Consider the following 114,601-nt stretch of genomic DNA (forward strand, 5'->3'; position numbering starts at 1 on the left):
AATGACAATTCGCCCTTACTTTTTATATTTTGATTAATCATTAATCATTAACCATTAATCATTATTAATGAAGTCTTATCCTTTCGCTATTGTTTTTTCTCTTACCGCTGTAGTGGTAGGACTGGTGCTACAACTCTCCATAGGCAGTATCAGTAAGAGTTGGTTTAGCTTTCCTTACAATGTGGTAGGGGGAGCCGTCTTTGTCTTTCTGACAACGGCTATTTATTTTCTTTGGCGCAAGACCAACTTTATACTTCGTTTCGCCTCGGCACCTTTTGCCATTGTTACAGTGGTAACACTTGGGGTACTGACCATTGGGCTGGGAAGTATCAATGTAAAGCCTGAGGAACTTACAGGTATCCTGGGCAAGTTGGGCTTAGATGACCTTACCAAGACATGGTATTTTGGCCTTGTTTTCTTTTTGACCTTAACCAATCTTTGGTTTTCTATCCTCAAGCGCTCTATGGTTTATCAGCGTAAAAATATCGCTTTTTTGCTCAATCATTTTGGACTTTGGTTAGTGATGTTTGCTGGAGTCTTAGGGCAAGGGGATATTGTACGCCTTACGATGGATTTAAAAAAGGATACTCCTCAGTGGCAGGCTAAAACAGCTGATGATAAGGTAGTAAGCCTCCCTATAGCCATAGAGCTTAAGAATTTTTCTATTGATATATATCCTAACAAACTTTTTGTTATAGATACCACAGGAACTTCTCTTCCTAAGGAGAAGCCCATAGGGTTCATGCTCGAAAGAGAGGGCGCACAAGCCACTTTGCTCAACTGGAAGGTGACGCTACATAAGTATCTTGAAAAAGCAATACCAGATACCGATTCTACTTATATCAACCATACTATGTGGGGAGCTACCAATGCGGCCTTAGTCACAGTAGAGGATTTGCGTACGCACCAAGTGAAGAAGGAATGGATCTCCGCAGGGAATTTTCAACTTCCTCCACGTGCTATAGACTTAGATAAAGGTCATACCCTTGTTATGGCACCTCCTGAAGCACGTAAGTTTGAATCAGAAGTGCTTATTTATCAGAAGGGGAGCAACACTATTCTTCAGGAGAAAATAGAGGTAAATCATCCTATAAGTGTAGGAGGATGGCGTATCTATCAGCTTAGTTATGATGAGCGTATGGGGCGCTGGTCAGATCTTAGCGTAGTGGAGCTTGTCTCCGACCCTTGGCTACCAGTGGTCTATACGGGTATTTTTCTACTTATTGCTGGTGGTATAGCGCTCTTATTTGAAATAAAAAGGAATTAGTTGTCAGTTGTTAGTCTCTAGAAACTAATCACTAATCATTAGTCACTAATCACTAAATTATGTGGTCATATTTTAACATTATTACCTACCTCACTATAGCCTTATGGCTTTTAGCAGGAGGACTTATTTACAGCAAGAGCAAAGCCCTCCGAAGCTTGGCTGTCATTAGTCATTTGGTGGCTACGATGGTCATAGGAGGCTTTATCATTCTTCTGTGGCAGAACTTGGAACGCCCTCCTTTGCGTACCTTGGCGGAGACACGTATATGGTATGCCTTTTTTATGGGGCTGATAGGCTATGCAATCTTCCTGCTCTATAGGCAGAAATGGATGCTTAGCTATTCGTCTGTAATGGGAACCGTTTTTGTAGGGCTCACTTACACACACCCTGATACGATGAATAAAGCGCTGATGCCTGCGCTGCAGAGTGTCTGGTTTATCCCGCATGTGATCGTTTATATCTTTGCTTATGCTATGCTGGGTATGGCTTCCCTGACAGCTTTTTATGGCATCTATCGGTATAAGAAAGGACAGGAAATACATTCAGTTTTTGCCATTACTGACCAGCTTATCAAGATAGGTTATGTATTTCTTACTTTTGGTCTACTCTTTGGTGCTCTCTGGGCAAAAGAAGCATGGGGACACTATTGGACTTGGGACCCTAAGGAGACATGGGCTTTTATCACTTGGTTAGGATATTTGGTGTATCTGCATCACAAATATAATCACAAGGAAAAGAAACCCTTACAAAGCTTTATTATTGTAGGAGTTGCCTTTGTCTTGCTTCTTATCTGCTGGTTTGGCGTTAATTACCTTCCTACCGCCCAGATGAGTGTACATACTTATTCGGGATAGAGATCAGTGGTCAGAGATTAGTCATTGAACATTAATCATTAATCATTATTTTTTTGTACTTTTGCCGATTGAAAAATTAGATGTCTATGAACTTTCATGTTCCTACTATGGCAGAGCTTAGCGCACAAGGGATTAAGCCCGATGTCCTTTTCTGGATAGGTTGTGCAGGCAGCTTTGATGAGCGGGCACGCCGAGTAACCAAGGCCTTTGCTAAGATTCTTCACAAGGCAGGGGTTTCTTTTGCTGTGCTTGGTGCAGAGGAGGGCTGTACAGGTGATCCTGCCAAGCGTGCTGGAAATGAGTTTCTTTTCCAGATGCAAGCCTTGACCAATATAGAAACGCTTAATAACTATGGTATTACAAAAATAGTAACTGCCTGTCCTCATTGTTTCAATACATTGCGTAACGAATATCCATCCTTGGGAGGACACTATGAGGTATTGCACCATACACAGCTTATTCAGCAGCTCTTGGAAGAAGGAAGACTCAAGGTCGAAGGTGGAATGTTCAAGGGGAAACGTATTACTTTTCACGATCCTTGTTACTTAGGACGTGGTAATGGGGAATATGAGGCTCCACGAGTAATTTTAGAAAAACTCGAAGCAGAGATTCTGGAGATGAAGAAAAGTAAAGCACGTTCCTTCTGCTGTGGAGCAGGGGGCGCGCAGATGTTCAAAGAAGCCGAAAAGGGTACCGGTGAGATAAATAATGCCCGTGCTGCTCAGGCCTTGGAGGTACGTCCTGAGATCATAGTGACAGCTTGCCCCTTTTGCAATACTATGCTCACTGATGGGGTGAAGAACCAACAAAGAGAAGTAGTCCCCGTAACTGATATTGCCTTGCTTATAGAACAAGCAGAAGAACTATAATATATTAATGCCAATAATGATTAATGTTCAATTTCTTACATTCATTAATCATTGAATATTAATTTTCATGGGAAGTAAAAACAAACTAAAACGCTTTAAAGAAAACGAAACATTTGCCAATGTAATACAGCCTAATAGGGAAGAGGTCTTAAATGGAAATTTTTCTCTTAAAGGGACATGGGCAAAGGATGCCTTTAACAATACAAATCCTATTGTATTAGAATTAGGATGTGGCAAAGGAGAATATACAGTGAATCTGGCAAAACAATATCCAGACAAGAATTTTATTGGAATAGATATCAAGGGAGCTCGCTTTTGGAGAGGAGCAAAAACAGCCTTGGAAGAGCAGATTGATAATGCGATGTTCCTAAGAACTCAAATAGAACTCATTGATTATCTTTTTGCAGCAGAGGAAGTATCTGAAATATGGATTACTTTTCCTGATCCTCAGATAAAGTACAAGCGTACCAAGCATAGGCTTACCAATGAGGATTTCCTAAGCAAGTATAAAAAGATTTTATCCAAAGAGGGTATTATTCACCTAAAAACAGATAGTGAGTTCCTACATGGATATACTTTAGGACTACTTCACGGAATGGGGCAAGAAGTGCTTTATGCCAATCATAATATCTACCGAAATGAGGGAGCACCTTCTGAAGTGCTAAGCATACAGACCACTTATGAAAAGCAATATTTAGCACAAGGAAAACCGATTACTTATATCCGTTTTCGTCTACGATAATCAAGAAAAAGAGGCTACCCTTTTCGGACAGCTTCTTTTTTATTATTTTTTAGCATCAGCTAAGAACTTTTCTAAGCCAATATCGGTAAGAGGATGCTTGAGTAGCCCTAAGATTGCCGAAAGGGGAGCAGTGATCACATCGGCTCCGATCTTAGCACATTCTATGATATGCATAGTATGTCTTACAGAAGCAGCCAGTACTTGAGTCTCGTAGCCATAGTTATCATAGATTAGGCGAATATCGGCAATAAGCCCTAAACCATCAGTGGAGACATCGTCCAATCGACCAATGAAAGGGGATACATAGGTAGCTCCAGCTTTTGCTGCCAGTAGTGCTTGTCCTGCTGAAAATACCAAGGTACAGTTGGTACGGATTCCTTTTTGAGAAAAATAGCGAATGGCGCGTATGCCATCTTTGATCATAGGTACTTTTACGACAATTTGTGGGTGCAGTGCAGCCAAGGCTTCTCCTTCTTTGATGATTCCTTCGTAGTCAGTGGCAATAACTTCTGCAGAGACATCCCCTTGGACTATTTCACAAATATCTTTATAGTGTTTGAGAATGTTAGCTTCTCCTTTGATGCCTTCTTTGGCCATTAAGGAAGGGTTGGTAGTTACACCATCCAAAACACCTAAGTGCTCAGCCTCTTGTATCTGGGATAGGTTGGCTGTATCAATAAAAAACTTCATTGTTATAATTTTTTTACAAAGGTACTATTTTCTTTTGAATTAGCGTCTTAAAAACCAAAAAAAATATTTTTTCTTTTTCTGGAAATATTCGTATCTTTGGCTTTTATTTTAATACTCAAAAAGAGTCGTATATGGGAACTTATATAGAAGGGGATCGCGATTTCGAAGAAATTCCCTCACTCAGTGCTAAGGCATTGCGTATCAATTTGAACAAACGTATCTATGGCACCTTCTCGGAGATAGGTGCTGGACAGGAAACAGTGCGTTATTTCTTCCGTGCAGGAGGAGCATCAGGCACTATAGCCAAGGCGGTGAGTGCCTATGACAAGAATTTTAGTGATGCTCTCTATGGTGCTGAGAAGGACGGACGCTATGTGACCGAAGGCCGCCTAAAGAAAATGCTCACCCATGAGATCAAGCTCTTGGAAGAACGTTTGCCAAGAGAAAAATATCCAGATAAGCTCTTCTTTACCTATGCCAATACGGTTACTACGATTGATTTTGCTAAGCGTTACAAAGGTCATGGCTGGGTAGGAATACGCTTCCAAACAGAACCAGAAGGGGGGTACAATGATATTATTCTGCATATTCGCTTCCACCAGATAGAAACTCGTGCTCAGCAAGAAACACTTGGAAAGTTGGGTGTCAATCTTATTCATAGTGCTTTTTATAAGGCTGATAAGCCTCATAGTATCATCAGGTATCTGTATGACCATATTGATAAGGATCTTATCGAGATTGATATGATTAACTTCTCAGGTCCTAAGTTCGCCAATGTAGACAATCGCTTGATGAGTCTACAGCTTATCAAAAATGGAATGACCGAAGCTGTAATGTTCGATGCTCAGGGGAACAACCTACTTCCCGCCGAAGAGTTGTACAAGAAAAATATACTGACCATTAGGGGTAGTTTTCGCCCTGTAGCCAATGTGAATATCGATATGTTGGAACGTTCCTTGGAGCTATTCCTCAAGGAAAAAGGAGTAGAAAAGGACAATACAGAAGTGATTTTTGAGATTACTCTCTCCAATCTCTTAGCTTCAGGGGAGCTGGACGAACAAGATTTCATGGACAGGGCGCGTATTCTTTCCTCTTTGGGCTACAAGGTACTTATCTCCAACTTCAAGGAATATTATCGCTTAGCTGAGTATTTCTCCAATTATACCAAAGCACAGATGGGAATGGTCATGGGGGCGGACAATCTTATTGCAATTTTCAAGGAGGAGTATTATACTCATCTGAGTGGCGGAATTTTGGAAGCCTTCGGTAAGCTCTTCTATAGGGATATCAAAATCTATCTCTATCCGATGCGGGATAAGGATACAGGACAGATTATTACCAGCAATAATATTCAGGTACCTCCTCGTATGAAGGAGTTGTATAAATTCTTCAAGTTCAATGAAAAAGTGGTGGATATACATAACTATGATGCTAAGAACTTGGAGATTCGTTCGCGTGATATTGTTCAGAAGATAAAGAATGGAGAGGATGGTTGGCAATCTTCTTTACCACAGGGAGTCGCCGAGATGATTGAGACATATGGCTACTTTGGCTGGAAGAAAAAATAAAAGAAATAGGCTGAAATTCTTGCGAATCTCAGCCTATTTTCATTTCTGGAAAATAAAAGAATTGAATTATTTTTTGTATTCCTCTCTAAGTTTCTTAGCGGTAGCTACCATAGCTTCCAAGGCCAACTTAGTTTCTTCCCAATGGCGTGTCTTAAGTCCACAGTCTGGGTTTACCCATAGGTTGCGGAAAGGTACCACGGCAATGGCTTTTTTCATCAGGTGATACATTTCTTCTTCAGAAGGCACACGTGGGGAGTGAATATCATATACTCCAGGACCTATCTCATTAGGATACTTGAAGTCGGCAAATACATCTAAGAGTTCCATTTGTGAACGAGAACATTCGATGGTGATAACATCGGCATCCATATCAGCAATGGCTTCTATCATATCGTTGAACTCGGAATAGCACATGTGCGTGTGTATCTGTGTCTGGTCTTCTACTCCTGAAGCAGAGATACGGAAGGCCTTGATAGCCCAGTCAAAGTAAGTTTGCCAATCAGCCTTGCGTAGGGGCAATCCCTCACGAATAGCAGGTTCATCTATCTGGATAACTTTGATACCAGCTTTTTCCAAGTCAACTACCTCATCACGAATAGCAAGGGCTATCTGAGTGGCAGTCTCTGAACGAGGTTGGTCATCACGTACGAAAGACCATTGTAGGATAGTTACAGGACCTGTGAGCATTCCTTTTACAGGGAGCTTCGTAAGAGACTGAGCATATCGACTCCAGCGTACAGTCATAGGCTCAGGACGGGATACATCTCCGTAGATGATTGGAGGTTTCACACAGCGTGATCCATAGCTCTGTACCCAGCCAAATTTGGAGAAGGTGTACCCACTGAGAAGCTCTCCGAAGTATTCCACCATGTCATTGCGCTCAAATTCTCCATGTACCAATACATCAATACCGGTTTGCTCTTGCCAACGGATAGATTCTTCAATTTCTTTCTCTAACTTCTTGTCATAGTCAGCTTTAGAAAGAGTCCCTTTGTTGAAGGAAGCTCTCCAAGAGCGTACCTCTGGGGTCTGTGGGAAAGAACCAATAGTAGTGGTAGGGAATAGAGGCAAGTGTAGGGCTTCTTCTTGTACCTTTTGGCGAGTACCAAAAGCACTCTTACGCTTGCTGTCAGCATCGGTAATTGCTTTTACACGTGCTTTTACAGCTGGGTTGTGGATAAGAGCAGAGGTTCTGCGGTTTTCTGCTGCTTTTTTGTTTTCCTCGAAAATAGCTTTTACCTCTGGGCTAAGGTCATGACCTATGGCAATAGCTTTAAGAGTAGCAAGTTCTTTTACTTTTTGTTTGGCAAAAGCCAACCATTGTTTGATCTCTGGAGTAAGTACCTTTTCATTGTTCTCAAGCTCTAAGTTACAAGGAGAGTGCAACAAGGAGCAAGAAGTACCTATATAGATACGATCATCACTGATCACTTCTCTTACCTTTTCTATAAGAGCTAATGAATGTTCGAAGTTGTTCTTCCAAATATTACGTCCGTCTACTATACCAATAGAGAGTTTTTTGCTCTGAGGAAGAGCTTTTAGGACACTATCAAGCTGTGCAGTAGCTCTTACCAAATCGATATGAAGTACATCCAAAGGCAAGGATACTGCCAGTTCAGTATTATTCTCTAATGCTCCAAAATAGGTAGTAAGGATGAACTCTGTATTGGCGAATTTTTGTTTGATTTCGGTATATACTTTTCGGTAAGTCTCTTCAGCGCCTTTAGGAAGGTCAAGCACAAGGTAAGGCTCATCTATCTGGATAGTTTTGGCTCCTGCATCTACCAAGCTTTGAATAATTTGGATATATACAGGGAGTAGGCGATCGGCTAAGTCCAAGCGGTGGAATCCGGCTTCTTTTTCCTTCCCTACCAAGAGGTAAGTAACCAAGCCTAAAAGTACAGGTTTGGTCTCAAAGCCATGCTTTTTAGCTAAGTTATACTCGTTCAAGGGTTTGTTTACCTTTATAGAGAAACTTTGGTCTTTGGTGAATTCAGGAACGATATAGTGGTAGTTGGTATCAAACCATTTGGTCATTTCAGAGGCAGTAACATCAATACCGTCTTTCTGATAGCCACGCGCTATGGCAAAGTATTGTTTGAGTTCCGAAAGACTCTTGGTAGGGGCAAAACGCTCTGGGATAGCATTGAGAGTAAAAGACAAATCCAAAACCTGATCATATAAAGAAAAATCATTGGATGGAATCAGATCTATACCAGCTTCTTTTTGCAAAGTCCAGTTGTGTACTCGGATATTTTCCGCTACGGCAAGGAGCTCTTCCTCTGTAAGATTCCCTTCCCAGAATGCTTCATTGGCCTTTTTTAATTCACGTTTTTCTCCAATACGTGGATAGCCTAACACATTAGTTTTCATATTTCGCTTTAATTTATTTACTTACTTATTAATTTATTATTCATAGTAAAAACAATCTATTTTTACTTTCAGGGTGCAAAGATATAATATAATATTCTAATAACAAAATTTTTTTCAAAAAAAAATTCTAAAAATAAAAATACTTACATGATAAGTGAGAGTAATATGATTAACTTTTTCTATTTATCTACAACAAAAGCAAAAAAATATATAGTATTTATTGTTTTATCAGTATAAATAAAAAGTTTGCAGCATTGTGGGCTAAAAGGGAAGTTGTAAACAATGTCTGAAAGTTTTCAACACTATATGTTAGTAAGTTAGTTCGAACATTAACATATTGTTATAGATGGATTAAGAGGGAAATTGCGATATTTGCACACAAATAACAATAGATACTAATTTATTTAAAAAGATGAACACATGTAAGCATTGGCTGTGTTTGTTTGCTTTTTTGATGGTAGCAACACTCTCAGCGCAAACTATTACAGGAACTGTAATTGATGGGGAACTAAAGGAGCCACTCTTAGGGGCTAATGTCCTCATCAAAGGGACTTCCCATGGAGCTTCTACGGACGAAAATGGTAAGTTCACCCTAAAGACTACACAAAAAAAAGGGATATTGGAGGTCTCTTTTATTGGGTTCAAAACTCAAGATGTCCCTTTCACCATTGTCAAAGGAAAGGCTTCTATTCAGATTACACTTCTTCCTGATGCTCAAGAACTCACAGGAACTACAGTGATAGGCAATACACTTATGGATATTGCTAAGGAACGCAAAACTCCAGTGGCTGTCTCTACCATACGTGCAGCTGATATAGTGAACAAAATAGGAAACCAAGAATTTCCAGAGCTACTGAACAAAACTCCTTCGGTGCATGCTACTAAGTCTGGAGGGGGATATGGCGATTCTAAAATTAATATCCGCGGCTTTGGTAACGAAAATATTGCTGTAATGATCAACGGAATGCCTATCAATGACATGGAAAATGGTAAGGTGTACTGGAGTAACTGGGCGGGTATTTCCGATGTGACTTCCTCTATGCAAGTACAGAGAGGCTTAGGGGCTTCTAAGATTGCCATAGCTTCGGTAGGAGGAACCATTAATATTGTAACCCGTGCTTCTGATATGCAAGAAGGCGGAACTGTATCAGCTTCTTTAGGAAATAATGGTTTCTACAAAGTAATGGGAGCTTATAATACAGGAAAAAGCAAGAAAGGATGGTCTTCTTCAGTATTGCTCAGCCGTACTGCGGGAGCTACCTATGTCAATAGTACCGATTTCGAAAGCTATAACTATTTCTTTGCTTTGGGCTATACTCCCAATGAAAAACACTCTTTCCAATTCATGTTCACTGGAGCTCCTCAGTGGCACCACCAGAGAAGTACTCATATTACTATTGCAGATTACCTAAAGTATGGAGAAGATGGTAAGCCTAATCTTCGCTACAATTCAGATTGGGGTAACTACAAAGGAAGCGAATTTAACTTCCGTAGGAATGTATATCACAAGCCGGTTATGATGCTCAACTGGGATTGGAATATCGATGACCAATCTTCCATCAGTACAGTAGCTTATGCTTCTTTTGGTCGCGGTGCTGGTACACGCGATGCTGGATCTGCTTGGACAGGCTCTTTCCAACAGGATGGGCGACCTACAACTTTGACCGCTTCAAACTTTAGAACAGAAGATGGCCAAATTGATATGGAAAGAATTATTAACTACAATCGTGGAGAGGATGTATCTGCTCCTAACCAAACAGTAGCAGTACATGGAACTCCTTATGTGGCTAATGCTTATAGAAGAGTAACTATGCCAAATGGTAGAACTACTGGAGTAACAGAAGGTTTTGCAAGAAAAGCAGCGGTGAACTCTCACAACTGGTTTGGTTTCTTAACCAGCTTCAATCACAAACTCTCTGAAAAATTCTCTTTCAGTGTAGGTCTCGATGGGCGTTACTACAAGGGATATCACTATGAAGTACCTAGCAATCTCTTAGGTGCTGAGTATTTCCAGGACAATTCTAATAAGAACCTAACCTCCCCTCGTAATATTAGTTATACACTTTCTGACAAACCTTCTTTCAATCCTTTCGGAGGTAATATAGAGAGTTTAGACAATCAGATTACTTTTAGTAACGATGGTAATGTACGTTGGTTAGGTGCCTTTGGTCAGGTGGAGTATACCACCCAGAAACTCTCTGCTTTTGCACAATGGTCTAGCTCTATACAGGCTTTCCAGAGAATTGATCACTTCCTTAAGCCAGGTACTTTAGCTCTAAAAAACAGACCTGAAACAGCTCAGCCTGAAACAACTACTTACAAAAGTATCCCTGGCTATAATATGAAAGCAGGAGCTAACTATAATATAGATGAGCACCACAATGTGTTTGTCAATGTAGGATACTACTCTCGTCAGCCTTTCTTTAACTCTGTATATCCAAATTATAAGAACTTTGTCAATCCTAATCTTACCAATGAAAAAATATTAGGTTTGGAACTTGGATATGGATTCAGATGGCAGAGTATCTCTGCTAACCTCAACGTATATCGCACTTCTTGGAAAGATCGTTATGTACGTCGTGACAACTGGGATGGTAATACTCGATACTTTGCCGAGATGCTTGGGGTGACTGAAATTCACCAAGGGGTAGAGCTTGATGCAGCTTACCGTATCAATGATTATGTAAAGGTAAATGGTATGTTCTCCTTAGGAGATTGGTTCTACCAAGGGGGGGCAAGAGTGAATACTTTCCTTACAGAGGATAATTCAGAATATATACTTTCAGGGAAGTCTTCTTCTCAGTTCGATGTTGATTTGGATAAGCTCAAAGTGGGCGAATCTGCTCAGATGACAGCCAACCTTGGAGTGGTGGTAACTCCTTACGAAAACTTTAATATTGACCTAAGTTGGCACTATGTCAATAACTTATATGCACGCTTGGATATTACTTCTTTAGTAAGAAGCTCTCAAATATCTAGCTTGAAGTTGCCTCAGTACAACCTTTTCGAAGGAGGAGCTTCTTATAAGTTTGTCTTTGGTAAAAAACAAAAACAAGCTGTAACAGTATTGGCCAATGTAAATAACATCCTTGATACTACTTATATTTCTGAATCGGATACCAACCAAGTAGTAGATAATAACACAAGAGATACTTACAAAGGTATTGATGTAAGAAACAGAGTATTCTTTGGTTTCGGTCGTACATGGAATGTAGGATTGAAATATCAGTTTTAGTCTGTCATAACTATAAATAGAGAGGGGCGCCGCTTGCGGCGCCCCTCTTTTTTACCTTAATTTCTGTCTGATTTATCCGAACCAAGATTTTATCTTGCCAAAGAATCCCTTTGGAAGGATATCGATGCCTAAACCAAAGTTACTATCTCCTATACTGTGATAAGCTTCTTGGATACTTTGGATTTTATCCAAAGTAATCTCTATATTTGTTAGAGGATTATAGAGTATTTCCACCTTTCCTGAAGTCTTATCAATTGTCTTTTTGCTCGAATAAGAGAAAAATTCATTGGAGAGCTCCAACTCTTGGATGGTGTATTTCTCCTTGGTATTGATAGGCTTATCAGCATAGAGCTCTATCAGATAATGCTCACTGTCATAGTTGTGCCAATAGCTGCTGTCCTTGTGGCGGAAGTCTATAAGATCTTTCTTTAGTACACTATGGTCAAAATACATAAGGAACTCTTCGCCTTCTTTGTTCGTAAAGTAAGGCTTTAGGATGGTAGCCTCATAAGCGATAACCAATTCGTTTTCCTCCTTGTCATCCTTTTCTATCTTGATACTTACATCCTTGAATATCTCCCTGATATCCTGTTCACTACGATCGTTTACGTAATTGAGATTATAGAAAAGGAATCGATTCCAACCATCTATAAGTTCCTTCTTATTGGTCTGTTTGAAGTAGCCTCTCATATTGTTGGCACGGTTGTAGCGATAGGTAGTTCTAAGGGTTATTTTTCCTTTTCCTTCCTGAACGACTACTTTGACATGCTCATCTATACAAGGCAGTGCAAAATAGGTAGGTTTTCGGATACTTAGGGTAGCATTTTCCTTGATTTCCATATAGTGGCAGAAGCTAAGCACTGTCCTTTTTTCCAATCGACCAAACTCATTGCGAGAGGTAGCATCTACAAAATAATCTTCTCCCTTGTAGTGTATCTTGACAATTACATGATTGAAGGAGAGTAGGGAAGGAAGGTAGTATTTTAGGTAAAAATCTGCGTTATAATTTACCAGTACCACACTCGCTTCTACACCTAAGTAATCAAGAATGGTTTTTAGCAATACACATTTAGCTTTACAATCTCCTTGCTTATTGTGATAAGTAATAGCAGGCTCTTGAGGCTTGTGCCCATTCATCTCATCTGCATTGTAGGTATAGTAGATGTTATTCTGTACATACTCAATAGCAAATTGGATCTTCTCATCCAAGGTAGCAAGTTTGTCTAATTTTTCTATCAAGTCAGGAGCAAAGCTTTTCAGATCCGATTGTTCTAATACATCCTTATACAAGGGGTAGATATAGTTCGAGAGATCTTTCCAAGTGCTCTCAGTAGCAAAGTCGATGAAGGGGAAGATCTCTCTATTGGGATCTACAGGATTGATATAGTTGGTGTGTTTGATCTCCAATACTTCTCCTTTTTCTAAGTACTTAATAGGTTGGTCTAAGGCATTGCCCTCAGCATCACGAAAGAAAAATTCCTTGTAGGCTACTTTTTTCTCACGATTGTTGATGAATTTGTAATGGTAGTGCCCATAAGCCCAATACGTATCAGGAGTGACAAATATATGTTTGACAAAATCACGACGGACAAACTCCTTTTCTGAAAATACTTTAGTACGTGAATCCTCTAAAATAAGAATATCATAGAGCCTAAGGTCACGGATGGAGACATTTATTTTCTTGGATTTACTGATGACACCTCCATTGCTATTATTCTCATTGTCAAGTACTTTTATATTGGTATCAGGGAGCTTATCTATATATTCTCCTTCACGAATAACCGCTATACGATTGATTTCGTAGTACTCATTCTCTTCCAAAATCATATCGTTCACCGAAGCACGTTCTAAGTTCTCCGGTTGGGTAAGGGTGTAAGCCATTAGGGCATAATCGGTATTCTTCTGGTCATCTACATAATAGTATTTATTAAGTAGATAGCAGAAGTCTCTCCCTTCTTCTATTTGCTCTGTAGCAAAATCAGAATCTTTGCAGATTTCTATGATTTGCGCATCGGTTAAGGTATTTGCCCACTCTGGAGCAGATGTTATCTTATACCCTTGTTCTACTTCCATATTTATTTTTTTTTCGTTTTTTAAAAAATTAATGATTAATCAAAAGCAAAGATACGTAAAAAATCATTATATACCCATAAAAAGTTTCAGAATGTTGAGATAATTAACATATAAACCTCTCTTTTCAATACTTATTTTACTTTTATTAGTAATTGGGTAGGCTTCAACCAAATAGTTTTTATACAGATCTTTTGAGTGCTTCTATTGTCTTTTTAGGGTCAGGAGCATTGAATACAAAACTTCCTGCCACTAATACATCTGCTCCAGCTGCCACAAGCTTAGGTGTATTGGTTGCATTGACACCACCATCTACCTCTATCAAGGCTTTAGAGTCTGTCTTAGTAATGAGTTCTTTGGCTTGATTTACCTTTTTATAGGTGTTTTCTATAAAGGATTGTCCTCCGAAGCCTGGGTTTACACTCATGATAAGGAGCAAATCTACATCAGTAATGATATCTTCCAAGACTGCTATAGGAGTATGAGGGTTTAGAGCAACTCCTGCTTTCATTCCTTCCTGTCGGATAGCTTGTACCGTACGGTGTAGGTGAGTACAAGCTTCATAATGTACCGAAAGAAAGTTGCTTCCCAGCTGGGCAAAAGTATGAATATAACGATCAGGGTCTACAATCATAAGGTGCACATCCAATGGTTTTTTGGCATGTTCTTTGATGGCTTTTACCACAGGCATCCCATAAGAGATATTCGGGACAAAGAGCCCATCCATAATATCAAGATGAAACCAGTCTGCCTGACTTTCATTGACCATTTCTATATCTCTTTGTAGGTTGGCAAAGTCAGCCGCTAAAAGTGAAGGAGCTATCAACATGAGGTGGAATTTATAAATTTCAATTAGGATACAAAGATACGTTTTTTTTTAAGCTTTCAAAATAAAATAAGAAAAAATGTCATATTTATCTTTGTCACTCTTCTTTAGCTACTTGTCAGAGAACCTGACAAATAGGCTTTGTAAAAATATAAAATATGTTATTAAAAATGCATTGTAGCTAAATATAGTTATATTATCTGTTTTATATGTTAAAAAAAATTAATTAAATATAATTTGGAATGATTTTTGTTAATACATTTTTTCCTGTAGAGGTGAATGACAATTCATCTTCATTCATAACAATAGACAATTAATTATTAATTTATAGATGAGACAACTTAAAATTACCAAACAGGTTACCAATAGGGAAACAGCTTCTTTGGATAAGTATCTCCAAGAGATAGGAAAGGTGGATCTGATCTCCGCTGATGAGGAAGTGGAGCTTGCCCAACGTATCAAAGCAGGTGACAAAATAGCCTTAGAACGACTCACTAAGGCGAATCTTCGCTTTGTGGTTTCGGTAGCTAAACAGTATCAAAATCAAGGGCTTACGCTCCCTGACCTTATCAACGAAGGGAATATGGGACTGATCAAGGCTGCCCAACGTTTTGATGAAACTCGCGGATTTAAGTTTATTTCCTACGCTGTTTGGTGGATTCGTCAGTCCATTCTACAGGCGCTGGCCGAGCAATCTCGTATCGTTCGCTTGCCGCTGAATAAGATAGGCTCTATCAACAAAATCAATAAGATGTATGCCTACTTAGAACAGACTCACGAGCGTGTCCCTTCTGCTGAGGAAATTGCTAAAGAATTGGATATGTCCGTGAATGATGTAAAGGAGTCTATGAAAAATTCCGGACGACACATCTCCATGGATGCGCCTTTGGTAGAAGGGGAGGATTCCAACCTATATGATGTCTTGCGCAGTGGGGAATCTCCCAATCCCGATAAGGAACTGATGCATGAGTCGCTCAAGACTGAGATAGAACGTGCCTTGGAAACCCTTACACCTCGCGAAGCGGACGTGATTCGCTTATACTTTGGCTTAGGGGAAAACTATCCTATGACCTTGGAGGAAATAGGTGAAACCTTCGAACTTACTCGCGAACGTGTACGCCAAATCAAGGAAAAAGCGATCCGTAGGCTCAAGCATACTTCTAGAAGTAAAATCCTAAAGACGTACTTAGGATAGAACTGTTTTGAAAAACTGTTTTTGTGTTTTTTCATGTTAATTAATTTAATTTGATTAAGGTGTTGGAGAATTCTTACTCCAACACCTTATTTTGTTTCATATCTTATAAAATATTTAATTTTGCTTGTTATTTGAAAAAAAATGACTAACTTGCGCCTTGTTATTATTTCATTAGATGAAGTTGCACAAATTCTTTACTTGTATTCTATTGACAGCTCTCTTTATAGGCTGTACCACTAAATCGGATACCTATTATAATCGTCAGTTTCGTATGATTCCGACGATGTATAATGTCTTGTACAATGGTAATTTAGCTCTTGAGGAAGGAAAAAAAGAACTTTCTGAAAAGCTTGTTGAAAATTATTTTGAAATTCTCCCTGTAGAACTCGAAGCGCTTTCAGAAGGCTATCAGCTCAAAGGGGAAGGCAATGCTCATTTTGATAGGGCTGAGGAAAAGGCTATCAAGGCTATTCAGCGCCACTCTATGGTTTTCGATGGCAAACAAAAAAACAGAAAGATTGACGATGCCTATATGCTCTTGGGAAAAGCTCGTTATTACAATGGCCGCTACTTGCCTGCCTTAGAGGCTTTTAATCATTTGCTTACCAACTATGGGGAAACTAACCAACGGTACAATGCCGCTGTGTGGAGGGAGAAAACACATATACAATTGGGAAGGGAACAGTTGGCAATTTCTTCTATTGAAAAACTCCTTGAAGAAGAAAAACCTAAGCGTAAGGAACGGGCTAACCTACATGCCATTCTCGCTCAGGCATATATCAATCTCAAACAATATCCTCAAGCCATTCAGGCACTGAAACTTGCCAGTGTGGAGACTCGTAACAAAGCACAAAGAGGACGCTATCTCTTCATCACAGGACAGCTCTTCGAGGCCACTGCTCAGCGGGATTCCGCCCAGGTATATTATCAAAAAACAATCGATCTTAATTGGAATATCCCTCGCCGACTATGGGTGGAGGCTCAGATAGGTAAGGCACGTACTCAGAGACTCTCTCCTGAAGAAAAGATCGCTTATGTAGAGAAGTTGGGCAAAATGGAAAAACTCTATGAGCATAAGAACTTGCTGGATTTGGTATATTTCCAACATGCTCTCTATGCCGAGGGGGAAAACAAAGATAAGGAAGCCATTGATTACTTTTTGCGATCTTTGGCTAAAAACAAAGAAAATGAAGGTCTAAAGAAGCGTACTCACGAGCATTTGGGCGAACTCTACTTCAAGTCTAAAAAATATCCTTTGGCTTACAATCATTATGATAGTACTTTGGTCTATATCCCTAAGAATACACTTGAATACCTCTATATGCGTAGGAAAAGGGATAACCTCTCTCAGATAACTGTTTTCGAAAATACAATCGCTAAGGCCGATAGTCTCTCCCATATCATGAAAATGCCTCAACAGGAGAGAATAGCTTATTTCCAAAAACATATAGATTCTTTACAACAACCTGAAAGCAAACATACTGTAGCAATCACAGACTTTGGAAAGGTAGTGCGTCATCAGGCACAGCCTTCTCAGGATGGTTTTTACTTCTACTCACCTCAGACAGTTGCTTATGGAAAACAAGGGTTCAAAGAGCAGTTTGGGGATCGCCCTCTTGTGGATAATTGGCGTTGGTCTCATCAGTTAGTTGTAGAAAATATAGCTGAAAATCAAAAAGATAGTCTTTCTTCCAAAACAATTACTCCTGAAGAATACCTTAGCAAGCTTCCTTCCGAGGAGCAAATGAAGCAATTGGAAAGGGATAAGGAAATGGCTCTCTATGGGGTAGGGGAACTCTACTGGGAAAAGTTTAAGGATGAGAAGCTCGCCAAGGATAGGCTTACCCAACTTCTTGCAATAACACACGATGATAAGCTAAGGGAAAAGGCTCTTTACCAATTATATAAAATACACCAACAAAACCACCCCGCTCAAGCAGAAGCTTACAAAAACCAGCTACTGGCTGCTTATCCTACTTCTGAATATACTAAGGTGGTTACAGGTCAGGTGAGTACCAATGAAAAACAATTGCAAGAACAATTATCTCAGTTGCAACAACAGTTTGATAATCAGCAATATCAAGAGGTGATCGCAGCTATTGATGCTCAAAAAGCAGCTTTCAAGACTTCTCCTCAAGCCCCTGACTGGGAACTCCTTCGAGCCAAGGCCTTAGGTAGGTTGGAGGGGAAAGAAACTTATGTAAGAGAGTTAGAGGCTATAGCCAAGGAATACCCTAATACCAAACAGGCTGATTATGTGAATGAATCTCTTGAGGTACTTAAAAAAGAAGAAAATAAGCCTGATTTCGATACAGATCAGAAGGCTTCTTCTTGGAAGATTGTCTTAGAGCATTTTGATAATGAGGCTCAGAAAGAGCAACTTAAGAATTATTTAGAAGAAAATGGCTTTGCTTATATCTCTATGAGTAACGATGTCTACGATGCTAATGAGCAATGGACTGTCCTTCACGGCTTTATGTCACGAGAGATGGCCGAGAGATTTGTCGAAAAGATCAACGCTTTCTTCCAAGAAAAGCAACAAGAAAAACTGCCGAAGGGGAAAAAGAACAAACAGGAAGAAAAAAATGAAGAAAAAGATAGGTTTTTCAAAGAATTTTTCGTAATTTCGTCAGAAAATTATGCGATACTTCAGATGTACAAAAATAAAGAAGAATATTTAAAAAAATAACTTACAATGTTTAATAAAGAAAATAAAAAAAATATGGCAGTAGACAATTCAGTAGCGGGAAGTAACCGCATCGTAGCAGGTACCAAAATCAAAGGTGAAGTAAATTCAGGTGCTGATTTCCGTATAGATGGGGAAATAGAGGGAACGATACAAACCTCTGGCAGACTTGTAGTAGGAAAAACGGGTGTTATCAAAGGAAATATAATCTGTACCAATGCCGATGTAGAGGGCACGATCAATGGAACTCTGGTGGTAAAAAGTACTCTTAGCCTTAAGACTACTGCAGTTATAGAAGGAGAAGTACAGACCGATAAGCTGGCTATAGAACCAGGGGCAGTCTTCAATGTGACTTGTAAAATGGGAGTGAAAGGAGGGGCTACTTTTAGCAATGAACCAGCAAAGAAAGAACTTAAATAATTGGGTCAAATTTTCCCAAATAGGTATTCAAATGGCGGTAATTATAGTTCTTTGTACCTATTTGGGAACTTATTTAGACGAAAAATTCCTTAGTATATCCCCTTGGGGTACTGTATTAGGGGCACTCTTTGGTGTGTTTGCTTCTCTGTATACCGTCATAAAGCAAGTAAATCAAATGAAAGATTAATTTTAAGATTTAAGAATATGAGAAAATACTTTCTCTGGGGCTTTTTTTGTACATTACTTGCACATGCTCAAGATCCTTCACAGGCACAACTCTTGGATGATGAGCAGATACAAAAGCAATTCCCTACTAAGATACAGAGAAAATTAGGAATAACCTATCCTATTGTGAAGGTTTATACCTATCAAGATAGGGAGGGTAAACATTTTTGGGTATTTACAGAGAACAAGCTCTATGATTCCTCCTCAAAAAAAGAAAAGAATTATAGAAGAAATAGTGAAGGTGAGGTTATTAATGACAAGATTAAGGCCTTTCATCTTATAGAAGATAAAGATGCTTTTCGTCAGGTAAAGCTACTTTATGACTATCGCCCTGAGTGGGAAGGATGGGAATTCTCTATTTGGTTTTGGACAAAGTTCGTTTCTTTTACCGACTTGGACAAGGATGGTTATGTGGATCCTGTCATTGTCTATGGGGCTACTCCTACCGATGGAGATCCCGACCGTGCAAAGGTTAAAATTTTAGCTTACCACAAGGGGAAGAAAACGGCTATTCGCCATCAGGATTCTCCAGATGATATAGGAAGGGAAACTCAAATAGATGCTTCTTATTACTCTTTGCCCAAGCCTATTCGTCAAAGGATCTTTGATACCATCAATCGTTTGCAAGAGAATCAACTTACATTGTTTAATCCTGAGGATTTTAAAAAGTTGAAAAAATAAGAAATTGAATCAGTGGAAAATAATAATAAATTATGAACTTATTAGAGAAAAGTAAAACAAATGCGCAATCGTGGCTTACTCCAGCCTTTGATGCTGCTACACAAGAGACTGTACGTCAGCTCCTTGAAGGAAATCCAGAGGAGTTGATAGAGTGTTTTCACAAGAATTTGGAGTTTGGTACAGGAGGGATGCGTGGTATCATGGGAATAGGTACCAATCGCATGAATCGCTATACCTTAGGCAAAAATACACAAGGACTTAGCAATTACCTAAAAAAGGTATATCCCAATGAGCAAGTAAGGGTGGCTATTGCTTATGACTGCCGTCATAATTCACAAGAATTTGCCAAGATAGTAGCAGATGTCTTCTCAGCCAATGGGATTAAGGTATTTCTCTTCTCAGAACTACGACCTACTCCTGAACTTTCTTTCGCCATTCGCTTCTTAAAATGCCACAGTGGAGTGGTGCTTACCGCTTCTCACAATCCTCCGGAATATAACGGATATAAGGTATATTGGACAGATGGTGGACAATTGGTACCCCCTCAGGACAAGGAGATTATGGAAGCAATTGATAAGATTCAGTTTTCTGATATTCAGTTTGTTGCAGACGAATCTCTTATCGAAAAGGTGGATAAAGAGGTGGATGAGGCTTTCATAAATGCTTCTCTTGACAAGGCTAATTTCCCTATCCAAGGAAAAGCAGATTTGAAGATTGTGTATACCCCTCTACATGGTACTTCTGTAACGATTATTCCTAAACTCTTTGAGCGTGCGGGCTATACCTCACTACACATAGTAGAAGAGCAAGCTACTCCTGATGGAAGTTTTCCTACTGTGAAATCGCCTAATCCAGAAGAACCAGAGGCGCTTACCTTGGCGCTCAAGAAAGCAGAAGAAGTCGGCGCAGACATTGTATTTGGTACGGATCCAGATAGTGACCGTATAGGAATCGCTGTACGAGACCTTCATGGCAAGATGGTATTACTCAATGGAAACCAAACTATGCTCATGATGACTAAGCATCTCTTGGACAAGTGGAAAGAAAAAGGAGAAAAAACTGGACATGAGTTCATCGCTTCTACTATCGTTTCTACACCACTGATGCGAGGATTAGCTCAGGGATATGGAGTAGAATATAAGGAAGGGCTTACTGGCTTCAAGTGGATTGCCAAGATGATTAAGGATTTCCCTAACCAGCAGTTTATCGGTGGGGGAGAGGAAAGTTTTGGCTTTATGGTAGGAGACTTTGTGCGTGACAAAGATGCAGAAACATCTTCCCTATTGGCGATGAATATTGCCGCTGAAGCTAAGGCTAAAGGAAGTTCTTTCTTCAAGGAAATGCTCAAAATGTATCAAGAATTTGGATTATACCAAGAGCATCTGATCTCAGTAGTGAAGAAGGGGGTAAGTGGAGCTGAAGAAATTGCTCAAATGATGAAGAATCTCCGTGAAAACCCTGTGAAAACTCTTGTAGGAGAGCAGGTGGTCCGTATAGAGGATTATCAGACTTCCGTAAGTAGAAATCTTCTTACAGGAGAGGAGACGAAAATTGATATTCCAAAATCCAATGTATTGATTTATTATACTGATAAGGGAACTAAGGTCGCAGCACGCCCTAGTGGTACAGAGCCTAAAATCAAGTTCTATTTCAGTGTCAATGCACCCCTTCCTTCTGTTGAAGCTTTTGAGCAAACACAGAAAGAACTTCTAGACAAGATTCAGAAAATTGTCAAAGAATGGAACTTATAATAACCAAATGATTTAGGTAAAAGATTGATTTTCTTATATATTATTGAATGAACGTAGCCAATATCAAACGACTCTATCCTTATGTATTGCCTTATAAGAGGTATATATTTTTGAATATTTTCTTTAATGTTCTCTATGCACTTTTTAGCTCTTTGTCTTTTGTAGCCCTAATACCTATGTTGGAGGTGCTATTTGATAACAATGCAAGGATCTATCAAAAACCAGTGTATAAGGGGATATCGGAAGCTAATACCTATTTTAAGGAATATCTGAACTATCAGGTAACACAGCATACAGGAGGAGATCCCGTACAAGCACTTTCCTATATTATTGCCTTGGTATTATTTTTATTCTTTTTGAAGAATATTTTTAATTACTTAGCCATTATTTTTATTAATCTTTTACGTAATGGAGTGCTGAAGGACTTACGTGATATGATGTATAAGAAAATCATTTCTTTGCCTATATCCTATTTTTCAGAAAAACGAAAAGGTGATGTAATCGCACGTATCACAGGCGATATTAATGAATTTCAGGTTTCTTATCTTAGCATATTAGAACTAATTGTAAGAGAGCCTCTTACAATTATCTTCACTATTATCATTATGTGTGGAATAAGTATGAAATTGACTCTTTTTGTCTTCATTTTTATTCCTTTGGCGGGATTAGCTATTTCACGAGTAGGAAAGTCGCTTAAAAAACATTCTGGACGTATACAAGCCGAACAAGGGTATTTTCTTTCTATTATAGAAGAATCTATCACAGGGCTGCGTATTATTAAGTCCTTTAATGCTCAGAAGGTCTTTATAAAGCGCTTTACTGACTCTACTAAGCGTTTTCTATCTCATGCGAACAATCTTTCTTATCGCCAGAATTTGGCCTCTCCTATTAGTGAATTCTTAGGGATTTTAGCTATAGGAATTCTCTTATGGTTTGGAGGTACTATGGTGTTGGTTGATAAGACTTTAGGAGGTTCAGAGTTCATTGCCTATATGGGATTAGCTTATAATATTCTTACTCCTGCAAAGGCAATTAGTAGAGCTTCTTATCAGCTTAGACAAGGAGATGCTGCTGCTCTTCGTGTATTGGAGGTGATTCATGCTACTAATCCTATTTTTGATAAGGAAAATGCTCTTGAGAAAAAAGATTTTCAGTCAACTATCTCACTCAAAAATATTTGGTTTAAGTATGACAACGAATATGTCCTAAAGGATTTTTCTTTGGAAATTCCTAAGGGGAAAACAGTGGCACTGGTAGGACAGTCAGGGAGTGGAAAGAGTACAATTGCAAACCTGATTGCTCGCTTCTACGATGTGGATAAGGGAAGTATCTCTTTCGATGGAATAGATATCCGCGATATCAAGATTCATTCTCTTAGAGACCTTATAGGAATTGTTTCTCAGGATTCTATTCTCTTCAATGACACTATTACAAATAATCTCCTTATAGGAAAGGCAGATGCTTCTTCCCAAGAAATAGAGGAGGCTGCCAAGGTAGCTAATGCCTACAACTTTATCAATGATCTACCTAATAAGTTCCAGACCAATATTGGAGATATGGGTGGAAAGCTCTCCGGCGGACAGAAGCAACGCTTGAGTATAGCCCGTGCAGTGCTGAAAAATCCTCCTATTATGATACTGGATGAGGCTACTTCTGCCTTGGATACTGAAAGTGAAAAATTAGTGCAGAATGCCTTAGAAAAAATGATGCTGAATCGTACTTCTGTAGTTATTGCACACCGTCTTTCTACGATTCAAAATGCCGATATTATTGTGGTGATGGAAAAAGGAAAAATCATAGAACAAGGAAATCACACCTCCCTGATGGCCAAAAATGGCACATATCGCAAACTTGTAGAAATGCAATCTTTTAGTGAGTGAAATCTGGAGAATGGAGGGTGAAAAGAATCATTGTTTTGCCCCACATTTATGGCAATATAAGGCATCATCGGGTAGGGGATAGGTTCCACAATGTCTACAGTAACCATGGGTGTGGCTATGGGAGTACTTGGTGGGGGCAGTTCTGTGAGAATAATGAGGCTTTTGTTCCTCCTTTTTTCTATAGAAACGCGAGTACTCAGAGGTGACAATACCTGTAGGTACAGCTATGATACCATACCCTAATATCATGATGATTGAAGCCATAATTTGTCCAAAAGTAGTGGTGGGCACTACATCTCCATAACCTACAGTGGTGAGTGTTACAATACACCAATAGATACTACGAGGAATACTTGTAAAGGCCTTGTCATGGGGCTCTATCATATACATAAGTGCTCCTAAAATAACACAGAGTACCAGTACAAAATAGATGAATACCAATATCTTAGTCTGGCTATTCTTCAATGCCTTTCTTAGCTGATTGGCCTGCTGGGTGAACTGCACCAAGTCTAAAATCCTAAAGATACGTAATAGCCTAAGAATGCGGATAATAGATAAAAATTTGGATTCTACTACAAAGAAAGAGAGGTATACAGGTAAGATAGAAATTAGGTCTATAATACCATAAAAGCTAAAGATATATCGCTTCCACTTTGGGGTACAGATGATGCGCAGGATATACTCTATAGTGAAGAAAATGGTAATCATCCACTCCAATACTACCAGTAGAGTGTGTATATGTTTGTCTACAGTTTTGATACTCTCAAAAATGGCTAAAAAAACACTCACAAGGATAAACCCTAAGAGAATAAGGTCAAAAAGCTTTCCTGCAACAGTGTCTCTACCATAGATAATGGTAAAAGCCTTTTCTTTTAGGAGTTCATATTTTTCTTTTAGTGCTTTTTTCATTTTAGATTGTATAAAGAAAAATCCAATGAAAGGCCTTTCATTGGATTTCTAACTTCTTATTTAACAGAATTCGTTATAAGCAGCTTCTAAGTTTTCGGCGATTACCTCGGCCATACGCCCCTCTATATGGTGTCTTTCCAACATATGCACGAGCTCTCCATCTTTGAAGAGGGCAATGCTTGGAGAAGAAGGAGGAAAAGGAAGCATATAATCTCTCATTTGTGCAGTAGCCTCTATATCAAAGCCTGCAAAGACAGTCACCAAGTGATCAGGTTTCTTAGCATTTTTAAGGCTTAACACTACTGCAGGGCGAGCATTTCTTGCCGCACAACCACATACAGAATTTACCACAACAAGGGTAGTACCAGGGCGCTTAATAGCCTCATCTACACTTTCTACACTGTGAAGTGATTCAAAACCAACACTTTCAAGCTCCGCTATCATAGGAGCCACTATTTCAGGTGGATACATAATTTTTAGTATTATTTATTCGCAGGGACAAAGGTACAAAAAATTAATGATTAATGGTGAATAGTGAATTGTTAATTTTTTTAGAGAAATAATCCTTTTAAAAGTGTAGGGGATTGGAAAAAAAGTTGTACTTTTGCAAGGGAAATCTTTAAAAGGGATTCTATGAGAAAGTTATTATTCTTTTTGTTGTTTCTTCCCTTATGGGCTGGAGCACAAGGTTTTGATGATTTTGAATATTGGGGAGTAAGGGCGGCCTTTACCCATACCAATCGTTCCCATAACTTGGGCTTTGTAGGGGCGTCTCTCAATACAGAGTATAACTGGGTAAGCCGTTCGCTCTATGCGGGAGTACATTTGGGGGCACAAAACACTTTTACCGAAGAGGGTCGTAAGCAGTCCAAAATGGAAATAGTGCCTGAGATAGGGTATGAGTTTAGCCTTGTCCTCTTAGGAATAGGTGCTTCGCTCAATACCCATGCCTTCCAACCGCGTGTAGGGCTTTCTTTTTTCAATATTCATCAGGCCTATGTGGGATATTCGCTTCCTTTCCGCCGAGATGCAGTTTTTAAGGGACTGACCTTTACCCTGATACTGAATTTCTCTAACGCAGAAAGCAGTAATGATTTGAGGCTGTGGTAATTTAAGAAAATTTCATAATAATATAAATAGTAAATTAATGGACCAAGAAATAAAGCTCAATACCATAGAAGAGGCTATTGAGGATATCAAACAAGGGAAAATCATCATCGTGGTAGATGATGAAAACCGTGAAAACGAAGGGGATTTTATCGCAGCCGCTGAAAAAGTGACTCCTGAAATGATTAACTTTATGACTCAGCATGGGCGAGGCTTACTCTGCGCACCTTTGTTGGAGAAGCGTTGTAAGGAATTGGGCTTGGACATGATGGTGGAGAACAACACCGTACTGCACCATACCCAATTTACGGTTTCTATAGACCTCAAGGGAGAGGGCTGTACTACAGGAATTTCCGTATTTGACAGAGCTAAGACGATTAAGGCATTGGTAAAACCTCAGACCAAGCCAGAGGACTTTGGTCGCCCAGGGCATATATTCCCCCTCAGAGCTAAAGAAGGTGGGGTACTTCGTCGTACAGGCCATACCGAGGCAGCGGTCGATTTGGCGCGCTTGGCAGGACTCGAACCTGCAGGGATTCTTATTGAGATCCTCAACGAGGATGGTTCTATGGCACGCTTGCCACAACTTGTGAAAGTAGCTGAGAAACATAATCTTAAAATTATTTCCATAGAAGACTTGGTAGCCTATCGTATGCGTCATGATAGTCTTATTGTCAAAAAAGAAGATTTTTCGATAGATACGGATTATGGACAATTTCGTCTTCGTGCTTATGAACAAACTACCAATGGACAGATTCACTTGGCTTTTACCAAGGGTACTTGGGCTAAGGACGAACCGGTGCTTACCCGTATTCATGCCAACTTTATTAGCAATGATATTTTGGATCTTTTGTGCAAGAAAGACAACGAACTTAATCGTATCTTCCAGCAAATAGATGCGGCTGGCAAAGGGGCTTTCATAGTCATCAACCAAGGAGCTTATTCTCAAAATCTTCTTCATCGTATCCAAACCATCAAGGAGGCTCAGGAAGGCAAGCAAGCCCCTTCACAAGTGCCTTCTTCTCAGGTGAAGGATATAGGAATAGGTGCTCAGATCCTTATCGATCTAGGTATCTCTCATATGAAACTCCTTACCAACTCTGAGCCCTCTCGCTATATAGGGATGTCTGGCTATGGGTTGGAAATAACCGATTATGTAAACTACTAAGATGAAAATAGAACGACTTCTCTTTGAGGATAAAAACATTATAAAGGATTTCTTTCCTTTGACTTTTACCCGTCCTTCGGCTGAGCTACGTGCAGGTATTTTAACTTTTGCCGAACGCTGGCAACGGCTCTTGGGGGTAACACAAATGTCTTACCTCTCTGCAGATTACCTGCGAGAGAAGTACCCTTATACAGGTGTGTCAGAAGAGGTTACCCTCTCTATTTATGCAAATTTCTTGCCTACTCCTCGACTTTTAGAGCAATTGCGCTCTCTCGAGGTAGGGGAGTCTATTACGTATCAAGGGAGGACGTTGGCTTTCGTGGGAAAAAGTATTACACTTTCATCCATACCTCCTATAGAGTGGGAAGAGCCATTGGTAGTTTTTGAAAAACCTACCGATCTTTTTACCTACAATGACAAGGCGATAGATTTTGATTTTGAGTTACTTACAAAGGGGCGTACCTCTGTACCGCTTTCGCCAACCAATGGCTTTTTGGGGGATAAGGCAGACCTCTTCATAGAAGAAGGGGCTAAGGTTGAGTTTGCTACCCTCAATTGTCAAAAAGGGAAAATCTACATAGGTAAGGACGCTGAAGTGATGGAGGGTAGTCACCTGCGTGGGCCTATCGCCCTTTGTGAGCACGCTACCGTGAATATGGGAGCTAAGCTCTATGGAGCTACCACCATAGGTCCTTATAGTAAGGTAGGGGGAGAGATTTCTAACTCCGTTATTTGGGGGTATTCTAACAAGGGACACGATGGCTTCTTAGGTAATTCCGTATTGGGGCAGTGGTGTAATCTCGGGGCGGATACCAATGTCTCCAACCTCAAAAATACTTATAATACCATACAGCTATGGGACTACCAGAAGGGAGATTATACTTCTTCAGGGTTGCAATTCTGTGGGGTACTGATGGGAGACCATTCGAAAACGGCTATCAATACCCAAATCAATAGTGGTACCACTGTAGGGGTGTTTGCTAACCTTTTCTCTGCTGGATTTCCAAGCAAATATATCCCCAACTTCGCTTGGGGAACTTCTGCTGATAAATATCGTTTGGACGAGGCTTTTGCCGTAGCAGAGCGTGTCATGGCTCGTAGAGGGATTGCTTTTGATGAGAAAGAACAGGATATACTCCAGTGGTTGTTTGATAACCAATAGCAAATATTTCTTTTATAGATTATATTTCCCCTTGTAGGTATGAAGGATATACTTACAAGGGGATTTTATTAGTATCCTATAGCTCCTCGAGTCATTATATATACCCAAAGCGCGATTTTGATAATGAAAATACTGATATATAATAAAGCATAAGTAAAGGGTGCTTTACTGGTAAAGTGCATAATAAGTGCTATAGGGATTGTCAGTAGCTCCAGAGCCTCTCCATACATAAAGTTCAACCACAAAATAGTATTTCCTAAGTAGTCAGAAAGTATCTTTCCTATAGTTGTTCTTCCCAAATCAAAAAGATATAATATAGAAAAGAGCAAGAAAAGGCTAAGCGATAATAGCTCTAAGATGTTTAGAAATGTAAAAAATCGCTTCATAACGTTAATGTTTGGAACAAGGGTGGGCTAAGTTTTTGTCTATAGGCAAGAATTGTTTATTATAAAATTTAGAGCCTATTATTTTACCACTACTGTTTTGATATTGGCAAACTCCCATACACCAAAGTAGGAGAGCTCACGGCCATAGCCTGAGTTCTTGATGCCGCCAAAGGGCAGATGCGGATCACTGATGAGCATTTCGTTGATATATACCGCACCTTCGTCAAAGCGAGAGGCTTGTGATTTTACAAAATCTACATTTTGGGAGAAAATGGCTACTCCTAAGCCAAAATCAGACTGGTTGCTCAGCGCAATGGCTTCGTCAAAATCTCGGAAAGTGGTGATAACCGCGACAGGGCCAAAGGTCTCTTCCTTGAATACTCGCATGGTAGGAGTCACGTCTGTAAGCACTGTAGGAGTGTAGAAAGCACCGGTACGCTTCCCTCCACAGCGTAGGGTAGCTCCCTCGGCGAGGCTCTGCTTGACCATTTCTTCTATTTCTATGGCCAAGTCCTCCCGTGCCATGGCGCCTATTTCCGTGGAGAGGTCGTATTTGTCTCCTTGTTTGAGGGCTTTTACTTTTTCGGTAAAGGCTTCTATAAAGGATTGGGCTATGGATTCTTGCACTAAGATACGCTTGCTGGCAATACAGCTTTGTCCGGCATTCTGCATACGGGCATTGACTGCTGTGGTAACGGCTTTTGTGAGATCTGCATCTTCACAAACGATAAAGGCGGCACTGCCTCCGAGTTCCAAAACAGATTTCTTGAGGTGCTTACCTGCACACTGGGCGACTGACCTACCCGCGGACTCACTTCCGGTGAGGGTAACACCCTTGATCGCAGGATGGGCGATGATGGCCTCCACATGTTGGCTGGGCAAAGGTAGGTTCTTATAAATAGGAAAACCTAAGGATTCATCATGGAAGATTTCTTCTAATAATGCCGCAGCGGTAGAAACATTGGAGGCATGCTTTACGGCCAATACATTTCCCAAGAGTAGGTTGGGAATAGCCACGCGAAATACTTGCCAAAAGGGGAAGTTCCAAGGCATGACTGCCAAGAGTACTCCTAAGGGGTCTAAGCGTACATAACTCTCGTGCCAGCTGCTTTGCAGGGGTTGGGGGCGGAGAAAGTCGTCTATGTGGCTCAGGTAATACTCACATAGCGTAGCACATTTCTTTACTTCAGCAACAGATTGTGCCAAAGGCTTATTCATATCGGTGGTAATGGCGCTGGCATACTGTTCTGTATGAGTGAGGAGCTTTTCCTTGATACGAGCGACAACCTCTTTTTTCCTAACTAAAGGAAGAACTTTCCAAGTGTGGTAAGCGCTTTCTAATTCGCTTACAGCAGTAAGGGCTTTATTTAACATCTTTTATAATTAAATGTGTTTAAACTTTTTTGAGAAACTTGGAGATAAACCCTAATAAGAGCATTTCAATCCAAGTTACATCAAGATACTTATATCTCATTATCAAACCTTTATATCCGTCAAGCCAACCATTGGCTTGTTCAATCTTAAACCTATTCTTGTACAATTCTTCATCAAAATAAACATCTGGTTGCTCTCCATTTCGGGGATTAGGTTTAATATTTGCTATAATTTCTTTGCTTTCTAAAAACTCTCTAAGAGATTTGCTATCAAATCCTACATCAGCATTGAGAAACAGATCTTTATGCTCTATTGCTGCTTCTTCTAACAAAGCTAAGATTTCTTTTAGTACTACTTCTTCTATTTCATATAAGTCATTCTGATTTCCTGCTTTAGGGCTTCCCATTGCTATCATTTGCCCTTTATTATCACACAAAAAAATGCTATTTGTGGTTACAACTTTTTCCTTGCTTGATAACCTGCTGACGCTCCTTTTTGGCGACAACGTGTATGACTACTATCTAATTGAATGCAAGATATATCTAACTTTCTTTTCTTCGTCCTTAATAGATTCAACCATACTCGCTAAAAGCTACCATCTTTACTCCATTTGTTGAAGTAGTAATAGACATTTTGCCAAGAGATTTCACCTTTTTCAAAATAACTCTCAATAGGAAGTTCTCTCCATTGTACTCCTGTTTTTAATCTCTTAAGAATCAAAAAACATTAAACCTAAATCAAAATTACTTTTAAATCCTCTTTTTCCTACACTTAAAAAGGGAATAATCCATTTATTTATTGTATCTTTGCCCAAAGTTCTTGAATTCTCTCAAACACAAAATTACTAATTTTCGAGAACTTTTACTTCTCTAAAAAAGTTTAAACAGCTTTGAGGTTAAAAACGAGCGCAAGATAGTGAAAATAATTGAAAGAAGCAAAAAAACTCCTACAGATTGTTCATTATAAATTTAGTAAAGTTAATATTTAGCTTCAGAGATTACAATACTTTCTCGGTGTTTTCCTATGTTTTCTAATTGAGAAAGAGTTGTTAGTAGGTTTTTGAGATGCTCAAGCAAGTTATGGATACCTTCCATAGAGTTTTGTAGGTGGTTATGCTCGTATTTTTGGGTATAAAAATCTTGTAGTAGTTGTTCGAGAGAAAAAGGCATATAGCCATTCCACTCCTGAAAATACTTGAAAAGCTCTTCTTTATCTTTATTGTGAATACAGAATAGAGAAGAGAGTAGTGTACCTGCTAATTCTTTAATTTTTTGATATACTTGCAAAAGGGATAGCAGTGAAGAGTAGTAAGAGGTAGAAAAATCGCAGGTATAAAGATATTTTAGTAGTTCTTGACAGAGGGTAAATATATTTTGTGCGATGGTATTGGGATGAGGTTGTGTGGTGATTTTGGTAATGATATATTTAGCTGCACGAGTGATAGCATCTAAATTTCTCAAGAAACCTTGAGTATAGGCACGTAATGATATATAAGCGTCCATTGATAAGGCAGGAGGTATATAATGAGTGTCTATACTAAAATCTTGTTTTTTTTCCTTAGTAAGGGCGCCTATAATTACACTAAAAGGATTTTGAAGAGCTTCGTCTTGTTTGTTGAGGATTCTCAATTGCAGGGGAGGTTGTGTATAGGGGAAGCGCAAGGGATATTCGTTAGGATTAGGAGTGCCAAAGTTTTCTCTTTGATAAGGAGCTATACTCAGTACTATATACCAAGAGTTATGGAATGGAGTTACTGAAATATGCTCGGTAGTACAAGATACTTTGGTGGTATTATTCTCATCAAAAAATAGGGCAAATGCCATAATATTTTTTTAAAATGATACGTGCATTATCTCCTATTGGTTGTATTTCGATATCGGAAGGAGATAGTAGGCTATTAGGGAGAGCCCCATAAAGATTATTGAAAGAAATAGAGGTTATTTTTGCTAATCTCTCTAAGAAGAAATTTTCGGTATCTATAAAGTGAGAGGCATTTATATTCATTCCTTTGACCCAATTTACAGAGAAGTGTTCAAAATTTTTCATATCTATTTTCAGTTTAAAATTATATATCCTTTGTTTAGGTAAGAGTTAAGAGTTAAAAGTTTGTTACCATTTGCCGATGCGTTCTCTTTCTAATTGTTGGCGGCGGGTAGCCTCGGGGGTGGGGATATAGCTTTTGTAGATCGGTTTAGGAAACCCCTCGGCTTTACGGCGCTGGAAATCTGCTTCGCGATAGGGATCAAAAGCGGTGCCAGGGGGTAGAGGACGGTTTTTATCCATATACCAGACTACAAAATCCCAAAAAGCATAGATATCAGAATGCGATAAGTGTCCGCCTTTTTTTCTATTTTTATGCAAAAAAACTAAATAAACATCAGGAGCGGCTCCCCCTCCCGCTGTGAATTTAACAATACCATCTCCTTCCTCAAAAGAGATAACCAAATTTTCTTTTTTAAAAGCACGAGGCATACTAATAGTTCCTTCTTCACGGTTTAAAATAAGTTCTTTATAAGGAGCAAATAAAGGGAAAGCCCCTGCTCCCACACAAATAATTATATAAATAATTATACTAACAATACGTTCTATTCCATTTTCTGTATTATAAAATACCCCTATAGGCATAAAAATAAAAGCAAAACAAAAACAGAAAATCCAACTAAATTCTCTTGGGAGACTTTTTTGTTCTCGATATACTTTATCATTAACTTCTACTACCATAGCATCTTTTAATTTATTCATATCAAAAGACTTTGGTTTTTCTTTTACGATTTTATCTAATGGAGTATCTACTCCTAATTCATTTGTTATTTTCTTAAAAATATTCATTATTGCCTTTGTTTAGGTAAGAGTTAAGAGGGTATTACCATTTGCCGATGCGTTCTCTTTCTAATTGTTGGCGGCGGGTAGCCTCGGGGGTGGGGATATAGCTTTTGTAGAGCGGTTTAGGAAACCCCTCGGCTTTACGGCGCTGGAAATCTGCTTCACGATAGGGATCAAAGGCAGTGCCAGGGGGTAGTGGGCGGTTTTTATCCATATACCAGACTACAAATTCCCAAAAAGCATAGATATCAGAATGCGATAAATGTCCGCCTTTTTTTCTATTTTTATGCAAAAAAACTAAATAAACATCAGGAGCGGCTCCCCCTCCCGCTGTGAATTTAACAATACCATCTCCTTCCTCAAAAGAGATAACCACATTTTCTTTTTTAAAAGCACGAGGCATACTAATAGTTCCTTCTTCACGGTTTAAAATAAGTTCTTTATAAGGAGCAAATAAAGGGAAAGCCCCTGCTCCCACACAAATAATTATATAAATAATTATACTAATGATATGTATAATAACATTTTCATTATTTAATAAAATTCCTATTAGTATAAAAGAGAATCCGATTGTAAAAATGATGAAAAAAATCCAACTAAATTCTCTTGGGAGGCTTTTTTGTTCTCGATATACTTTATCATTTACTTCTACTACCATAGCATCTTTTAATTTATCCATATCAAAAGACTTAGGTTTTTCTTTTATGATTTTATCTAATGGAGTATCTACTCCTAATTCATTTGTTATTTTCTTAAAAATATTCATTTTTCCAAGTTTTAGCGGGGATTTAGGTAAGAGTTAAGAGGTAAGAGGGTGTTACCATTTGCCGATGCGTTCTCTTTCTAATTGTTGGCGACGGGAGGCTTCGGGGGTGGGGATATAGCTTTTGGGTGGTGCTTCAAAAAGTATGATACAACTTTAGATGTACCCATAATTGATATAAAAGAAAGCTAAAGCAAAGGCGACACTATCCCTCAAAGTGTGTAAGTTTCCAAAATCAAGAGTTGTTTTTTAGCCTTTTTATTAAACTCTAATTCTAAATAAGGTATTTTATTAGGAATCTCTCCAAAAGAAAGTCTTTTATTGGAAAATGGAGATCCTAACACACAATTTTCTGTTGGGGACACTTGTGGATATTCTCCGATAATATCTAAGTCAATAGACTCTTCTATAATAAAGTATTTCATTTATTAATTCCTTTAAAATATTCGTTTAGGTTCATCCCTGAATTTTTGGCTTCTATAATTCTCTTTTTTAAATCAGGAATTAATTCTTCTTGTAAGAACTTATTAGCTTGTTCAGGAGTTAAACCTATTTTATTAAATCTATCTAATTGCGTTTTTACATATTTATCATAAGCTGGATGATTTCCATGCATACCTTTTCCGATAATTTTAGTATATTTTTCCAATCCTATACCATTCATTGTCAATTGTTAATGGTTAATTATTAATGACTAATGACGAATCCTCCTAAACTTTAGAAGAGATTCGTCATTTGTCTTTTATCATTTGTCATAGGCTGATCACTGTTCACTGACTACTGATCACTGACTACTGTTTAGGTAGTTCCTTATATCCCATGTTCCAGAGGGAGAAGGCTTGTTCATCAGCATATCCTTCGATCATCTTGCTTACAGGGGTACCAGCTCCATGTCCTGCATTGGTTTCTATACGAATAATGATAGGTACATTCTTGCAGGCTTGTTTTTTCTGTAATTGAGCAGCAAACTTGAAGCTGTGAGCTGGTACTACACGGTCATCATGGTCAGCTGTAGATACCATAGTAGCAGGATAGCATACTCCGTCTTTTACATTATGTATAGGAGAATAGCCTTTTAGGTATTGGAACATCTCCTTACTATCATCGGAAGTACCATAGTCATAAGCCCAACCTGCTCCTGCGGTGAACTTGTGGTAGCGAAGCATATCCATCACTCCTACATCGGGCAAGGCTACACGCATAAGGTCAGGACGCTGGGTCATCACCGCTCCTACCAAAAGACCTCCGTTGGAAGCTCCTTTGATAGCCAATTTCTCTTTGGAGGTGTATTTTTCTTTGATAAGGTATTCTGCGGCAGCGATAAAGTCGTCGAACACGTTTTGTTTTTGGAATTTAGTACCTGCATCGTGCCATTTTTTACCATATTCACCACCTCCACGGATGTTAGCAGTGGCATATACTCCTCCGTTGTTCATCCATATAGCAGTGCTTACCCCGAAGTAAGGATAAGTAATGGCATTGAATCCACCATATCCATAGAGTAGGGTAGGGGCTGTACCATCGAGCTTGGTCGTCTTCTTATAAGTGATAGTCATAGGCACTTTAGTACCATCCTTGGAAGTATAGAATACTTGTTTGGATTCGTATTCATCGGAGTTAAAGTTGATAGAAGGTTTCCAGTATTGGGTCGTTTCTCCGCTTTCTAAGTTGAGCTTGTAGATACTTGTAGGGGTACAAGTGTTGGTAAACCAGAAATAAGTATCTTTTTGGTTTTCTTTGGCAGAGAACCCTCCTGCTACTCCTATAGAAGGGAGCTTGATATCGCGGATGAACTTACCTGTGAAGTCATATTGTTTCACTTCAGTAAGGGCAGCTACGGTATATTTGGCAAGGATATAGCCACCAGCAGTGATCACATCCAATACGTTTTCGGTCTCAGGAATAAGGTCTTTCCAGTGATCAGGAGTAGGAGTTTTGATATCGGTGACTACCACTTTTCCGTTAGGCGCATTCAGGTTGGTGAAGAGGTAGAGCTTGTCTCCTTTTACATCAATCACAGAAGTGTCGGAAGAATAGTCGTTAAGGATAGTTACCAAAGGTGCTTTAGGATCTTTCAAGTCTTTGATAAAGAGCTTGTTGCCAGAGGTAGCATCTGCACCGAAGATAACAAGATATCTTTGATCATCGGTTACAAAAGCATCGGTATAGCGATTTTTTTCCTCAGGAGTTCCTCCGAAAATAAGCACATCTTCTTTTTGGGATGTACCTAACTTATGGTAGTATACCTTGTTTTGGTCTGTTTTTTCAGAAAGTTCACTACCTTTTGGTTTGTCATAAGAAGAGTAGTAAAAACCTTCGTTGCCACGCCAATTACCACCTCCAAATTTGACATCGACAATAGGGTCGCCTATTTGTTCTTTGGTCTTAGCATTGAGTACAATCGCCTTTTTCCAGTCGCTACCAGCCTCGGAGATTAGGTAGCATACCAGAGAACCATCTTTTGAAAAGTTGATTCCAGCCAAGGAAGTAGTTCCATCAGCTGCAAACTTGTTAGGGTCAAGGAAAACTTCTTCCTTACCCTCCTTGTCCTTACGGTAGAGGACGCTCTGATCTTGCAGACCATTGTTGCGGTAGTAGTAGGTATAGTCTCCTTCTACGAAGGGTGCTCCGGATTTTTCATAGTTCCAGAGTTTCTCCAATTGTTCCTTGATCGTCTTGCGATAAGGAATAGCATTGAGATAATCAGTAGTGAATTGGCTTTGTGCTTTCACCCATGCTTCTGTCTCGGCGCTTCTGTCGTCTTCAAGCCAGCGATAGGGATCCGCTACTTTTTCGCCAAAGTAGTCATCTTCTACAACTTGTTCTTTGGTCTGAGGGTAGGCAAAGTCTTTCATCTCTTCTGTTTGGGCAGGTTGGGTGTTGTTCTTACAAGCTGAAAGAGCAAGCAAGCAACCCATGGGAATAAAAAAATGTCTCATAGATGTAATAATTAAATTAACAGCTTTTAATGTTTCTGTTAAAACCGCTACAAATATACGACTTTTTTTGAAAAAACAAAAAAGGTTTTAGATTTTAGTTGTTGGGTTGTAGCATTCATCATTCATCATTGATCATTGATTGTTGATCATTATTCTCGTTTCTCCTCTCACTTCTCATGGGGTGTCTTCTTGACTTTGCCTCTTGGGGGATTGTACCTTTGCCCCAGAAATCTAATTTATACACCATCATGAGAGAACAAGCTATACAAATACTCTTGGAGATAGCCCAAGGAACTGCTCAAAAGCAAGGAGAAAAAACTGTTTATCCTACCATACGAGAGAGATTGGCTGCTATCAAGCTCTTGGCTACTATGGAGGGTTGGAACAGACCTCAGAAGAAAACAGCCGAAAAATCTCAACAAAAGATCAGTACTCCTCCTGCAGAGAAAGAGCTGATTTCTTCTGCTTCTAAGGAAGTAACTACTACCCCAAAGGTTTCAAGAAAAGAGGAACCAGTAGCGCAAAAACAAACACGCATTACAGAGGGTAAACAAGCGACTGAGACGAAGGAAAGTCCTAAGCCTAAGATAGTGCCGATACTTAGCCAAGTTGTCATAAAAGAAGATATACTATCCCCTCGTGATAGATTGCTTGATAGAGGGGGGAGGTTTCTACAAAAAAATACTTCCTTTCTCCCTATTCACCTTTCTAAAAAAGGGAATAAGCAAAAAGGAAGTATTCCAAAGATTATAGCTTGTGCCTCTTAGAGAGGGCAAGGTTATTTCTCGTTAGGCAGTTTTTTGTATCCCATATTCCAAAGGGCAAAGGCTTGCCAGTCGGCAGTTTGGTCTATGATCTTGCTTACAGGAGTACCAGCCCCATGACCTGCATTGGTTTCTATTCGTATAAATACGGGGTTCTTGCAGGATTGTTTGCTCTGCAATTGTGCGGCAAACTTGAAGCTGTGGGCAGGTACCACACGGTCATCATGGTCTCCAGTGAAGATAAGGGTAGCAGGATAGCAAGTACCTTCTTTTACATTGTGTATAGGGGAGTAGCCTTTGAGGTACTCGAACATCTCTTTGCTATCGTCGGAAGTACCATAGTCATAAGCCCAACCAGCACCTGAGGTGAACTTGTGGTAGCGGAGCATATCCATCACCCCTACATAGGGAAGGGCTACTCGTATCAGGTCTGGTCGCTGGGTCATTACGGCACCTATAAGCAGACCTCCATTGGAACCTCCTTTGATGGCGAGTTTTTCCTTGGAAGTATATTTGTTATCTATCAAGTACTCACAAGCGCCAATGAAGTCGTCAAATACATTTTGTTTTTGGAACTTGGTGCCCGCATCATGCCATTTCTTACCATATTCCCCACCACCACGGATGTTGGCTACTGCGAATACGCCACCATTGTTCATCCATATAGCATAGGTAACGGCAAACCATGGGGTGTAGCTGATATTGAATCCTCCATAGCCATAGAGGGTTGCAGGGGCAGTACCATCCAAGGGGGTGCCTTTTTTATAGGAGATAATCATAGGTACTTTGGTTCCATCCTTGGAGGTGTAGAATACTTGTTTGGATTCAAAATCATTGGGGTTGAAGTCCATTTTCGGAGCCCAATAGAGCTCGGTGTCTCCTTTTTCCAAGTGTAGTTTGTAGATACTGGAAGGAGTATAGAAGTTTTCAAAAGAGAAGTAGCTTTCATTTTCTTCTTCCTTAGCACTTTCCAAGGTTACAGTACCCAGAGCAGGAAGTTTTATCTCACGGATGAACTTCCCTTCGAAGTCGTATTGTTTTACCTCAGAAATGGCATCCTTCATATAGTGAGCCAAGATATATTTTCCAGCTATTACAGGGGTGATGACATTTTCTGTTTCAGGGATAAGGTCTTTCCAGTGTGCGGGAGTAGGGTCTTTCAGATCTGCCACCACGATTTTTCCATTAGGAGCATTTAGGTTGGTCTGGAAGTAGATTTTATCACCCTTGATGGCAAGAACAAAGGTATCAGAAGAATAGTCATTTAGGATATTTACTAAGGGACTATTAGGTTTTCTAAGATCTTTGATCCAAAGCTTACCTCCAGAGGTAGTTTCTTCTCCACGGATGATAAGGTAGTTTTCATCATTGGATACATAGCCTCCTACGAAGCGGTTTTTCTCCTCTGGTTTGCCTCCAAAGATGAGGGCATCTGAAGATTGTGGAGTGCCGAGCTTGTGGTAATAGAGCTTATTTTGGTCGGTTTTTTCGGAAAGCTCACTTCCTTTTGGCTTGTCATAACTACAATAGTAAAAGCCTTCGTTTTTGTACCAATAGCCTCCTGAGTATTTGATATTTACAATGGTATCGCCTACTTGTTCACGGGTTTGGGTATTCATGACAATAGCCTTGCGCCAGTCGCTTCCTCCTTCCGAGATAAGGTAGCATACAAGGGAACCATCTTTGGAAAAATTCACCTCTGCGAGCGAAGTAGTACCATCAGCAGCAAAGCCATTGGGGTCAAGGAAGAGTTCTTCTTTGCCATCTTTGCCTTTGCGGTAGAGGACATCTTGGTTCTGTAGTCCATTATTCTTATAATAATAAGTATACTCACCTACACGAAAGGGGGCGGTGAGCTGTTCATGATTCCATAGCTTTTCGGCCTGTGCTTTGATTTTGTCACGGAAGGGAATAGAATGTAGATACCCGAAGGTTACCGCATTCTGGGCTTTTACCCAAGCCTCGGTCTCAGCACTTTGGTCGTCCTCAAGCCAGCGATAGGGGTCTATGACCTTTTCTCCAAAATAGGTGTCTTCCACATTTTCCTTTTTGGTTTCAGGATAGGTTATCTGCTCCCATGCCTCTTGAGTGTTCTCCTCTTTTTGAACCTTGTCGTGACAGGCCGAAAGCACTAATACACAACTTAGGGGAATAAAGAATTGTCTCATATGTATAGTAAATTAATATTATTCTTTTTTCAAAGAAATAAAATTCCTCCACCTTTCTCTCTTGTATTCAAGTAAAGAAGAAAGGTCTTAAAAAACACAACAAATATACGTTTTTTTCCTATATGTATGAGAGAAAAAGAAATTTTTTTAGAACAGTGAGCAGTGAGCAGTGAGCAGAGGTCAGTGATCAGTGATCAGAGGTCAGAGAACAGTGCTCTGACATATCATTAATCATTGATCATTGAACATTGATCATTGCTTAGTGTTTTTCCTTATTCATATTTAGCCTTAGGAAGATAAACAGCAGCATGGTAAATCCCCACAGTCCAGAGCCTCCATAGCTGAAAAAGGGTAGGGGAATCCCTATGGTAGGCATGATTCCTATGACCATACTGATATTAATAAAGAAGTGAATGAAAAAGATAGCTGCTACACAATATCCGTAGATACGATAGAATTTGCATCTCTGGTTTTCAGCCAGATACCATATTCTTAGGCAGAGTATAGCAAAGAGTAGGGTCACAGTTGTGGTACCATAGAAGCCCCATTCCTCACCCAAGGTGGTGAAGATATAGTCGGTATGCTGTTCTGGAACAAAGTCCCCTTTGGTGAGGGTACCCTCCAAGAAGCCTTTTCCTGACAGTCCACCGGAAGAGATAGCCGATTCGGCTTGTAGGGTGTTGTAGGCCACAGTCTGGCGTAGGGTCTGGCTGTCAGTAATCTCATTCTCCAAGCGCAACCATAGGCTAAAGCGGTCTCGGTGGTGTTGTTTGAAGACATTGTAGAAGATAAAATTGGCTGAAAAGGAAGTCAGCACACATAGCAAGACCAATAAAGACACATTCTTATAGGGAATATGCCCCTTTTGTTTCTTTACCCAATATCCATATATACAGGTAAGTAACGAGAAAAAGGTAATTGTATTGCCCATGCCAAACTTGAGAGTGGATAGAAAAACACTCAGAAACAACAACATCAGAAAGACAAAGGACGAACTCATTCCCTCGCGGTTCAGGGCAAAGATAAAAGCCCCATAGACCAAGGTACTCCCAGGGTCTGGTTGTAAAATGATCAAAAAACAGGGAACTACAATGATTACTAGCACGTTAAGCAAATCCTTAAAACGACGAATATCCGTCTGGATATGGCTTAGCTGTTTGGCAAAGAGCAGTGCTGTAGCCGTCTTGGCAAACTCTGCCGGCTGGATCGTCACTGGCCCCAAAGCATACCACGCCTTGGCTCCATTGATCGTCTTCCCAAAGATGAGTACTCCTACCAAGAGCAGTATAGCAAAAATATAAAAAATCTCTGCCGAATTCTCATAGAATTGGGCTTCTATAGCCAAAATGAAGAGGATAAGCAACACACTGGTACAAACAAAAAATAGCTGCTTGCTCGCATGTTGCGAAAAATCCATCAGGTTGGTCGTATGTTCATTATAGCCTGTGGCATAGATACAGACCCATCCGATGGTCACCAAAGCAAAGTATAGTAAGACACTGATCCAGTCAAGATATTTGAGCATAATATTGTTTATTGGTTAATAGAAAAAGGTCGTCCTGAGTAGGGCTTAGCATATTCCTCTTCTAAGCTCTTCTCAATCATTCGTTTCTCGAGGTCTTTTCTTTTCACATTCTTAGTGAGGTATTTCTCTATCATAAGTGAGGCTATAGGTCCGGCAATACGGGCGCCGAAGTATCCGTTTTCTACCACTACGACGATAGCTATTTTAGGATCTTCTATAGGTGCCATAGCCATAAATATAGAGTGGTCTGTAAGCTGCATACGCTTGCCATTGACACGGATATAGTTCTCAGCTGTTCCTGTCTTGGCAGCCACATTCACACTATCTATCTGAGTGCCTCGGGAGGTACCTCCTGTGTAGGAAAGATTCATCCCCTTGATGATAGGGTCGAAGTATTGGGGAGCCACACGGGTATGCTTCACTTCTGTATATTGGGTGAAGGGGGTGGTTTTCCCATCTATCTTTCGGACAATGTGAGGGGTGTAGTAGTCCCCCTTGTTGGCAATAGCCGATAAGGCATTGGCCAGCTGTAGCGGAGTGACTAAGACTTCTCCTTGTCCTATCCCGTTGGAGATATTGGTGGTGGCGCGCCATCCATTCTCTCCATAGTGACGATTGTAGAAGGCAGCATCTGGGATATATCCCTTACGCCCTATAGGGAAGTCACTGCCTAAATATTCCCCAAAGCCGAAACTCCTTAGGTCATTCCCCCATGCGGTAATCCCTTGTGCTGGGGTGGGGTATTTCTCTATGATTTTCCGATATTCGTGTGCAAAATAGGCGTTGCAAGAGGTGGCAATAGCATGTAGCATATCCAGTGGCGAGGCATGAGCGTGGCACTTCATTACTCGGTTCCCGTAGTGATAACCACCATTACAAGAGACTACTGATTGTGGGGTCATCACCCCTTCTTGTAAGCCTAAAAGGGCAGTGAAGGGCTTGAAGGTTGACCCCGGAGGATATTCCGCCAAAAGGGCTCTGTCAAAAAGAGGCTTGGCTATGGAGTCATTGTATAGTAGGGTGTAGTTCTGTGAACGCTTGCGCCCCACCAGTAGGTTGGGATCATACGAAGGAGCGGAGACAAGCGCTAAGATCTCGCCACTCTTGGGCTCTATAGCGACGATACTCCCTCGCTTACACTGCATGAGGATCTCTCCATAGCTTTGTAGATCGTTGTCTATGGTCAGTTCTAAGGATTTTCCCGCTACAGGAAGGGTGTCATAAGCCCCGTTCTTATAGGAGCCTATCACACGGTTGAACTTGTCTTTCTGTAGGTAGCGAACCCCTTTTTTCCCTCTTAGGAAATCCTCATATTGTTTTTCTACTCCTTGCCGACCGATGATCTCTCCAGCTAAGTAATAGGGGTTATTCTTGAGCTCCCAATCATTGACCTCACTGATATATCCCAATACGTTGGCACCACTATAGGTCTCATAGTGCCTGAGCAAGCGTTTTTGTACAAAAAAACCACTGAACTTTCTCAGCTTCTCTTGTAGGGGAGCATATTCTTCCTTGGAGAGTTGGCTCACAAAAACTGAAGGCTTGCGGTAGGAATATTTCTTTGCTTTGTCAAGCTCTTCCCTAAAACGTACAATATCAATACCTACAAGGTTACAGAACTCCAAGGTGTCTAAGGGTTTTACTTCTCTGGGAATGACCATGATATCATAGGCAGATTGGTTGGTCACCAGTAGCTTGCCATTGCGATCGTATATGTAACCACGCTCGGGATAGTCATAGGACACTTCGATGGCTACATCACTGGCTATGCTATCCTTACGGGATTCTTTTTCAAGCACTTGCAAATAAAAAAGTCGAGCTAATATAGAGAGGGTTCCCACACAAATAACAAATGGGAGAAATATCTTTTTCATCTTATCTAAGGGTGCTAATTCAGCGTGGCAAAAATAAGCATTATATCTGAAAGCTACAATATAAAAAAACGGTAAATTATAGGAAGGCTCTTCACATTTCCTTGATAAGAAAAAAAGAAAGTGTTTTTTTCTGTCTATTTATGTAAAAAAATAGAAGATATAGGTAAAAATCTATCAATCGGATAGTTGAAGTAAAATATTTTTCTAAATTCGTTACAAAATACAAAGAACGAAATAGGGAAAAATACCTCTTTTTTTAACTTTTTATGAGGCCATTTATAAAATAATAACCCATTAGGTAGATGGAATAAAAAAGAATACAAAATAATACATTGATATAATCTTTTTGCAAAAATGATAAAGAATTGTTATATAACCGTTTTATATACGACAAAATTAAGATAATCTTTTCCTTCTACTATTTGTAAATTATTATGGATTATTTTTTTTAAATAGTTATATTTAGTTAAATATAATTTTAACTTTATTTTTATTTCATTGATAATCAATTTTACTATATTTGAACATTGTATAATAAAAGACTATAAGGGATTTTAATAGATTGTGAATTAAAATAAAAAACGTATTTTTGCAAAAAAATAAAGATACCTACAGATTCTATACTATTTTACTCTAATGCAAGAAGAACAATTTTTTTAACTGAACAATTATAGAGACTAAAACGTAATGTAGAAATTTAATAACTAATTAGCATGAAACTGATTTTACCAAGAGCAAAAAAAGCTTTACTCTTTACTTGTTTTTCTACCTTTCTTTTTGCACAACAAACGGGTAAGAAAGATTACAAAAACACTTTGATGGGGAATGTCAAGAGTGTACGTATCACCACTTATGTAGCCTTAGACAAAGGAGGTGGAAAGTTTGGAAAGGGAAGTGTGGCCAAAGGAATGGACAACTTTCTGATTTCCTATGACAAAAAAGGAAATGTAACCGATAGGGTAGCTTATTACACCAATGGAAAGGTGTGGTATACCAAAAAGTATGTATATGAAGGGAGTGATATCCCTAAGGAGGTGCCTGAGAAAATGGTGGTACAGCCTAAGGAAAAGGTAGCCTTAGAAAAAACAGAAGAGGGATTCCGTGGTAAGGTTGTTTACCGATACGACAAAAAAGGACAGAAAACTGAAGAATCTTCTTTTGACTCTAAAGGGACACTCCTCTGGCGCTATGTATACCGTTATAACAATAAGGGTCATCTCTTGGAAAAAGATAACTTCGATACACAGGCCAACTTGATTTCTCGTGAATCTTATCGCTATGATACCAATGAAAAAGTCTTGGAAAAAACCATTACTATGAATAACCAAACTGCTTATAAGTGTGTATGGCAGTATGATGACAAGGGGAAAGTTGTTGAAAAGGAGGAATATTTTACTGAACTAATCACTCCTGAAAAACTAGATAAGCTCGTCATTGATGAGATCAATACTCAGGGGGTACTCTGGAAAAAGATAAAATATTCTTACGATAACAAGGGAAATCGTGTAGAAGTGAATGTCTATGACGCTCAGAAAAAGGAAGCTCCTAAGTATGCCGGAGGTGCACAACAGCCTAAAAAAGAGCAACCTAAACAACCTTCTTATGATGAGCTACCCAATCCTAAGCTCCTTTATACCGACGAACATGACAACTTGGGCAATCTTTGGAAAAAGGATACTTATGTGTATGATGACAAAGGTCAGATCATTGAGGTGAAAAGTGTCGATAATGAAGGGAAACCGCTCTTCCGCTACACTTATTAAGTACGATACTAAGGGCAGAGAAATAGAGCGTATCAATTATGACAAGAGTAATGAGATGATTCAAAAGACTACTCATTTGTATGACCTCAAAGGTCACCTCTTGGAACGTGCTGAATATGACGCTTATGGGGAACTGATCCAGCGCAATACTTATAAGTACAATGACAAAGACCAGATCATAGAACAGCAAGGACACAATACCAATGGTTCACTGGCTTTCCTTATTAAGTTCTCTTACAATCACTTGGGCGAATGTGTAGAATCTGTAACCACCAACCCTAAAGGGGAACAGACTTCCAAACTGGTTCAGGAATACGAATTGGATGACCATAACAATTGGATAAAACTTACTCAATATGCTGAGGGTAAGGCTACTTATATCACAGAACGTACTATAGAATATTATCCATAAAATTGATTTTTGTACACAAATTAAGGTCAAAAATCATAGACTTTCGAAAGACTACTTTTTTTAAAGTAGTCTTTTTTATGTTAAATAAATGTTATTCTTATGTTTTCACTAAATAATTTTATACTTTTGTACCTCGGAAATAAGTAAATATATTATAAGATGAAACAGTCGCTCCTCTCTATTGCTGGGTTGGTGTGTTGTGCTGCTTTTGCACAAAGCACCGGAAAAGAAAATTATAAGAAATCTCTCAATGGACCTGTAAGTAGTATCCGTGTGATTACTTACAAGGCTTTGGATAAGGGAGGTGGAAATTATGGCAAAGGAGAAATAGAAAAAGGAATGGAAAATTTTCTGATCTCCTATGACAAAAAAGGAAATATGACCGAGAAAATCGCCTATTATCCTAATGGAAGTGTGTGGTGGACAGCAAGCTATATATACGAAGGGAGTGATGTGAAAAAAGTAGCTCCTGTAAAAAAGGAAATTAAAAAAGTAGCTCCATTAGAGAAAGGAGAAGAGGGTTTCAAAGGGAAAGTAGTCTATCGCTATGACAAGAAAGGTCAAAAAACTGAAGAAGCTTCCTATGATGATAAGCAAATGCTCCTCTGGCGCTATGTATATCGCTATGATAACAGGGGCAACCAGTTAGAGCGTGATAGCTTCGATGCTCAGGGAACACTCATCAGTAGAGAATCTTGTCGCTATGATACCGCCAATCATATGGTGGAAAAAACAATTACAGTCAAAAACCAAACAGCTTATCAGGTCAAGTGGGAGTATGATGACAAAGGAAAAGTTGCTAAAAAGGAAGAGTTCTTTACCGAACATATCACACCTGAAAAAATCAATAGCCTCATAGAGGATGAGCTACGTATCAAAGGGGTACTCTGGAAAAAGTTCGTCTATACCTATGATAACAAAGGAAATAGAACAGAGGTTAATGTATATGATGCCAAGGCAAGTGAGCATCCTACTAAGAATCCTTCGGCTGGTACTGAAAAACCTAAAGAAGAGGAACCTAAAAAACTCTCTTATGATGAGATTCCTGACCCTAAGCTCTTCTTTGTAGAAGAGTATAATAATGCAGGAGTACTCTGGAAAAAGGATGTGTATGTTTATGATGATAATCGCAAAATCACTCAGGTGAAAAGCATGGACAACAAGGACAAACCTCAGTTTAACTATGTGTATACCTATGATGAGAATGGCAATGAAACCTCTCGTACTACCCTTGATAAGAATGACAAACAAGTACAGAAGATCTCCTATACCTATGATACCAAAGGAAATGTGACTGAAATGGTAGAGCATGATGCACAAGGGGCACCCGCTCAGAAGGAAACTTATAAATATAATGAAAAAAATCAAAAGGTAGAGCAACAGGGGTACAACTTCAATGGAAGCTTAGCGTATACTTTTAAATATTTCTATAATCCTAAGGGAGAACTTATCGAGACCCGTACTTTCAATCCACAGGGGGATCTTACCTCCAAGCTCACCCAGCATTTCAAAACGGATGCTTACAAAAATTGGATAGAGCGTATCCAATATACTGATGGTAAAGGATCTTATATCACAGAACGTACCATAGAATATCACAAGCCACAGGAGTAATTAAAACGGTTATAGTTGTTTATTTTTATACAAGAGACTATCCTAATAGGGGTAGTCTTTCTCTTTTGAGATTAAGATAAAGATAATTTCGTTTTTTTGTTGATTTTACTCTATTTTTTACTATCTTTGTACGATTGTATTGGGCTATATAAGTTGCTCTAAATGATTCTTATGCAAGAAAAATTATTATAAAAGATGAAAAAAATAAAATTTCCGACACCCTACACTGTCCTTGTGATAGTTATGATTTTTGCTGCAACCCTCACTTGGCTCTTACCCTCAGGTGGGTATGATACACTTTGGTATGATAAGGGTAAAGATGTTTTTGTGATTCAAAGTGTAGATAAGACTCAGGAAGTACCCGCTACTCAAGAGGCGCTTACCAGTCGCAATATCTCCATTACTCTTGACAAGTTCAAAGAACAGAAGATCAAGAACCCAATCTCTATTCCTAATACCTACCAAGAGCGCAAAGCAACTCCACAAGGAATCACAGAGGTACTCTTTGCACCTATCAAGGGAATATATGAAGCGGTGAGCTTGATTCTCTTTGTACTCTTTATAGGGGGCTTTATAGGAGTATTCAATAGCTCAGGGGCGCTCAATGAGGGGGTGGGCTATCTGGCACATCGCTTCAGAGGGAAGGAGGGAATTCTCATTATCGTGCTCTCTACCCTGATGGCGCTGGGGGGGACTACCTTCGGCTTGGCAGAAGAAACGCTGGCTTTCTACCCTATGTTGGTGCCTATTTTCTTAGCAGCTGGCTATGATCTGTTGGTGCCTTTGGCGGTAATTTTTGTAAGTGCCAATGTGGGGTCTTTGGCATCTACAGCCAATCCTTTTGCGGTGATTATCGCTTCGGATGCTGCGGGAGTCGATTGGACTTCTGGACTTACCATACGTGCTGTGGCTTTGGTACTTTGTTTGGTCATTAGTATTGTTTACATCATTCGCTATGCGGAAAAAGTAAAGAAGAATCCTGAAAAATCGTTGGTATATGGAACTGCTGTACCTGAAATATATGCCTCCAATACACCGGAAACAACCCATAGTTTGAAATTTTCTACCAAGATACAGTTATTTATCTTTGCACTTACCTTTGTAGTAATGATTGTAGGAGTTTCCCAGTGGGGGTGGTGGTTTCAGGAGATGACGGGCTTATTCTTGGTAGCAGCTATCGTGATAGCAATTCTTCAGCGTACAGGCGAGGAGAAGTTCATAGAGCATTTCCTCATAGGTGCCAGAGATCTTTTGGGAGTAGCCTTTATCATAGGTATAGCCAGAGGGGTTTCTTTTATCCTGAACGAAGGACAGATATCAGGTACTATACTCTACTATGCGACAGAGCTGGTACAGGGGATGTCTCCTATGCTTTTCTTACCTATACTGATGCTTATTTTTGGGGTATTGAGTTTATTTATCGCTTCCAGTTCCGGTATGGCTGTGCTCACTATGCCTATTATGGGGGCTTTGGCAACAGTTGTAGGGGTAGAGGGGGACAATGTGGTGACCGCTTACCTCTTCGGTATGGGAATGATGGCGCTGATCACTCCTACAGGGATGACACTTCCTTCGCTGACTATGGTCAATGTCAATTATAACCAATGGCTTCGATTTGCTTGGCCTTTGATGGTTATTTATGCCGTTGTCCTTACCCTTCTGCTATGGATAGATAGTGGACAGTTATAGAAGGATATTTCTAAAATAAATATACTATAGAAAAGAGGAGATAAGCTCTTGAGCTTATCTCCTCTATCTTGAAATATAAGTATTTCTTAGAAGTTTATTTCAGAGTCATCACCTATAGTCTCTACAGGGTCATTGCCCTTACAGTCAAGGTCTGAACTGCTAATCATACTTGCACCGTCTTTGTCCTTAGGAATAGGGAAGGGGGCAGTGGATACCTCTAAGTCTTTGTTTTCATAGATTTTCTTCATGTAGTAGCCCCATATAGGCAGCGCCATAGTAGCTCCTTGTCCCAGTTGTATCCCCTTGAAGTGGACAGACCTATCTTCACCACCTACCCATACGCCAGTTACTAAGTTAGGCACCATTCCCATGAACCATCCATCGGATTGGTTCTGTGTAGTTCCCGTTTTTCCTGCGATAGGGTTCTTAAAGGCATAAGGATAGCCAGTGATAACATTCTTATAAATATTGTTATACCCATCAGCTCCTTTGGTGCGCAATCGAGCCCCAGAACCAGACTGAGTAACCCCTTCCATCAGCTTCACTACGGTATAGGCTTTTACAGGGTTGATAGCATTTCTTACCTCTGGAGTATATTCATATAATATACGTCCGTCCTTATCCTCTATACGGGTGATAAATACCGGTTTTCTGTAGTTCCCTTGGTTGGCAAAAGCCCCATAAGCACCTACCATTTCGAATAGGGTAATATCAGCAGAACCTAAAGCGATAGAAGGTAGTTCAGGGATATTGGAAGTGATCCCCAAGTCCTTGATGAGTTTTACTACAGGTACAGGACCCACATCGTCCATGAGCTTGGCTGTGATTGAGTTGATCGAGTTGGCCAGTGCTGCTTTTAGGGTCATCATTTTTCCACTATAACTACCATTAGCATTGTGAGGGCACCACTCTTTTCCATTGCCAAATTTGCCAGCTTCTATACAGGTTTTTACATCAGGAATCTGGGTACAAGGGGTATAACCGAGTTGGTCAATAGCCGCTGCATATACAAAAGATTTGAAGGCAGACCCTACCTGACGAGCCCCTTGGTATACTTGGTCGTATTTGAAATTGTTATAATCAATTCCTCCTACCCACGCCTTGATATGTCCTGTCTGTGGTTCCATGGACATGATAGCTGTACGCAAGAAAGCCTTATAGTAACGGATAGAGTCATAAGGAGTCATGATTGTATCAATAGTGCCATGCCAAGAAAATACCTGCATAGGTGTTTTCTTATAGAAGGAATCACGGATTTCCTTTTCAGAATGGCCTAAGTACTTCATCTGTGCCCAGCGCTCGGAGTTCTTCATGGCACGTTCCATGAGCTTATCGATCTCCTCTTTGGAAAGTTTTACAAAGGGGAAAGTCTTGTTATTCTTTATGTTATTCTCCTTGAAGAAAGCCTTTTGTAGGTTTTTCATGTGATTCTTTACCGCTTCCTCCGCTATGGCTTGCATACGAGAATCTATAGTGGTATATATCTTAAGTCCATCGGAATAGATGTCATACTTAGAGCCATCAGGCTTGAGGTTTTCTTCCTTATTAACCCAGTCCTTCATGAAGGAACGTAGGTGTTCACGGAAATAAGTAGCGATCCCCTCATTGTGCCCTTCTGGATTGAAGTTCAGCTGTAAGGGGAGTTTCTGTAAGGAATCCTTTTCTTTGGTTGTGAGGTAGTGATTCTTTTCCATCTGGGCGAGTACCACATTGCGACGGTTGATGACCCCTTGAGGGTTCTTTCTTGGGTTGTATAAGGACGAGTTCTTGAACATACCTACCAGCATAGCCCCTTCCTCTATTTTGAGATCCTTGGGCTCTTTGCCAAAATAGATACGAGAAGCCGAGCGGATACCATCGGCATTGTTGTTGAAGTCATATTGGTTGAAATACATTGTAAGTATCTCTTTTTTAGTATATTGTCTTTCCAGACGAATGGCGATAATCCATTCTTTTATTTTCTGTAAATAGCGTTCACTCGTTTTTTTAGACCCCTCACGATGGAAGAGTAGCTTGGCCAGCTGTTGTGTAATGGTAGAAGCTCCTCCTCGCCTACCGAGGAAGACGATTGCGCGTAGTGTACCGCGCATATCGATACCGGAGTGATTCTCAAAACGCTCATCCTCAGTGGCTATCAGCGCATTGACTAAGTGTTCGGGTAGATCCTTGTAAGTGACAGCTGTACGGTTGTCATTGAAGTAGAATTTGCCCAATATCTTACCATCAGAAGAGTAGATACGAGTAGCGAAATTTGTTTCAGGGTTTTCTAATCCCTTGAAATCAGGCATTTCTCCAAAAGCGCCCCATGAGGCTAATAGGAAGACAAATATCACTGCGGTTATTCCCACAAGGATAGTGCCCCAAAAGTATTTTAACAATCTCTTTCTCGAAAAAGCTCCTTTGGAGGGTGTTGCTTTTTTAGTTCCCATATTCAGTGCATTAAGACTTTTCAAATTTGTGGCAAATGTACAATAATATTTACAATTATAGTTCTTAGGTGCGGAAATTATGATTTATTTAAAGAATGATTTTGGTAATTTAGTGATTTTTATACACATAATTGTTTATAAAAAAAATATTCCTCAAAAGCCTTATAAAAACAAATGTTTTTACTACCTTTGTCCTTGAGAAATAACCTTAACAAAAAGAAATGTCCTTGAAATACTCCCTGATCATACCTGTATATAACCGTCCAGAAGAGGTGAAAGAACTTTTGGAAACCATAGCCGCACAGACATTTGCAGGTGATTTTGAAACAATAGTTATAGAAGATGGCTCTACCCTTTCCTCCCGAGAAGTGGTGGCGGAGTATACCTCAAGGATAGCAATTACCTATTTAGAAAAAGAAAATTCAGGACCAGGTGATTCTCGGAATTATGGCATGGAGAGAGCTTCTGGAGATTACTTTATCATATTGGATTCCGATTGTCTGTTACCGGATCATTATTTAGAATCAGTGGATGAGTTCTTGGGAAGGCACTATGTAGATTGTTTTGGGGGTGCGGATGCAGCGACAGAACACTTTACCCCTATCCAGAAGGCGATTAACTATGCGATGACTTCGCTACTGACCACCGGAGGGATACGAGGGAATAAGCGAGCTGTGAGTAAGTTCGAGCCTCGTAGCTTCAATATGGGGCTCTCTCGCAGGGCTTTCCAAGCTACAGGAGGCTTTGGTCGTATACACCCTGGGGAAGACCCCGATCTTACCCTACGCTTGTGGCAAAAAGGTTTTGAAACAGCCTTTGTAGAGGAAGCCTTTGTGTATCACAAAAGGCGCATTTCTTGGGAGAAGTATTTCCAACAAGTTAAGAAATTCGGACAAACACGTGCGATCCTCAACAGGTGGCACCCACAGTCAAGGAAGATAGTACATTGGTTTCCTACTCTTTTCCTCATAGGCTTTCTCTTATCTTTACTTTTATTATTTGTAGGAGAATGGGGATTTATATTTATATATATAGCCTATTTTATCCTAATTTTCTTTGATAGCAAGCGAATCAATCACAGCAGCCAGATCGGATATTTATCAGTTTGGGCGGTTTGTTTGCAATTTTACGCTTACGGAACAGGATTTTTAGGCGCGACTTTGAGGATTTTGAGTAGTAAAAAGTCTCCCGAAGAGCTGTTTCCTAAATTATTTTTCAAAAAATAAATATTGAAAATCAATCAGTTAAAAAATATTTTCAAGAAATAAGAAAAAAAGTACAGAAAAAATTTGTCAGTATCAAAAAATGTTGTAATTTTGCACTCGGAAAATTGATAAAGAAATCAGGTTTTCCAAATAAAAATTCATTCCTCCTTAGCTCAGTTGGTTAGAGCATCTGACTGTTAATCAGAGGGTCACTGGTTCAAGTCCAGTAGGGGGAGCAACAAGGTAATACTTTGATACTCAAAGTGTTACCTTTATTTTTTTTGCCCTAAAATTAGATTTGTAAATTTACAAATCAGCAAGGTAAACGACATGGTAAAAATTACAAGTAAAATTTCCAATAAATAGATTTATAAAAAAGCAATGAAAGAAGAGTCTGATATTCCTTTGTTGAAGTCTTATAATAAAGATACAACTGTTATTGAGACAGATCCTTTTATGGAAAAAGAGATAGATGAACTCATACGAGCTTATGCCCAACCTCAAGAGATTATAAGAAGACTAAGAGATGTAGGTTATTCGGAAGAAGAAGTAAGGCAAAGTTATAAGTTTCAATTTTATTGTGAAATATTAAAACAAATCCAAAAAGATAAAGAAGAAGAGAAAGCAGAATTGCGCCTTTCTATACCCTTTATTGTTTCATTAGTAGTATTTTCTTTATTTTCTTTGGCTGCAACAATAGGAATTTTCTTTTCGGTATATTTCATATTTTTAGCACTTCCTCTATGGGTTCTTACCTATGGTTTTTACAAACTTAATAAGCTTTCTATTATCATATGGGGAATACTTTTATTGATATTATCTATACTTGGATGTATTGCTTTATTCTCTGGTTCAGGGAAGGTCTTCGCTGCTTTCGTTCCAGTGGGGACTGCTTTGTTAAATTATTTGACTGATCTTTTAAAAAGGAGTTAAGTTAGAAAAGAATTTTTTTATAATGAAACTATATAGAATTATATTTTTATTTTGGATTTACAATATTTTTGCGATATTTCAGTTTTCTTGGATGGCTGGAGTCTGGTTTGATTCAGAAGATTTGATGCAACGATCAGATTATGAAATATATAAACCTCCTCTGTGGCAATATCAATTGTATTACATATTGTTTGGAGTGTATGTAGTGATTAGTTCTTTGTTATTATACCTTTGGCAAAAGAAGATTAGAAATACTGAAGGAGGAATAATTATATGGGTGTTACATATTATATGGGTGTTATTTTTTATATTAGGCTGGATGATTTCTATTTGAAAAATGTTTTTTTATATTTTTAAGTTTCTGATTTTCAGTAACTTTAACGAATATGAAGTAACTTTATATTAGGCCAATGGAGATTAAGGCATGAACAACACACTCGCCTCAGTGGGTGAATATGTATATAAGTCAAGACCCGATAAGGTTAATACTGAAAAACTTGCTAATAACTATGAGAAAAGAAGTTTTAGAATTAAAAAATATTGGGCGAATGCCCACAGAAACATTAGAAGATACAGAGGGTATTTTGTCTCTAATAGAAAAATATGACTCTTTGATTTCTAACATAGAAAGTCCGATTAGTCTTGAAGAAGCAAAAGTAATAATTTCTATTTTCCCTGAAGGTTTTTTCTATGACTTACATTGGGACTTAGTAAGACTCATTGAAAGTTTTTTAATGCAAAACGAACAACAATATTTGGAAATTATTAACCAATGTCCAAGTGAAGAATGGAAAGAAGTACTAAACACACGATATATTAACTGGAAAAAAGGGTAATGTCTTAGGAGTGTTGTTAAAGATTCAATGTCTTACCAGTCAGAGAAACACAAAAGAGTCAAAGCTTTATTTCTACTTTTTGTTATAGGAATGTAAGGCACGAGCTACAAAAAACGCGCCAGTGGGAAGGAAACTTAGGAATGGTTATAAGACAAAATTTTATGAGGCAAGAACATTTAGACACTTTGGCAGAATTTTATTCACAGAACAAAAAGAAATATCCATAGGTTTGGGCTGATTTCTTTGTCCAACATCCTTAATTATAGAAAAACAGGTTGTAAATGATGAAATACTTTGAATTACAGTTTTATGACAATGATAGCTACCTGCTGGAAGTTAGTAAAGTAGATAGACATAAATATATTACTTGCTCTACTTGCAAAATGATTTTAGATAAAAGAAATCTTATAGAGAAACATTTGCCTACATATACGATAAAAAGGAAGAAATACCATTTATCCTGCAGTTATGATGGTTTTAAGGTAGTGTCGCAAGAATTTAAGGATTTATATGAGGTTTTGGATTGGCAAGGGCTTGTATTCTATTCCATACCTAAAAGTAAAGGCTTTTATTTGGTAGAATGTTCCCAACAAGTTGTGATTAACGAGACAAAACGCCCCATCGAATTTGAAAATAAATGCAATGAGTGCGGTTTGTATATGGGAGTTTATGGTAGTGTTCCTTCGTATATGGATGCTGATGTAATACAAAAGCTGAAACCGAATACTTTTTATAGAAGTAATTTAGAGTTCGGATATGATTTTGAACAGGGTTATAGTTTGTTTGCCTCTCAAGAAATAACAGATAAACTAATCGAGCACAAACTAATAATTAAAAAGGATTTAATAGAAGTGCTCTGTATTTAAAATAATGATAATATTGGATAATGTTCTCCCCATAAAGTAATGTTTTAGGTGTGTTGTTAAAGCTTTATTTCTACTTCTTGATTTATGAATGTAAGGGAGCGAGCAACACGAAATGCACCAAAGAGGATGATCATATGAAAAATGTAACTACAACTAAAGTAGATGAAAAAGAGGGGAATATGTAATAGCAATTAAGTTATGAAAAAGAATATCAGAATATTAGAAAATATAAGATATAATTTATATAGTTGGAAATCTTATGATGAACTTTCCTTAGAGGAAATAATGAAAGAATTTGAAAAATTTCCAAGAAAAGAGTATTCTTCATATTACACTTCGATATTGACTGATAGAATTTTAATTAAAGATATACTTGAAATAGGAAGAACTTTTTATTCTAATTCAAACATATTAATAAATGTTATATCAAGTTTAGGTAATATTGTAGAGCGTTATAACTTTTCCCCTTCTGATGAAATATTTGAATTTTTGGAAAAAGCAATATCTAATAAAAAAGCTAATTATTATGTATCTTTATTTATATTCTCATTTCCTCAGTATTATAACTGGGAATATAGATGGGATTATTTGGTCTCAATACCAAATATAATTCCTAAAAAAAAGTCAATAATAAATTTTCTTATAGGAATAAAGAAAACAATTCGTGATGAAGAAATAATACCTAAAGAAATAATTATAAAGATTATAAATATTATTAAATTACATATTAATTCAAAATTATTTAATGATTATTTAAAAAACGACTATTCGAATACACTTTCTTTATTAGAGGAAAAGTTAGGTAATGGGTAATGTTCCAGATGTTTTGTTGAAATCTCAGCAATCTACTCATCGACCTATTACAAAAGATTCCAAGCGCTATTTTTCTTACCCATTATAGAGGTGAGAGTTTTTAAAGCCTAATGAATAGAGGGAGCGAGCAGCACGAAACGCGCCATTGGTGGAGGAGTAATTCACAATACGCTTATTTAATATTTTAAGATGATAAAAGCAGGTTTAGAAATTTTTTTCACAACGTTTCCATTTTTCATTATTTTTTTATGGTTTTGGATATTCAAATGGAATAAGCATAGTTCTTTTGTGGGGGCTATTATTTATCAGTATTTGCTTATTGCCATTCTATTCTTTTTTGATTCATTACCTATAGAATTTTATCAAGAATTGGAAGGAAATCAGAGTAAACTTGCGGGAGTTTTTCAAGGAGTATTTCATCTGCTACTTATCTCTATAGCAAAGATATTCTTATTTATTTCATTGTATAAAAACAAAGAATTTAAGCTTCTTATAATAGATAGTATCTTATTTGTATTATTGATCTTATTTGTCTATTTATATTATTAAAGAAAAATAATAATATGTACAACGAACTATTGACCATAGAGAATGAAATAGTCACTATTAGTGATGATTTAGATTCCAGTTATCATATAGGGAATTGGGCTATTCCTCCTTCATACTATGAATTTTCGAAAGAGTTGGGATATGGACTATTGTTAGAGCTTTTTCTAACTTATATTCCAATGGGGAAAGGGAATCCGTTCTGTGATTCTTTGGAGAATCAAAATATTTATTTGAAAAATATTTTAAAGAAATACCTTGAGACCCCTCTTATGATGCTTAAAAATGCTGATAACTATAATCTGATTGCCAATGCAGAGCCTTTTATGTTTGGTGAGAATGGGGAAATTGTTTTTTGGGATATAAGAGAGTCTAAGGAAGGTGAATATCCTATATATTTAGCAAATTTTCCTGTAGGAGTGTATTATGCTGGTGGGAATTTTAGAGAATTTATCATCAACCTTACAGATAAAGATGCCTATAAAAAGATTCTTACTTTTTATGAAGAACCTTTGTTGCCTAAGTTTAGACCTCTGAAAATGGTACAATAGCTAATATGTCAGCTATGTTGAAAAAATCAATTAGGAACTCGTGAGATGGCTTCTCTTAGAAACTCTATAGAGGCAGGGAGCGGTTTGAAAAGTCTTGATTCTGTAAGAAAAAAAATTTGGTAGTCTAAAAAAAAAGATATACTTTTGTACGTGGAAAAGAAAAGTTCTTTTTCCCCAAGTGGAAGAACCATTAAAACTTATATATCAAGATGGAATATCGTATAGAAAAAGACACCATGGGCGAGGTGAAAGTACCCTCTGACAAATTGTGGGGGGCACAGACAGAGCGTTCCCGAAATAATTTTAAGATAGGAGAACCAGCCTCCATGCCCAGGGAGGTAATTTATGGTTTTGCTTATTTGAAGAAAGCTGCTGCGTATGCCAATTGCGAATTGGGAGTGCTTTCTCAGGAAAAGCGTGACCTTATCGCCAAGGTATGTGATGAGATTTTGGAAGGAAAACTTGATGATCAGTTTCCTTTGGTTATCTGGCAGACAGGTTCTGGTACACAATCCAATATGAATGTGAATGAGGTTATTGCCAATCGTGCACAACAGTTGGCAGGAAGAAAGATAGGAGAAGGAGAAAAAGTACTTCAGCCAAATGATGATGTGAACAAATCCCAATCCTCTAATGATACTTTCCCTACAGGCATGCACATAGCTGCTTACAAGATGGTAGTAGAGGTGACCCTTCCAGGCTTGGAGAAACTCCGAGACACCCTACAGAAGAAGTCTGAGGCCTTCAAGGGTGTAGTGAAGATAGGTCGTACTCACCTGATGGATGCTACTCCACTTACCTTGGGGCAGGAGTTTTCAGGGTATGTTTCCCAGATAGAACATGGTATCAAAGCCTTGAAGAACACATTGGCACACCTTAGTGAATTGGCCTTAGGGGGTACCGCAGTAGGTACAGGAATCAACACTCCACAAGGATATGATGTATTGGTAGCCAAGTATATAGCACAGTTTACAGGATTACCTTTTGTGACAGCGCAGAACAAGTTTGAAGCCTTGGCAGCACATGATGCCATGGTGGAATCTCACGGAGCGCTCAAGCAGATAGCTGTGTCACTCAATAAGATAGCTAATGATATACGCCTAATGGCTTCAGGTCCTCGCAGTGGTATTGGAGAAATCTTGATTCCTGCCAATGAGCCAGGAAGTTCTATCATGCCAGGGAAGGTAAATCCTACTCAGTGTGAAGCGGTAACCATGGTAGCGGCTCAAGTGATGGGAAATGATGTAGCCATAAGTGTAGGAGCTACTCAAGGGCACTACGAACTGAATGTCTTCAAGCCTGTGATCTGTGCGAACTTCTTACAATCAGCACGCCTTATAGGGGATGCATGTGTAAGTTTCGAAGAACACTGTGCATCGGGTATAGAGCCTAATTATGCTCGTATCAAAGAGTTGGTCAATAACAGTCTTATGCTTGTGACCGCTCTCAATACCAAGATAGGATACTATAAAGCGGCAGAGATAGCCAATACCGCACACAAAAATGGCACCACTCTCCGCGAAGAAGCCATTCGTTTGGGCTATGTAACCCCTGAAGAGTTTGACGCATGGGTGCGTCCAGAGGATATGGTCGGAAGTCTTAAGAAATAAATTAATTATATAAATAGTATGGCAAGTACAGCTGATATTAAGAAAGGATTGTGTATCCGTTTTAATCATGACATTTACAAGATTATTGAATTTCTTCATGTAAAGCCAGGCAAAGGGCCTGCTTTTGTGAGAACCAAGCTCAAGAGTGTAACCACAGGAAAGACTATTGACAATACTTTTTCTGCAGGGCACAAGATAGATGATGTACGTGTAGAGACCCGTTCTTTCCAGTACCTCTATCCAGAAGGAGACGAGTTGGTATTCATGAATGTAGAGGATTTCAATCAGGTACACATTCGTCGTGATATGTTGGATTATCCTGATTTGCTCAAAGAAGGCGAAGTGGTGATGATCATCTTCAATGCTGAGGATGAGACCCCACTTTCGGTAGAAATGCCTGCCAATGTGATTCTTACAGTAACCCATGTAGAACCAGGCGTAAAGGGCAATACCGCTACCAATGCTACCAAACCTGCTACTGTGGAGACAGGGGCTACAGTGAATGTACCTTTGTTCATCAACGAAGGAGATCGTATCAAGGTAGAGACAGAAAAAGGTACCTATGTAGAGCGCATGAAGGATTAATTTCCTTCTCTTTCCAAGAAATAAAAAACCTTTGAGTGGTTCGCCCCTCAAAGGTTTTTTCTATTTTAGGAAGAGTGCCATTTTCTCCTCTTCCTTTTGGCGCATTTGCTGTGATTGTTCAGGAGTCTTATCCTTATAGCCGCATAAGTGAAGAATACCGTGGGACATCACCCGAAGCAGTTCCGTGGAGAAGTCCACCCCAAATTCTTGGGCATTCTCCCTCACCCGCTCGATAGAGATATAGATATCACTGGACAGTAGGTTGTCCTTACCATAATCAAAGGTGATAATGTCTGTCAGGGTATCATGCTGGAGATAATCGACATTGATTTTGTGCAGATACTCATCATTACAGAAGATGTAGTTGATATCTCCCTCCTTTTTGCGTTCGGAGGCTATAATAAGCTGAATCCAACGCTGAAAGTCTTCCTCATCATTGGGTAGAGAAAAAGGAAGCTCATAAAAAAAATGTATCATGGAGTAACTTAGATTTTTTTACAGGGACAAAAGTATAAAAAAACAAATAAAATAAGGTAGTTTATTTTTCTAAAATAGAGGTTACTTTGTCTAAAATGTTATGTAAAGAGATGGTTGTTATAGATTTTTCGTATCCTTCGGGATATTTATTACCAAAGACCGAGGTAGGGATTAGGGGGTATTGTTCTCTGTCAGCCATCAGTGTGTAGTCTGAGGGCTGACCATAAGGAGCGAAGCCAGCATAAGGATGCGTTACCCCCCAAAGGGTCAGGGTAGGAACTCCATACATAGCTGCTAAGTGAGCATTGCCACTATCCATAGCAATCATTAAGGAGAGGTGTGCAATAAGCGCAAGTTCCTCCTCAAACGAAAAACGCCCTATCACACATTCCACATTCTCCAGTGCAGGAAGGCTAGCTGTAAGCTCCTTCTCGCGCCTTCCCCCTCCGAAAATAAGGATTTTTCCCTTGGGGTATCTTTGCGAAAGAGATAGGATCACCTCTTTCATCTTCTCAAAAGGATATTCCTTTCCCTTGTGAGAGGCAAAAGGAGCAATACCTATATTGAGCGTATCGGATAATAGCTCTTTGAGAGGCTCAGAGAGCACTGGCTTGGGAGCAAAGAAAGGTCTGTCTAAAGCAATAGGAAGGTCTAAAGCCTCAAATACCTTGGCATAGCGCAGGTAGGTAGGGAGTAGGGGAGTGAAGACCTTGTTTTTGGCACGTGTAAGCGCTTTTTTCTCTTTCCTTCCTTTGTCGATCTGCTGAAAAGGAATAGAAGAGAAAGCGAAAAAGCCCCTCAGTATATGTGTTCTTAGCACCCCATGCAGGTCAGCTACCTTGTCAATTCCCAGCGCTTTGAGCTCTCGGAATAGGCGGTACAGTCCCCTGAGCCCCTTATGCCGTCCCTTAGGATCGATAGGGAAGACCTCTGTATTGGGCAGGTGAGCAAAGAGCGGGGCAAAGAGCGGTCGGGTGAGTACCGTGAGCCTAAGCTCAGGATACTGCTGGGTAAGCGCCATCAGTACGGGTACACTGATGGCTACATCTCCCATGGCAGAAAGGCGTATGACCAGTAGATGATTGGTAGGTTTCTTTGCCATAGATTATTGTATTTCTACTAAAATAGGACAATGATCGCTATGCTTTGCTTCGGGGAGAATGGCCGCTCTGAGCAATCGATTTTCTAAGGGCTGAGCTACCAAGCAATAGTCAATGCGCCACCCCTTGTTGTTGGCTCGGGCATTGGCACGATAGCTCCACCAAGAATAGTTGTGAGGTTCCTTGTGAAAGAAGCGGAAACTATCGATAAAGCCACTTTTGAGGAAATCGTCCAACCACTTGCGTTCTACTGGAAGAAAGCCCGATACATTAGCATTGCGCACAGGATCATGAATATCGATAGCCTCATGACAGATATTATAATCCCCACAGATGATCAGATTGGGATGAGTCTTTTTGAGTTCGTTGATATAATTTTGGAAATCCGCCATGAATTGTAGTTTGTGATCTAAGCGGTCGATATTCGTTCCTGAAGGTAGGTACAAGCTCATGATGGAGAGATCCCCATAATCAGCCCTTAGGATACGTCCTTCCCTGTCCATATAATCGATACCAGCACCTACTTCTACCTGTGTAGGAGCCGTCTTGGAGAGGATAGCCACGCCACTATATCCTTTTTTTTCAGCGGAATGAAAGTAATGATAGGTATAGCCAATCTCTTCTAAAGCAGATAGGTCTATTTGACTCTCTAAGGCTTTGATTTCCTGAAGACAGATTACATCAGGGTCAGCTGCTTTGAGCCATTGAGTAAAGCCCTTGCTCATGGCTGCACGGATACCATTTACATTGTAAGAAAATATTTTCATTGCATTGCGAAATAAAGTGCAAAAGTAGTAAAAATAATGGAGAAATGATAGGGATATTTTTCTTTGGAATAAGTGCCGATTAATGAGAAAAAAGTTATACCTTTGCCCCTTGATTTATTATCTACTAATTAATCATTAGATGAAGCATATCAAAGAGGGTGAAGAGCACAATGCCCCACAGGTACATCTGCTCAAGAGACAGAAGCGGAATCGGCTGTTACTGTTTTTTAGCTTTTTACTTCTTATAGGGATAGTATTCTACACCATATATATAAGTGAATCCCTTCTTCCGCTGAGAGAGGCCTTGTCACGAGACAATTATATTTTCTATTGGATGATATTGGCCGGATGTGGGGCAGAGATAGTAGCTGGTTCCATGGGGATGGGATACGGGGTGATCTGTGCTACCATATTGCTAATGATGAATATAGATCCACGGGCTATCAGTGGGAGTATCCATGCTTCGGAGACCTTCACCTCGGCAGCGGGGAGTATCAGCCACTTCAAGCTCAAGAACATGGATAAGGAGCTGATTAAGCGGCTATTGGTGCCAGCTATTATAGGAACGGTAGTAGGAGCTTTGTTATTGCTCTATCTGGGAGACGAAGGCAGTCGCTGGGCGAAGTTCACCAAACCCTTTATCGCTGTTTATACAATTGTCTTAGGAGTGAAGATCTTAGCCAATGGATTTAGGGGCAAGGTAGAGAACAAAGAAGTGAAGACTATTCCCTTGGGGCTATTTGCCGGCTTTGTTGATGCCTTTACTGGAGGCGGTTGGGGGCCATTGGTTACCAGTTCTTTTATCAAAAACGGACACACCCCCCGCTATGTAATAGGAGTTTCTACCTTTACCAATTTTGCCATTACAGTAGTGAGTACCTTGATTTTTATCACTGTACCCGAGGCGATAAATTGGCGTATTGCCTTAGGGCTTGTCATAGGCGGAGTGCTTACTGCCCCTATATCAGCCTTGATCACCTCCAAGCTCCATACCCGAAAGATATTCTTTATCATAGGCTCCCTTATTATCATCATGGGGCTTACTACCATTTATAAAGCTATTTTCTAAATCAAAACACCCATTTACTTATGGATATAACAAAATTAGAAGAAGGGATTTATGCACAAATCCATACGGCTAAGGGAGATATACTCCTACGCCTTACTTATGAGAAAACCCCTGCTACAGTGGCTAACTTTGTAGCCTTGGCAGAAGGAAAAATGAAAAATAGTGCCAAACCCATAGGAGTACCTTTCTATGATGGGTTAAAATTTCACCGAGTGATTGCAGACTTCATGATTCAGGGAGGATGCCCTCAAGGAACAGGGACAGGCACGCCAGGATACCGCTTTGATGACGAATTCCATCCAGACCTCAAGCATGACCGCCCAGGGATACTCTCCATGGCCAATGCTGGAGCTAACACCAATGGAAGTCAGTTCTTCATCACCCACCGTCCTACTCCTCATTTGGACAACAAACATACCGTATTTGGCTATGTAGTAGAAGGACAGAAAGTAGTAGATACCATCTCCCAGAATGACAAGATAGAGTCTGTAAAGATTATCCGCGTAGGTAAGAAGGCAGAAGAGTGGGATGCTTTAGCTGCTTTTGAGAAGTTCAATGCCGAAAAGCAAGCCCGTATAGAGGCCGAAAAGCGCAAACAACAAGAGGCCTTGGCACAGCTTACAGAAGGATTCGAGAAAACTGCTTCTGGACTTTACTATAAAATCACAGAAAAAGGCAATGGGAAAAAGCCTAAGAAAGGTGACCAGGTAGCGGTACACTATACAGGGATGCTCCTGGATGGAAAGGTATTTGACTCCTCCCTATACCGAGGACAACCACTTAACTTTGCAGTAGGCATAGGCCAAGTGATAGAGGGTTGGGACGAAGGAATACTTCTTCTGAATGAGGGAGATAAGGCACGCCTTGTGATTCCTTCCGACCTTGCTTATGGCTCTCAAGGAGCAGGAGGGGTGATTCCTCCTAATGCTGCTCTTGTTTTCGATGTAGAGCTGGTCAGAGTCTTATAGAGTGAAGAATGAAGAATGAAGAATGAAGAGTGAAGAATGAAGAATGAAGAATGAAGAGTGAAGAGTGAAGAGTGAAGAATTACCTTTTGTAGTTCTTCACTCTTTGTTCTTACTATAGGGTGAATGCTAAGGCAAATCCTAATATGATTACGCCCAATTTCTGATAGTTGAACTTATGACCCTCGGCTGTTTCAAAGAGGATAACCGAAGAGATATGTAAGAAAATCCCTATGACAATAGCACTCATCTGGGTGTGATAAGCTACCAACTGAGGGACAGTATTGGCTAAGAAAGCCCCTATAGGAGTCATCAAGGAGAACAGGAATAGGAAAATAATTGTTTTTTTGATACCTATGCCAGAATCCAAGAAGAAGATAGTCAGCACCATAGCGATAGGCAGGTGGTGGATAAAGATTCCATATACCATATTGCTATGTGCATGTAGGGGGAATCCTTCCAAAATGGAATGAATGCTTAAGCTAACAAAGAGTCCCCAAGGAAATTGTTTTCTGAGCCCCTTGGCAGGAGAATGGAAATGTCCATGCTCTGCCCCATGAGAGAAAAATTCCAAGACGATCTGAAGGAGGATTCCTATAATAATCCAAAGTCCTATATTCTTAATATCCTCATGAGAATGCTCTCCTTCCAATAGGCCATGGTACACCTCAGGAATAAGGGTGAAGACCGTCATGCCTAATAAAAAGGCACCACTGAAAGCCAAAAGCAGCTTGATACGATTTTTGTTATTGGGTTTGAGCCAAAGAACTATGCAAGTTCCTATGATGATAGAAAGAAAAGGGAGTAGGTAATTTCTCATTTTCAATAGCTTAAAAAAGCAATTCTTAGAAAGTGCAAAGATAATTCATTTGTAGCAAAAAAGAAACAAAAAAGCGGATAAAATTCAACTAAAAGTTGTATATTTGCAAGAAAAATCGTCATGTACAAAAGCATCATACGCCCTTTGTTATTCCTCTTTGATCCAGAGAAGGTACATCAGTTCACCTTCCGTTGGCTTAAGTTTGTCAATAAGATTCCTTTTGTTCCTGCTTTACTTCGAGCGCGTTATAGATTGAGAGACAAGCACTTGGAAAGGGAAGTTTTTGGAATAAAATTTCCTAATCCTGTAGGCTTAGCTGCTGGACTGGATAAGAATGCAGAGCTTTTTTCAGAACTTTCTTCTTTGGGATTTGGTTTTATAGAGATAGGTACTGTCACTCCCAAGCCCCAACCAGGGAATCCTCCTAAGCGTCTTTTTCGCTTGGTAGAAGATGAAGGAATCATCAACCGAATGGGGTTCAATAATGAAGGAGTAGAAGCAATAGTTGCTTGCTTAAAGAAGAATAAGAACGTGATTATAGGAGGGAATATAGGAAAGAACAAATGGACAGAGAATGACAAAGCGCATGAGGATTATCTGTATTGTTTTGAGCACTTAGCTCCCTATGTGGATTATTTTGTAGTAAATGTCAGTTCTCCTAATACGCCCAATCTTCGCTCTTTGCAAGAAAAAGAACCATTACAAAAACTCCTTACTCTCTTGCAGGAAGCCAATGGGAAACTTCCCAAATCCAAACCCATACTACTGAAGATAGCCCCCGACCTTACCGATGAACAGCTGATGGATATTATTGATATAGTGGAGCAGACACATATAGCAGGGGTGATTGCGACCAATACTACTATAACAAGAGAGGGACTTACTTCTGAAAAAAAGGCAGAGACAGGTGGACTCAGTGGAAGACCCCTCACCCAACGCTCTACAGAGGTCATCCGTTTTCTGGCAGAAAAGAGTCAGCACCGCTTTCCTATTATTGGGGTAGGAGGGATACACACTCCAGAAGATGCATTGGAAAAACTTCGTGCAGGAGCTTCTTTAGTGCAGATTTTTACAGGTTTTATCTATGAAGGACCTTCACTGATAAAACGGATTAATAAGGCAATAATAAAGAGAGTGAAGAGTGAAGAATGAAGAATGAAAAGCAATCTGTGCTGACAAATGGATAAAAGTTACATGAGAGAAGACGTGAGCCAGATAAATAAAAGAAGAGTGAAGAATTACAAAGAGGGTAATTCTTCACTCTTTATTTTACCTAAAAATCAGTGTTTGAAGTGGCGGATGCCGGTCATCACCATAGCTAATTGGTGTTCGTTGCAATAGTCTATACTTAGGTTGTCCTTGATAGAGCCACCGGGCTGTATAACAGACGTGATACCAGCCTTATGAGCAATCTCCACACAGTCAGGGAAGGGGAAGAAGGCATCGCTGGCCATGGCAGCCCCTTGTAGAGAGAAGTTGAATTCCTTAGCCTTTTCAATAGCCTGTTTCAGCGCATCTACACGGCTGGTTTGTCCAGTACCAGAGGCTAATAGCTGTTTGTTCTTGACAAGAACAATGGTATTGGACTTGGTATGTTTGCATATCTTAGAAGCAAAAAGCAAGTCCTCCAAGGCAAGCTCATCAGGTTGTTTTTCAGTTACAAAGGTAATATCCGCAAGAGTATCTGTCTTTAGATCTTTGTCTTGCCATAAGTAGCCATTCAGGCAAGAGCGCAAGGAGGTAGTAGGTAAGGAAGTTTCTTTCTGTTGTAAGAGGATGCGATTTTTCTTACTTTCTAATATAGTTAAAGCCTCAGGGGCATAACCTGGTGCAATGACCACCTCGCAGAACAAAGGGTTGATAGCCTCGGCAGTTTCCTTGTCGATAGGGCGATTGGCGATGAGGATGCCTCCGAAAGCCGACACAGGATCACAAGCAAGCGCCGTATTGTAGGCCTCCAAGAGTGTAGGGCGGGAAGCAATTCCGCAAGTGTTGTTGTGCTTGAGGATGGCAAAAGTAGGCGCCTGAAGAGCAAACTCATTCATGAGATTCACGGCAGCATCTACATCTAAGAGGTTGTTATAAGAGAGTTCCTTGCCATGGAGCTTGGTGAAGAGCGCTTCAAAGTCCCCAAAGAAGATACCCTTCTGGTGAGGGTTCTCTCCATAACGGAGTACTTGTGCTTTGTCTTCGCTTACTCTGAGCAGTTGGGCAGTATTGTCACTATTGAAGTAGTTGAATATAGCAGTGTCATACCTGGAAGAAGTACCAAAAGCACGGAGGGCGAAGGATTTTCTTTCAGAGAGAGAGGTTTCCCCATTGGCTTCTGTAAGGATTTGTAGCACTGCAGGGTATTCCTCCTTGGAGGATACACAGAGTGTGTCATTGAAGTTTTTCGCAGCAGCACGGATAAGAGAGATTCCTCCAATATCGATTTTTTCAATAATATCCTGCTGAGAAGCGCCACTGGCTACTGTTTGCTCAAAAGGATAGAGGTCAACTATCACTAAGTCAATCTGAGGAATCTGGTAAGAAGCCATCTGCTCTTGATCCGTAGGGTTATCCTGTCGGTTAAGGATGCCGCCAAAAATCTTAGGATGGAGTGTTTTGACCCTTCCCCCAAGGATAGAGGGATACTGAGTGATATCCTCGACAGGGATTACAGGCACTCCTAAGGATTTGATAAAGGATTCAGTACCTCCAGTAGAGTATAGGGTGATACCCAACTGATTCATTTTTCGGATGATAGGTTCCAGACCGTCTTTGCTAAATACAGAAACTAAAGCCGAATGAATGCGTTTTTTTTGTTCCATGGTGTGTTATAATAAATGATTGATAACAAGGTACAAAAATAAAGATTTTTTTGGAAAACGCCAAACCTTTTTTAATGATTAATGAACAATGAACAATGAATAATGAATAATGATTTTTTTGTTAAAAATCTTGTTTTATAAAAAAGAAAAACGTAATATAGCCCTTACTTTAAAATGATTATATGGAAACAGAATACTATACCCCAGAGGAGAGTAAGGAAATAGCCAAGCGATATAAAGATTTGCTTAGGGAGAGCTACCAAACACTGAGTGAGGAGGACAAACGCCTGATCCGCAAGGCGTTCGATGTGGCTGTAGATGCCCATAAGGAACAGCGACGCAAGAGTGGAGAGCCCTACATCTATCACCCAATAGCCGTGGCTAAGATAGTAGCCTATGATATAGGTTTGGATGCTGTCTCCATTGCTTCGGCATTGCTACACGATGTGGTGGAAGATACACCTATTACTATAGAAGAGATTGCTCAGCAGTTTGGAGATACCATTGCTAAAATAGTCAAAGGGCTTACCAAAATATCGGATCTGAGCCGAGATACCGATGTGTCCTTTCAGGCAGAGAACTTTAGGAAAATGCTCCTAACTCTCAATGATGACGTACGGGTGATCCTTATTAAGATAGCCGACCGCTTGCACAATATGCAGACCATGGATGCTATGCCTACCTATAAGCAGCAGAAGATAGCTTCCGAAACCCTCTTTATCTATGCCCCATTGGCACATCGTATAGGTCTATACAATATTAAGACCGAGCTGGAAGATCTGGGACTGAAGTATACCGAACCAGAGCAATATTACGCCATACTGAGCAGGATAGAAGAATCCAAAGAAGAGCAACTCCAATATATAAAAGAATTCTCCGATACGGTGAAAGCCGCCTTGGACAAGGAAAAGATAGACTACTATATCAAAGGACGACCTAAGTCCATCTATTCTATTTATAAGAAAATGACTTCCAAGAAGATACCCTTCGAGGAAGTGTATGACAAGTTTGCCATACGTATCATCTATAAGAGTACCGATGAGGAAGAAAAGTTCTTGGCATGGAAGATTTATTCCATCGTAACTGATTATTTTCGCCCCAACCCTACACGGCTTAGGGACTGGCTTTCCTCCCCTAAGAGTACTGGCTACGAAGCCCTACATATCACTGTGGTAGGCCCTAAGAACAGATGGGTAGAAGTACAAATACGAAGTGATCGTATGCATGAAATCGCCGAAAAGGGGTATGCTGCACACTTCAAGTACAAGCACGGACAGCAGAAGGAACGAGGTATAGAACAGTGGCTCAACAGGCTACAGGAAGTCTTGGAAGACAGTGAAGCCAACGCGGTAGAGTTTGTCCAAGAGTTTAAAATGAATCTCTATGCCGATGAGATCTTTGTTTTCACCCCCAATGGAGAGATAAAATCCTTGCCTAAGGGAGCTACTCCGCTAGATTTTGCTTTTTGTATCCACACTCAGGTAGGGATGCATACCCGAGGCGCTAAGGTCAATGGCAAGCTCGTCCCCCTGAACTATAAGCTTAGGAGTGGGGAACAGGTGGAGATCATTACAGCAGAGAATGCGGTGCCCAATGCCAACTGGTTGGACTATGCTACCACTACCAAAGCGATAGCTAAGATCAAGGGAGCCCTGAAAGAAAATCGCAAGAAAATAGCTGAAGAAGGTAAGGAAATCCTCCGCAGAAAGCTCAAACAGCTCAAAATAAATCTGGATGAGAAAGTAACCAATGATATGGTAACTTACTTCAAGGCTAAGACAAGCCAAGATATCTTTTATCAGATGGCTACAGGCGAGATCAATAACCAGATGCTTAAGAACTTTGTAGCCAGCCGAAGCACTACTTCAGCTTTCTTCAACTTCTTCCGTAAGAAGCCTACTACCTATGTAGCTCCAGAGAAAAAAGACCAATACGATATGATTGTCTTTGGGAAAGATGAGCAAGTACTGGATTATACTTTTTCCAAATGTTGTACCCCTATCCCAGGGGATGAGATCTTTGGCTATATAGCGGTGAATGGAGGTAGTATCAAGGTACATAAAAAGGATTGTCCCAATGCCCTTTCGATGTTCTCCAACTATGCTTATAGAATCACTCCCGCCAAGTGGGTAAAATCCACCGAACGTGAGTATGAAACTACAATTAAGATCATAGGGGTGGATAGAAAAGGATTGGCAGCCGAGATTACCAATCATATTACCCATAAGGGATTGGGAATGAACAATATACAGCTCATGAGTCAAGGAGGAATCTTTGAGGGAGAGATTACCCTTTTGGTATCGAATACCGAGGCGCTGAACTCGCTTTTGGATAGCCTAAGAAAGCTCAATGGAGTAGAGAAAGTGTTCAGAGAATAGTATAAAAAATTATAAAATATGGAACAAAAGATCAATGTACATTGGAGTTGGTTTACAAGAATTGTTACTATTTTAGTAAGTCTTGTTTTTGCAAGAATAATATGGGAGGAGTTTAAGGATTTTCAAGCAAATTCTCTTAATCGTGGAGTTTTGCTATATGTGATTTTCTTTATCCTCATTTCTGTAGTATTTGCGATCAATGCTCCTATTTCGGTAAGACTGACTCCGCAATATTTTGAACTAAGAAAGTTAGTTGGGAGAATAAGGATAGAGTATACAGCTATCACCCATGTAGTGCGGTACAAACCTTCTTTTTGGGATATGAGAGTTTTTGGTTCAGGAGGTTTTTTTGGTTATATAGGCTTCTTTCAAGGAAACGAGATAGGTCGCTATAGTGGTTTTTTTGCAGATACAAGCCAAGCCTTTTTGATACGAACTAAGCGAGGTAAGCTCTATGTATTCAGTACCGAGGCACCTGATAGGACTGTAGAGGAGTTGAAGAAGAGGATTCAATAAAAAAAGGGAGAGACTGATTAAAGTCTTTCCCTTTTTCTTTTATAAAATCACTTATTTGCTACGCTTAGCTGCTAAGATAATAGCGTTGTAAGCATTGAGTATTTTTCCAGACTTGCTAAGAGAGGAGAAAGGCATACGCTGAGCTTCTTGTTCTTCGCCGCGGCCACCTACAAGCACCTCTTTCACGGTAGGAGTAACACCCGATTCCATAAGTATTTGTTTTACTTCACGTGCTTTTAATTTAGGGAAGTAAGCACGGATAAGGGCTGCTACTCCAGCTACTTCAGGAGCTGCCATGGAAGTACCACTTAGGAACTTATATTTGTTTTCAGGCACTGTAGCATAGATTTCCACTCCAGGGGAAAATAAGTCTACATTATTCTTTCCATAGTTAGAGAAAGAAGCTACTAAGTTCTCATTGTATTCATAGTTAAGAGCCCCTACAGTAATCATAGTGTCGGTGAACTCTTTTCCACCAATATTATCATCAGGGAAAGTAAGCTGTACATCTACATTTTTGGTATCATTCCCCGCAGCATTTACGATAAGGACATCTTTTTGAGCTGCATATTTCAGTGCATCATATACCCACTCTTTGTGAGGAGAGAACTCCTTGCCGAAGGAAGTGTTGATTACCTTAGCTCCATTGTCAATAGCATAGCGCAAGGCGAGGGCTACATCCTTGTCATATTCATCACCATCAGGGACAGTACGTACAGGCATGATACGCACATGGTCAGCGACTCCATCTATACCTATATTATTATGGCGTACAGCGGCGATGATTCCCGCTACGTGAGTACCATGTAGAGCCCCCTCGGCAGTAGGACCTACTACATTGTTATTTCCATAGTACTTGTCGTTGATATCATCAGGATTGTCCTTAAGAATTGTCTTTCGAGGAGAGAAATCCTTATTGAGTCCATATTGTAGGCGTTCCTCAAAGTGCTTAATTCCGTCGGTGAGTTCTTCTAAAGTTTCTTTTACAGAAACGTCATTGCTAAGAAGATACTTCATACCACGGATAGCCCCTTGTAGTTGTTCGGAAGAAGTATTAATTTTCTCCAAATCCTCTAAGGTATATTCCTTTTTTCCTAAGTGCGCTTGGATAAGAGCATCACTCTGTGCAATTCTCTCTTTGATCTGGGAGTAGAAGTCTACTTTACCTTGTGCATCTTGGTATTCCTTATTATATTTATCCAAAGCCCTTTGATAGTCAGGGTTTTTGGTATCGCCACTCTTGAGGATACGTACATACTCAAGATTTTCTTGGTTGATTTCTCCTAAGAAATTCCAGCCATGTACATCGTCCACATAGCCATTTTTATCATCATCAATACCATTGTTAGGAATCTCTTTAGGGTTTGTCCAAATAATAGATTTAAGGTCTTCGTGGTTGATATCCACTCCAGAATCCACTACCCCTACGATTACCGTTTGAGCCTTTCTTCCCTTCAAGGCATTGTAAGCCTTTTCCAACGAGATACCAGGATACCCTGAGGTAAGCAAGTCACGGTGCGGCCAAGTCTTCAGATCATCTTTGTTCGGTTTTTCACTAATAGAAGGGATATTCTTACCTTCTAAAGTTTCCAATGGCAAGGAAGCTATCTTAGAAGTTCCCCCACAGGCTACCAAGAGCCCAGAGAATGCCATATAAAAAATAGGATTTTTACAAATCATTGTATGAAATATTTTAAATGCCGCAAATGTACAGTTTTTTTTTGAAACGAAGTTTAAAATCTTAAAAAAAAGATAAACAGAGACCTTTTTATAGTATTTTTGGGCGAAAAAAGTTATCTTTGCTTCGCTTAAAGAAAAGGTTATAAACCTATGGAAATCAATGAAATAGTAAAAGAAACACTTTCGTTTTTGCGAAGCGGGAAGGTCATTCTCTATCCCACAGATACTATATGGGGATTGGGTTGTGACCCCTATTCAAGAGAAGGAATACAACGTATACAGGCGATCAAGCAGCGGGATATCCGCAAGAGCTTTATCCTGCTGGTCTCCTCCTACCAGATGCTACAGCGCTATGTGGCAGTATCGCAAGAGACTCTTGCCTTTTTAGACAAGCAAGAGCGGCCAACCTCAGTGATTTATACTCAGGTATATGACTCTCATTTGCCAGAGGCTGCCGACCATTCTTTGGCCTTCAGGGTGGTAAAAGACCCTTTTTGTAAGGCACTAATAGATGCCTTCGACGCCCCACTTGTCTCCACCTCCGCCAATATAAGTGGAGAAGAGAGCCCTAAGAACTTTTCCCTGATAAGTGAGCAGATCAAGAAATCCGTGGATTATATAGTCCCTTACCGAAGGGAAGAACAGGGAGCAGGACAGCCTTCGCAACTACTAAAGATAGAAGATAATCAGGTTATTTTTCTTAGAAAATAAATATAGGAAAAAGTTTTGATAATTGGGGGAAAAGAAGTATATTTGCACCACCTATTAATAAATTATTTCCTATGAAAAGAGACCAACGAATTTTTGATCTCATCCAGCAAGAAAAAGAAAGACAACTCAGAGGGATAGAGCTTATTGCCTCAGAGAATTTTGTAAGCCCTGAGGTAATGGAAGCTGCTGGCTCCGTACTTACCAATAAGTATGCTGAAGGATACCCTGGAAAGCGCTACTATGGTGGATGCCAAATAGTAGATCAGGTGGAACAACTCGCCATAGATCGTGCTAAAGCCCTTTTTGGAGCGGAATATGTGAATGTACAACCTCACAGTGGGTCTCAGGCGAATGCTTCTGTATATGCAGCTTGTCTTTCTCCTGGGGAGAAGATCTTGGGATTTGACCTCTCTCATGGAGGGCACCTCACTCATGGTGCTTCTGTAAACTTCTCAGGAAAGCTCTTTCAGCCTGTTTTCTATGGGGTAGAGAAGGAGACAGGGCTCTTGAACTATGATAAAATAGCGGAGATAGCCCAGAAGGAAAAACCTAAAATGATTATAGCAGGGTATTCTGCTTATTCAAGAAATATTGATTTCAAGCGCTTTAGAGAGATAGCTGACAGTGTAGGAGCGTTTCTTATGGCCGATATAGCCCACCCTGCGGGACTTATTGCTAAGGGGTTGCTCAATGATCCAATTCCTTTCTGTCACTTCGTAACAACAACTACGCATAAGACTCTTCGCGGGCCAAGAGGAGGGATGATTATGATGGGCAAGGACTTCGAAAATCCATTTGGACTAAAAACACCTAAAGGGGAAATTCGTATGATGTCCTCTCTGATAGACCTATCCGTATTCCCCGGTAACCAAGGAGGTCCTTTGGAACACATCATTGCGGCTAAGGCAGTATCCTTCGGGGAAGCCCTCTCCGATGCCTTCTTGCTCTATGCAGTACAGGTACAGAAAAATGCTAAAAAATTAGCCCAGCTCTTAGTAGAAAAGAACTACAATATCGTATCTGGAGGTACCGATAATCACCTAATGCTTATAGACTTAAGAAACAAGAATATTAGCGGTAAGGAAGCTGAGGCAGCTCTTGTAAAAGCTGATATTACAGCCAATAAGAACATGGTACCTTTTGATGATAGAAGTCCTTTTGTAACCAGTGGTATTCGATTGGGTACGGCAGCTATCACCACACGAGGACTTAAAGAAGCCGATATGGAAGTGGTAGCAGGTTATATAGATGAGGTAATCAACCATGCTAATGATGAGAAACTGCTTGAGAGTATTGCTAAAAAAGTGAATGAATTCATGCATGGAAGACCACTTTTCAATGATTAATGAGCAATAATTAATGATAAATAATGAATGACAAGTGACTAATTATTAGTTGTTTTTCATTCATTATTTATCATTGAAAAAAAGTTTTTTTATTTAAAGAAAAATACGTACTTTTGCACTCGCAAAACAGCGATGTTTTTCTCGGGATGTAGCGCAGTTGGTAGCGTTCACGTATGGGGTGCGTGAGGTCGCTGGTTCGAGTCCAGTCATCCCGACTATTTTTTTAATCTACTTTTGGATGTTTCACAGATACATTAAGATAGCGCTGGCGGTGCTTATTTTTGCGTTTGCTATTTATCAATTTACCTTAGGAAATATTGGGAATGGGATATTTTTGATACTGCTTTCTCTTTTCCCTGTACTCTTCTATTTTAAAAATGAATTTTTATTATTGGCCTTCCTAAGACTTCGCAAACAGGATATAGCAGGGACAAAGAAATGGCTTGACTATATCAAAAATCCAGAAACAGCCCTTATTCCTAAGCAAAGAGGTTATTATAACTACCTCTATGGTATTGTCACTTCTCAGACTAATCTTACTCAAGCAGAAAAATATTTCAAAACAGCACTCAAGTATGGGCTTAATATGAGTTATGATGAGGCAATGGCAAAACTTAGTTTGGCTGGAATTTCTATGCAGAAAAGGCGTAAAAGAGAAGCTCAAGAGTACCTAACCCAAGCTAAGAAATTAGACAAACAAAACTTGCTAAAGGATCAGATCCGAATGATGCAAGAGCAACTCAAGAAAATATAAATATTTCTTCATATGAAAAACATTTCTATTACTTTCCTTTTTTTTCTATTTATATCACCTTTATTGAGCTTTGGACAAGCCTCATTCTCAGTGCAAAAAATAGGAAATAAAGGAAATTCTATTTTATTTATTCCTGGGCTTGCCTGTTCAGCAGAAGTATGGCAAGATACAGTTAAGGAATTTAGTCCCAATCATACTTGCTATCTTTTTACTATGGCAGGATTTGCAGGAACTGCTCCAGTAAAAAATCCAAGTTTGGATAATTGGGCAGAAGCAATTATTTCTTATGTCAAAAAGGAAAAAATCAAGAAACCTATTATTATTGGACATAGCTTGGGAGGTATGCTTGCTATGAAAATAGCCGCAAAAGAGCCTAAACTACTTCAGAAAATAGTAATAGTAGATGCACTACCAGCTCTTGCAGCTCTCTCCAATGTTGACTTTAAGGTGGATCCTAATAAGGATTGTACTCCTATAATTAAGGAATTTGTGGGTATGCCGAAAGAAAATTTCCAACAGGCACAGACATCATCAATGGTCTACTATACCGAAAGCAAAGATAGAATCCCTCAAATAATACAATGGAGCATGGATTCAGATAGAGAGACAATCGGGAAAATGGTTTGTGAATTATCTAATACAGATCTTAGAGAGGAGATACAACATATAGAAGTGCCTACATTAGTATTGTTAGAGTCTGTTTTTAGCTTCTCAAAGGATAAAATAGAGCAACAATATGCAAAGCTTCCTAAAAAGGAACTTAGATATGCGAACAAGGGATTGCACTTCATTATGTACGATGACTTTGATTGGTATATCAAGCAACTAAAAGAGTTTATCTCTAAATAATATGATTTTAATAAAAAAGCTGTCCGAAAAGGACAGCTTTTTTATTATAAATGCTGATCAAGGGTTGAATTAACTTGTTGATTTAAAACCTCCTCTTTAACACATACTCCGCTACGCCAACTCGCGGACTTCCTCCAAAGGAGGAGATGCGATGCAAAAGCGATAACATTCTGTTAATCAGAGATTATTATTTTTCAACCCTTGATTCATATTATAATGTATTTACTCCTTGAAATACTTGGACTTGGTAAGGATGAATAAGTTTTCATCATCAACACCTATAAGTTCATGCTCTATTTCTGCAGGAATATTGTAAGTATCCAAAGTCTTTAGTAGGATTTCTTGTCCATTGATCAAGAAGCGAATTTCCCCCTTTATAACCACTAAGAAAGCAGGTACATCGGTAGTGTGTTTCTTAAGGATAGCTCCTTTGCCCAACGCTACGGCAACTTGTTTGACACCTTCTCCATTTTTGATAACCGATACAGTTTGTTTGTCCGTACGATAGGAGAGCCTATCCATAAGGTTTTCTTTTTGCAAGGTTTTCACCTGTTGGTAAGTGCCACCATTGATTGCTTTTATATGGTGTTTTTCCAATAGTTTTCTAGCTGCTTCTGCACGTCTTCCAGCCCTGCAGAATAGGATAATATTGGACTTACCCTTGAACTGATCAAGTTCCTTTTCTATCTTGTCCACAGGGATATTGACAGCATTGAGGGCAGAGCCTTGGTCAAATTCCTTTTCTGAACGTACATCGACTAAGAAAGCATCTTTTTCATTGACCAATGTAGCCAAAGATTTTTCTTGAGCTTGTAGCGCCCCTCCCAAGAGAGAGAGCGCGGTGAAGGAGAGTATTTTTGTTATTTTCATCGGATAAAATTACTTATTTCTCAATTTCTTTTCCCAATTCCAGGCTGAGAGGAGTGCCTCCTCAAGAGTCTGTTTAGCCTTCCATTTCAATACTTCATTGACTTTATGGGTATCGGCATAGGCAGCCACTACATCTCCGGCACGGCGGCCTACAATTTTGTAAGGAAGTGCTTGCCCTGTGACCTTCTCAAAAGCCTTGATCACCTCGAGTACTGAGCTACCCTTACCTGTACCTACGTTGAACACTTCATAGTTACCCTGAATCTTTCCCTGAAGGATGTATTCGAGTGCCGCCAAGTGTGCCTCGGCCAAGTCTACTACATGGATATAGTCACGAATACAAGTTCCATCGGGGGTAGGGTAGTCATCACCATATACAGAAAGAGATTCCCTTAGGCCAATAGCTGTCTGGGTTATATAAGGGATGAGGTTTTGAGGTACTCCATTGGGTAGTTCTCCAATAAGGGCTGAAGCGTGAGCCCCAATAGGGTTGAAGTAGCGAAGGGATATTGCCTTGATATTTTTAGCTATAGCACAAGTATCACGGATAATCTCTTCATTGATCTGCTTGGTATTGCCGTAGGGACATTCCGCTTGTTTGAAAGGGGCATCTTCTGTGACAGGGAGCTTGTCCGCTTGGCCATATACAGTACAAGAAGAACTAAAGATAAAAGCAGTATTCTTTCTCTTCTGAAGCTCCTGAAGCAGGTAGATAAGTGATGCAATGTTATTTTCGTAGTATAATAGTGGTTTTTCTACACTTTCGCCTACCGCCTTAGAGGCAGCAAAGTGAATCACTCCATCTATATTGGGGTAACGAAGGAAGAAATCCTGTACTTTATCCTTTTCTCTGAGGTCTATTTGTTCAAAGATAGGAGCTTTTCCTGTGATTTTTGCTATTCTATCCTTAACTTCGATAGAGGCATTGGAGAGATTATCAATAATAATAACCTCATGCCCTGCTTGTTGTAGGGCTACTGTGGTGTGTGAGCCGATAAAGCCCAAACCACCAGTGACTAAAATGGTTGCCATATATTAAAATATTTTATTTAGAGATAATATGTACATCTCTTTGAGGGAAAGGAATTTCGATACCTTCCTTATCAAAAGTCAACTTTATTTGTTCTATTAGGTAGAAATGTGTATTCCAATAGTGCTCTGTTTTAGACCATACACGTAGCGTCAAGTTTACCGAACTATCCGCTAATTCATTTACAAAAACGACAGGAGCAGGGTCTTGTAGAGCAGTAGGGCAGTTCTTTGTAAGGGTATAGAGAATTTCTTTAGCTTTTTTCAGGTCAGATCCATAGCCAATGCCTACAATAATATTGTCACGACGGGTTTCTGACTCGGAATAGTTGATAATATTGTCAGAGAAAAGAGGTCCATTAGGAATCATTAGCTTTTCGTTACCAAACTTAATAATAGTGGTGTAGAACATACCGATACGTTCCACAGTTCCTATATGACCCTTAGCTTCGATGGTATCACCTATGCGGAAAGGCTTGAGGATAAGAAGCATAATTCCTCCAGCAAAGTTCGAGAGAGAACCCTGCAAAGCCAAGCCTACAGCTACCCCTGCAGCAGCTAAAGCTCCTAAGAAAGAGGAAACTGGTACCCCCACTTTTTGGATAACAGCCAGCCCTAATATGATGTAGAGTACCCATCGTAGTAGCTCATTGACAAAGTTCTGAATAGTAATATCTACCGCACGCCTTACCATGATACGCCTTATAAACTTTCGGATAAGGCGGCATACCCATATTCCTACGAAAAGTAAGATAATTGCCCCAATAAGGTTAGGTAAGTAAGAAATCATCTTATCGGCGAATTTGTCTGTAAAAGACTGAAGATTATTGATATAAGTATCTTTTTCGTTCATAAAAAATTATATATTTTTACTTTAAGCCACAAAAATAAGGATTATAATTGTGCTGTACAACTATAATCCTTTATTTAACATTTGATTGAATATAATAGGCTTAATCCATGGACTTGAAGAAGTCTGTGAACTTATCCGAGATAGTTTTGAGAATTGTTTTCTTTTCAGGTTTTACGATTTCTTCCTCCTCTTCTTCTTTTTTTGGGGTGACTACAGGGGTTGGTTCTATAGCCACAGGAGCTGCTACTTCAGGAGTGGAGAGAGGGGTTGGTTCCTGATGTGAGTGAACTTCAGGTTGAGGGGTATCTTTTAGGTGAGAAAAGTCAATACGTTGTCCTTCGTTTTGTTCACGCTCAATCCCATCAAGCAAGAGTCCTATAGCAGTGGCATAGATAGGAGAAGAAAGCTCTGGAGGGGTATTATTGGCCAAGTGTTCGTTGGGGTGACCAATGCGTGTAGGTAATCCAGTGATATACTCCACTAACTGAGGAAGGTCTTTTAGCTCACTTCCTCCACCGGTGAGGACAATCCCAGCGATGAGTTTCTTGCGAGGCTGGTCATAGCCATAATTCTTGATTTCGTTGAATACAGCTTCAATGATTTCCTCCATACGGCAGCGGATAATGCGAGCCAAGTTGGTCACCTGTATCTCCTGAGGTTCCCTTCCCTTGAATACCTGAATATTGATTACCTCATTCTCCTTGGTATATTCCGGTAGGGCAGATCCAAACTTGATTTTAAGCATTTCAGCCTGTTTGTCGAATACTCCACAACCTTCCTTGATATCTTTATCAATGATATTTCCTCCGAAAGGCACTACCGCAGTATAGCGGATATATCCTTCCTTGAAGATTGCCAAATCAGTAGTACCGCCTCCTATATCTACAAGGGCTACCCCTGCATCTTTTTCAGCCTCACTGAGCACAGAAGCAGAAGAAGCAATAGGCTCTAAGGTAAGCCCCTTGAGCTCAATGCCCGACTTGGTGACACAGCGCTGGATGTTCTTGATAGGAGCTACCTGCCCAGTCACGATATGGAAAGTTCCTTCCAAGCGAGCCCCCACCATCCCTACAGGATCATGGATATCTTCCTGATTGTCTACCTTATACTCCTGAGGAAGGATATGGATTACCTCCTCGCCAGGGTAGCGATTCTTACTGCTCATCACACAATGACAAAGTGCATCCAAGTCCTCCGAGGAAATCATCTCATCAGCATTCTCTCGTGTGATATAGTCAGAAGCTTCGTTACTCTTGATATGTTGTCCAGCTATACCTACATAAGCCTCAGAGATCACTACCCCTGCTTTGGCTTGTGCTAGATCTACAGCTTGTTTTATAGAATCGATAGTTTTTCCTATGTTTCCCACCATACCACGGGAAATACCTTGACTCTTGGCCTTACCATAGCCTAAGATCTCCAATTTCCCGTATTGATTTTCACTACCAACGATTGCCACAATCTTGGTAGTACCTATATCAATTCCCGCAATGTATTTTTTTTGATTCATTTTACTATCTGTTTTCATTTCCCAATATATCTGAAAGGTTATTTTGCATTTTTTATTTCTTTATAATACTTTTGTATTTTATTAAGTTTTTACTGATTTCCCTCCTCTACCACAGCATGGGCATGAGTGCATACTACCTGATTGTAATATTGCAAATTCACCTCTGTGTATCTGTCCAAGAAATTATCCTTTGCTGCCTTTTTATAAAAAGCTTTTAAGTTGTTGAATTTTAAATTAATATCATCAGATTTTCCTAAGCATACTGAGAAGTTAGCCCCTCGTAGTCGCGCAAAGAATTTGCCTTTGTTCACTGAGAGCTCTACGATATTCTCTCTAAGGAAATGATCCATATAGATATGCTTGAGAATGATATGAGCATCCTCCCACATAGGCTCTTCTACCCCGCGAACCAAAGGTACCCGAGCAGAAGAAGCATCGGAGAGCGGCATACGCTTGCCCTGTATATCCATATAATAGAACTGTCCCCCCCTGACCATCCTTGCGATGGGTTCCCGCTGCTTGATCACTATCTTGAGCACTCCATCGATAGTGAGGTAGATATCCGCATGCTCCACCATAGGATTGGTAGCCAACATCTTCTCTAAAGCATTGATTTTTATCTCTTGTAGGGTGTATTCCTCTGCATTCTTGGCTGAAAAAAGCAGGTTCTCCACAGCATCATTGGTAATATATTGAGCCTGCTGTATATGCTGTGTGTTTTCCTGACGAGAAATGACAATCTTTTGTATTTTTCGGTTGTTATTCCTATGAAAAGAAAAAGATTGTAAGAGAATAGGCAAGAGAAAAATACAGCTGATTTTGAGAATGATAAATATTTTATTTCTTTTACTATTCATCCAGAGAAAGAGCCATATGATATACGGGGCAAAGATAGGAATAAATATTAGGTAGAAGTCAATCGAAAAAGCGTTTTTTATCAACAAAAGAACATACTTATTTTTTAATAAAAAATTCACTATTTACCTATTTATATTTTCAGTATCTTTGTACCCTAAAAGCAAAAGAAAGAAATGAAATTTCCACAACCCTATACCTTAGAACAAATAGCTACCATCATAGGTAGTCGCTATGTAGGTGATAAAGACTTTCCTGTATTGGGAATGAATGAGATACATGTGGTAGAGGCAGGCGATATCGTCTTTGTAGATCATCCCAAGTACTACGACAAGGCCTTACACTCTAAAGCAACTATAGTGCTGATTAACAAAGAAGTACCCTGTCCTGAAGGCAAAGCCCTATTGATCTCCGAGGATCCCTTTCGTGATTTCAATAAGCTCACTCGCTTCTTCAAGCCCTTTGAGCGAGCTACTGCTCTGATCGCTCCTACTGCTCAGATAGGAGAGGGTACTATAGTCCAACCTGGTGCTTTTGTAGGCAATCATGTGGTCATAGGAAAGAACTGCCTTATTCATGCCAATGTTACTATCTATGATCATTGTGTAATAGGGGACAATGTGACTATCCACTCAGGAACAATACTTGGAGCTGATGCTTTCTACTATAAAAAGCGTCCAGAAGGCTTTGATAAGCTCCTCTCAGGCGGGCGTGTAGTGATAGGAGATCAGGTGGACTTGGGAGCTCTCTGTACCATAGATCGAGGGGTGACAGGCGATACTACCATTAAGAGAGGTACCAAGATAGACAACCATGTACATGTGGGGCATGATACTGTCATAGGAGAGGAATGCCTGATCGCTTCCCAAGTGGGAATTGCAGGTTGTGTAGTGATCGAGGATAGGGTTACCCTATGGGGGCAAGTAGGTATCACCAGTGGGGTGACCATAGGTGAAAAAGCAGTCATTTTGGCACAGAGTGGCGTTAGCAAATCTCTCGAAGGTAACCAGACTTATTTTGGCTCTCCAGCCGAAGAAGCCCGTAAGAGATACAAAGAATTGGCCTCAGTGAGGGCTCTTGTGGAAAGACAGTAACAGAATAGGGAAGAGCAGATGAAGAAAGTGCTGATAATTACCTACTATTGGGCACCAGCGGGAGGACCTGGGGTACAACGTTGGCTGAAATTTGTCAAGTACCTGCGTGATTTTGGTATAGAACCCATTATCTACACCCCTCAGAACCCTACCTATCCTATGGTGGATGCACATATAGCTGATGACCTTCCACAAGACTTAACCCTACTCCAAACAAAAATATGGGAGCCTTATTCCATAGCTTCTCTCTTTTCTAAAGAGAAAACAAAGAAAATAAGTGCGGGGATTATTCCTACCAAAAAGCTCTCATGGGTGGATAAGTGCCTGCTATGGGTGCGTGGCAATCTCTTTATCCCCGATGCGCGGGTATTCTGGGTACGCCCCTCAGTGAAGTATCTATCTGACTATATTACCACACATGGGATAGATACCATTATCACTACGGCTCCTCCCCATAGTGTACACCTGATAGGGATGCACCTCAAAGAAAAATTTCCTTCTCTACGATGGATCGCTGACTTTCGCGACCCGTGGACGAATATAGGCTACCATTCTCAGCTACGACTTACCAAAAAATCAGCAGAAAAGCACCTTACCTTAGAGCGAAAGGTGTTGCAGACAGCCGATACTATTATCGTAACCAGCCCCAGCACCCAGCGGGAGTTTGCTGCAAAGACTCCAAAACCCATTGTGTTGATTACTAATGGTTATGATGATACTTTTACCGAGGAAGTGTCGCTATCTCCTTATTTCTTGCTTTCCCATATAGGCTCTTTGCTCTCCGAGCGCAATCCTGAGCCTCTTTGGCAGGTATTGGGAGAAATGGTGCAAGAGAATGAAGCGTTTCGAAAGGACTTGCGTATATGCTTGGCAGGGAAGGTAAGCGAGGAAGTTTTTGCCACTATAGAGAAATATGGGCTAACCTCCTCCTTGGAGTACAAGGGGTATCTGAGCCATACCGAGGCACTGGCGCTACAGCGAAGCTCTCAGTTGTTACTGCTTTTGGAAATCAACCATCCCAAGACAGAAGGCATCATCCCAGGGAAACTCTTTGAGTATATGGCCTCACAGCGTCCGATTCTTGCCTTGGGCTACTCGCAATGGGATGTGAAGGAGATTATCTCCCAGACCCAAACGGGTATAACCCTTTCGGTAACCGATACATCCGCTATTAAGCAAGCCCTTACCCAATACTACGCTCTCTATAAGGCAGATCAACTCCATACCCAGCCCACCTCTCTTGGTGCCTATCATAGAAAGGCACTTACTCAAAAGCTTAGTGAGGTGATTTTGGAGAAATAGATTTTTAGTATTTTTGACTATAATTTTTTCTATAATCCTTATTGTATTTGCTATAAGAAGTCTCTTTCTTTTGATGTGTAGAAGTATCAGTATCCGAGGGAGGTATATCCTCAAAGAATGTGTCCTTTTGAGAACGCTTATGTTTGGGAGACGCACCATAACAGTTAGCTTCTTTAGCACCCTCTTTTAGTATCATAATGAAATAGTAAAAGGGAATCCACTGGAACCAGCCACTATTTCCCAAGTCATGACAACGCTTAGCACCTTGGGCTAAGGCAAACCATCCCATAGGTATATATAAAAGTACTAAAAAGGCAGTATTCCCTTTAGTTTGAAGTATACTTGTAAGGATAAGTATACTTAAAAGAATACAAATAATTAGGCTTAGACCATATGCTGTTCTACCAATACGCCCTGAGAATGAAAAAGCTGCTCTAAGTATATCATATCCTACCTTAGTCTTCATAGCGACATAGTTTTCTTCCTTTTTCTACAGTTTCTTTTACTGTCAGTTTTTCTACATCTGTAGAGTTTTGTTGTAGCCCTCTACAATGAGGATTATAGTGATAAGCAGCGCTATTAGGTCTCTTGTAGATATATACATAGGTTCCACTTACCTCATTACTGTAGCAAGCGATTATACTCACTAAAAAGGCAATGAATAGAGAAATAGTTTTTGCTTTCATGGATGTTTTTACTGGTTTAGGAATTGTATTTTATGAGATACTATTACTTTTTTGGACATAGTTTTCTAAATCACTAAAGAAGATTTTTATTTTTCAGCGAGTTATACAAATTTCTCATAAGAAATTTTAGTTTTTACAGATATTGTTTATTCAAGCACAAAAATACTAAAAATATTTGATTTTAATTAAGTAAAAATGTTAAATTTTGTATATCTTGTATTGTTTTTTAATGTGTTGAATTTCAGGTAGATGTTTTTACTTCTATTAAAAATAGCTATTTGTTCTTCATTCAAAAATGTTCTCCTGTTATTTTGTTTTAAAAAATTTGGAAAGAGGAATAAAATATGTACTTTTGTCGCTCAATTAGAGAAATAAAAAATTATGAGTAAGAATGTATCTGACCAATTGGTCGAAATGTTAGTACAAGCAGGGGTAAAAAGGGTCTATGCCATTACAGGAGATAGCCTTAACCCTGTCAATGACGCTATCCGTAGGGATGGACGTCTCGAATGGATACACGTACGCCATGAGGAGTCAGCAGCTTATGCAGCTTCTATGGATGCCGAGCTCAATGGTATCGGCTGTTGTATGGGGAGCTCCGGACCTGGCCATGTACACCTAATCAATGGGCTTTATGATGCCAATCGCTCTGGGAATCCCGTGATTGCCATAGCCAGCACTTGTGCCACTCATAAGTTTGGTACCCATTGGTTCCAAGAAACCAATCCATTCCTATTGTTTCAGGATTGTAGCAAATATGTGTATGTAGCTAATACTCCTAAACAGTTCACCACCATGATGCAGCGTGCTATACAAACGGCTATCAACGAGAAAGGAGTGGCTGTCTTGGGCTTACCTGGCGATGTGGCAGGAGCTGACCTAGAAGAAGTTCCTACTGCTACACAGACTTTCTTAGCCAAACCTGTAGTGCGCCCCTCTGACAGTGAGCTTGACAAATTGGCAGCAGTGCTCAATGACACCAAGCATAAAAAAATCACTCTCTACTGTGGTCATGGTTGCCAATATGCAGTGAAAGAGGTAGAGCAGCTTGCAGAAACTCTCAAAGCTCCTATCGTAGCTTCTTTCCGAGGTAAAATATTCTTCGATCGTGTCGATAGCCCTTATATAGCAGGAATGAATGGATTGTTAGGACATCGTTCTGGATATGATGCTTGTGCCGAGTCAGATGTACTTATCATGCTGGGAACGGATTTTCCTTATGCAGAGTTCTTGCCTAAGAAAAATACCATCATTCAGATAGATGAGCGCCCAGATATCATAGGTCGTCGAGCCAAAGTGGATTATGGTTTTGCTGGAGATGTGAAGGATACGATTGTGGCTCTATTGCCTAAGTTGACTCCTCGTACAGAGGATAGTTTCTTAAAGAAAATTCACAAAGAGTATGTGGAACTTGAAAAATCATTGGATGACTATGCCAAGGAAAAAACAGAAGTAGACCAGATAGACCCTGAGTATGCAGCTAAGCTCTTAGACAAATATGCAGCTGATGATGCTATCTTTACAGTGGATACAGGTATGAATGTGGTATGGGCAGCACGCTTTATCAAGGGAACAGGCAAGCGCTACCTTACCGGTTCGTTCAACCATGGTTCGATGGCTAATGCGCTCCCAATGTCCATTGGTGCAGCGGCCTCTTCTAAGGGTAGACAGGTAGTTGCTATGTGTGGTGATGGAGGACTTTCTATGCTCTTGGGGGACTTGGCTACCCTGATGCAGTACCAATATCCAGTGAAGATATTTGTCTTCAACAACCGTTCGCTCGCGATGGTAAAACTCGAAATGGAGGTATCAGGCTACCTTGATTGGCAGACCAATATGGTAAATCCCCCTTTTGATAAGCTCGCTGATCTGATGAATATAAAGGGCTATGAAGTTCGTAAAATGGAAGATCTTGAGGCTACTGTAAAAGCGGCTTTTGAGCATGATGGACCTACCCTTGTAAATATCTATACCAATCGTGATACCTTGGCGATGCCTCCTCATATCACTTTCGAACAGATGAAAGGTTTTGCTACTAATGTGATAAAGAAGATAGGACAAGGTGATTTTGCCGAGGCTAAGGATAGTATTGCCAATAGCATGAAGCATCTTAAAGATATTTTTTAGAAGATTAATGAACAATGTTCACCGATTGCTGACTAGGAAAGTAGGGATAAGGAATTATTCCTACTTTCTTATTATAAACTCTTGACAAACCCTTGAAAATATTGTATCTTTGCAATTCTAATCTACTTTATAAGGAAAAGATATTAACCATTAATCATTATTGTCATGCAAACACGTATTACAGAATTATTCAATATACAATACCCTATCATTCAGGGAGGAATGATATGGGCAAGTCAGTGGCCTTTGGTGGTAGCGGTGAGCAATGCTGGAGGGCTGGGATTGTTGGGTTCTGGTTCTATGTCGGCCGAGGAATTGCGTACTCAGATCAGACAGTGCAAAGCACATACCTCCAAGCCTTTTGGGGTAAATGTACCTATAATGTATCAAAATAGTGCACATACTATGGAGGTGATTATGGAGGAAGGAGTACCTGTGGTCTTTACCTCTGCGGGGAATCCTTCCCTTTGGACAGCACAGTTACAAGAGCGAGGCATCAAAGTTGTACATGTGGTCAGCAGTAGCAAGTTTGCTCTCAAGGCACAAGCGGCAGGAGTAGATGCGTTAGTGGCCGAAGGATTCGAAGCAGGAGGCCATAATGGAAAAGAAGAGACTACCACCTTAGTACTTACCCTTCAGGTATGTAGTGCTGTGGATATACCTGTCATAGCGGCTGGAGGGATTGCCACAGGCAGGGGGATGTATGCTGCCATGGCCTTAGGGGCAGAAGGTATACAGATGGGCAGTCGCTTTATAGCTACAAAAGAAGCAACGGTTCATCAGCGCTTCAAAGAAGAGGTTATTAAGGCGAAAGAAGGCGATACCATTTTGACTTTAAAAGAATTATCTCCTGTGCGCTTACTGAAGAATCCTTTCTATGCTCAGATAGAAATGCTTTACCGCAATGGAGAAGCAACACCTGAGAAGCTTAGAGAATTATTGGGAAAAGGGCGTACCCGAATGGGGATGTTTGAGGGGAATTTGGACGAAGGAGAGCTGGAAATAGGGCAGGTGAGTAGCCTTATTCACGGGGAGAAAAGTGTAGAAGCTGTTTTTGAAGAAATCTTGACAGAATTTGAGCAAGTGAGAAACCAAATGTATACACTAAAGAGATAAATTTCCATCTTCTTTGGTATAATGGAAGGGAATGTGTAGCTTCTGGCAAGTAAGTTTCCATTTTTCTACGATAAAAGGACGATTGCTCCCATCTGCAATGAGCATTTTAGGCTGGATAGTGGATAAAAATTTTTCCAAATGGATTTTCGGACTATTCCTAAGCAAGATATAGTCAGTAGGGAAGGAGCGATCTAAGTAAAATGGAGCATCAATGATGGTGAGAAAATCATTCTTAAAGGGGATAATGTTTCTAATAGGTTCATAATGAATCTCTTGTAGCTGCTGTTGGGTATGGAAATTTTGAAGAAGTTTTGTAGGAATCTCCAAGGTATCAGACAGATAAAAGGTAGCTTGCTTTCCCACTTGGGAGGCAATGATGGTTTTCTTATATTGTTGAAATACAATAAGCTGTTCAGTATGAATACTTTCATATTTCAAATAAAAGAGATAACTTTGCATCAGTAACAGAGAGAATAGAGAAAGGTATAAGAAAGTTATCTTTCTTATCTTTAGGTATATAGCTCCTCCTATAATACACAGATAGCAGAGCCAAAGAAGGATTCTATCAAAATAAACATCGCGTATCACCATATGCTCTACGGAGGCTACCCAAGCAATAATTTTATTCATTAGGTGGAGAATCGTATCATAACAGTAGATAAGTCCTGAGGTCACCCATCCCTTATAGGATAGCAAGACAACAATGATACCTATTGCTAATATTCCTCCTAAGAGAGGGAGAATAAGGATATTGGTAAGCAGGAATAATCCTGCAAATTGGTGAAAATAATATAAGGATAAGGGGAAAACACCTATCTGAGCGGCAATACTTACCTTGATAATATTGGTGAAAAAATTCAAGAATTTGTTCTCAAAATAGATATATCTGTTAAAATAGGGAAGAAAGAACTCGATAGAGAGTACAGCCATATAGCTCAGCTGGAATCCTACCTCAAATAGAAAAGTAGGCTTACACAGTAGTAGAATAAAGGCAGAGAGTAGTAAGCTATCATATCGGGCTCTTCTGCTTTCCATAAGATAAGCAATACTATAGCAGCCAAACATGAGGACAGCTCTTAGTACCGAGGCAGAAAAACCAGTCAGGAGACTATAGAAAGATAAACAGCCTAAAAGGATTCCTATCCTAATGAGTTTGTACCTATTGGGGACAAAGAGAGTCAGTAAACTGGTCAAGAAGAAAGTGATAATCCCAATATGTAGCCCAGAGATGGCTAAAATATGCACCGCACCAGCATCTATATATTGTTGATAGATTTCCAAATGGCTATCTGTGCGTATTCCTAATACTAAGGCCTTGAGTATAGCTCTGGAGTCTTTAGAAAAAGGCTCCTTGTCAAGAGCTATAGAAAGTTTAGTCTGTAGTTGCTTAGCCCATAGGGTAATAGAAAAATAGGGATAATCACTTAGCTTGTAGTAAGAGGGGTATCCTCTCCAGAAGATTCCCTGATACTGCATATATTTCTTATAATCAAAATGATAAATATCGCCAGAAGCAGGGATAGGCGAGAGCTTACTATGGCATAGGATAGATTTGCCACATGCGGTGGGATTCAATGAATCTTTCAGAAATAGAGAAATCTTACCACTACACTTTTCTCCTTTAACTTCAGCTAAGGATACTACAAGTTGTCTCCCTTTGATATCTTCAACTACTCCAGAAAAAGTATATTCCTTATCAGGGATCAGTAGCTGCACATAATGATCTTTTCTGCTTGCAGGATTATGTATATTATAACAAAGAGCTCCTATGAACAATCCACATAGAAAGATAGCTATTTTTTGAAATTTTTCTAATAGGTAGAAGCAAGCCCAAAGGAATAGAATACTCCCCAAGGAGAGTAATATACAGACAAAGGGAGGTAGGATACTCCATGTATCTTGTATAATAATTCCTAAGCATATCCCTAAGAGGATTAGAAACAAAGGGAAATTAAAGGCTTCAGGCTTCATGATCTGGGGTTAGTATAATAAAAGTCAGCTACTTGAGAAAATAGCTGACTTACATAGTTTATGATTTTCGACATTCTGCCTCTTCAGGGAGTCTCCCACAAAAACTGCAAGGTGTCCCTTCGGGGTTTAGGTGAGGGTTTTGGCTGGCACAAGTACCTGAAAACTTGCCATCTTTTTTAGCCCATATTTTGATAGCCATACCTAAAATACATAGAGCTAAAATAATAGATACAATGATAAACAATTTCATGATAATATATTAAAAATCAAAATATTCTATAATACATAATCGTTGTGAACGAAATTAGATATTCCCGTTTTGAGTAGGTTCTCCAAAATCTCGTTGTTATAAGGGTTGTCCTTTGATGCTACGAATGTACGGATGGAGAACGAGCGGAGGGCATCATATACACTGAGGGTTCCCACAGCCGAATCCTTTCGTCCTGTAAAAGGGAATACATCAGGGCCTCGCTGGCACAGACTATTGAGGTTCACGCGGCATACGAGATTGACCAAATTGTCAATTAGTGGGGCTAAGGTATAGATATCTTTCCCAAAGAGACTCACCTGTTGCCCATAGTGAGAGTCGGCTATCTCCTGCCTTACTTCTTCTATATCAGAGAAAAAACGAACAGGCACTACAGGACCAAATTGCTCTTCTTGGTATACACGCATATCAGGAGTTACAGGGGCTAAGACTGCTGGGAATATAAAGTTTTCACTACGTTCTCCACCTTTTTTATTCAGTATTTTAGCTCCTTTGTTCAAAGCATCATCTATCAGATCTTGGATATACTGCGGCTTGTCAGGCTCAGGTAGGGGGGTGAGTTTTACGTTTAGCTCCCAAGGGTTTCCAAAAGGCAGTGCGTCGACTCTTTCGGTGAACTTAGAAAGAAACTCTTCCTTGATAGCATTGTGCACATAGATGATTTTCAGAGCTGTACAACGCTGTCCGTTGAAGGTTAGAGCTCCTGCGACACACTCATTTACAGCAAGTTCTATATCTGCATCAGGGAGTATAATAGCTGGGTTTTTGGCCTCCAACCCCAAGATAAGTCGCAAGCGATTCTTGTGAGGATGTTTGTCCTGAAGAGCGATTGCTGAGCGGCTATTGCCTATAAGGGCTAAGACATCTACACGGCCCGTTTCCATGATAGGAGTAGCAATCTCTCGCCCACGTCCGAAGATAATATTGATAACCCCTTTTGGGAAGCATTCTTTGAAAATCTCTAACAAAGGAGTGATGAGTAGTACTCCATACTTGGGCGGCTTATAGATAACTGTATTTCCCATCAGAAGTGCGGGTATTAGCAGTGCAAAAGCCTCATTAAGCGGATAGTTATAGGGGCCTAAGCACAATACAATTCCCAGAGGGCCCCGGCGAATATGAGCGTATACGCCATCCCTTTTCTGAAAATGTGCACTATCACGATCTAACTTTTTATACTCCTCTATGGTATCATAGATATACTCAATAGTACGGTCAAATTCTTTTTGAGATTCACTAATAGTCTTCCCAATCTCCCACATCATCAGATGCATGACTTCATCCCGTTTGGTCTTCATCTTCTCAGTGAATCGCTCTAAGATTTCTATACGATCCCTAACTCTCATGGTAGCCCATAAGCCATTTCCTTTCCCAAAAGCATTGGCAGCAGCCTCTAAGGCTTCTAAAGCTTGTTCTTTGTCCAAGTGAGGCACACTACCTACCAATGTGGGTGCATACACTTCAGTAGAGGAAATAGTGGAATAGACTTCATCATAAGCACCTCTCCACTCCCTAAGCTCTCCATTGATTAAATAGGTCTTATGTTGCAAAGGGTTACAGATGTAAGCCTTTGGAATAGGTTGAAATTCAGACATTTTTTAGTTTATATTTTAATATTCTATTTTATACCCTCCCTTTTAGAGAATCGAATACCCAAGCGATGGCTAAGAAACCAGCTCCTGTGGTAGCAAATCCCCATCCTGCAACTTCCTCATAACGAAAAATACCCAATCCTATGAGAATTAATCCAAATAGAATCATGATAAGGGTAGCGTATCCTAAAACAGAATTCTTATTTAAACTCATAATAGTTGTAATAAAGTTTGTATTTTATTTTTTGGCGAAAACAGTGACTACTCTTGAGCAGGTACTGCAGATCTATTTTTCATAGCTTTCATAAAATCCTTAGCAAAAATAGTGCCAATTCCTATAACAATCCCCAAAAAGCTCCAAATGGCAATAATCATTCCTTTTTTAGGTTTTGATTTTTCCAAGGGAATACTTACAGGCTCTATAGTAATGAAAGCAGGTGTATCTTCTTGAACTTTTATTTTTTGGTTTTCATACTGCTTAGCTAGTTCTACATAGAGATTATAGGCTAAGTTATAGTCGGATTGTAGTTGTGACTGTCGTGTCATAGGTACTGCTGTGATAAGCCCCCTATTACTATCCTGAAAGGCTGCCAATCGGATTTGTTTTTCCTTGAAAGATTTTTCAGCTTCTTCGTATTGCTTTTGTATAAATTCTAATTGTTTTTTAGCCTTACGTGTTTTGAACTCAATGATAGTTTCCTGAAGATAGTTTTTTGCTTGTTCAAGCATCTGAGCAGCAGCTACAGGATCTCCCATGGAGAAAGAAAGACTTACGGTATTGTCTTTTTCATTATTGGTAATTTTTAGTTGACTTTTCAAAAGCCCAAAAAGACCACTCTCCTCTGGAGTAAGGGAATACACTTCAGAGGTGTCTTTTTCTGTGGCAGTATACTGTGGGATACTTTCCTCAGAAGGAGTAACCTTATCTACGATAAGAGAGGGGAGTCCTATAGTATATTTTTGTATTACATCTAAGAAATTTCCCTTGTTGTATTTTTGGTAATATTCCTGATAAGTAATAGGTGTATTACTTTGTTGTACTTTGATATGGGCTTGTATCATTTTTCTTTGGAAAGGAATGCTCTGGACAATACTGGTATAAAGCTTAGGAGAGATAAGGTCAGAGCTTCCACTGCTAAGGTTAATCCCTGCCAAAGAGGCTAAACCAGAGAGACTTCCTCCTGCAGCCGCATTATTCTCCTGAGCCAGTACAAGTGAAGTGGCTGTATATTCCTTCTTAGAAAAAATGGCTATAAAGACTCCTATGACGAAGAAAACTAAGAAACACTTAAAAATTGTCTTTTTCCCTTGCACTATCTTTTGTAAGAGTGCAAGCAAATCTATTTCATCATCTTTTTGAATATCCTGACTCATAATTATTTGAATGTATTATAGATTAAAATAGCCAAAGTGGTTAGTGCCGTGGTGATACTTACTGTTTCAGTAGTGGTAAGTCCTTTCTTCTCAGGTTTTTCAGGAACGATAACAACAGCTCCAGGAGCTAATTTAGGATAACTCTTGAAGAAAAGAAAGCGGTTGGTGCCTTTTACATCTCCATTGGCATACATTACATACACCGATTTTTTCTGAGCTTTGTCAGAGAAGCCTCCCGCACTATTGATATATGATCGAGTGGATTTCCCTTTCTCATAACGTACTAAGGAAGGAGCCAGTACCAATCCTTTTACCTCAACAGTTTGTTTTTCAGAAGGGACAATAAGTACATCTCCATCCTTGAGGATTAGATCTTGGTAGGATCCTTTGTGTTCCATGATCTTCTTTAGATTGATTCCTACACGATATTCAGAGAGTTCTTCCTCCTCAGTATCTTCTTCCTGATTTACTTTCTTAGTCTTTGTAGTATCTTTGTCTTTATTCTTATCCTCATCAGTATTTTTTGTCTCAATAATGGATAATTCTTTATCAATTTTCTTTAGTTCATTGAGTCTTTTCTCTTGAGTTTTTTCATCTTTTTCCTTTCCCTTTTTTCTAACCAAGGTAGCTCCTTCTATATAGGCATAAGGAGCTAAGCCTCCGGCACGTTCTATAAGGTTAGAGATACGTTCTTCTTTGGAAAGGATGGCATAGAACCCAGGGAAAGAAACTTCTCCCTCTACTTTTACAATCTGCTGAGGAGTATATCCTTGTTGGTAGCGAACAGTAACAATGTCATTAGGCTCCAGCTCTATAGTTTCTGTGGGGACTCCCTCAGAAAGGGTGATGTCATATACCTTACTGATGGTTTTGAAGTTAGTATCATTGAGCTGTCGTGCTACTTGCAAATGTGTCTTGTCTGCATTTTCAGTGAAACCACCTGCCATAATCACTAAATCTTCGGCTTTGAGTCCCTTAGCAAAAGGAAACTTCTGTGGTTTGCGTACAGCTCCTTCTATACGTACCATAGGTTTTATACTCAAGCTGTCTTTGCCATATACATGTAGACTATCATTGGGTTGTAAGGCTATGGTTTGCTTTTTATCTAAGATGTCTTTAAGAGAAAAATTGACACTCTGTCTATCCACTCTATCAATAGTTCTAAAGAGAATAGCTCGATTGAGATAAGCTTCATCACGTACTCCAGCGGCTCTATTGATAAGGTCTAAGGCAGTCATACCCTCTGAATAGGCATAATTCCCTGGCTGGTATACTGCACCTGTGATACTAAGTTTGTTGTGGAAAATATCTGAAAGGCGGTGTACCAATAGCTTGTCACCACCTTGCATAGAAAAACTTTGTGCTTGGCTAAGAGAGATTTCTTTTACTTCGCGCTTAGCTCCAACGATACGTTCTACTATTAGATTATCCTTGTATGCATTGGACTTGAATCCACCAAAGTAGTCTATTAGAGCCGTAAGTTTTTCTCCATCTTTTACCTCATAGAGTCCTTCTCTTTTTACAAATCCGATCACTTCCACTTGGTTTTTGTAAGGAGGGACAATGATAACGTCTTGGTCAAGAAGGTTGATATTCCCTTCTTGTGAACCTTTGAGTAAGAAACTATAGATATCCAAGTGAGCAACAGTTTTTCCTCCACGGACTACCTCAATATTTCTAAAAGAACCATTCTCAGTGGGGCCTCCACTGGCATAGAGTGCATTGATGACGGTAGATAGGGCACTGAGAGAGTAAGTGCCTGGTGCTTCTACTTCGCCAATGATATTGACTTTCACAGTACGGATGTTGGCTATAGAAACTCCAGTGTATACTTTGGAATAACTCCCTTCTGGAGCAGAAATACCTGCGTATATTTTGCGTAAAGCACTATTGATTTTCGCCTTAGCTTCTACGAAATTAAGACCTCCTACATGGACTTTTCCAGCCATAGGAAGGATAATATTTCCTTGGTTATCTACCTTTTGTGTAGTAGAGCTCTCAGCAGCTCCCCATACTTCTACCAAGAGTTCATCTCCTGTGTTGATGATGTAGCTCTCAGGAGTAGGTACATTGATTGTAGGAGTGAAGGAAATCTTAGGATTTTGGAAAAAGTCATACCCAAAGACACGGCTTTTCTTTGTAGGTGCCAAGGTATCTCTTTTGTATTCCTTACCTGTACGTCCAAAGATTTCTTGTTCTGGAGTGTTATTCTTGTTGGTTGTAGTATTTTTCTTATTATTTGTAGAGGAAGAAAGTGTCATGATACGTTGGCGCAGCTTATTGATCTGGGAGACAGGAACTCCTTTTACTCGAGCAGCTGTTTCCAAGTCTGTAATAGAGTATCCTTGGGCTTGTACTCTATCCCAAAAAGCCTGTATCTGCTCATTGGAGAGCTGATCCACATTGATATAGGAGAGCTGATCCAAATTCAGATTCTGTATCTGTGCCGAAATGGGCATAGAAATCCCTACACTTAAAAAAAGAAAAAATACTATTTTCCTAATCATTGTTTGCTGTTTTTAATCAGAGTGCAAATATACTTCCTTTATCTGAAAAAATAAAATTTTTTAAGGATTAATTACTCCTTTGAGGTTTCATAAGTACTTGTAAGCTATTCTTAGAGAAATATGAGATTATCTAATGTCCTGTATGCTAATATCTTGTAGAAAATAGTTGAGAAAACATATTTACTATAAAGTCTTAAAAAGCAAAAGCACAATTAATAATCAATATTGCAAATCAAGAGCAAACGAAAGAATGAGAAACCTTACTATTCAATCTCAGAAAATTCCTCTATTATGATTTCTGTATCTAAAGCAAGGGTAGGCTTTTCTTCTTGTAAGGTATTGAGCCAACGATCTTCGTCATTAATACGATAAGGCATATGAGAGGCAGAAAGCCAATCGAAGAGTTCCTTGCTGATAGCTATTTTAGAATGGGGGCAGTTCAGCGTCAATTCGATTTTTTTTTTCTCATTTTCTCCAATGATAAGGAAACTTATAGGAGTGTTTCCCTGAAATTCTTGAAGAAACTCCTTGAAAGCATCAATATTTACTTTATTGATTTCTTTTAGTTCGGTGGCTATCTGCAACTTACGTACGAGACTAAGGGTGTTTTCTAAGAAATCAACAAAAGTAAAGTTCATCTTAGGGGCACTTCGGACTCCCTCTTTATTGACATAGCCCGGGCTGATATGTGCTTTGATAAAAACGAATTGGTTTTCACATAGGAAATGACGAAACTTGAGGTATTCCTCTCCAAAGATACGGAACTCAGCCCCTCCACTATAGTCTTCTATAGTGAAGAGCCCCCAGCCCTTACCGGTCTTACTGGTTTTATGTTCTATTTTAGTAATAATTCCTCCAAATCTAACTTCTTGATTTTCAAATCTTTCAATTCCTTCAGCGAGCTCTATAACTTCTTTGTTGCAGAGGTACTTTAATTGGTAATGGAAGATATCCAAAGGGTGTCCAGAGATATAGATTCCGACAACTTCTTTTTCACGATGAAGTTTTTCCATAGGACTCCATTCCTCTGTTTTGGGCATTTTGGGTTCTGGGAATTGGGTTTCAGGACTGTCTCCAAAGAGGCTCAGTTGTATGGACTTAGCACTTTCTTGTGCCTTGGCACCATAGCGGAGTATTTTCTCTAAGAAAACCATATTCTCTGAGGGTTCTTGGTGGAAAAACTGTGCCCGATGTACCTCTGGGAAAGAGTCAAATCCTCCAGCTAAAACAAGGCTTTCGAAAGCCTTCTTGTTGGCTGACTTGAGGTCTATACGTTTTACCATATCAAAAACAGACTTGTACGGGCCAGACTTTCTGGTTTCTACAATTGTATCTACCGCAGCCTTGCCTAATCCCTTGACAGCTCCCATTCCAAAACGTATAGCTCCCTCTTTGTTTACAGTGAATTTATATTCAGATTCGTTCACATCGGGGCTGAGTACCTTGATTCCCATACGGTGACATTCGGAAAGGAAAAAACTGATGGACTTGATATCGTTCATGTTGTTCGAGAGCACTGCCGCCATGAATTCAGCTGGATAGTTTGCCTTCAGGTAGGCTGTCTGGTAGGCAATCCATGCATAACAAGTGGAGTGCGACTTGTTGAAGGCATAGCTGGCAAAGGCTTCCCAGTCTTTCCATATCTTTTCCAGAGTCTCGGCAGGGTGCCCTTTTTTACCTCCTCCTTCGATAAACTTAGGCTTCATCTCGGCCAAGACATCCTTGAGTTTTTTTCCCATTGCCTTTCTGAGTTTATCGGCTTCCCCCTTAGTGAAACCAGCCAACTTTTGAGAAAGAAGCATTACCTGTTCTTGGTATACAGTGATCCCATAGGTATCCTTGAGGTATTCTTCCATATCAGCCAAGTCGTAAGTGATAGGTTCCTTCCCGTGCTTACGATGGATAAAACTTGGAATATAATCCATAGGTCCTGGTCGGTAGAGGGCATTCATAGCGATAAGATCCCCGAAAACAGTAGGCTTGAGCTCTCGCATGTGTTTTTGCATACCAGGGGATTCGTATTGGAAAATGCCAATGGTCTCACCACGCTGGAAGAGCTCATAGGTAGGGACATCATCTAAGGGAATTTCTTCTATATCCAGAGTGATGTTATGTCGTTTTTGGATCAAAGATACCGCATCCTTAAGGATAGTTAGGGTCTTCAGTCCCAAGAAGTCCATCTTCAGTAGTCCTGCACTCTCCACAACAGAGTTGTCGAACTGGGTAACGAATAGGTCTGAGTCCTTGGCAAGCATCACAGGAACGAAGTTGGTGATATCATCGGGAGTGATGATAACTCCACAGGCATGAATTCCTGTATTACGCACTGATCCTTCCAAGATACAAGCTTGTTGTACTGTCTTGGCAGCCAGATCATGCCCCTGTGCAATTTTCTTAAGTTCAGTGACTTTTGGGAAATCACTCCCTACCTTTTCCTTAAGCTCTTCATCAGGGAGAGAAAAGATTTTTTTGAGAGAAATATTAGGAACGAGTTTGGCAATCTGGTCGGCATCCTTCAGCGGCAGGTCTAAAACACGTGCAGTATCTCTTATAGATGATTTAGCAGCCATAGTGCCATAGGTAGATATTTGAGCTACTTGGTTGGCTCCATATTTACCTATTACATAGTCCAATACTCGACCACGTCCGTCATCCTCGAAGTCAATATCAATATCGGGCATGCTCACACGATCAGGGTTGAGAAAACGCTCAAAAAGTAGGTCGTAAGCGATAGGGTCTATATTGGTGATTCCCAAACAGTAAGCCACTGCTGAACCCGCAGCAGATCCACGCCCAGGACCTACAGAGACTCCCATATTGCGCGCGGCAGTGATGAAGTCTTCCACAATAAGGAAGTATCCAGGATATCCTGTTTTTTCTATAATAGAAAGCTCAAAATCAATACGTTCTCGAATTTCGTCAGTAAGCTCTTTATAGCGCTTTTCGGCACCTATATAAGTGAGGTGTCTTAGATATTTATTTTCTCCCTTTTTGCCTGTCGGGTCATCCTCTACTTGGAATTCCTTGGGAATGGAAAATTTAGGCAAAAGAATATCTCGTGCCAGTTCGTAAGGAGTAATTTTGTCAATAATCTCTTGTATGGAAAGAATTGCCTCAGGGATATCCTTGAAGAGTTCTTTCATCTGTTCGGAGGATTTAAAATAATATTCCTCATTGGGCAGTCCATTGCGAAAACCTCGCCCTTGCCCTATGGAGGTAGCTTGTTTTTCTCCATCCTTTACGCAAAGCAAAATATCATGGGCATTGGCATCTTTAGGATTGATATAATAAGTGTTATTGGTAGCTACAAGCTTGATGGCATGTTTTTTAGCTAATTCTATAAGGACAGTATTCGCACGATTTTCGTCCTCTTGTCCATGTCGCATTAGTTCTATATAGAAATCATCTTGGAAGAGTTCCTTCCACCACAACAAGGCCTCTTCTGCTTGTCGGTTTCCTTGGTTGAGAATCTTAGAGGGTATTTCACCTTGGAGATTTCCAGAGAGTGCAATGACCTGATCTTTATAGCGCTGTACGATTTCTTTATCTATACGAGGCACATAATAAAATCCTTCTGTATAGGCGATAGATGCCATTTTAATCAGATTTTGGTACCCTTCTTTGTTTTTCGCTAAGAGAACTATCTGATAGCCATTGTCTTTCTTTGTTTTATCTAAATGGTTTTCACAGACATAGAACTCACAACCAATGATAGGTTTGAGTAGGGTATGGGTAGGTGCATTCCCCTCTTCCTGGGCTCGGGCATTCTTGGCTTTAGCTTCTTTGTTATACTTGGCAACCTCCTTGGTGAAGTGGAAAGCTCCCATCATATTGCCATGGTCAGTCAGCGCTACCGCTGGCATCTGCTCTTTGGCGGCAGCATTTACTAAGTCGGCTATAGATGCAGTAGACTGCAATACGGAATGTTGAGAATGGTTGTGCAGATGAGCAAAGGGAGCCGATTGTAAAAGGGCGAGATTTTCGCTAATCTCAGAGTCAGAAAGCCCTCTCTGTTCCTTACTTTTTAGTTTTTCAGAGGCCGATTTTAAGTTGATATGTTTCAACCCCCAAAGAGAAATAGGGGAGGGGTGGTTTTCTTGGATAAGTAGTATAGCCTCTGGGGAGATTGCCGAGGAGGAAAAACCTTCATTTCTGCGTAAGAGTTCAAAGAAACAACGAGCAGTAGCTTCCACATCGGCAGTAGCATTATGTGCTTCAGCAAAAGGAGTTCCAAAGAGAAACTCATGTAGCTCGGTGAGGTTGGGGTACTTAAACTTTCCTGCACGTCCACCAGGAATTTTGCATAATTCAGCCGTAAGCTCGCTACATGTATCTAATATAGGCAGTTTGTCCAAAACGGTACTTACCCCATACCGATAGAATTCGGCACCCATGATATGGATATCGAAGCCTATATTCTGCCCTACTATGTATTGTGTTTTGGAAAGTGCTTTTTCGAATTCTTCGAATACCTTGTGAATGCTTACTCCCTGCTCAGTGGCCAATTCGGTAGAAATTCCATGGATACGCTCTGCATCGTAGGGAATAGTATAGCCATCAGGGATTATTAGGAAGTCTTTATGTTCTAAAAGAGCTCCCTTTTCATCGTGCAATTGCCAAGCAATCTGTACGGCACGAGGCCAGTTTTCACTATCACTGATAGGTGCATTGTAGTTGCGGGGCAGCCCTGTGGTCTCTGTATCAAAGATTAAGTACATAGAAAATTCTTTTAGCTGATTGATAATGAATATTATACAATATAATATTGATTATCAATATTATATATAGTGAGTTTATGAGACAAAAGTACTATATTTTTTTGAAACAATAGTGTTCTTATTGTCAATAATTTGTTAAAAAGAAGGTATGCGAATAAGAGATTGGTTTTCTGTGAGTTTGAGGTATGAAAAGAAGAAAACCCGCCAAAGCGATTGACGGGTTTTCGGATTATTATGAATGTATGGATACAGATTGATTACATCATTCCGGGCATTCCTCCACCCATAGGAGGCATAGCAGGAGTATCTTCTTTGATATCTACTAAAGAGCACTCAGTGGTAAGGATCATACCAGCTACAGAAGCAGCATTTTCCAAAGCTACACGAGTTACCTTTTTAGGGTCAATGATACCTGCACGGAACATATCTACGTATTTTTCTGTTTTGGCGTTGTATCCAAAAGAATTTCTGCTTTCCAATACTTTGGCAATCACTACAGAACCTTCACCACCAGCATTTTCTACGATAGTACGTAGAGGGGCTTCCACTGCACGGTATACGATTTGGATACCAGTAACTTCATCACTGTTTTCAGTTTTGATTTTATGAAGTACATTTCTTGCACGGAGGAGAGCAACCCCACCACCTGCAACAATACCTTCTTCTACAGCAGCACGAGTAGCATGTAGGGCATCATCTACACGGTCTTTCTTTTCTTTCATTTCCACTTCAGAAGGAGCTCCTACATAGAGAACAGCTACCCCACCGGCCAACTTAGCCAAGCGTTCTTGAAGTTTTTCTTTGTCATAATCAGAAGTAGTTACTTCTATCTGAGCTTTGATTTGTCCTACACGTGCTTGAATTTCTTCGCTCTTACCAGCTCCGTTTACAATTGTAGTATTGTCCTTGTCTATAGCTACACGTTCGGCACGACCGAGCATATCTACAGTTGCATTTTCAAGAGTAAAGCCTCTTTCTTCAGCGATAACAGTACCTCCGGTAAGGATGGCAATATCCTCAAGCATTGCTTTGCGGCGATCACCAAAGCCAGGAGCTTTTACAGCAGCGATACGTAAGGCACCACGCAATTTGTTAACCACAAGGGTTGCCAAAGCTTCTCCATCAATGTCTTCAGCGATGATTAAAAGTGATTTACCAGACTGAGCTACAGGTTCCAAGATAGGAAGCAAGTCCTTCATAGTTGAAATCTTCTTATCATATAGAAGGATAAAAGGATTATCAAGCTCAGCAATCATTTTTTCTGAGTTGGTTACAAAGTAAGGGGAAAGATAACCACGGTCGAACTGCATACCTTCTACGATATCTACATAAGTATCGGTACCTTTAGCTTCTTCTACAGTGATCACTCCTTCTTTGCCTACTTTTTTGAAAGCATCGGCGATAAGTTCTCCTACTGCTTCGTCATTATTGGCAGAGATAGCTGCTACCTGACGAATTTTGTCAATAGAATCTCCTACTTTTTGGCTTTGTTTGGCCAATTCATTTACGATAGCTTTTACAGACTTATCAATACCACGCTTTAGATCCATAGGATTGGCACCTGCAGCTACGTTTTTAAGTCCTTCACGTACAATAGCTTGTGCAAGTACAGTAGCAGTAGTAGTACCATCTCCAGCTAGGTCATTGGTTTTGGAAGCTACTTCCTTAACCATTTGTGCTCCCATATTCTCAAGAGCATCAGGAAGTTCTACTTCCTTAGCTACAGTAACTCCATCTTTGGTAACGGTAGGAGCACCGAAGGATTTGCTAATAATAACATTACGTCCTTTAGGACCAAGAGTTACTTTTACAGCATTGGCTAGAGCATCTACTCCTTTTTTTAAGCCATCACGTGCATCAATATCAAATTTTATATCTTTTGCCATGTTTTTTTATTTTTAATTTTTTACTTATTTAAGCGATTTGAATAATTCTACACTTTTCACACAAAGGATAAGAGGTTACAAAATCTTTGATTCGTTCTTTAGCTTCTGTAAAACTTCCTTTTACATAGAAGTACAAGGCTGTATCATTGTTTCCTTCATGATAGGAAGTAAGAAACAAAACATCTTTTAAAGTCTCAGAGATAGTGTCGAAGACTATATTGATATCACAAGTTTCATAGACTTGTTCTGGCAAATCAGTGCCATTGATATAGAGCCCTAAACCTTCTAAGGAACCTACCTCATAGGAGCAGTCTTCATTGTATAGCTTAGAGCCTTTGGGAATCCCTATCTCTTCTAATTTTTGTAGTAATCTCTCTACTATATTAGGAGTGTCATTGAGTTCTATTTCTATATCACAATATTCTATTTCTCCCTCTTTTGACATTAGGGTGCCCCCACCAGAGGTGTTTCCTAAATTCTCTTCAGAGAGAAATTCGTCTATGAGATCTTCTAAATCATGTCTATCAAAGGGTTGCAGTTTTGCATTGAGTTGTAAAGTATAGAACATATTTAAGGTTGTATTAGATTATTCTAAGATTCCTAACAAATCATTTTCTCTCATGATAAGGTAGGTTTTCCCTTCTAATTTTAGTTCTGTACCTGCATATTTGCCATAGAGGACAGTATTTCCTACTTTTACAGTTATAGGATTTTCTTTGGTACCTGCTCCTACAGCAACTACTTTTCCTTTTTGAGGTTTTTCTTGTGCTGTGTCAGGAATGATAATACCTGAAGCAGTGGTAGTTTCAGCTGGTGCTGGTTCTATAAGCACTCTATCAGCTAATGGTTTTAATTTTACACTCATATTGATCTTATTTAATTTATAATATCTGTCTGCTTTATTGCACAAAGTGTGCCATTTTTAAAAATATGTCAATTTGTCAGCCCTTTTGTGTGTTTTTTGAGGATTTCCACTCATTGTAGGGGTGTTTGCTTAGATAGCTATTGTAGTAGCAGGCTTCAGCGGTAACTTCTTTTCCTATCCAATCGGGTTTTTCAAAAGTTGCTTCTGTGTCCTTGAGTTCTATCTCGGCCAGAATAAGTCCTTGGTTTTTTCCATGAAAGACATCGACCTCCCACAGGGACTGACCTACAAGGACTTCGTATCGGGTCTTTTCTATAGGAAAGGGCTCACACAGAGGTAATAGTGCATGTGCTTCACTTAAGGGAATTTCTTTCTCCCATTCGAATCGACTAATGCCATCCTCACTTTTTCCTTTGATGGTGAGATAACTTTTTTCCCCTTTGATACGTACTCGTACTGTTCGTAAAGGGTCTGAGTTGAGATAAGCCTGTATAATAACAGTACTTTTGTATGATTGAGAGATAAAATCGGTATTCTCAACCAAAAATTTGCGTTCAATTTCAGTAAAATTCATATTATTTTATTTTTATTAGGTGTATAACTGACAAAAGGGCAGAAAATTAGGTGATAAGTAACAGATAACAGGTAATAATAGTTTGTTCACTCTTCACTTTTTATTCTTCATCCTTCACAGCCCTTGATAATACTTCCTCTTTCGTTATCCTTAGTAATGGTCAGGGAGAGAGGGATGCGCTCCTTGAGTTCTTCCACATGTGAGATGATTCCTACAATGCGGTTGTCTTTGAGTAGTCCTGTGATTGTCTCGAAAACTATATTGATAGACTCACTATCTTGGGTACCAAAACCCTCATCTATGAAAAAGAAGTTTTTATCTGCTTTGGCTTTGCTCTGTACACTTTCGGCTAAGGCCAAAGCAAGGCTTAGGGATACTTGAAAAGCTTGCCCGCCTGAAAGTGTTTTTACACTTCGGCTTTTGCCTTCGTTGAGGAAATCAATTACTTCAAACTCATTATTTTCTCCCAACTGGAGTTGTAATTGCCCTCGTGTCATTCGTTGGAAACGTACATTGGCATGCTGGCAGAGTTGTTGTAAATATATGGAGGATATATATTGTACAAAACCCTGTCCTCGGAAGATGTTTTCCAAAAGTTTGATATGCTCATTGCGCGTTCTAAGTTGGGTCACTGACTTGAGAAGTTCCTTTTTATGAACCAAGGCCTTAGTGATACGTTCCAGTTCGCTGGCGATTCTTATGCACTGCTCGTGAAGTGCTTTTACTTCCTGCCCCTTGAGTGTGTATTGCTTTTCAATCTCAGCAAAGGCTTTAGGATCAAAGGATACATGGACAAATTTGGATTCTAAGTCCTGAATTTGTTCTTGGAGTACCTCGTAGCGTATCTTGAAATCTTGTATCTTTTTTCTGTTCTCCTCTATAGCTATTGGGGAGCTAAGTATTTGGGTTACCTCCTCAAGGCTTATACGCTCTTGAGCCAAAGTACTTTCTAAAGTATGTTCCACACTTAATAACTCCTTTTCCCATTTTTCCAATAGTTCACTGGTGCCTTTTAGTTGTGCTTCATATTGGGATAGCTCTGGTAGTAGGTGGTTTCGATCCTCAGTGAGGGTCGTATAAGTTTGTTCTGTTTGCTCATTGAAGTGAGCTATCTGCTCATATTCTTTTTTAATGAGTGCATATTCTTTATGTTCATAGTCGGCAAAGACACACTTTTTGAGACTTTCTTTTCGGCTGGCTATATGTCCCTCAAGGGTAGCTATTTCCTTATAGATATTTTCTAATCCTTTTTTGTACTTTTCTATCGTGATTTGGAGGTCTTCAATCTCTTTGGAGCCTTTTTTGCGCTGTGCCTCTTTGGTTTCTATCTGTTGCTCTAAGGTAGTGGCAAATTGGCGCTTTTTGTCAAAGATAGTACGATCTTCTTTGGAGAATTCGCCCCAAATGAACTTGGCATGATGTGCCAACTGTTCTTTTTCTATTTGCAAGACTATTTCCTTTTCTGATTGGAATTGTTTTTCAAAAAAATGTTTTTTATCTACAGTTCTTTCTATCTGTAAAAGACTTTGTTGTAACTGCTCTTGTTGGGAATCAAGGGTTTTTATTGCTTTCTGAGTGGCTGTAAGCTCAGTACTAACATCTTCAAAATGGGCAATACTTGGATGTTCTGATGATCCACACAAAGGGCAAGGACTTCCTTCATGAAGTTCTTTTGTGTAATGAGATAATTGGCGCTGTAGTTCCAGTTGGTTAAGCTTTTGCCGAAGTATATCTTTCTCCTTTTCAATATTATCTCTTTCAATAGTGATTTTTTCTTTGTAATCGGAAACAAATCCCTCCTTGAAGAGCGAAAAAAGACTAAGTTCGTGTGTAATTTCTTCTAATTGTGCTGTGGTACCTTGAATTTTTTGCTGTTGTTTGTTTTTGTTTTCAGAAAGGGCATGGTTTTTTTCATACCAATTGCCAACTTCCAAGAGCAATTGGCTATCTATACGTTGCTTCTTGAGACTTTCTATCTCGTTTTCAATGGTGTTGTTATAGTCTTTTTTATCTTTAAGTTCCTTTTCTACAGCTGCTATCTTTTCAGTTCCTTTTATAGTTCTTCCTTTTTCTTCTATTAGTTTCTCTTGTAAGGGGAATATTGATAATATTTGTTGCAAATCGGCTTCCATCTGTTTTGTCTCAGAAAGTTTTTCATAAGCCTCTTGTAGATAATTTATATTGTCAGAGATGTTGATTAATTTCTCTTGTACTTCCTTGAGTTTTTTTGTATCTGTATCTTTTTTATAAGTATAGGATTGCAGCTCTTTTGTTAATCTTGTTTTGTTTTCTAATAGATTTTTGAATACTTTTTCTATCTTCTCATAGGTATTGACTTTTTTTTCTAATTCGTCAAATGATTTTTTTTGAGAATAGAGTATAGCAAATTCTTTTCTCTTTTGCTCTAAGAGTTCAAAATCCGATTTCAGGCTTCTCAGATGTTCGTAATGTGTTTTTAGCTGATCAAATTCCGTTTCTAAGGATTTTTGTTTATCCTTTTCCACTTTGAGTTTGTCTTGTTGTATTTGTATAGCTTCTTCATGGATTTCCTCATAGCCGTTGAGTTCTCCTTCCTTGAAACTAAGTTGTTCGTTATTCTCTCTCTTGAGCTTAGCTATATTGTCTGAAAGATCAAACTTTTGTAGGTTAAAGATTTCTTTCATCATCTCAGTTCTGTCCTTAGCTCCCAGCTCCAAAAATTCTTTGAATTGCCCCTGTGGGATGATGATAGTACGCTTGAAATTGTCATAACTTAGTCCTATCAACTTCTGTGGATTGGCTTGTTCTAAAGGAATCCACTGGTTATCTACCCTCTCATAGAATTGCACAATGGGGGTTCTTACATCTTCGAACTTTTTAGAGTTCCGCTTGAGCTCTCGAGTCACACGGATATGCTTGTTCTCAAAGTTAAGGAACTCAAAATCAATATAAAATCGATTGGACTTGAGATTCATCATATTGTACCCTCTCTTGTCTGCCTTGTTTAGCCTTTCAGTTTCTCCATAGAGGGCAAAGGTAATAGCCTCCAGTATAGAGGACTTACCTGAGCCCACAGCTCCAAAGATACCAAACAATCCAGCATCAGTAAGTTGTGAAAAATCAATATGTTGTTTTTCTTGATAGGAGTAGATTCCTTCTATGGTTAGGTACAAAGGTAACATTATTCTGTAGGGGTATTAATCACTTCGTTGAACAAATCTAAAATTTCTTTATTAGGGGCTATGCCTGAGTTTTTATATTTGAAATAGCTTTCAAAGAGAGGGGTAATATTTTCAAAATTAATATCTTGTAAAGACAATTCTCCAGAGGGAGATTTTCCTAACTCCCAAGACATTTTAGGAATAAGAAATACTATACCTTCATGAGTACTATATAGCTGTTTTCTCTCTTGGGCTTTGAGATATTCCTTGAGCTCTAAGGTAAGCTCCACCCAAGTATTGGGGTTTTCTCTGAGCCATTCGAGTGCATGGGGGACATTGTCAAAGCTCTTTCTAGCCAAGGGCTTTCCTTGTGTGAGGGGGATTTTCTCGAACGAAGGTCTTTGGTCGGGGGTTACCTCTACAACAACCACATATTTCTGTTGGCCAGCCTCACTGAAGCTATAGGATAGGGGAGAGGAGGCATACACAACAGGATTCTCCTCACTGCCAATGTTCTTGAACCCGTGGAGATGTCCTAAGGCGGTGTATTGTATCTGAGGAGGAATGGTATCGGTATAGATCATATCGGCATTGCCTATACGTATGGGGCGCTCTCCTTCAGGTTCTTCTAAGGTTTCCCCATTTTTGGGTTGCATAAAAAGGTGAGCAGTAAGGATATTCACTCCAGAGGAATCACAATAGGTGTTCGCCAAAAAATGCCATTTATCCGAAAGTAATTGGCTCAGCGATACCTGTTTGTCTCCCTCTAATTCCTGCTTTAAGCGGGGTTCATTGGCATAGGGAGTATGGAGTATCCTCAAGGGATACGGGTATTTTTCAAAACAAAATTCTAAGAAGCCTTCTTCTGAAGTAGTAATCTCAAAAGTTTCAGCCTTTATGGGAGATACTATGGCATTAGGGTAGCCTATGAGGAAAATACCACATTCGCGAGCCAAAGGGTCTGGTGCATCAATGAGCTTAGGGGAGTCATGATTGCCAGAAATTGCCACGATAGGGCGTTTTCCCTCACAGGAAAGTTGTTTGAGTGTTTTGTAGAATAGCTCAACCGCATCTGTATTAGGGGTGAAATTGTCAAAGAGGTCTCCAGCTACAATTACCATATCTACCTTTTGGTCATTGGCTATTTGCACAATTTCTTCCATTACAGCACGTTGTTCTTCTATACGAGAAAAGCGATCTAATCTTTTTCCTAAGTGCCAATCGGCAGTATGAAGTATTTTCATTATCAAATAAGGGCTGAATGTTAGAGCTATAAAAAAAAATCCGTAAAAAAATATTTCACGGATTTATAAAACAAGTTTTAACTATAGAAACAATAGTTTTAATTGTTAGTCATTGAGTAAGGAAGGCTTTCCTTCTTTGGTAATATAGTTGATTTTCAAGGCATTGATGTCTCTCAATTGTTCTTTTAAGTCACCTATAATACCCATTTTAGTATGTTTATCTATCTTCAAAGAAGTGATAAAAGCCTCTTTATATCTCTCTTGCAAGCCCTCTTTGTATTTGAGGATGGGGGTACCTACCTGCTCTACATCTACAAACACATCATTGATTTGGATCTTAGCATTTTTACCAAATTTTTCTTGGTACATTGGCAAAGGTTCCCCAGCGTATACATATATTACAGGGTCTTTTTTATCCAATTTTTGTACTTGGTTGGCCGTAGGGATATCATTGGCTACTTTTATTTCACCATCTTTAGTCTGAGTTACGGTCATAAAGAAGAACAAAAGCATGAAGATAATATCAGGCAGAGATGCAGTTGAGATAGGGGGGACACCACCACTTTTTTTCTTATTGAACTTTGCCATAGATTTTAATTTTTATCTTTTTTAACACTTGCTTCTACCAATTTTTTAGGGAATAGCTCTTGCAACTTTTCCAATTTTGGTCTTAGTTCATTTTTTCTTTTCTCAGAAGTTTTAGCAGCATTGAATTCTGCATCCATTTCTGTATAAGGCACTTCTTCTTTGAAGAGTTTTTGGCGTTCTCTTTCTCGCAATTCATTGTAAGCGGCTACTAACTCATTTTGGACAGTGATGTAAGTCTCATAATTGGTCTCACGGTCATTTTGCAATGAGATAACAGCTTTGTTTGGATTGTCAGAAGAAGTGGGATCATGTTGCCCTTGGCAGTAGCTGCAAGCTTCCTCTCCTTTACCACCTCCATTATCTAAGAATTCAATAGCTGCTTTTCTTAGATCCTTGATATCCATTAATCTATCTTCTACAAATAATTGATTGTTTTTATTAACTAATACAACAAACAAATTACGTTCATTGATTGGAGGTTCTTGTTGTTCTTGTTTAGGGACTCTTGGAGGGAGCTTGGCGACTATGCCCGCATTGGATGTGATGTCCGTCGTTACAAGGAAGAATATTAGCAAAAGAAATGCAATATCCGCCATGGAACCGGCATTTACTTCGGGTATGGAACGTCTTGCCATTTTTAAGATTTTTTAACAACTGAAAAAATTACAGAAATCAGTGTGATTAACAAAAGTAAGTAAGTGGCCATAATACCAGCACTTATCCACTGATATTTGCTATCTGTACCAAAAAGAACATAGGAAAGTGGGTAAGATAAAATCATAATACCCAAGAAAACTCCTGAATAAAGCAATGTCTTTTTGATAGATTTTGGCGAAGATAGTATATTCTTTGTAGCAGAAAAAATTACCACTACCAGTCCTATAGCCAATAAAAGATATCCTAAGATAAACATTCCATTCATAGGAAAGTTGCTAAGGCTATTTTTTACTTTATCTGAGCTAATCATAAGCCAACCACAAAGAGCAAGCCCCAAAACGCCTAAAATAAGCGCTATTATTCTTGTTATTTTGTGCATAAAACAGAGATTTTAGGGGGTTAGTGAATTATTTTCTGTAGGATACCAATAGGTCTACAAGTGAAATAGATGCATCTTCCATGTCATTGACTATGCTATCTACTTTGGCTACGATATAGTTATAGAATACTTGAAGAATCATCGCAACGATAAGTCCAAACACTGTGGTAAGTAGCGCTACCTGAATATCTCCTGCGATAAGGGAAGCATCCAAACCTCCAGCTAAACTAATTTTCTCGAAAGCCTGAATCATCCCAATTACTGTCCCCATGAATCCTAACATCGGTGCTATAGAGATAAATAAAGAAATCCAAGAAATATTCTTTTCTAAAAGACCCATCTGTACTCCTCCGTAAGAGACTACTGACTTTTCTACAATATCAATACCTTCATCTACACGATCAAGCCCTTGATAGAAAATAGATGCTACAGGACCAGGAGTGTTTCTACATACTTCCTTAGCGGCTTCTGTACCGCCATTCTTTAGTGCATCTTCTACATTGGTTAATAGCTTCTTAGTGTTGGTAGTAGCCATAGTAAGATATATGATACGCTCAATAGCTACTGCAAGTCCAATGATAAGACATAAAAGAATGGGAGCCATGTATGCAGGTCCTCCCTTTATGAAATATTCTTTGAAACTTTGATTGACACCTCCATTGGTGTTTTCAGCAAAAGCAACTCCAAAATTTATAAAAAATAAGGTAGCTAATGTCAGTTTTGAATACATTTTTTTCATTTTTTTTATTATTATTAGTGGGTTTTTAGCAGAGAGGAAGGGATTCGAACCCTCGATACGCTTTTGGCGTATACACACTTTCCAGGCGTGCTCCTTCGACCACTCGGACACCTCTCTAAAAGTATCTTTTTACAAGTCGCTAAATTACAACAAAAATCTGATACAGCAATTTTTTTAGTAAAAAATTATGATATTTCTCCTTGTGCTTCTTTTTCGTATTTGATTTTCAGTGATTTACTATCTATATTTTTTCCTAATAAATACATTAGTTTAGTGATAGCTGCCTCACTGGTGATGTCTTTTCCGTTGATTACACCTATATTTTCGAAGTGTGAACCGGCTTCATACTTGTTCGGAAGCACAAAACCTCTCATACATTGTGTAATATTGACCACTACAACTCCCTTCTTAATTACTTTTTCTATGCTCTCTAAAAACCACTGGCAGGTAGGAGCATTTCCAGAACCAAAGGTCTCCATTACCACTCCTTTGAGGTTTGGTAAGTTCAGAATTCCATCTAATATGGGTTGGGTGATATTGGGAAATATTTTTAAAAAGGCAACATTGGGATCGAATTTGGTGAAAATTCTCAGTGGCTCTTGTCGCTCTCTTTTATATAAAAATTCATCATGCACTTTTAGGTGTACTCCACTCTCGGCAAGAGTAGGGTAATTGGGTGAGTCAAAAGCTTGGAAGTTCTCTGCATCAATCTTTGTGGTTCTATTGCCTCGGTAGAGCTTGTATTCGAAGTACAAGCACACTTCCTTGATCACTGGTTGTTCGTTCTCTTTAAGACTGGCCAATCGGATAGAGGTGATTAGGTTCTCTCGGGCATCGGTTCTTAGATCTCCTATAGGTAGCTGAGAGCCTGTAAAAATCACTGGCTTAGAGAGATTCTCTAACATGAAGCTAAGGGCAGATGCCGAATATCCCATCGTATCACTACCATGAAGTACTACAAAACCATCGTATTCTTGGTAATTTTCCTCAATACTTTGGGCAATCCTCTCCCAGTGGGAGATGTTCATATCTGAGGAGTCTATAGGAGGATCGAAAGAAACGTGTTCTATATCGCTGTCCAATTGTGAAAGTTCGGGTAAGCGCTCTTTGATTTTTTCAAAACGAAAAGGTTTGAGTACCCCTGTTTCGTAATCCTTTACCATACCAATGGTTCCTCCTGTATAGATCAGGAGAATTTTTGTTCTTTGAGTCATAATTTTAATTTATTAATGACAGGATTGGCATACATTTCTAAGAATTTTGTACGAGAAATGTTCCCTTCCGAATTACTTCTATTCTCTAATCGTCTCTCAAATTGTCTTAGTTCTTTTTCGGTATACTTATCGGCAAACTTGTGTATTCCTGTGAGCATATCATACGCTATGTAGTTACTGGAAAAGAGCTTATATTGTGCATATATCTTGCTGTCCAATAGTTCTACAAGAGCTTGTATCTGCTTGTTGGCATGTTCTTCTTTGGCTGCAATCTCATCAAGTTCTTCATATAGGGGTTTTCCTAATGAGATATGGACACTTCCTTTCTGTCCTACGAATCCTTGTACTATATTATGGTAATCCTCGTCCTCTGTTTTTATATATTCCACTCCGTGATGTTGTGCCAGTAAGGCAGGCATTTTTAGCACATCGGTAGGGTCGAGTTCGTAGGAAATGGCCATGGGAACTATATGTAATTGCTTGAAGTAATCCATTAGTGCCATTTCTTTAGGGCAGTTTATCGAAAGCATTTTGATGACTCCTTGTTGGGTGCGGTCATTGCCGTCTTTGGTGCGGCCTTCTCGTTGGGCTATCCATACAGAACGATTTTTTTCAATGATACAGCATCCGATAAACTTTGATACAATCTGCGATTTTTCCAGAGTCTCTCTCGGGGAAAGTCCTCTGTGAATGATAAAATTGCGATTGAGTTTGGCAAAAGCCAATAAAAATGGTGTATTCACTAAGTTGCTCCCCATAGCGGAAGCAGTCATTTTGAACCCATTCTCGTGGAGTAGTACATTGAGAAAAGAAGTATCTAAAATAATATCTCGGTGATTGGAGATAAAAAGATAGGCTTGTGCTGGGTTTAGGTACTCGAACCCCTCACCTGAGAACTGTGTTACACTCTTGCTAATGGCATTCTTGATGATGGGGTACATAATTCTTGACTGAAAATCTCGTATTTTCTTGCAAGAGAGGAGTAGCTTTATCTGTTCTTCCTCACTGAGCTTAGGAAAGCCAAAGTGCAGTAACTGACGCATAGTAGGATTATCCTTGATATATCCTAATATTTCTGAAACCTCACTGTCGTGAAAAGGACGTATTTGAGAAAAATCTGTCAAAATATATTAAGTTAAATAATAGCGCAAAGTTACGTAAAAAATACCAATGAGCGAACGTTTAGGGCTTAAAAATTTCAAGAGCATTGTTAGTCGTCCTTTTAATAATCTCATTTTCAGATATATTATAGATTTCAGCTAATTTTTTTACAATATAAATAAGGTAACTGCTTTCATTACGCTTTCCTCGAAAAGGAACAGGGGCTAAGTAAGGGGCATCAGTCTCTAACACAAGGTGTTCCAAGGGTATTTCGTTAAGGAAGGTATCTATTTTTCCGTTTTTAAAGGTTACTACTCCTCCGATTCCTAATTTCAGTCCAAAGGAAATAGCTCGTAGGGCTTGCTCTTTATTTCCTGTGAAACAATGGAAAATACCGAACAAATCATTGCTTTTCTCTTTCTCAAGTACTTCAAAGGTTTCTTCAAAGGCTTCTCTACAATGAATTACTATAGGTAGATGGTATTCTTTGGCAAGGCGTATCTGTAGAGCAAAGGCTTCTTTCTGTGCCTCTAAAAAAGTTTTATCCCAATATAGGTCAATACCTATTTCGCCTATTGCATAGAAATCCTTGGGATGTGCACTCACAAGCGCGTTTACCTTTGCGATTTCTTCTTGCCAATTTTCTTTCACACTACAGGGGTGCAGTCCATTCATTAAGTACACATGTTCTGGGTACTCTTTTTGTAAGCGGAGCATACGATCGGTATAGGAGGAATCTATGGCAGGAAGAAAAAATTTCTCAACTCCATAGTCTATGGCTCTTTGGATAACTTCTTTGTAATCAGTGTCAAATTCTTCCACATACAAGTGAGTATGGGTGTCTATAATCATGATATAAAAATTTTTAAAGGCTGGCAAAGGTACAGATTCTTAAGGAGGTGGAAAAGTTAAATCTATTATAATGTGTATTAATTTGCTATCTGTTTAAAAATTAAATTGTAAATTTGTAGTACAAAATATAAAGAGATATTCGTATGAAAGAAGAAAAAAGTCTGCCCACTTTAGGGGAGTTTATCATTGAAAAACAGCGTGATTTTAAGTATTCTACAGGGGAATTATCACGGCTTATCAGCTGTATCCAGATTGCTTCGAAGATGGTAAATAGGGCTATCAACAAGGCCGGAATTGCCAATATATTGGGAGCCGCTGGAAACGAAAATGTACAAGGCGAAGAACAACAGAAATTGGATGTAATCGCCAATGAGACTTTTATTAAATCTCTTTCTCAGAGGGAGGTTGTATGTGGTATAGCCTCAGAAGAAAATGATACCTTTATTGAGATCAAAAGCGGAGCTAACTCAGAACTAAGCAAATATGTCGTACTTATCGATCCTTTGGATGGTTCTTCTAATATCGATGTAAATGTCTCTGTAGGAACGATCTTTTCTATCTACCGAAGAATTACTCCTGATGGAACTCCTGTTCAGTTAGAAGACTTTCTACAAAAAGGGATCCATCAGGTAGCCGCAGGGTATATCGTATATGGCTCTTCTACTATGTTGGTATATACTACAGGTAAAGGGGTGAATGGTTTTACACTGGATCCTTCTTTGGGTAGCTACTACCTCTCTCATCCTGATATGAAATTCCCTGAAAAAGGAAAAATATATTCGATCAACGAAGGAAACTATATTAAGTTCCCTCAAGGGGTAAAGGATTATATCAAGTATTGTCAAGAAGAAAAAGAAGATCGCCCTTATACTTCTCGTTATATAGGTTCTTTAGTCTCTGATTTTCATAGAAATATGATCAAAGGGGGAATCTATATGTATCCTTCTACTTCTCAATCTCCTAACGGAAAATTGCGTTTGCTTTATGAGTGTAACCCTATGGCTTTCCTAACCGAACAAGCAGGAGGAAAGGCTTCTGATGGTTTCCAGCGTATCTTGGAAATAGAACCTTCTAAGCTTCATCAGCGTACTCCTTTCTTCTGTGGAAGTCGTGCTATGGTCGATACTGTAGAGGCTTTTATGCGAGGTGAAAAAAAATAACTACTCATTATTTATTAAATAAGGGAGAGTCCCACAGAGGACTCTCCCTAATATTATTCCTTTCCTTCGAGAATAAGAACAAATTCTCCCTTGGGCGGATGTTTCTCAAAATGTGCACATAGCTCCGTGAGTGTCCCTCGGAGGGTCTCTTCATGCAGCTTGGTAAGTTCTCTACTGATACTTGCTCTTCGCAAAGCTCCAAAATAGGTGGTGAACTCCATCAGTGTCTTGACCAATTTGTGGGGAGAGACATAGAAAATCATAGTACGAGTCTCCTCAACCAGCTTCAGTAAGCGTGTTTGCCGTCCCTTCTTATCGGGTAAAAAGCCTTCGAATACAAATCGATCATTTGGTAGGCCACTATTGACCAAAGCAGGGACAAAAGCGGTAGCCCCTGGGAGTGTCTCTACTTCGATATTTTCAGCTATACAAGCCCTGACTAAGAGAAAACCAGGATCGGCAATGGCAGGAGTACCTGCATCGCTGATCAGTGCCATTTGTTTTCCTTCCTTCAGTTGACGGATAAGGCTGTTCAGGCTCTCATGCTCGTTGAACTTATGATGAGAAAGCATCGGAACATGAATCTTGAAATGCTGTAACAATTTACCACTGTTGCGAGTGTCTTCAGCCAAGATTAGATCCACTTCTTGAAGTACTTGTAGCGCACGAAGTGTAATATCCTGTAGGTTGCCTATAGGAGTGGGGATGAGGTATAGCTTTCCCATTATCCAAAACGTTTAGATACTATATAGAAGAAGCGATCTTCGTATTCTTCCTTACCTTGCCAGTTGTTATAGGAGGGCTTTACTTTGTTCAGTATAAAGTCCCAACATTCATCTGGGGTATGTAGGTTATTGATCATCCCTATAGCTTTGTTGTATTCGTCAATATTTCCATCAAAAAGATGGGCAACAAAAGCAATACGATCATTTAGCCCTATTTGCAATTGTTTAGAGGCCACTTGATCATTGAGGGATTTTTTTGGTTCACTTATAGGCTTTTCTACTGTTTTTTGTTCGAAAAAAACCTCTTTTTCAGGGGCATGCGCTTTGATATCCGCCCATCCTTCTGAGAAAGTAGGGGAGGGGTTCTTTAGTGTCTCTGGCATGTTTTTCTCTAAAAAATTGAGTACCAAAGCATCTTCATACAGCTTGCGCAATTCTACTACCAATAGCTCAGAATTATCTAAATAGGAGGAATTGGTGAGGATTTTTTGCGCAGTTTGTACAATGTCCATTTGTATTTTTTCTTTCATAAAAATATATTTTTTTCTATTATATATTCAAATATTTTATGTAACTTTGTCCCATAGAAAAGCAATTATCTCTTCCTCTATCATAAGAGGGGAGAAGGGCTGCAAATGTACAAAAAAATTGTCAAAGAAAAGACTATAATTCTATTTTTTCTAAGATAAAATCAGGACATTTTATGGGTTTGAAGGTCTCTTTGTTGACAAAGACCAAAGTTGTATTGGCCTCAGCAAGTAGTTGCTTTTCCTCATTGAAAATCTGATAGTCAAAAGTAATTTTGGAGGTTGGCTTCTCCCTTAGGGTAAGGGTAATGGAAAGAAGTTCATCATAGCGAGCAGGTCTCTTGTAGTTGATTTGTAATGATACTACAGGGAGCATTACCCCTAGAGCTTCTAGTTCTTTGTAGGAAATACCTAAGCTGCGAAGCCATTCTACACGAGCTACTTCCAAGTATTGGGGGTATATACCGTAGTATATTACGCCCATTTGGTCTGTCTCCCCATATCGGGTGCGAATCTCAAAGGTGAAATTAGAATTCATAATCTATATAAATATTTGATAATCATACATGTATAATTGATTTCATAAAAAAGCAAAAAAATTTTTTTTATTCAAAAAAAAGTTGCATTTTTGCCCAATCAAACAAGGCCTATTTTTAGAACGCAAATATATAAAATTTCTTATAACTA

At 39.5% G+C, this 114,601-nt stretch carries 101 protein-coding genes and 3 tRNA genes; 46 read left to right on the top strand and 58 right to left on the bottom strand.

Translation table 11 applies throughout. The features are described 5' to 3' along the window. Nucleotides 1-67 precede the first annotated feature (67 nt). The 4 genes from CGC50_RS13110 (at nucleotide 68) to trmB (ending at nucleotide 3,732) form a co-directional block, all read left to right on the top strand. Nucleotides 68-1,267 carry a cytochrome c biogenesis protein ResB gene (locus CGC50_RS13110; protein WP_095911162.1) on the top strand — a complete coding sequence of 400 codons (1,200 nt, stop codon included), beginning with the start codon at nucleotides 68-70 and terminating at the stop codon, nucleotides 1,265-1,267. 59 nt (nucleotides 1,268-1,326) lie between these two features. Next, nucleotides 1,327-2,121, top strand: coding sequence for a cytochrome c biogenesis protein CcsA (ccsA, locus tag CGC50_RS13115; protein WP_095911163.1), 795 nt, complete (start codon nucleotides 1,327-1,329; stop codon nucleotides 2,119-2,121). An 80-nt stretch (nucleotides 2,122-2,201) separates the two neighbouring features. After that, a complete protein-coding gene (locus CGC50_RS13120; RefSeq protein WP_198541615.1) occupies nucleotides 2,202-2,990 on the top strand; it encodes a (Fe-S)-binding protein in 789 nt (262 codons plus the stop codon). Nucleotides 2,991-3,057: 67 nt separating this feature from the next. Then, a complete protein-coding gene (trmB, locus tag CGC50_RS13125; RefSeq protein ID WP_095911165.1) occupies nucleotides 3,058-3,732 on the top strand; it encodes a tRNA (guanosine(46)-N7)-methyltransferase TrmB in 675 nt (224 codons plus the stop codon). A gap of 42 nt (nucleotides 3,733-3,774) precedes the next feature. On the opposite strand, the gene fsa is transcribed toward trmB, so the two are convergent. Beyond that, a complete protein-coding gene (gene fsa, locus CGC50_RS13130) occupies nucleotides 3,775-4,422 on the bottom strand; it encodes a fructose-6-phosphate aldolase (RefSeq protein ID WP_002667824.1) in 648 nt (215 codons plus the stop codon). Between the two features lie 131 nt (nucleotides 4,423-4,553). On the opposite strand from fsa, the gene CGC50_RS13135 reads away from it, so the two are divergent. Further along, the gene (locus CGC50_RS13135; protein WP_095911166.1) at nucleotides 4,554-5,990 is read left to right on the top strand and encodes a nicotinate-nucleotide adenylyltransferase; all 1,437 of its coding nucleotides are present in this window, start codon (nucleotides 4,554-4,556) and stop codon (nucleotides 5,988-5,990) included. Between the two features lie 66 nt (nucleotides 5,991-6,056). On the opposite strand, the gene metE is transcribed toward CGC50_RS13135, so the two are convergent. After that, nucleotides 6,057-8,363 carry a 5-methyltetrahydropteroyltriglutamate--homocysteine S-methyltransferase gene (gene metE / locus CGC50_RS13140; RefSeq protein WP_095911167.1) on the bottom strand — a complete coding sequence of 769 codons (2,307 nt, stop codon included), beginning with the start codon at nucleotides 8,361-8,363 and terminating at the stop codon, nucleotides 6,057-6,059. Nucleotides 8,364-8,775: 412 nt separating this feature from the next. Between metE and CGC50_RS13145 the strand changes: the two genes are divergently transcribed. After that, nucleotides 8,776-11,598, top strand: coding sequence for a TonB-dependent receptor (locus CGC50_RS13145; protein WP_095911168.1), 2,823 nt, complete (start codon nucleotides 8,776-8,778; stop codon nucleotides 11,596-11,598). A 72-nt stretch (nucleotides 11,599-11,670) separates the two neighbouring features. Here CGC50_RS13145 and CGC50_RS13150 read toward each other — a convergent pair whose 3' ends face one another. After that, nucleotides 11,671-13,671, bottom strand: coding sequence for a DUF3857 domain-containing protein (locus CGC50_RS13150; RefSeq protein ID WP_095911169.1), 2,001 nt, complete (start codon nucleotides 13,669-13,671; stop codon nucleotides 11,671-11,673). A 178-nt stretch (nucleotides 13,672-13,849) separates the two neighbouring features. Next, the gene (gene rpe / locus CGC50_RS13155; RefSeq protein ID WP_095911170.1) at nucleotides 13,850-14,497 is read right to left on the bottom strand and encodes a ribulose-phosphate 3-epimerase; all 648 of its coding nucleotides are present in this window, start codon (nucleotides 14,495-14,497) and stop codon (nucleotides 13,850-13,852) included. Nucleotides 14,498-14,825: 328 nt separating this feature from the next. On the opposite strand from rpe, the gene CGC50_RS13160 reads away from it, so the two are divergent. The 7 genes from CGC50_RS13160 to CGC50_RS13190 all read left to right on the top strand — a co-directional run bounded on the left by CGC50_RS13160 (nucleotide 14,826) and on the right by CGC50_RS13190 (nucleotide 23,332). After that, nucleotides 14,826-15,689, top strand: a complete 864-nt coding sequence (locus tag CGC50_RS13160) for a sigma-70 family RNA polymerase sigma factor (RefSeq protein WP_002667816.1) — start codon at nucleotides 14,826-14,828, stop codon at nucleotides 15,687-15,689. Nucleotides 15,690-15,864: 175 nt separating this feature from the next. Continuing rightward, nucleotides 15,865-18,378: a type IX secretion system periplasmic lipoprotein PorW/SprE gene (gene porW, locus CGC50_RS13165; RefSeq protein ID WP_232781146.1), complete on the top strand. Its 2,514-nt coding sequence runs from the start codon at nucleotides 15,865-15,867 to the stop codon at nucleotides 18,376-18,378. A gap of 6 nt (nucleotides 18,379-18,384) precedes the next feature. Continuing rightward, nucleotides 18,385-18,795, top strand: coding sequence for a bactofilin family protein (locus CGC50_RS13170; RefSeq protein WP_095911171.1), 411 nt, complete (start codon nucleotides 18,385-18,387; stop codon nucleotides 18,793-18,795). After that, nucleotides 18,767-18,982 carry an AtpZ/AtpI family protein gene (locus CGC50_RS13175; RefSeq protein ID WP_040359823.1) on the top strand — a complete coding sequence of 72 codons (216 nt, stop codon included), beginning with the start codon at nucleotides 18,767-18,769 and terminating at the stop codon, nucleotides 18,980-18,982. The genes CGC50_RS13170 and CGC50_RS13175 overlap by 29 nt, the downstream gene beginning before the upstream one ends. A 17-nt stretch (nucleotides 18,983-18,999) precedes the next feature. Continuing rightward, a complete protein-coding gene (locus CGC50_RS13180; protein WP_095911172.1) occupies nucleotides 19,000-19,701 on the top strand; it encodes a M949_RS01915 family surface polysaccharide biosynthesis protein in 702 nt (233 codons plus the stop codon). A gap of 32 nt (nucleotides 19,702-19,733) precedes the next feature. Then, nucleotides 19,734-21,452: a phospho-sugar mutase gene (locus CGC50_RS13185; RefSeq protein WP_095911173.1), complete on the top strand. Its 1,719-nt coding sequence runs from the start codon at nucleotides 19,734-19,736 to the stop codon at nucleotides 21,450-21,452. Between the two features lie 47 nt (nucleotides 21,453-21,499). Beyond that, nucleotides 21,500-23,332 carry an ABC transporter ATP-binding protein gene (locus CGC50_RS13190; RefSeq protein ID WP_095911174.1) on the top strand — a complete coding sequence of 611 codons (1,833 nt, stop codon included), beginning with the start codon at nucleotides 21,500-21,502 and terminating at the stop codon, nucleotides 23,330-23,332. Nucleotides 23,333-23,359: 27 nt separating this feature from the next. Here the strand turns inward: CGC50_RS13190 and CGC50_RS13195 are convergent, their stop codons facing one another. Beyond that, entirely contained in the window at nucleotides 23,360-24,241 is an 882-nt protein-coding gene (locus CGC50_RS13195) for an ion transporter (protein WP_095911175.1), read from the bottom strand. A gap of 60 nt (nucleotides 24,242-24,301) precedes the next feature. Then, nucleotides 24,302-24,712, bottom strand: a complete 411-nt coding sequence (locus CGC50_RS13200; protein ID WP_095911176.1) for a BrxA/BrxB family bacilliredoxin — start codon at nucleotides 24,710-24,712, stop codon at nucleotides 24,302-24,304. Nucleotides 24,713-24,874: 162 nt separating this feature from the next. Between CGC50_RS13200 and CGC50_RS13205 the strand changes: the two genes are divergently transcribed. The 3 genes from CGC50_RS13205 to CGC50_RS13215 are packed head-to-tail and all read left to right on the top strand — an operon-like array spanning nucleotide 24,875 to nucleotide 27,678. Continuing rightward, nucleotides 24,875-25,351, top strand: coding sequence for a hypothetical protein (locus CGC50_RS13205; protein ID WP_095911177.1), 477 nt, complete (start codon nucleotides 24,875-24,877; stop codon nucleotides 25,349-25,351). A 37-nt stretch (nucleotides 25,352-25,388) separates the two neighbouring features. Continuing rightward, entirely contained in the window at nucleotides 25,389-26,516 is a 1,128-nt protein-coding gene (ribB, locus tag CGC50_RS13210) for a 3,4-dihydroxy-2-butanone-4-phosphate synthase (RefSeq protein WP_095911178.1), read from the top strand. Nucleotide 26,517: 1 nt separating this feature from the next. Beyond that, on the top strand, nucleotides 26,518-27,678 hold the full coding sequence (locus CGC50_RS13215) for a GlmU family protein (RefSeq protein ID WP_095911179.1): 1,161 nt from the start codon (nucleotides 26,518-26,520) through the stop codon (nucleotides 27,676-27,678). A 68-nt stretch (nucleotides 27,679-27,746) separates the two neighbouring features. Here CGC50_RS13215 and CGC50_RS13220 read toward each other — a convergent pair whose 3' ends face one another. From CGC50_RS13220 to CGC50_RS13265, 11 genes are all read right to left on the bottom strand, one after another. Further along, nucleotides 27,747-28,064 (bottom strand): hypothetical protein, encoded by a 318-nt coding sequence (locus tag CGC50_RS13220; protein WP_095911180.1) that lies wholly within the window; start codon nucleotides 28,062-28,064, stop codon nucleotides 27,747-27,749. A gap of 78 nt (nucleotides 28,065-28,142) precedes the next feature. After that, complete coding sequence (locus CGC50_RS13225) at nucleotides 28,143-29,438, bottom strand: NAD-dependent succinate-semialdehyde dehydrogenase (protein WP_095911181.1); 1,296 nt, start codon at nucleotides 29,436-29,438, stop codon at nucleotides 28,143-28,145. Between the two features lie 19 nt (nucleotides 29,439-29,457). Continuing rightward, nucleotides 29,458-29,943, bottom strand: a complete 486-nt coding sequence (locus CGC50_RS14220; protein WP_317045628.1) for a transposase — start codon at nucleotides 29,941-29,943, stop codon at nucleotides 29,458-29,460. Between the two features lie 80 nt (nucleotides 29,944-30,023). After that, nucleotides 30,024-30,158 carry a transposase gene (locus CGC50_RS14225; RefSeq protein WP_232781148.1) on the bottom strand — a complete coding sequence of 45 codons (135 nt, stop codon included), beginning with the start codon at nucleotides 30,156-30,158 and terminating at the stop codon, nucleotides 30,024-30,026. A gap of 257 nt (nucleotides 30,159-30,415) precedes the next feature. Continuing rightward, the gene (locus CGC50_RS13235) at nucleotides 30,416-31,261 is read right to left on the bottom strand and encodes a hypothetical protein (protein ID WP_095911182.1); all 846 of its coding nucleotides are present in this window, start codon (nucleotides 31,259-31,261) and stop codon (nucleotides 30,416-30,418) included. Beyond that, the gene (locus CGC50_RS13240) at nucleotides 31,239-31,484 is read right to left on the bottom strand and encodes a hypothetical protein (protein WP_095911183.1); all 246 of its coding nucleotides are present in this window, start codon (nucleotides 31,482-31,484) and stop codon (nucleotides 31,239-31,241) included. The genes CGC50_RS13235 and CGC50_RS13240 overlap by 23 nt, the downstream gene beginning before the upstream one ends. Before the next feature lie 63 nt (nucleotides 31,485-31,547). Beyond that, nucleotides 31,548-32,267 (bottom strand): hypothetical protein, encoded by a 720-nt coding sequence (locus CGC50_RS13245; RefSeq protein ID WP_095911184.1) that lies wholly within the window; start codon nucleotides 32,265-32,267, stop codon nucleotides 31,548-31,550. Nucleotides 32,268-32,301: 34 nt separating this feature from the next. Continuing rightward, nucleotides 32,302-33,027 carry a hypothetical protein gene (locus CGC50_RS13250; RefSeq protein ID WP_095911185.1) on the bottom strand — a complete coding sequence of 242 codons (726 nt, stop codon included), beginning with the start codon at nucleotides 33,025-33,027 and terminating at the stop codon, nucleotides 32,302-32,304. Between the two features lie 209 nt (nucleotides 33,028-33,236). After that, nucleotides 33,237-33,449 carry a hypothetical protein gene (locus tag CGC50_RS13255; protein WP_095911186.1) on the bottom strand — a complete coding sequence of 71 codons (213 nt, stop codon included), beginning with the start codon at nucleotides 33,447-33,449 and terminating at the stop codon, nucleotides 33,237-33,239. Beyond that, nucleotides 33,446-33,688 carry a hypothetical protein gene (locus CGC50_RS13260; protein ID WP_095911187.1) on the bottom strand — a complete coding sequence of 81 codons (243 nt, stop codon included), beginning with the start codon at nucleotides 33,686-33,688 and terminating at the stop codon, nucleotides 33,446-33,448. Before CGC50_RS13260 ends, CGC50_RS13255 begins: the two co-directional genes overlap by 4 nt. Before the next feature lie 127 nt (nucleotides 33,689-33,815). Next, nucleotides 33,816-35,963 (bottom strand): prolyl oligopeptidase family serine peptidase, encoded by a 2,148-nt coding sequence (locus CGC50_RS13265; protein WP_095911188.1) that lies wholly within the window; start codon nucleotides 35,961-35,963, stop codon nucleotides 33,816-33,818. A gap of 248 nt (nucleotides 35,964-36,211) precedes the next feature. Between CGC50_RS13265 and CGC50_RS13270 the strand changes: the two genes are divergently transcribed. Then, nucleotides 36,212-36,730, top strand: coding sequence for a hypothetical protein (locus CGC50_RS13270; RefSeq protein WP_095911189.1), 519 nt, complete (start codon nucleotides 36,212-36,214; stop codon nucleotides 36,728-36,730). 11 nt (nucleotides 36,731-36,741) lie between these two features. On the opposite strand, the gene CGC50_RS13275 is transcribed toward CGC50_RS13270, so the two are convergent. From CGC50_RS13275 to mrdA, 3 genes are all read right to left on the bottom strand, one after another. After that, nucleotides 36,742-38,895, bottom strand: coding sequence for a prolyl oligopeptidase family serine peptidase (locus CGC50_RS13275; protein WP_095911190.1), 2,154 nt, complete (start codon nucleotides 38,893-38,895; stop codon nucleotides 36,742-36,744). Between the two features lie 259 nt (nucleotides 38,896-39,154). Beyond that, the gene (gene rodA / locus CGC50_RS13280) at nucleotides 39,155-40,420 is read right to left on the bottom strand and encodes a rod shape-determining protein RodA (RefSeq protein WP_095911191.1); all 1,266 of its coding nucleotides are present in this window, start codon (nucleotides 40,418-40,420) and stop codon (nucleotides 39,155-39,157) included. Between the two features lie 8 nt (nucleotides 40,421-40,428). Then, a complete protein-coding gene (gene mrdA, locus CGC50_RS13285) occupies nucleotides 40,429-42,294 on the bottom strand; it encodes a penicillin-binding protein 2 (RefSeq protein ID WP_095911192.1) in 1,866 nt (621 codons plus the stop codon). Nucleotides 42,295-43,007: 713 nt separating this feature from the next. Between mrdA and CGC50_RS13290 the strand changes: the two genes are divergently transcribed. From CGC50_RS13290 to CGC50_RS13300, 4 genes are all read left to right on the top strand, one after another. Continuing rightward, nucleotides 43,008-44,057, top strand: a complete 1,050-nt coding sequence (locus CGC50_RS13290; RefSeq protein ID WP_232781149.1) for a sugar-binding protein — start codon at nucleotides 43,008-43,010, stop codon at nucleotides 44,055-44,057. Further along, nucleotides 44,023-44,469 (top strand): hypothetical protein, encoded by a 447-nt coding sequence (locus tag CGC50_RS14230; protein WP_232781150.1) that lies wholly within the window; start codon nucleotides 44,023-44,025, stop codon nucleotides 44,467-44,469. The genes CGC50_RS13290 and CGC50_RS14230 overlap by 35 nt, the downstream gene beginning before the upstream one ends. Nucleotides 44,470-44,628: 159 nt before the next feature. Beyond that, nucleotides 44,629-46,083 (top strand): sugar-binding protein, encoded by a 1,455-nt coding sequence (locus tag CGC50_RS13295; protein ID WP_095911193.1) that lies wholly within the window; start codon nucleotides 44,629-44,631, stop codon nucleotides 46,081-46,083. Between the two features lie 195 nt (nucleotides 46,084-46,278). Continuing rightward, nucleotides 46,279-47,772 carry a YfcC family protein gene (locus CGC50_RS13300; protein WP_095911194.1) on the top strand — a complete coding sequence of 498 codons (1,494 nt, stop codon included), beginning with the start codon at nucleotides 46,279-46,281 and terminating at the stop codon, nucleotides 47,770-47,772. An 86-nt stretch (nucleotides 47,773-47,858) separates the two neighbouring features. Here CGC50_RS13300 and CGC50_RS13305 read toward each other — a convergent pair whose 3' ends face one another. Then, the gene (locus CGC50_RS13305; protein WP_095911195.1) at nucleotides 47,859-50,201 is read right to left on the bottom strand and encodes a penicillin-binding protein 1A; all 2,343 of its coding nucleotides are present in this window, start codon (nucleotides 50,199-50,201) and stop codon (nucleotides 47,859-47,861) included. Between the two features lie 227 nt (nucleotides 50,202-50,428). On the opposite strand from CGC50_RS13305, the gene CGC50_RS13310 reads away from it, so the two are divergent. The 10 genes from CGC50_RS13310 (at nucleotide 50,429) to efp (ending at nucleotide 58,146) form a co-directional block, all read left to right on the top strand. Continuing rightward, nucleotides 50,429-51,427, top strand: a complete 999-nt coding sequence (locus CGC50_RS13310) for a glycosyltransferase (protein ID WP_095911382.1) — start codon at nucleotides 50,429-50,431, stop codon at nucleotides 51,425-51,427. Between the two features lie 141 nt (nucleotides 51,428-51,568). Beyond that, nucleotides 51,569-51,642, top strand: a tRNA-Asn gene (locus CGC50_RS13315). A 145-nt stretch (nucleotides 51,643-51,787) separates the two neighbouring features. Next, the gene (locus CGC50_RS13320) at nucleotides 51,788-52,339 is read left to right on the top strand and encodes a hypothetical protein (RefSeq protein ID WP_095911196.1); all 552 of its coding nucleotides are present in this window, start codon (nucleotides 51,788-51,790) and stop codon (nucleotides 52,337-52,339) included. A gap of 509 nt (nucleotides 52,340-52,848) precedes the next feature. Next, nucleotides 52,849-53,175 carry a hypothetical protein gene (locus tag CGC50_RS13330; RefSeq protein WP_232781151.1) on the top strand — a complete coding sequence of 109 codons (327 nt, stop codon included), beginning with the start codon at nucleotides 52,849-52,851 and terminating at the stop codon, nucleotides 53,173-53,175. Between the two features lie 281 nt (nucleotides 53,176-53,456). Further along, nucleotides 53,457-54,041, top strand: a complete 585-nt coding sequence (locus CGC50_RS13335) for a hypothetical protein (RefSeq protein WP_095911198.1) — start codon at nucleotides 53,457-53,459, stop codon at nucleotides 54,039-54,041. Nucleotides 54,042-54,239: 198 nt separating this feature from the next. Continuing rightward, complete coding sequence (locus CGC50_RS13340) at nucleotides 54,240-54,854, top strand: hypothetical protein (protein WP_095911199.1); 615 nt, start codon at nucleotides 54,240-54,242, stop codon at nucleotides 54,852-54,854. A gap of 189 nt (nucleotides 54,855-55,043) precedes the next feature. Beyond that, nucleotides 55,044-55,403 (top strand): hypothetical protein, encoded by a 360-nt coding sequence (locus tag CGC50_RS13345; protein WP_040359152.1) that lies wholly within the window; start codon nucleotides 55,044-55,046, stop codon nucleotides 55,401-55,403. Nucleotides 55,404-55,417: 14 nt separating this feature from the next. Next, complete coding sequence (locus CGC50_RS13350; RefSeq protein WP_095911200.1) at nucleotides 55,418-55,951, top strand: hypothetical protein; 534 nt, start codon at nucleotides 55,418-55,420, stop codon at nucleotides 55,949-55,951. 209 nt (nucleotides 55,952-56,160) lie between these two features. After that, nucleotides 56,161-57,561 carry a class II fumarate hydratase gene (gene fumC / locus CGC50_RS13355; protein WP_095911201.1) on the top strand — a complete coding sequence of 467 codons (1,401 nt, stop codon included), beginning with the start codon at nucleotides 56,161-56,163 and terminating at the stop codon, nucleotides 57,559-57,561. An 18-nt stretch (nucleotides 57,562-57,579) separates the two neighbouring features. Next, nucleotides 57,580-58,146 carry an elongation factor P gene (efp, locus tag CGC50_RS13360; RefSeq protein ID WP_002665415.1) on the top strand — a complete coding sequence of 189 codons (567 nt, stop codon included), beginning with the start codon at nucleotides 57,580-57,582 and terminating at the stop codon, nucleotides 58,144-58,146. A gap of 60 nt (nucleotides 58,147-58,206) precedes the next feature. Here the strand turns inward: efp and ybeY are convergent, their stop codons facing one another. The 3 genes from ybeY to CGC50_RS13375 all read right to left on the bottom strand — a co-directional run bounded on the left by ybeY (nucleotide 58,207) and on the right by CGC50_RS13375 (nucleotide 60,490). Continuing rightward, nucleotides 58,207-58,623: an rRNA maturation RNase YbeY gene (ybeY, locus tag CGC50_RS13365; protein ID WP_095911202.1), complete on the bottom strand. Its 417-nt coding sequence runs from the start codon at nucleotides 58,621-58,623 to the stop codon at nucleotides 58,207-58,209. Between the two features lie 61 nt (nucleotides 58,624-58,684). After that, nucleotides 58,685-59,725 carry a glycosyltransferase family 9 protein gene (locus CGC50_RS13370; protein WP_095911203.1) on the bottom strand — a complete coding sequence of 347 codons (1,041 nt, stop codon included), beginning with the start codon at nucleotides 59,723-59,725 and terminating at the stop codon, nucleotides 58,685-58,687. A 3-nt stretch (nucleotides 59,726-59,728) separates the two neighbouring features. Beyond that, nucleotides 59,729-60,490 (bottom strand): exodeoxyribonuclease III, encoded by a 762-nt coding sequence (locus CGC50_RS13375; RefSeq protein ID WP_095911204.1) that lies wholly within the window; start codon nucleotides 60,488-60,490, stop codon nucleotides 59,729-59,731. A 139-nt stretch (nucleotides 60,491-60,629) separates the two neighbouring features. On the opposite strand from CGC50_RS13375, the gene CGC50_RS13380 reads away from it, so the two are divergent. Next, nucleotides 60,630-61,559: a sulfite exporter TauE/SafE family protein gene (locus tag CGC50_RS13380; protein ID WP_002665436.1), complete on the top strand. Its 930-nt coding sequence runs from the start codon at nucleotides 60,630-60,632 to the stop codon at nucleotides 61,557-61,559. Between the two features lie 20 nt (nucleotides 61,560-61,579). Further along, nucleotides 61,580-62,527, top strand: a complete 948-nt coding sequence (locus CGC50_RS13385) for a peptidylprolyl isomerase (protein WP_002665439.1) — start codon at nucleotides 61,580-61,582, stop codon at nucleotides 62,525-62,527. A 112-nt stretch (nucleotides 62,528-62,639) separates the two neighbouring features. Here CGC50_RS13385 and CGC50_RS13390 read toward each other — a convergent pair whose 3' ends face one another. Continuing rightward, nucleotides 62,640-63,344, bottom strand: coding sequence for a ZIP family metal transporter (locus CGC50_RS13390; protein ID WP_095911205.1), 705 nt, complete (start codon nucleotides 63,342-63,344; stop codon nucleotides 62,640-62,642). A 120-nt stretch (nucleotides 63,345-63,464) separates the two neighbouring features. On the opposite strand from CGC50_RS13390, the gene CGC50_RS13395 reads away from it, so the two are divergent. Beyond that, nucleotides 63,465-64,496 carry a quinone-dependent dihydroorotate dehydrogenase gene (locus CGC50_RS13395; RefSeq protein WP_095911206.1) on the top strand — a complete coding sequence of 344 codons (1,032 nt, stop codon included), beginning with the start codon at nucleotides 63,465-63,467 and terminating at the stop codon, nucleotides 64,494-64,496. Nucleotides 64,497-64,624: 128 nt separating this feature from the next. Here CGC50_RS13395 and purH read toward each other — a convergent pair whose 3' ends face one another. After that, complete coding sequence (gene purH, locus CGC50_RS13400) at nucleotides 64,625-66,157, bottom strand: bifunctional phosphoribosylaminoimidazolecarboxamide formyltransferase/IMP cyclohydrolase (protein ID WP_095911207.1); 1,533 nt, start codon at nucleotides 66,155-66,157, stop codon at nucleotides 64,625-64,627. A 182-nt stretch (nucleotides 66,158-66,339) separates the two neighbouring features. Between purH and CGC50_RS13405 the strand changes: the two genes are divergently transcribed. Both CGC50_RS13405 and CGC50_RS13410 read left to right on the top strand, forming a co-directional pair. Beyond that, nucleotides 66,340-68,535 carry a RelA/SpoT family protein gene (locus CGC50_RS13405; protein ID WP_095911208.1) on the top strand — a complete coding sequence of 732 codons (2,196 nt, stop codon included), beginning with the start codon at nucleotides 66,340-66,342 and terminating at the stop codon, nucleotides 68,533-68,535. Between the two features lie 18 nt (nucleotides 68,536-68,553). Then, entirely contained in the window at nucleotides 68,554-69,051 is a 498-nt protein-coding gene (locus CGC50_RS13410) for a PH domain-containing protein (protein ID WP_095911209.1), read from the top strand. A 51-nt stretch (nucleotides 69,052-69,102) separates the two neighbouring features. Here the strand turns inward: CGC50_RS13410 and CGC50_RS13415 are convergent, their stop codons facing one another. Beyond that, nucleotides 69,103-70,731 carry a S8 family peptidase gene (locus CGC50_RS13415; RefSeq protein ID WP_095911210.1) on the bottom strand — a complete coding sequence of 543 codons (1,629 nt, stop codon included), beginning with the start codon at nucleotides 70,729-70,731 and terminating at the stop codon, nucleotides 69,103-69,105. A 150-nt stretch (nucleotides 70,732-70,881) separates the two neighbouring features. Here CGC50_RS13415 and CGC50_RS13420 point away from each other — a divergent pair, with 150 nt between their 5' ends. From CGC50_RS13420 to CGC50_RS13440, 5 genes are all read left to right on the top strand, one after another. After that, on the top strand, nucleotides 70,882-71,442 hold the full coding sequence (locus CGC50_RS13420) for an L-threonylcarbamoyladenylate synthase (protein ID WP_002665450.1): 561 nt from the start codon (nucleotides 70,882-70,884) through the stop codon (nucleotides 71,440-71,442). Between the two features lie 71 nt (nucleotides 71,443-71,513). Next, on the top strand, nucleotides 71,514-72,788 hold the full coding sequence (gene glyA / locus CGC50_RS13425) for a serine hydroxymethyltransferase (protein WP_095911211.1): 1,275 nt from the start codon (nucleotides 71,514-71,516) through the stop codon (nucleotides 72,786-72,788). Nucleotides 72,789-72,930: 142 nt separating this feature from the next. Next, nucleotides 72,931-73,003, top strand: a tRNA-Pro gene (locus tag CGC50_RS13430). Between the two features lie 23 nt (nucleotides 73,004-73,026). After that, entirely contained in the window at nucleotides 73,027-73,542 is a 516-nt protein-coding gene (locus tag CGC50_RS13435; RefSeq protein ID WP_095911212.1) for a hypothetical protein, read from the top strand. Nucleotides 73,543-73,554: 12 nt separating this feature from the next. Further along, nucleotides 73,555-74,391, top strand: coding sequence for an alpha/beta fold hydrolase (locus tag CGC50_RS13440; protein ID WP_095911213.1), 837 nt, complete (start codon nucleotides 73,555-73,557; stop codon nucleotides 74,389-74,391). A 222-nt stretch (nucleotides 74,392-74,613) separates the two neighbouring features. Here CGC50_RS13440 and CGC50_RS13445 read toward each other — a convergent pair whose 3' ends face one another. The 5 genes from CGC50_RS13445 to CGC50_RS13465 form a co-directional block, all read right to left on the bottom strand. Continuing rightward, nucleotides 74,614-75,261: a rhodanese-like domain-containing protein gene (locus tag CGC50_RS13445; protein WP_095911214.1), complete on the bottom strand. Its 648-nt coding sequence runs from the start codon at nucleotides 75,259-75,261 to the stop codon at nucleotides 74,614-74,616. Nucleotides 75,262-75,270: 9 nt separating this feature from the next. Continuing rightward, nucleotides 75,271-76,293 carry a UDP-glucose 4-epimerase GalE gene (gene galE, locus CGC50_RS13450; protein WP_095911215.1) on the bottom strand — a complete coding sequence of 341 codons (1,023 nt, stop codon included), beginning with the start codon at nucleotides 76,291-76,293 and terminating at the stop codon, nucleotides 75,271-75,273. A 13-nt stretch (nucleotides 76,294-76,306) separates the two neighbouring features. Beyond that, nucleotides 76,307-77,143: a mechanosensitive ion channel family protein gene (locus tag CGC50_RS13455; RefSeq protein ID WP_095911216.1), complete on the bottom strand. Its 837-nt coding sequence runs from the start codon at nucleotides 77,141-77,143 to the stop codon at nucleotides 76,307-76,309. Nucleotides 77,144-77,243: 100 nt separating this feature from the next. Continuing rightward, complete coding sequence (gene ftsA, locus CGC50_RS13460) at nucleotides 77,244-78,653, bottom strand: cell division protein FtsA (protein ID WP_095911384.1); 1,410 nt, start codon at nucleotides 78,651-78,653, stop codon at nucleotides 77,244-77,246. Nucleotides 78,654-78,742: 89 nt separating this feature from the next. Then, nucleotides 78,743-79,630, bottom strand: a complete 888-nt coding sequence (locus tag CGC50_RS13465) for a cell division protein FtsQ/DivIB (RefSeq protein ID WP_095911217.1) — start codon at nucleotides 79,628-79,630, stop codon at nucleotides 78,743-78,745. A 54-nt stretch (nucleotides 79,631-79,684) separates the two neighbouring features. On the opposite strand from CGC50_RS13465, the gene CGC50_RS13470 reads away from it, so the two are divergent. Together CGC50_RS13470 and CGC50_RS13475 are read left to right on the top strand one after the other, a co-directional pair. Beyond that, entirely contained in the window at nucleotides 79,685-80,602 is a 918-nt protein-coding gene (locus tag CGC50_RS13470) for a UDP-3-O-(3-hydroxymyristoyl)glucosamine N-acyltransferase (protein WP_002665380.1), read from the top strand. A gap of 18 nt (nucleotides 80,603-80,620) precedes the next feature. Next, nucleotides 80,621-81,904: a glycosyltransferase gene (locus CGC50_RS13475; RefSeq protein WP_095911218.1), complete on the top strand. Its 1,284-nt coding sequence runs from the start codon at nucleotides 80,621-80,623 to the stop codon at nucleotides 81,902-81,904. A gap of 4 nt (nucleotides 81,905-81,908) precedes the next feature. Here the strand turns inward: CGC50_RS13475 and CGC50_RS13480 are convergent, their stop codons facing one another. Beyond that, entirely contained in the window at nucleotides 81,909-82,370 is a 462-nt protein-coding gene (locus CGC50_RS13480) for a DUF805 domain-containing protein (RefSeq protein ID WP_095911219.1), read from the bottom strand. Then, the gene (locus CGC50_RS13485) at nucleotides 82,360-82,590 is read right to left on the bottom strand and encodes a hypothetical protein (protein WP_095911220.1); all 231 of its coding nucleotides are present in this window, start codon (nucleotides 82,588-82,590) and stop codon (nucleotides 82,360-82,362) included. Before CGC50_RS13485 ends, CGC50_RS13480 begins: the two co-directional genes overlap by 11 nt. A gap of 381 nt (nucleotides 82,591-82,971) precedes the next feature. On the opposite strand from CGC50_RS13485, the gene CGC50_RS13490 reads away from it, so the two are divergent. Beyond that, nucleotides 82,972-84,717, top strand: a complete 1,746-nt coding sequence (locus CGC50_RS13490) for a thiamine pyrophosphate-dependent enzyme (RefSeq protein WP_095911221.1) — start codon at nucleotides 82,972-82,974, stop codon at nucleotides 84,715-84,717. Between the two features lie 165 nt (nucleotides 84,718-84,882). After that, complete coding sequence (locus CGC50_RS13495) at nucleotides 84,883-85,833, top strand: NAD(P)H-dependent flavin oxidoreductase (protein ID WP_095911222.1); 951 nt, start codon at nucleotides 84,883-84,885, stop codon at nucleotides 85,831-85,833. Here the strand turns inward: CGC50_RS13495 and CGC50_RS13500 are convergent. The 21 genes from CGC50_RS13500 to CGC50_RS13600 form a co-directional block, all read right to left on the bottom strand. Further along, on the bottom strand, nucleotides 85,822-87,804 hold the full coding sequence (locus CGC50_RS13500; RefSeq protein WP_095911223.1) for a ComEC/Rec2 family competence protein: 1,983 nt from the start codon (nucleotides 87,802-87,804) through the stop codon (nucleotides 85,822-85,824). The two genes, CGC50_RS13495 and CGC50_RS13500, sit on opposite strands and share 12 nt — an antisense overlap. Before the next feature lie 58 nt (nucleotides 87,805-87,862). Further along, complete coding sequence (locus tag CGC50_RS13505; protein ID WP_002665535.1) at nucleotides 87,863-88,054, bottom strand: hypothetical protein; 192 nt, start codon at nucleotides 88,052-88,054, stop codon at nucleotides 87,863-87,865. 26 nt (nucleotides 88,055-88,080) lie between these two features. Next, a complete protein-coding gene (locus CGC50_RS13510) occupies nucleotides 88,081-89,667 on the bottom strand; it encodes an NADP-dependent glyceraldehyde-3-phosphate dehydrogenase (RefSeq protein ID WP_095911224.1) in 1,587 nt (528 codons plus the stop codon). Nucleotides 89,668-89,695: 28 nt separating this feature from the next. Then, the gene (locus CGC50_RS13515; protein WP_002665522.1) at nucleotides 89,696-89,878 is read right to left on the bottom strand and encodes a CAL67264 family membrane protein; all 183 of its coding nucleotides are present in this window, start codon (nucleotides 89,876-89,878) and stop codon (nucleotides 89,696-89,698) included. A gap of 47 nt (nucleotides 89,879-89,925) precedes the next feature. After that, nucleotides 89,926-91,038, bottom strand: a complete 1,113-nt coding sequence (locus CGC50_RS13520; RefSeq protein WP_095911225.1) for a Wzz/FepE/Etk N-terminal domain-containing protein — start codon at nucleotides 91,036-91,038, stop codon at nucleotides 89,926-89,928. Between the two features lie 2 nt (nucleotides 91,039-91,040). Next, nucleotides 91,041-93,545, bottom strand: coding sequence for an SLBB domain-containing protein (locus CGC50_RS13525; protein ID WP_095911226.1), 2,505 nt, complete (start codon nucleotides 93,543-93,545; stop codon nucleotides 91,041-91,043). 263 nt (nucleotides 93,546-93,808) lie between these two features. Next, nucleotides 93,809-98,263 (bottom strand): DNA polymerase III subunit alpha, encoded by a 4,455-nt coding sequence (dnaE, locus tag CGC50_RS13530; RefSeq protein ID WP_095911227.1) that lies wholly within the window; start codon nucleotides 98,261-98,263, stop codon nucleotides 93,809-93,811. A 257-nt stretch (nucleotides 98,264-98,520) separates the two neighbouring features. After that, nucleotides 98,521-100,149: a chaperonin GroEL gene (groL, locus tag CGC50_RS13535; RefSeq protein ID WP_002665512.1), complete on the bottom strand. Its 1,629-nt coding sequence runs from the start codon at nucleotides 100,147-100,149 to the stop codon at nucleotides 98,521-98,523. Nucleotides 100,150-100,177: 28 nt separating this feature from the next. Continuing rightward, the gene (locus CGC50_RS13540; protein WP_095911228.1) at nucleotides 100,178-100,717 is read right to left on the bottom strand and encodes a hypothetical protein; all 540 of its coding nucleotides are present in this window, start codon (nucleotides 100,715-100,717) and stop codon (nucleotides 100,178-100,180) included. 18 nt (nucleotides 100,718-100,735) lie between these two features. Then, on the bottom strand, nucleotides 100,736-101,014 hold the full coding sequence (locus CGC50_RS13545; RefSeq protein ID WP_002665504.1) for a co-chaperone GroES: 279 nt from the start codon (nucleotides 101,012-101,014) through the stop codon (nucleotides 100,736-100,738). 76 nt (nucleotides 101,015-101,090) lie between these two features. Beyond that, nucleotides 101,091-101,588: a CYTH domain-containing protein gene (locus tag CGC50_RS13550; protein ID WP_002665596.1), complete on the bottom strand. Its 498-nt coding sequence runs from the start codon at nucleotides 101,586-101,588 to the stop codon at nucleotides 101,091-101,093. Between the two features lie 107 nt (nucleotides 101,589-101,695). Continuing rightward, on the bottom strand, nucleotides 101,696-104,749 hold the full coding sequence (locus CGC50_RS13555; protein ID WP_095911229.1) for an AAA family ATPase: 3,054 nt from the start codon (nucleotides 104,747-104,749) through the stop codon (nucleotides 101,696-101,698). Beyond that, complete coding sequence (locus CGC50_RS13560) at nucleotides 104,749-105,972, bottom strand: metallophosphoesterase family protein (protein WP_095911230.1); 1,224 nt, start codon at nucleotides 105,970-105,972, stop codon at nucleotides 104,749-104,751. Before CGC50_RS13560 ends, CGC50_RS13555 begins: the two co-directional genes overlap by 1 nt. Nucleotides 105,973-106,077: 105 nt before the next feature. Further along, a complete protein-coding gene (locus tag CGC50_RS13565) occupies nucleotides 106,078-106,560 on the bottom strand; it encodes an ExbD/TolR family protein (protein ID WP_002665576.1) in 483 nt (160 codons plus the stop codon). Between the two features lie 5 nt (nucleotides 106,561-106,565). Further along, nucleotides 106,566-107,195, bottom strand: coding sequence for an ExbD/TolR family protein (locus tag CGC50_RS13570; protein WP_002665554.1), 630 nt, complete (start codon nucleotides 107,193-107,195; stop codon nucleotides 106,566-106,568). A gap of 2 nt (nucleotides 107,196-107,197) precedes the next feature. Beyond that, complete coding sequence (locus tag CGC50_RS13575) at nucleotides 107,198-107,596, bottom strand: hypothetical protein (RefSeq protein WP_002665601.1); 399 nt, start codon at nucleotides 107,594-107,596, stop codon at nucleotides 107,198-107,200. A 28-nt stretch (nucleotides 107,597-107,624) separates the two neighbouring features. Beyond that, nucleotides 107,625-108,335: a MotA/TolQ/ExbB proton channel family protein gene (locus CGC50_RS13580; RefSeq protein ID WP_040359191.1), complete on the bottom strand. Its 711-nt coding sequence runs from the start codon at nucleotides 108,333-108,335 to the stop codon at nucleotides 107,625-107,627. 29 nt (nucleotides 108,336-108,364) lie between these two features. Beyond that, nucleotides 108,365-108,452 (bottom strand) — tRNA-Ser (locus tag CGC50_RS13585). A gap of 68 nt (nucleotides 108,453-108,520) precedes the next feature. Continuing rightward, nucleotides 108,521-109,549, bottom strand: a complete 1,029-nt coding sequence (locus tag CGC50_RS13590; protein ID WP_095911231.1) for an asparaginase — start codon at nucleotides 109,547-109,549, stop codon at nucleotides 108,521-108,523. Beyond that, nucleotides 109,546-110,673, bottom strand: a complete 1,128-nt coding sequence (locus CGC50_RS13595) for a 1-acyl-sn-glycerol-3-phosphate acyltransferase (RefSeq protein WP_095911232.1) — start codon at nucleotides 110,671-110,673, stop codon at nucleotides 109,546-109,548. The genes CGC50_RS13590 and CGC50_RS13595 overlap by 4 nt, the downstream gene beginning before the upstream one ends. Nucleotides 110,674-110,731: 58 nt before the next feature. After that, nucleotides 110,732-111,502, bottom strand: coding sequence for a TatD family hydrolase (locus tag CGC50_RS13600; RefSeq protein ID WP_095911233.1), 771 nt, complete (start codon nucleotides 111,500-111,502; stop codon nucleotides 110,732-110,734). A gap of 143 nt (nucleotides 111,503-111,645) precedes the next feature. Between CGC50_RS13600 and fbp the strand changes: the two genes are divergently transcribed. Then, nucleotides 111,646-112,662, top strand: coding sequence for a class 1 fructose-bisphosphatase (fbp, locus tag CGC50_RS13605; protein ID WP_002665560.1), 1,017 nt, complete (start codon nucleotides 111,646-111,648; stop codon nucleotides 112,660-112,662). Nucleotides 112,663-112,715: 53 nt separating this feature from the next. Here fbp and rsmI read toward each other — a convergent pair whose 3' ends face one another. From rsmI to CGC50_RS13620, 3 genes are all read right to left on the bottom strand, one after another. Beyond that, nucleotides 112,716-113,387: a 16S rRNA (cytidine(1402)-2'-O)-methyltransferase gene (gene rsmI, locus CGC50_RS13610; RefSeq protein ID WP_095911234.1), complete on the bottom strand. Its 672-nt coding sequence runs from the start codon at nucleotides 113,385-113,387 to the stop codon at nucleotides 112,716-112,718. After that, entirely contained in the window at nucleotides 113,387-113,917 is a 531-nt protein-coding gene (locus tag CGC50_RS13615) for a hypothetical protein (RefSeq protein ID WP_095911235.1), read from the bottom strand. The genes rsmI and CGC50_RS13615 overlap by 1 nt, the downstream gene beginning before the upstream one ends. Before the next feature lie 133 nt (nucleotides 113,918-114,050). Further along, nucleotides 114,051-114,452, bottom strand: a complete 402-nt coding sequence (locus CGC50_RS13620; protein ID WP_095911236.1) for an acyl-CoA thioesterase — start codon at nucleotides 114,450-114,452, stop codon at nucleotides 114,051-114,053. Nucleotides 114,453-114,601: the final 149 nt, after the last annotated feature.

Source organism: Capnocytophaga gingivalis (genome assembly GCF_002302415.1).
GTDB classification, from domain to species: Bacteria; Bacteroidota; Bacteroidia; order Flavobacteriales; family Flavobacteriaceae; genus Capnocytophaga; species Capnocytophaga gingivalis.

Bases quoted from the DNA above. Each gene is read 5' to 3' on its own strand.
- CGC50_RS13110 (WP_095911162.1), top strand. From the start codon at position 68: ATGAAGTCTTATCCTTTCGCTATTGTTTTTTCTCTTACCGCTGTAGTG.
- ccsA (WP_095911163.1), top strand. From the start codon at position 1,327: ATGTGGTCATATTTTAACATTATTACCTACCTCACTATAGCCTTATGG.
- CGC50_RS13120 (WP_198541615.1), top strand. From the start codon at position 2,202: ATGTCTATGAACTTTCATGTTCCTACTATGGCAGAGCTTAGCGCACAA.
- trmB (WP_095911165.1), top strand. From the start codon at position 3,058: ATGGGAAGTAAAAACAAACTAAAACGCTTTAAAGAAAACGAAACATTT.
- fsa (WP_002667824.1), bottom strand. From the start codon at position 4,422: ATGAAGTTTTTTATTGATACAGCCAACCTATCCCAGATACAAGAGGCT.
- CGC50_RS13135 (WP_095911166.1), top strand. From the start codon at position 4,554: ATGGGAACTTATATAGAAGGGGATCGCGATTTCGAAGAAATTCCCTCA.
- metE (WP_095911167.1), bottom strand. From the start codon at position 8,363: ATGAAAACTAATGTGTTAGGCTATCCACGTATTGGAGAAAAACGTGAA.
- CGC50_RS13145 (WP_095911168.1), top strand. From the start codon at position 8,776: ATGAACACATGTAAGCATTGGCTGTGTTTGTTTGCTTTTTTGATGGTA.
- CGC50_RS13150 (WP_095911169.1), bottom strand. From the start codon at position 13,671: ATGGAAGTAGAACAAGGGTATAAGATAACATCTGCTCCAGAGTGGGCA.
- rpe (WP_095911170.1), bottom strand. From the start codon at position 14,497: ATGTTGATAGCTCCTTCACTTTTAGCGGCTGACTTTGCCAACCTACAA.
- CGC50_RS13160 (WP_002667816.1), top strand. From the start codon at position 14,826: ATGAGACAACTTAAAATTACCAAACAGGTTACCAATAGGGAAACAGCT.
- porW (WP_232781146.1), top strand. From the start codon at position 15,865: ATGAAGTTGCACAAATTCTTTACTTGTATTCTATTGACAGCTCTCTTT.
- CGC50_RS13170 (WP_095911171.1), top strand. From the start codon at position 18,385: ATGTTTAATAAAGAAAATAAAAAAAATATGGCAGTAGACAATTCAGTA.
- CGC50_RS13175 (WP_040359823.1), top strand. From the start codon at position 18,767: ATGAACCAGCAAAGAAAGAACTTAAATAATTGGGTCAAATTTTCCCAA.
- CGC50_RS13180 (WP_095911172.1), top strand. From the start codon at position 19,000: ATGAGAAAATACTTTCTCTGGGGCTTTTTTTGTACATTACTTGCACAT.
- CGC50_RS13185 (WP_095911173.1), top strand. From the start codon at position 19,734: ATGAACTTATTAGAGAAAAGTAAAACAAATGCGCAATCGTGGCTTACT.
- CGC50_RS13190 (WP_095911174.1), top strand. From the start codon at position 21,500: ATGAACGTAGCCAATATCAAACGACTCTATCCTTATGTATTGCCTTAT.
- CGC50_RS13195 (WP_095911175.1), bottom strand. From the start codon at position 24,241: ATGAAAAAAGCACTAAAAGAAAAATATGAACTCCTAAAAGAAAAGGCT.
- CGC50_RS13200 (WP_095911176.1), bottom strand. From the start codon at position 24,712: ATGTATCCACCTGAAATAGTGGCTCCTATGATAGCGGAGCTTGAAAGT.
- CGC50_RS13205 (WP_095911177.1), top strand. From the start codon at position 24,875: ATGAGAAAGTTATTATTCTTTTTGTTGTTTCTTCCCTTATGGGCTGGA.
- ribB (WP_095911178.1), top strand. From the start codon at position 25,389: ATGGACCAAGAAATAAAGCTCAATACCATAGAAGAGGCTATTGAGGAT.
- CGC50_RS13215 (WP_095911179.1), top strand. From the start codon at position 26,518: ATGAAAATAGAACGACTTCTCTTTGAGGATAAAAACATTATAAAGGAT.
- CGC50_RS13220 (WP_095911180.1), bottom strand. From the start codon at position 28,064: ATGAAGCGATTTTTTACATTTCTAAACATCTTAGAGCTATTATCGCTT.
- CGC50_RS13225 (WP_095911181.1), bottom strand. From the start codon at position 29,438: ATGTTAAATAAAGCCCTTACTGCTGTAAGCGAATTAGAAAGCGCTTAC.
- CGC50_RS13235 (WP_095911182.1), bottom strand. From the start codon at position 31,261: ATGGCATTTGCCCTATTTTTTGATGAGAATAATACCACCAAAGTATCT.
- CGC50_RS13240 (WP_095911183.1), bottom strand. From the start codon at position 31,484: ATGAAAAATTTTGAACACTTCTCTGTAAATTGGGTCAAAGGAATGAAT.
- CGC50_RS13245 (WP_095911184.1), bottom strand. From the start codon at position 32,267: ATGAATATTTTTAAGAAAATAACAAATGAATTAGGAGTAGATACTCCA.
- CGC50_RS13250 (WP_095911185.1), bottom strand. From the start codon at position 33,027: ATGAATATTTTTAAGAAAATAACAAATGAATTAGGAGTAGATACTCCA.
- CGC50_RS13255 (WP_095911186.1), bottom strand. From the start codon at position 33,449: ATGAAATACTTTATTATAGAAGAGTCTATTGACTTAGATATTATCGGA.
- CGC50_RS13260 (WP_095911187.1), bottom strand. From the start codon at position 33,688: ATGAATGGTATAGGATTGGAAAAATATACTAAAATTATCGGAAAAGGT.
- CGC50_RS13265 (WP_095911188.1), bottom strand. From the start codon at position 35,963: ATGAGACATTTTTTTATTCCCATGGGTTGCTTGCTTGCTCTTTCAGCT.
- CGC50_RS13270 (WP_095911189.1), top strand. From the start codon at position 36,212: ATGAGAGAACAAGCTATACAAATACTCTTGGAGATAGCCCAAGGAACT.
- CGC50_RS13275 (WP_095911190.1), bottom strand. From the start codon at position 38,895: ATGAGACAATTCTTTATTCCCCTAAGTTGTGTATTAGTGCTTTCGGCC.
- rodA (WP_095911191.1), bottom strand. From the start codon at position 40,420: ATGCTCAAATATCTTGACTGGATCAGTGTCTTACTATACTTTGCTTTG.
- mrdA (WP_095911192.1), bottom strand. From the start codon at position 42,294: ATGAAAAAGATATTTCTCCCATTTGTTATTTGTGTGGGAACCCTCTCT.
- CGC50_RS13290 (WP_232781149.1), top strand. From the start codon at position 43,008: ATGAAACTGATTTTACCAAGAGCAAAAAAAGCTTTACTCTTTACTTGT.
- CGC50_RS14230 (WP_232781150.1), top strand. From the start codon at position 44,023: ATGAAGGGAAACCGCTCTTCCGCTACACTTATTAAGTACGATACTAAG.
- CGC50_RS13295 (WP_095911193.1), top strand. From the start codon at position 44,629: ATGAAACAGTCGCTCCTCTCTATTGCTGGGTTGGTGTGTTGTGCTGCT.
- CGC50_RS13300 (WP_095911194.1), top strand. From the start codon at position 46,279: ATGAAAAAAATAAAATTTCCGACACCCTACACTGTCCTTGTGATAGTT.
- CGC50_RS13305 (WP_095911195.1), bottom strand. From the start codon at position 50,201: ATGGGAACTAAAAAAGCAACACCCTCCAAAGGAGCTTTTTCGAGAAAG.
- CGC50_RS13320 (WP_095911196.1), top strand. From the start codon at position 51,788: ATGAAAGAAGAGTCTGATATTCCTTTGTTGAAGTCTTATAATAAAGAT.
- CGC50_RS13330 (WP_232781151.1), top strand. From the start codon at position 52,849: ATGAGAAAAGAAGTTTTAGAATTAAAAAATATTGGGCGAATGCCCACA.
- CGC50_RS13335 (WP_095911198.1), top strand. From the start codon at position 53,457: ATGATGAAATACTTTGAATTACAGTTTTATGACAATGATAGCTACCTG.
- CGC50_RS13340 (WP_095911199.1), top strand. From the start codon at position 54,240: ATGAAAAAGAATATCAGAATATTAGAAAATATAAGATATAATTTATAT.
- CGC50_RS13345 (WP_040359152.1), top strand. From the start codon at position 55,044: ATGATAAAAGCAGGTTTAGAAATTTTTTTCACAACGTTTCCATTTTTC.
- CGC50_RS13350 (WP_095911200.1), top strand. From the start codon at position 55,418: ATGTACAACGAACTATTGACCATAGAGAATGAAATAGTCACTATTAGT.
- fumC (WP_095911201.1), top strand. From the start codon at position 56,161: ATGGAATATCGTATAGAAAAAGACACCATGGGCGAGGTGAAAGTACCC.
- efp (WP_002665415.1), top strand. From the start codon at position 57,580: ATGGCAAGTACAGCTGATATTAAGAAAGGATTGTGTATCCGTTTTAAT.
- ybeY (WP_095911202.1), bottom strand. From the start codon at position 58,623: ATGATACATTTTTTTTATGAGCTTCCTTTTTCTCTACCCAATGATGAG.
- CGC50_RS13370 (WP_095911203.1), bottom strand. From the start codon at position 59,725: ATGGCAAAGAAACCTACCAATCATCTACTGGTCATACGCCTTTCTGCC.
- CGC50_RS13375 (WP_095911204.1), bottom strand. From the start codon at position 60,490: ATGAAAATATTTTCTTACAATGTAAATGGTATCCGTGCAGCCATGAGC.
- CGC50_RS13380 (WP_002665436.1), top strand. From the start codon at position 60,630: ATGAAGCATATCAAAGAGGGTGAAGAGCACAATGCCCCACAGGTACAT.
- CGC50_RS13385 (WP_002665439.1), top strand. From the start codon at position 61,580: ATGGATATAACAAAATTAGAAGAAGGGATTTATGCACAAATCCATACG.
- CGC50_RS13390 (WP_095911205.1), bottom strand. From the start codon at position 63,344: ATGAGAAATTACCTACTCCCTTTTCTTTCTATCATCATAGGAACTTGC.
- CGC50_RS13395 (WP_095911206.1), top strand. From the start codon at position 63,465: ATGTACAAAAGCATCATACGCCCTTTGTTATTCCTCTTTGATCCAGAG.
- purH (WP_095911207.1), bottom strand. From the start codon at position 66,157: ATGGAACAAAAAAAACGCATTCATTCGGCTTTAGTTTCTGTATTTAGC.
- CGC50_RS13405 (WP_095911208.1), top strand. From the start codon at position 66,340: ATGGAAACAGAATACTATACCCCAGAGGAGAGTAAGGAAATAGCCAAG.
- CGC50_RS13410 (WP_095911209.1), top strand. From the start codon at position 68,554: ATGGAACAAAAGATCAATGTACATTGGAGTTGGTTTACAAGAATTGTT.
- CGC50_RS13415 (WP_095911210.1), bottom strand. From the start codon at position 70,731: ATGATTTGTAAAAATCCTATTTTTTATATGGCATTCTCTGGGCTCTTG.
- CGC50_RS13420 (WP_002665450.1), top strand. From the start codon at position 70,882: ATGGAAATCAATGAAATAGTAAAAGAAACACTTTCGTTTTTGCGAAGC.
- glyA (WP_095911211.1), top strand. From the start codon at position 71,514: ATGAAAAGAGACCAACGAATTTTTGATCTCATCCAGCAAGAAAAAGAA.
- CGC50_RS13435 (WP_095911212.1), top strand. From the start codon at position 73,027: ATGTTTCACAGATACATTAAGATAGCGCTGGCGGTGCTTATTTTTGCG.
- CGC50_RS13440 (WP_095911213.1), top strand. From the start codon at position 73,555: ATGAAAAACATTTCTATTACTTTCCTTTTTTTTCTATTTATATCACCT.
- CGC50_RS13445 (WP_095911214.1), bottom strand. From the start codon at position 75,261: ATGAAAATAACAAAAATACTCTCCTTCACCGCGCTCTCTCTCTTGGGA.
- galE (WP_095911215.1), bottom strand. From the start codon at position 76,293: ATGGCAACCATTTTAGTCACTGGTGGTTTGGGCTTTATCGGCTCACAC.
- CGC50_RS13455 (WP_095911216.1), bottom strand. From the start codon at position 77,143: ATGAACGAAAAAGATACTTATATCAATAATCTTCAGTCTTTTACAGAC.
- ftsA (WP_095911384.1), bottom strand. From the start codon at position 78,653: ATGAATCAAAAAAAATACATTGCGGGAATTGATATAGGTACTACCAAG.
- CGC50_RS13470 (WP_002665380.1), top strand. From the start codon at position 79,685: ATGAAATTTCCACAACCCTATACCTTAGAACAAATAGCTACCATCATA.
- CGC50_RS13475 (WP_095911218.1), top strand. From the start codon at position 80,621: ATGAAGAAAGTGCTGATAATTACCTACTATTGGGCACCAGCGGGAGGA.
- CGC50_RS13480 (WP_095911219.1), bottom strand. From the start codon at position 82,370: ATGAAGACTAAGGTAGGATATGATATACTTAGAGCAGCTTTTTCATTC.
- CGC50_RS13485 (WP_095911220.1), bottom strand. From the start codon at position 82,590: ATGAAAGCAAAAACTATTTCTCTATTCATTGCCTTTTTAGTGAGTATA.
- CGC50_RS13490 (WP_095911221.1), top strand. From the start codon at position 82,972: ATGAGTAAGAATGTATCTGACCAATTGGTCGAAATGTTAGTACAAGCA.
- CGC50_RS13495 (WP_095911222.1), top strand. From the start codon at position 84,883: ATGCAAACACGTATTACAGAATTATTCAATATACAATACCCTATCATT.
- CGC50_RS13500 (WP_095911223.1), bottom strand. From the start codon at position 87,804: ATGAAGCCTGAAGCCTTTAATTTCCCTTTGTTTCTAATCCTCTTAGGG.
- CGC50_RS13505 (WP_002665535.1), bottom strand. From the start codon at position 88,054: ATGAAATTGTTTATCATTGTATCTATTATTTTAGCTCTATGTATTTTA.
- CGC50_RS13510 (WP_095911224.1), bottom strand. From the start codon at position 89,667: ATGTCTGAATTTCAACCTATTCCAAAGGCTTACATCTGTAACCCTTTG.
- CGC50_RS13515 (WP_002665522.1), bottom strand. From the start codon at position 89,878: ATGAGTTTAAATAAGAATTCTGTTTTAGGATACGCTACCCTTATCATG.
- CGC50_RS13520 (WP_095911225.1), bottom strand. From the start codon at position 91,038: ATGAGTCAGGATATTCAAAAAGATGATGAAATAGATTTGCTTGCACTC.
- CGC50_RS13525 (WP_095911226.1), bottom strand. From the start codon at position 93,545: ATGATTAGGAAAATAGTATTTTTTCTTTTTTTAAGTGTAGGGATTTCT.
- dnaE (WP_095911227.1), bottom strand. From the start codon at position 98,263: ATGTACTTAATCTTTGATACAGAGACCACAGGGCTGCCCCGCAACTAC.
- groL (WP_002665512.1), bottom strand. From the start codon at position 100,149: ATGGCAAAAGATATAAAATTTGATATTGATGCACGTGATGGCTTAAAA.
- CGC50_RS13540 (WP_095911228.1), bottom strand. From the start codon at position 100,717: ATGTTCTATACTTTACAACTCAATGCAAAACTGCAACCCTTTGATAGA.
- CGC50_RS13545 (WP_002665504.1), bottom strand. From the start codon at position 101,014: ATGAGTGTAAAATTAAAACCATTAGCTGATAGAGTGCTTATAGAACCA.
- CGC50_RS13550 (WP_002665596.1), bottom strand. From the start codon at position 101,588: ATGAATTTTACTGAAATTGAACGCAAATTTTTGGTTGAGAATACCGAT.
- CGC50_RS13555 (WP_095911229.1), bottom strand. From the start codon at position 104,749: ATGTTACCTTTGTACCTAACCATAGAAGGAATCTACTCCTATCAAGAA.
- CGC50_RS13560 (WP_095911230.1), bottom strand. From the start codon at position 105,972: ATGAAAATACTTCATACTGCCGATTGGCACTTAGGAAAAAGATTAGAT.
- CGC50_RS13565 (WP_002665576.1), bottom strand. From the start codon at position 106,560: ATGGCAAAGTTCAATAAGAAAAAAAGTGGTGGTGTCCCCCCTATCTCA.
- CGC50_RS13570 (WP_002665554.1), bottom strand. From the start codon at position 107,195: ATGGCAAGACGTTCCATACCCGAAGTAAATGCCGGTTCCATGGCGGAT.
- CGC50_RS13575 (WP_002665601.1), bottom strand. From the start codon at position 107,596: ATGCACAAAATAACAAGAATAATAGCGCTTATTTTAGGCGTTTTGGGG.
- CGC50_RS13580 (WP_040359191.1), bottom strand. From the start codon at position 108,335: ATGAAAAAAATGTATTCAAAACTGACATTAGCTACCTTATTTTTTATA.
- CGC50_RS13590 (WP_095911231.1), bottom strand. From the start codon at position 109,549: ATGACTCAAAGAACAAAAATTCTCCTGATCTATACAGGAGGAACCATT.
- CGC50_RS13600 (WP_095911233.1), bottom strand. From the start codon at position 111,502: ATGATTATAGACACCCATACTCACTTGTATGTGGAAGAATTTGACACT.
- fbp (WP_002665560.1), top strand. From the start codon at position 111,646: ATGAAAGAAGAAAAAAGTCTGCCCACTTTAGGGGAGTTTATCATTGAA.
- rsmI (WP_095911234.1), bottom strand. From the start codon at position 113,387: ATGGGAAAGCTATACCTCATCCCCACTCCTATAGGCAACCTACAGGAT.
- CGC50_RS13615 (WP_095911235.1), bottom strand. From the start codon at position 113,917: ATGAAAGAAAAAATACAAATGGACATTGTACAAACTGCGCAAAAAATC.
- CGC50_RS13620 (WP_095911236.1), bottom strand. From the start codon at position 114,452: ATGAATTCTAATTTCACCTTTGAGATTCGCACCCGATATGGGGAGACA.